The sequence below is a fragment of the Bariatricus sp. TF06-38A genome (assembly GCF_027690675.1).
Taxonomy (GTDB): Bacteria; Bacillota; Clostridia; order Lachnospirales; family Lachnospiraceae; genus Allocoprococcus; species Allocoprococcus comes.
This window is the reverse complement of sequence record NZ_JAQFCE010000001.1, coordinates 97,964-213,306: the sequence shown is the minus strand read 5'-3', so window position 1 is coordinate 213,306 and position 115,343 is coordinate 97,964. Positions and strand designations below refer to the sequence as shown.

109 protein-coding genes, 1 other RNA gene, 1 pseudogene, 1 riboswitch and 1 other annotated feature are annotated in these 115,343 nt (G+C 43.4%); of the genes and pseudogenes, 20 read left to right on the top strand and 91 right to left on the bottom strand.

Translation table 11 applies throughout. The annotated features are described in order from the left end of the window. Positions 1–21 precede the first annotated feature (21 nt). From PG418_RS00960 to PG418_RS00825, 28 genes are all read right to left on the bottom strand, one after another. Positions 22–921, bottom strand: a complete 900-nt coding sequence (locus tag PG418_RS00960; protein ID WP_117636148.1) for a capsid protein — start codon at positions 919–921, stop codon at positions 22–24. 15 nt (positions 922–936) lie between these two features. Continuing rightward, positions 937–1,644, bottom strand: coding sequence for a phage scaffolding protein (locus PG418_RS00955; RefSeq protein ID WP_117636149.1), 708 nt, complete (start codon positions 1,642–1,644; stop codon positions 937–939). Between the two features lie 304 nt (positions 1,645–1,948). Then, entirely contained in the window at positions 1,949–2,440 is a 492-nt protein-coding gene (locus PG418_RS00950) for a DUF2829 domain-containing protein (RefSeq protein ID WP_117636150.1), read from the bottom strand. 12 nt (positions 2,441–2,452) lie between these two features. Then, a complete protein-coding gene (locus PG418_RS00945) occupies positions 2,453–3,682 on the bottom strand; it encodes a phage minor capsid protein (RefSeq protein ID WP_117636151.1) in 1,230 nt (409 codons plus the stop codon). Beyond that, positions 3,676–3,843, bottom strand: a complete 168-nt coding sequence (locus PG418_RS00940; protein WP_181974004.1) for a hypothetical protein — start codon at positions 3,841–3,843, stop codon at positions 3,676–3,678. Before PG418_RS00940 ends, PG418_RS00945 begins: the two co-directional genes overlap by 7 nt. A gap of 9 nt (positions 3,844–3,852) precedes the next feature. After that, positions 3,853–5,304: a phage portal protein gene (locus PG418_RS00935; RefSeq protein ID WP_117636152.1), complete on the bottom strand. Its 1,452-nt coding sequence runs from the start codon at positions 5,302–5,304 to the stop codon at positions 3,853–3,855. A gap of 13 nt (positions 5,305–5,317) precedes the next feature. Beyond that, positions 5,318–7,162, bottom strand: a complete 1,845-nt coding sequence (locus PG418_RS00930) for a terminase large subunit domain-containing protein (RefSeq protein ID WP_330416437.1) — start codon at positions 7,160–7,162, stop codon at positions 5,318–5,320. 138 nt (positions 7,163–7,300) lie between these two features. Next, complete coding sequence (locus tag PG418_RS00925; protein WP_117636153.1) at positions 7,301–7,864, bottom strand: hypothetical protein; 564 nt, start codon at positions 7,862–7,864, stop codon at positions 7,301–7,303. Positions 7,865–7,960: 96 nt separating this feature from the next. Next, positions 7,961–8,824, bottom strand: coding sequence for a Rossmann-fold NAD(P)-binding domain-containing protein (locus PG418_RS00920; RefSeq protein WP_498836951.1), 864 nt, complete (start codon positions 8,822–8,824; stop codon positions 7,961–7,963). Position 8,825: 1 nt separating this feature from the next. After that, positions 8,826–9,545 (bottom strand): GREB1-related protein, encoded by a 720-nt coding sequence (locus PG418_RS00915; RefSeq protein WP_117636155.1) that lies wholly within the window; start codon positions 9,543–9,545, stop codon positions 8,826–8,828. Continuing rightward, positions 9,532–10,296 (bottom strand): ParB N-terminal domain-containing protein, encoded by a 765-nt coding sequence (locus PG418_RS00910; RefSeq protein ID WP_117636156.1) that lies wholly within the window; start codon positions 10,294–10,296, stop codon positions 9,532–9,534. The genes PG418_RS00915 and PG418_RS00910 overlap by 14 nt, the downstream gene beginning before the upstream one ends. A 164-nt stretch (positions 10,297–10,460) precedes the next feature. After that, the gene (locus PG418_RS00905; RefSeq protein ID WP_117636157.1) at positions 10,461–11,066 is read right to left on the bottom strand and encodes a hypothetical protein; all 606 of its coding nucleotides are present in this window, start codon (positions 11,064–11,066) and stop codon (positions 10,461–10,463) included. 118 nt (positions 11,067–11,184) lie between these two features. After that, positions 11,185–11,385, bottom strand: coding sequence for a hypothetical protein (locus PG418_RS00900; RefSeq protein WP_117636158.1), 201 nt, complete (start codon positions 11,383–11,385; stop codon positions 11,185–11,187). Next, positions 11,372–11,677: a hypothetical protein gene (locus PG418_RS00895; protein WP_117636159.1), complete on the bottom strand. Its 306-nt coding sequence runs from the start codon at positions 11,675–11,677 to the stop codon at positions 11,372–11,374. The genes PG418_RS00900 and PG418_RS00895 overlap by 14 nt, the downstream gene beginning before the upstream one ends. A gap of 5 nt (positions 11,678–11,682) precedes the next feature. Beyond that, the gene (locus PG418_RS00890) at positions 11,683–11,952 is read right to left on the bottom strand and encodes a hypothetical protein (RefSeq protein ID WP_117636160.1); all 270 of its coding nucleotides are present in this window, start codon (positions 11,950–11,952) and stop codon (positions 11,683–11,685) included. Next, the gene (locus tag PG418_RS00885) at positions 11,949–12,587 is read right to left on the bottom strand and encodes a hypothetical protein (protein ID WP_117636161.1); all 639 of its coding nucleotides are present in this window, start codon (positions 12,585–12,587) and stop codon (positions 11,949–11,951) included. The genes PG418_RS00890 and PG418_RS00885 overlap by 4 nt, the downstream gene beginning before the upstream one ends. An 18-nt stretch (positions 12,588–12,605) precedes the next feature. Beyond that, a complete protein-coding gene (locus tag PG418_RS00880) occupies positions 12,606–13,028 on the bottom strand; it encodes a RusA family crossover junction endodeoxyribonuclease (protein WP_117636162.1) in 423 nt (140 codons plus the stop codon). 9 nt (positions 13,029–13,037) lie between these two features. Next, positions 13,038–13,448 carry a helix-turn-helix domain-containing protein gene (locus PG418_RS00875; protein WP_117636163.1) on the bottom strand — a complete coding sequence of 137 codons (411 nt, stop codon included), beginning with the start codon at positions 13,446–13,448 and terminating at the stop codon, positions 13,038–13,040. Positions 13,449–13,456: 8 nt separating this feature from the next. Then, a complete protein-coding gene (locus PG418_RS00870) occupies positions 13,457–14,290 on the bottom strand; it encodes an ATP-binding protein (protein ID WP_242987420.1) in 834 nt (277 codons plus the stop codon). 21 nt (positions 14,291–14,311) lie between these two features. Beyond that, positions 14,312–15,046, bottom strand: coding sequence for an LvrA C-terminal domain-related protein (locus PG418_RS00865; protein ID WP_117636165.1), 735 nt, complete (start codon positions 15,044–15,046; stop codon positions 14,312–14,314). Between the two features lie 16 nt (positions 15,047–15,062). After that, positions 15,063–15,866 carry a PD-(D/E)XK nuclease-like domain-containing protein gene (locus PG418_RS00860; RefSeq protein WP_117636166.1) on the bottom strand — a complete coding sequence of 268 codons (804 nt, stop codon included), beginning with the start codon at positions 15,864–15,866 and terminating at the stop codon, positions 15,063–15,065. A gap of 3 nt (positions 15,867–15,869) precedes the next feature. After that, on the bottom strand, positions 15,870–16,886 hold the full coding sequence (locus tag PG418_RS00855) for a DUF1351 domain-containing protein (RefSeq protein WP_498836950.1): 1,017 nt from the start codon (positions 16,884–16,886) through the stop codon (positions 15,870–15,872). 19 nt (positions 16,887–16,905) lie between these two features. Continuing rightward, on the bottom strand, positions 16,906–17,868 hold the full coding sequence (locus tag PG418_RS00850) for a RecT family recombinase (RefSeq protein WP_117636168.1): 963 nt from the start codon (positions 17,866–17,868) through the stop codon (positions 16,906–16,908). Between the two features lie 11 nt (positions 17,869–17,879). Then, complete coding sequence (locus PG418_RS00845) at positions 17,880–18,110, bottom strand: hypothetical protein (RefSeq protein WP_117636169.1); 231 nt, start codon at positions 18,108–18,110, stop codon at positions 17,880–17,882. Continuing rightward, positions 18,103–18,312: a hypothetical protein gene (locus tag PG418_RS00840; RefSeq protein WP_117636170.1), complete on the bottom strand. Its 210-nt coding sequence runs from the start codon at positions 18,310–18,312 to the stop codon at positions 18,103–18,105. The genes PG418_RS00845 and PG418_RS00840 overlap by 8 nt, the downstream gene beginning before the upstream one ends. Next, entirely contained in the window at positions 18,296–18,445 is a 150-nt protein-coding gene (locus PG418_RS00835) for a hypothetical protein (protein WP_181974006.1), read from the bottom strand. The genes PG418_RS00840 and PG418_RS00835 overlap by 17 nt, the downstream gene beginning before the upstream one ends. Next, a complete protein-coding gene (locus PG418_RS00830; RefSeq protein WP_117636171.1) occupies positions 18,432–18,935 on the bottom strand; it encodes a helix-turn-helix domain-containing protein in 504 nt (167 codons plus the stop codon). Before PG418_RS00830 ends, PG418_RS00835 begins: the two co-directional genes overlap by 14 nt. Before the next feature lie 32 nt (positions 18,936–18,967). After that, a complete protein-coding gene (locus tag PG418_RS00825) occupies positions 18,968–19,174 on the bottom strand; it encodes a helix-turn-helix domain-containing protein (protein ID WP_117636172.1) in 207 nt (68 codons plus the stop codon). A 175-nt stretch (positions 19,175–19,349) separates the two neighbouring features. Here PG418_RS00825 and PG418_RS00820 point away from each other — a divergent pair, with 175 nt between their 5' ends. From PG418_RS00820 to PG418_RS00810, 3 genes are all read left to right on the top strand, one after another. After that, positions 19,350–19,685: a helix-turn-helix domain-containing protein gene (locus tag PG418_RS00820; RefSeq protein WP_117636173.1), complete on the top strand. Its 336-nt coding sequence runs from the start codon at positions 19,350–19,352 to the stop codon at positions 19,683–19,685. Between the two features lie 71 nt (positions 19,686–19,756). Next, complete coding sequence (locus PG418_RS00815) at positions 19,757–20,524, top strand: hypothetical protein (RefSeq protein ID WP_117636174.1); 768 nt, start codon at positions 19,757–19,759, stop codon at positions 20,522–20,524. Positions 20,525–20,567: 43 nt separating this feature from the next. Next, positions 20,568–22,298, top strand: coding sequence for a recombinase family protein (locus PG418_RS00810; RefSeq protein ID WP_242987423.1), 1,731 nt, complete (start codon positions 20,568–20,570; stop codon positions 22,296–22,298). Between the two features lie 103 nt (positions 22,299–22,401). On the opposite strand, the gene queA is transcribed toward PG418_RS00810, so the two are convergent. The 14 genes from queA to glgX all read right to left on the bottom strand — a co-directional run bounded on the left by queA (position 22,402) and on the right by glgX (position 38,975). Beyond that, positions 22,402–23,427 (bottom strand): tRNA preQ1(34) S-adenosylmethionine ribosyltransferase-isomerase QueA, encoded by a 1,026-nt coding sequence (queA, locus tag PG418_RS00805; protein WP_177999076.1) that lies wholly within the window; start codon positions 23,425–23,427, stop codon positions 22,402–22,404. A 19-nt stretch (positions 23,428–23,446) separates the two neighbouring features. Beyond that, positions 23,447–25,867 (bottom strand): phenylalanine--tRNA ligase subunit beta, encoded by a 2,421-nt coding sequence (gene pheT / locus PG418_RS00800; RefSeq protein WP_498836949.1) that lies wholly within the window; start codon positions 25,865–25,867, stop codon positions 23,447–23,449. Between the two features lie 149 nt (positions 25,868–26,016). Continuing rightward, entirely contained in the window at positions 26,017–27,036 is a 1,020-nt protein-coding gene (gene pheS / locus PG418_RS00795; protein WP_008371846.1) for a phenylalanine--tRNA ligase subunit alpha, read from the bottom strand. A 215-nt stretch (positions 27,037–27,251) separates the two neighbouring features. Then, positions 27,252–27,472, bottom strand: a binding site (T-box leader). A gap of 124 nt (positions 27,473–27,596) precedes the next feature. After that, complete coding sequence (locus tag PG418_RS00790) at positions 27,597–28,430, bottom strand: YihY/virulence factor BrkB family protein (RefSeq protein ID WP_173691967.1); 834 nt, start codon at positions 28,428–28,430, stop codon at positions 27,597–27,599. A gap of 115 nt (positions 28,431–28,545) precedes the next feature. Further along, positions 28,546–28,726: non-coding RNA, 6S RNA (gene ssrS / locus PG418_RS00785), on the bottom strand. 87 nt (positions 28,727–28,813) lie between these two features. Further along, positions 28,814–29,287: a cyclic pyranopterin monophosphate synthase MoaC gene (gene moaC, locus PG418_RS00780; protein ID WP_498836948.1), complete on the bottom strand. Its 474-nt coding sequence runs from the start codon at positions 29,285–29,287 to the stop codon at positions 28,814–28,816. Positions 29,288–29,301: 14 nt separating this feature from the next. Continuing rightward, the gene (locus PG418_RS00775) at positions 29,302–30,237 is read right to left on the bottom strand and encodes an MOSC domain-containing protein (RefSeq protein ID WP_055157405.1); all 936 of its coding nucleotides are present in this window, start codon (positions 30,235–30,237) and stop codon (positions 29,302–29,304) included. A gap of 8 nt (positions 30,238–30,245) precedes the next feature. Beyond that, complete coding sequence (gene moaA, locus PG418_RS00770; protein WP_498836947.1) at positions 30,246–31,220, bottom strand: GTP 3',8-cyclase MoaA; 975 nt, start codon at positions 31,218–31,220, stop codon at positions 30,246–30,248. An 18-nt stretch (positions 31,221–31,238) separates the two neighbouring features. Beyond that, on the bottom strand, positions 31,239–32,270 hold the full coding sequence (locus PG418_RS00765) for an XdhC family protein (protein ID WP_498836946.1): 1,032 nt from the start codon (positions 32,268–32,270) through the stop codon (positions 31,239–31,241). A gap of 10 nt (positions 32,271–32,280) precedes the next feature. After that, positions 32,281–32,469 (bottom strand): hypothetical protein, encoded by a 189-nt coding sequence (locus PG418_RS00760; protein ID WP_498836945.1) that lies wholly within the window; start codon positions 32,467–32,469, stop codon positions 32,281–32,283. Positions 32,470–32,516: 47 nt separating this feature from the next. Next, positions 32,517–32,861 carry a hypothetical protein gene (locus PG418_RS00755; protein ID WP_022220753.1) on the bottom strand — a complete coding sequence of 115 codons (345 nt, stop codon included), beginning with the start codon at positions 32,859–32,861 and terminating at the stop codon, positions 32,517–32,519. A gap of 18 nt (positions 32,862–32,879) precedes the next feature. Next, positions 32,880–34,370, bottom strand: coding sequence for a threonine synthase (gene thrC / locus PG418_RS00750; RefSeq protein WP_055157399.1), 1,491 nt, complete (start codon positions 34,368–34,370; stop codon positions 32,880–32,882). Positions 34,371–34,475: 105 nt separating this feature from the next. Further along, complete coding sequence (locus tag PG418_RS00745; protein WP_498836944.1) at positions 34,476–36,794, bottom strand: VaFE repeat-containing surface-anchored protein; 2,319 nt, start codon at positions 36,792–36,794, stop codon at positions 34,476–34,478. Positions 36,795–36,890: 96 nt separating this feature from the next. After that, entirely contained in the window at positions 36,891–38,975 is a 2,085-nt protein-coding gene (gene glgX / locus PG418_RS00740) for a glycogen debranching protein GlgX (RefSeq protein ID WP_498836943.1), read from the bottom strand. Between the two features lie 123 nt (positions 38,976–39,098). Between glgX and PG418_RS00735 the strand changes: the two genes are divergently transcribed. After that, positions 39,099–39,995, top strand: coding sequence for a putative ABC transporter permease (locus PG418_RS00735; RefSeq protein WP_008371868.1), 897 nt, complete (start codon positions 39,099–39,101; stop codon positions 39,993–39,995). Between the two features lie 105 nt (positions 39,996–40,100). Here PG418_RS00735 and PG418_RS00730 read toward each other — a convergent pair whose 3' ends face one another. From PG418_RS00730 to pth, 5 genes are all read right to left on the bottom strand, one after another. Beyond that, the gene (locus PG418_RS00730) at positions 40,101–40,934 is read right to left on the bottom strand and encodes a PHP domain-containing protein (protein ID WP_498836942.1); all 834 of its coding nucleotides are present in this window, start codon (positions 40,932–40,934) and stop codon (positions 40,101–40,103) included. Positions 40,935–41,086: 152 nt separating this feature from the next. Further along, complete coding sequence (locus PG418_RS00725) at positions 41,087–41,797, bottom strand: ABC-2 transporter permease (protein ID WP_117834434.1); 711 nt, start codon at positions 41,795–41,797, stop codon at positions 41,087–41,089. A gap of 46 nt (positions 41,798–41,843) precedes the next feature. After that, positions 41,844–42,887: a peptidylprolyl isomerase gene (locus PG418_RS00720; RefSeq protein ID WP_498836941.1), complete on the bottom strand. Its 1,044-nt coding sequence runs from the start codon at positions 42,885–42,887 to the stop codon at positions 41,844–41,846. A 113-nt stretch (positions 42,888–43,000) separates the two neighbouring features. Further along, complete coding sequence (gene mfd, locus PG418_RS00715; protein WP_195434480.1) at positions 43,001–46,351, bottom strand: transcription-repair coupling factor; 3,351 nt, start codon at positions 46,349–46,351, stop codon at positions 43,001–43,003. Positions 46,352–46,367: 16 nt separating this feature from the next. Further along, entirely contained in the window at positions 46,368–46,943 is a 576-nt protein-coding gene (pth, locus tag PG418_RS00710) for an aminoacyl-tRNA hydrolase (RefSeq protein ID WP_498836940.1), read from the bottom strand. Between the two features lie 151 nt (positions 46,944–47,094). On the opposite strand from pth, the gene PG418_RS00705 reads away from it, so the two are divergent. Then, a complete protein-coding gene (locus PG418_RS00705; RefSeq protein WP_055246492.1) occupies positions 47,095–47,526 on the top strand; it encodes an FMN-binding protein in 432 nt (143 codons plus the stop codon). 22 nt (positions 47,527–47,548) lie between these two features. On the opposite strand, the gene PG418_RS00700 is transcribed toward PG418_RS00705, so the two are convergent. From PG418_RS00700 to sigG, 3 genes are all read right to left on the bottom strand, one after another. Next, entirely contained in the window at positions 47,549–47,812 is a 264-nt protein-coding gene (locus PG418_RS00700; protein WP_008371877.1) for a hypothetical protein, read from the bottom strand. A 49-nt stretch (positions 47,813–47,861) separates the two neighbouring features. After that, positions 47,862–48,512, bottom strand: coding sequence for an HAD family hydrolase (locus PG418_RS00695; RefSeq protein ID WP_055261309.1), 651 nt, complete (start codon positions 48,510–48,512; stop codon positions 47,862–47,864). Between the two features lie 78 nt (positions 48,513–48,590). Next, positions 48,591–49,373 (bottom strand): RNA polymerase sporulation sigma factor SigG, encoded by a 783-nt coding sequence (sigG, locus tag PG418_RS00690; protein WP_022220759.1) that lies wholly within the window; start codon positions 49,371–49,373, stop codon positions 48,591–48,593. Between the two features lie 217 nt (positions 49,374–49,590). Here sigG and PG418_RS00685 point away from each other — a divergent pair, with 217 nt between their 5' ends. The 3 genes from PG418_RS00685 to sigE all read left to right on the top strand — a co-directional run bounded on the left by PG418_RS00685 (position 49,591) and on the right by sigE (position 52,978). Further along, a complete protein-coding gene (locus tag PG418_RS00685; protein WP_227084692.1) occupies positions 49,591–51,210 on the top strand; it encodes an MBL fold metallo-hydrolase RNA specificity domain-containing protein in 1,620 nt (539 codons plus the stop codon). A gap of 222 nt (positions 51,211–51,432) precedes the next feature. Next, positions 51,433–52,224 carry a sigma-E processing peptidase SpoIIGA gene (locus tag PG418_RS00680; protein WP_008371882.1) on the top strand — a complete coding sequence of 264 codons (792 nt, stop codon included), beginning with the start codon at positions 51,433–51,435 and terminating at the stop codon, positions 52,222–52,224. A 10-nt stretch (positions 52,225–52,234) separates the two neighbouring features. Next, positions 52,235–52,978 (top strand): RNA polymerase sporulation sigma factor SigE, encoded by a 744-nt coding sequence (gene sigE / locus PG418_RS00675; protein WP_008371883.1) that lies wholly within the window; start codon positions 52,235–52,237, stop codon positions 52,976–52,978. Positions 52,979–53,032: 54 nt separating this feature from the next. Here sigE and ftsZ read toward each other — a convergent pair whose 3' ends face one another. The 19 genes from ftsZ to PG418_RS00580 all read right to left on the bottom strand — a co-directional run bounded on the left by ftsZ (position 53,033) and on the right by PG418_RS00580 (position 73,258). Next, positions 53,033–54,241 carry a cell division protein FtsZ gene (gene ftsZ / locus PG418_RS00670; protein ID WP_022220760.1) on the bottom strand — a complete coding sequence of 403 codons (1,209 nt, stop codon included), beginning with the start codon at positions 54,239–54,241 and terminating at the stop codon, positions 53,033–53,035. 149 nt (positions 54,242–54,390) lie between these two features. After that, a complete protein-coding gene (locus PG418_RS00665) occupies positions 54,391–55,161 on the bottom strand; it encodes a cell division protein FtsQ/DivIB (RefSeq protein WP_055246480.1) in 771 nt (256 codons plus the stop codon). Positions 55,162–55,193: 32 nt separating this feature from the next. Then, positions 55,194–56,252: an FtsW/RodA/SpoVE family cell cycle protein gene (locus PG418_RS00660; protein WP_022220761.1), complete on the bottom strand. Its 1,059-nt coding sequence runs from the start codon at positions 56,250–56,252 to the stop codon at positions 55,194–55,196. A 76-nt stretch (positions 56,253–56,328) separates the two neighbouring features. Continuing rightward, positions 56,329–57,690: a UDP-N-acetylmuramoyl-L-alanine--D-glutamate ligase gene (murD, locus tag PG418_RS00655; protein WP_055157375.1), complete on the bottom strand. Its 1,362-nt coding sequence runs from the start codon at positions 57,688–57,690 to the stop codon at positions 56,329–56,331. 13 nt (positions 57,691–57,703) lie between these two features. Further along, positions 57,704–58,660, bottom strand: coding sequence for a phospho-N-acetylmuramoyl-pentapeptide-transferase (mraY, locus tag PG418_RS00650; RefSeq protein ID WP_117834440.1), 957 nt, complete (start codon positions 58,658–58,660; stop codon positions 57,704–57,706). A 102-nt stretch (positions 58,661–58,762) separates the two neighbouring features. Continuing rightward, positions 58,763–60,496 carry a peptidoglycan D,D-transpeptidase FtsI family protein gene (locus tag PG418_RS00645; protein WP_498836939.1) on the bottom strand — a complete coding sequence of 578 codons (1,734 nt, stop codon included), beginning with the start codon at positions 60,494–60,496 and terminating at the stop codon, positions 58,763–58,765. A 64-nt stretch (positions 60,497–60,560) separates the two neighbouring features. Continuing rightward, the gene (locus PG418_RS00640) at positions 60,561–62,414 is read right to left on the bottom strand and encodes a peptidoglycan D,D-transpeptidase FtsI family protein (protein ID WP_055246474.1); all 1,854 of its coding nucleotides are present in this window, start codon (positions 62,412–62,414) and stop codon (positions 60,561–60,563) included. A gap of 23 nt (positions 62,415–62,437) precedes the next feature. Beyond that, a complete protein-coding gene (locus PG418_RS00635; protein WP_008371901.1) occupies positions 62,438–62,968 on the bottom strand; it encodes a hypothetical protein in 531 nt (176 codons plus the stop codon). Between the two features lie 21 nt (positions 62,969–62,989). After that, a complete protein-coding gene (rsmH, locus tag PG418_RS00630; RefSeq protein ID WP_008371903.1) occupies positions 62,990–63,925 on the bottom strand; it encodes a 16S rRNA (cytosine(1402)-N(4))-methyltransferase RsmH in 936 nt (311 codons plus the stop codon). A gap of 26 nt (positions 63,926–63,951) precedes the next feature. Continuing rightward, positions 63,952–64,389, bottom strand: a complete 438-nt coding sequence (gene mraZ, locus PG418_RS00625) for a division/cell wall cluster transcriptional repressor MraZ (protein WP_498836983.1) — start codon at positions 64,387–64,389, stop codon at positions 63,952–63,954. Between the two features lie 287 nt (positions 64,390–64,676). Then, positions 64,677–64,919 carry a hypothetical protein gene (locus tag PG418_RS00620; RefSeq protein ID WP_055296810.1) on the bottom strand — a complete coding sequence of 81 codons (243 nt, stop codon included), beginning with the start codon at positions 64,917–64,919 and terminating at the stop codon, positions 64,677–64,679. Positions 64,920–64,985: 66 nt separating this feature from the next. Then, positions 64,986–65,825: a DegV family protein gene (locus tag PG418_RS00615; protein ID WP_008371909.1), complete on the bottom strand. Its 840-nt coding sequence runs from the start codon at positions 65,823–65,825 to the stop codon at positions 64,986–64,988. Positions 65,826–65,925: 100 nt separating this feature from the next. After that, a complete protein-coding gene (locus tag PG418_RS00610) occupies positions 65,926–67,095 on the bottom strand; it encodes an FtsW/RodA/SpoVE family cell cycle protein (protein ID WP_227119658.1) in 1,170 nt (389 codons plus the stop codon). A gap of 181 nt (positions 67,096–67,276) precedes the next feature. Further along, positions 67,277–68,323 (bottom strand): electron transfer flavoprotein subunit alpha/FixB family protein, encoded by a 1,047-nt coding sequence (locus tag PG418_RS00605; RefSeq protein ID WP_008371912.1) that lies wholly within the window; start codon positions 68,321–68,323, stop codon positions 67,277–67,279. 24 nt (positions 68,324–68,347) lie between these two features. Beyond that, the gene (locus tag PG418_RS00600; RefSeq protein ID WP_498836938.1) at positions 68,348–69,130 is read right to left on the bottom strand and encodes an electron transfer flavoprotein subunit beta/FixA family protein; all 783 of its coding nucleotides are present in this window, start codon (positions 69,128–69,130) and stop codon (positions 68,348–68,350) included. A gap of 12 nt (positions 69,131–69,142) precedes the next feature. After that, positions 69,143–70,294 (bottom strand): acyl-CoA dehydrogenase, encoded by a 1,152-nt coding sequence (locus PG418_RS00595; RefSeq protein WP_008371917.1) that lies wholly within the window; start codon positions 70,292–70,294, stop codon positions 69,143–69,145. Between the two features lie 35 nt (positions 70,295–70,329). Then, on the bottom strand, positions 70,330–71,202 hold the full coding sequence (locus tag PG418_RS00590) for a 3-hydroxyacyl-CoA dehydrogenase family protein (RefSeq protein ID WP_055246466.1): 873 nt from the start codon (positions 71,200–71,202) through the stop codon (positions 70,330–70,332). Positions 71,203–71,271: 69 nt separating this feature from the next. Then, entirely contained in the window at positions 71,272–72,048 is a 777-nt protein-coding gene (locus PG418_RS00585) for an enoyl-CoA hydratase-related protein (RefSeq protein ID WP_022220767.1), read from the bottom strand. A gap of 28 nt (positions 72,049–72,076) precedes the next feature. Continuing rightward, positions 72,077–73,258: an acetyl-CoA C-acetyltransferase gene (locus PG418_RS00580; RefSeq protein ID WP_022220768.1), complete on the bottom strand. Its 1,182-nt coding sequence runs from the start codon at positions 73,256–73,258 to the stop codon at positions 72,077–72,079. A 342-nt stretch (positions 73,259–73,600) separates the two neighbouring features. On the opposite strand from PG418_RS00580, the gene ptb reads away from it, so the two are divergent. Continuing rightward, a complete protein-coding gene (gene ptb / locus PG418_RS00575) occupies positions 73,601–74,512 on the top strand; it encodes a phosphate butyryltransferase (protein ID WP_055261295.1) in 912 nt (303 codons plus the stop codon). A 13-nt stretch (positions 74,513–74,525) separates the two neighbouring features. Continuing rightward, entirely contained in the window at positions 74,526–75,596 is a 1,071-nt protein-coding gene (buk, locus tag PG418_RS00570) for a butyrate kinase (protein ID WP_173686724.1), read from the top strand. Between the two features lie 349 nt (positions 75,597–75,945). Here the strand turns inward: buk and PG418_RS00565 are convergent, their stop codons facing one another. Next, on the bottom strand, positions 75,946–77,127 hold the full coding sequence (locus tag PG418_RS00565; protein WP_022220828.1) for an acetyl-CoA C-acetyltransferase: 1,182 nt from the start codon (positions 77,125–77,127) through the stop codon (positions 75,946–75,948). A gap of 262 nt (positions 77,128–77,389) precedes the next feature. Further along, positions 77,390–77,475, top strand: a riboswitch (ZMP/ZTP riboswitch). Between the two features lie 210 nt (positions 77,476–77,685). Between PG418_RS00565 and pflB the strand changes: the two genes are divergently transcribed. The 3 genes from pflB (at position 77,686) to PG418_RS00550 (ending at position 82,034) form a co-directional block, all read left to right on the top strand. Then, positions 77,686–79,938, top strand: coding sequence for a formate C-acetyltransferase (gene pflB / locus PG418_RS00560; protein ID WP_455346597.1), 2,253 nt, complete (start codon positions 77,686–77,688; stop codon positions 79,936–79,938). Between the two features lie 181 nt (positions 79,939–80,119). Next, positions 80,120–80,863 carry a pyruvate formate-lyase-activating protein gene (gene pflA, locus PG418_RS00555; protein WP_008371941.1) on the top strand — a complete coding sequence of 248 codons (744 nt, stop codon included), beginning with the start codon at positions 80,120–80,122 and terminating at the stop codon, positions 80,861–80,863. Positions 80,864–80,960: 97 nt separating this feature from the next. Continuing rightward, positions 80,961–82,034: a M24 family metallopeptidase gene (locus PG418_RS00550; RefSeq protein WP_455346595.1), complete on the top strand. Its 1,074-nt coding sequence runs from the start codon at positions 80,961–80,963 to the stop codon at positions 82,032–82,034. Positions 82,035–82,077: 43 nt separating this feature from the next. On the opposite strand, the gene PG418_RS00545 is transcribed toward PG418_RS00550, so the two are convergent. Both PG418_RS00545 and PG418_RS00540 read right to left on the bottom strand, forming a co-directional pair. Beyond that, positions 82,078–82,491: a hypothetical protein gene (locus PG418_RS00545; protein ID WP_498836937.1), complete on the bottom strand. Its 414-nt coding sequence runs from the start codon at positions 82,489–82,491 to the stop codon at positions 82,078–82,080. Positions 82,492–82,585: 94 nt separating this feature from the next. Continuing rightward, entirely contained in the window at positions 82,586–85,684 is a 3,099-nt protein-coding gene (locus PG418_RS00540) for an InlB B-repeat-containing protein (RefSeq protein ID WP_498836936.1), read from the bottom strand. A 427-nt stretch (positions 85,685–86,111) separates the two neighbouring features. Here PG418_RS00540 and PG418_RS00535 point away from each other — a divergent pair, with 427 nt between their 5' ends. Both PG418_RS00535 and PG418_RS00530 read left to right on the top strand, forming a co-directional pair. After that, the gene (locus tag PG418_RS00535; RefSeq protein ID WP_498836935.1) at positions 86,112–86,456 is read left to right on the top strand and encodes a helix-turn-helix domain-containing protein; all 345 of its coding nucleotides are present in this window, start codon (positions 86,112–86,114) and stop codon (positions 86,454–86,456) included. Between the two features lie 71 nt (positions 86,457–86,527). Further along, positions 86,528–86,890, top strand: a complete 363-nt coding sequence (locus tag PG418_RS00530) for a helix-turn-helix domain-containing protein (RefSeq protein WP_022220639.1) — start codon at positions 86,528–86,530, stop codon at positions 86,888–86,890. Positions 86,891–86,908: 18 nt separating this feature from the next. Here PG418_RS00530 and PG418_RS00525 read toward each other — a convergent pair whose 3' ends face one another. Together PG418_RS00525 and PG418_RS00520 are read right to left on the bottom strand one after the other, a co-directional pair. Then, complete coding sequence (locus PG418_RS00525; RefSeq protein WP_455346590.1) at positions 86,909–88,729, bottom strand: DUF6320 domain-containing protein; 1,821 nt, start codon at positions 88,727–88,729, stop codon at positions 86,909–86,911. A gap of 3 nt (positions 88,730–88,732) precedes the next feature. Continuing rightward, positions 88,733–89,659: an alpha/beta hydrolase gene (locus tag PG418_RS00520; RefSeq protein WP_498836934.1), complete on the bottom strand. Its 927-nt coding sequence runs from the start codon at positions 89,657–89,659 to the stop codon at positions 88,733–88,735. 199 nt (positions 89,660–89,858) lie between these two features. On the opposite strand from PG418_RS00520, the gene PG418_RS00515 reads away from it, so the two are divergent. Then, a complete protein-coding gene (locus tag PG418_RS00515) occupies positions 89,859–90,629 on the top strand; it encodes a hypothetical protein (RefSeq protein ID WP_498836933.1) in 771 nt (256 codons plus the stop codon). A gap of 138 nt (positions 90,630–90,767) precedes the next feature. On the opposite strand, the pseudogene PG418_RS00510 reads toward PG418_RS00515, so the two are convergent. The 3 genes and pseudogenes from PG418_RS00510 to PG418_RS00500 all read right to left on the bottom strand — a co-directional run. Further along, positions 90,768–91,229, bottom strand: a pseudogene (locus PG418_RS00510) (PD-(D/E)XK nuclease family transposase); the annotation flags it as partial. Positions 91,230–91,586: 357 nt separating this feature from the next. Next, the gene (locus PG418_RS00505; RefSeq protein ID WP_498836932.1) at positions 91,587–92,924 is read right to left on the bottom strand and encodes a CitMHS family transporter; all 1,338 of its coding nucleotides are present in this window, start codon (positions 92,922–92,924) and stop codon (positions 91,587–91,589) included. A gap of 182 nt (positions 92,925–93,106) precedes the next feature. Continuing rightward, positions 93,107–95,254 (bottom strand): sensor histidine kinase, encoded by a 2,148-nt coding sequence (locus PG418_RS00500; RefSeq protein WP_498836931.1) that lies wholly within the window; start codon positions 95,252–95,254, stop codon positions 93,107–93,109. 114 nt (positions 95,255–95,368) lie between these two features. Here PG418_RS00500 and PG418_RS00495 point away from each other — a divergent pair, with 114 nt between their 5' ends. Next, positions 95,369–96,055: a response regulator transcription factor gene (locus tag PG418_RS00495; RefSeq protein ID WP_008371972.1), complete on the top strand. Its 687-nt coding sequence runs from the start codon at positions 95,369–95,371 to the stop codon at positions 96,053–96,055. A gap of 167 nt (positions 96,056–96,222) precedes the next feature. Here the strand turns inward: PG418_RS00495 and citG are convergent, their stop codons facing one another. The 9 genes from citG to PG418_RS00450 all read right to left on the bottom strand — a co-directional run bounded on the left by citG (position 96,223) and on the right by PG418_RS00450 (position 105,627). Beyond that, complete coding sequence (gene citG, locus PG418_RS00490) at positions 96,223–97,149, bottom strand: triphosphoribosyl-dephospho-CoA synthase CitG (protein WP_270475539.1); 927 nt, start codon at positions 97,147–97,149, stop codon at positions 96,223–96,225. Between the two features lie 55 nt (positions 97,150–97,204). Next, positions 97,205–98,764 (bottom strand): citrate lyase subunit alpha, encoded by a 1,560-nt coding sequence (gene citF / locus PG418_RS00485; protein WP_008371975.1) that lies wholly within the window; start codon positions 98,762–98,764, stop codon positions 97,205–97,207. A 1-nt stretch (position 98,765) separates the two neighbouring features. Next, a complete protein-coding gene (locus PG418_RS00480) occupies positions 98,766–99,665 on the bottom strand; it encodes an aldolase/citrate lyase family protein (RefSeq protein ID WP_008371977.1) in 900 nt (299 codons plus the stop codon). Further along, positions 99,665–99,964: a citrate lyase acyl carrier protein gene (gene citD / locus PG418_RS00475; RefSeq protein WP_044998939.1), complete on the bottom strand. Its 300-nt coding sequence runs from the start codon at positions 99,962–99,964 to the stop codon at positions 99,665–99,667. Before citD ends, PG418_RS00480 begins: the two co-directional genes overlap by 1 nt. A 102-nt stretch (positions 99,965–100,066) precedes the next feature. Then, complete coding sequence (locus PG418_RS00470) at positions 100,067–101,506, bottom strand: serine hydrolase domain-containing protein (RefSeq protein WP_498836930.1); 1,440 nt, start codon at positions 101,504–101,506, stop codon at positions 100,067–100,069. Between the two features lie 86 nt (positions 101,507–101,592). Beyond that, the gene (locus tag PG418_RS00465) at positions 101,593–102,888 is read right to left on the bottom strand and encodes an SLC13 family permease (protein WP_195501989.1); all 1,296 of its coding nucleotides are present in this window, start codon (positions 102,886–102,888) and stop codon (positions 101,593–101,595) included. Between the two features lie 169 nt (positions 102,889–103,057). Further along, the gene (locus tag PG418_RS00460) at positions 103,058–103,993 is read right to left on the bottom strand and encodes a LysR family transcriptional regulator (protein ID WP_498836929.1); all 936 of its coding nucleotides are present in this window, start codon (positions 103,991–103,993) and stop codon (positions 103,058–103,060) included. Positions 103,994–104,129: 136 nt separating this feature from the next. Continuing rightward, positions 104,130–104,669 (bottom strand): beta-class carbonic anhydrase, encoded by a 540-nt coding sequence (locus PG418_RS00455; RefSeq protein ID WP_498836928.1) that lies wholly within the window; start codon positions 104,667–104,669, stop codon positions 104,130–104,132. 94 nt (positions 104,670–104,763) lie between these two features. Further along, positions 104,764–105,627: a LysR family transcriptional regulator gene (locus tag PG418_RS00450; protein ID WP_498836927.1), complete on the bottom strand. Its 864-nt coding sequence runs from the start codon at positions 105,625–105,627 to the stop codon at positions 104,764–104,766. Positions 105,628–105,835: 208 nt separating this feature from the next. Here PG418_RS00450 and PG418_RS00445 point away from each other — a divergent pair, with 208 nt between their 5' ends. After that, the gene (locus PG418_RS00445) at positions 105,836–106,525 is read left to right on the top strand and encodes a DUF6198 family protein (protein WP_055246438.1); all 690 of its coding nucleotides are present in this window, start codon (positions 105,836–105,838) and stop codon (positions 106,523–106,525) included. A 174-nt stretch (positions 106,526–106,699) separates the two neighbouring features. Further along, positions 106,700–107,959 (top strand): dihydroorotase, encoded by a 1,260-nt coding sequence (locus PG418_RS00440; protein WP_055157511.1) that lies wholly within the window; start codon positions 106,700–106,702, stop codon positions 107,957–107,959. Positions 107,960–108,010: 51 nt separating this feature from the next. Here the strand turns inward: PG418_RS00440 and PG418_RS00435 are convergent, their stop codons facing one another. From PG418_RS00435 to PG418_RS00425, 3 genes are all read right to left on the bottom strand, one after another. Then, a complete protein-coding gene (locus PG418_RS00435; RefSeq protein ID WP_498836926.1) occupies positions 108,011–109,699 on the bottom strand; it encodes a Na/Pi cotransporter family protein in 1,689 nt (562 codons plus the stop codon). A 278-nt stretch (positions 109,700–109,977) separates the two neighbouring features. Then, the gene (locus PG418_RS00430) at positions 109,978–110,523 is read right to left on the bottom strand and encodes a chromate transporter (RefSeq protein WP_498836925.1); all 546 of its coding nucleotides are present in this window, start codon (positions 110,521–110,523) and stop codon (positions 109,978–109,980) included. Beyond that, positions 110,520–111,086: a chromate transporter gene (locus PG418_RS00425; protein WP_498836924.1), complete on the bottom strand. Its 567-nt coding sequence runs from the start codon at positions 111,084–111,086 to the stop codon at positions 110,520–110,522. Before PG418_RS00425 ends, PG418_RS00430 begins: the two co-directional genes overlap by 4 nt. A gap of 101 nt (positions 111,087–111,187) precedes the next feature. Here PG418_RS00425 and PG418_RS00420 point away from each other — a divergent pair, with 101 nt between their 5' ends. Next, positions 111,188–112,120: a LysR family transcriptional regulator gene (locus tag PG418_RS00420; protein ID WP_498836923.1), complete on the top strand. Its 933-nt coding sequence runs from the start codon at positions 111,188–111,190 to the stop codon at positions 112,118–112,120. A 41-nt stretch (positions 112,121–112,161) separates the two neighbouring features. Here PG418_RS00420 and PG418_RS00415 read toward each other — a convergent pair whose 3' ends face one another. Together PG418_RS00415 and PG418_RS00410 are read right to left on the bottom strand one after the other, a co-directional pair. Then, complete coding sequence (locus PG418_RS00415) at positions 112,162–114,480, bottom strand: ABC transporter permease (protein WP_498836922.1); 2,319 nt, start codon at positions 114,478–114,480, stop codon at positions 112,162–112,164. A gap of 14 nt (positions 114,481–114,494) precedes the next feature. Then, complete coding sequence (locus tag PG418_RS00410; protein WP_055261269.1) at positions 114,495–115,193, bottom strand: ABC transporter ATP-binding protein; 699 nt, start codon at positions 115,191–115,193, stop codon at positions 114,495–114,497. Positions 115,194–115,343: the final 150 nt, after the last annotated feature.

Below are 115,343 nucleotides of genomic sequence, written 5' to 3'. Positions count from 1 at the left end.
GCTCCTCCCGTAACGTCCATCTTATGAATGTTTTGTGATGTTGAATGCGATCGCATCAACTTTGTTCGGAAGCAAGAATACGTCCTCGAAGGATTCCTCGAAGTATTCCCACTTACCCTCAGATCCGGCAGACGGTGGATCCAGCTGTGCGAATTCATAGTTTGTAGGTGTGATAACTGCCAGCGGATGAACCAGGCACATGTTGATCTGATCTGCCTGAGCATCAACTTCCCAGCCCTCTGTGAAGTCATATGCAGTTTTCATCATATCGGACGGTACGCTGTCCGGAATCTCCACTTCATCAATGGATGTGATCGCTCTCTTTAACGCCTCAGATCTCTTAGATACGTCAATGGTCTTGACGATAGCCTTTGCATTGGTAATGAGAGTACGAACATCCGGAGTAACGTAGAGAATACGTCCAGCTCTCGGAACACGTTTGTTGTCCATTGCAGTCATCATCTTATCGAATACATCAAGGACATTATCCGTTGTGAGGACTGTCTGATCTGCTGTCTTGCTCTTTGCAGTGTAATCCGCATACAGTTTGGAAATGAGATAGCAGTTCATTTCTGGGAACTTCTGCTCCTCATTGAACACTCTTGTAATGTTCGCAATGGAGGCTACCTGGTTTGTTTCCTGGATATCACGAGGATGAACCAAAGTGCTCCATGTTCTGTGGTTAGTTACCTGGAGTGGTGTCCAGGAGTTGTTGTAGTTACGTTTCTTCTGACCGATTGTGTCTCTGTCTCCGTCCACACGTCCGGTTGTAGTGATAGTCGGGATCTCAATCACGTTTGAGTTTACCCAGCGGTATCTTCCGTTGTTCGGTGTTGCAAAAAGAGCACCGAAGTAGAGTACATAAGGGAACTCCTGCTCCAGTGCCTGCTGATATTCTTTAGCATAATTTAAAGCTGCCATATTCTGTTATCCTCCTTAATTTTCTTTAGGCTGTCTTAATCTGTTAAAGCCCATGTTCAGGAATGGGTTCTGATTTCCTCCGGCTGGTGTTCCTCCGTTTGCTCCGGCAGAAAATCTCGGTGGATTTCCGCCCTGACCTCCGGCACCTGCTCCGGATCCTCCGTTGCCACCTTCAGCACCGGATCCAGCACCTCCATCCTTGTTTTCGGTTACGAATGCACCTTTGTAGTCCTCGTCCCCCATAAGGGAATCCATGAACTCTTTTGCTCCCAGGAATGTTCCGTTGTCATCCAACTGGAATTTCTTGGATCTCAGTTCGTCCAGTACGCCTTTTCTTGCGGCTTTTGATGTGAACTTATATCCAGAGAGGAACATATCCTCAGCGTGGGATCTGCTCTGAGCTGCCATCTGGTCTCTCAGTGCCTGAGTATCGGTGTTATACTTCTGTTCCCACTCAGAAACCTTTTTCTTGATTCCGTCAACGTCCTGATCCTCAAATGATTTAATCTGGGTGTTGGCATCTTCCAACTGCTTTTTCACTCCCTTAAGCTCAGTTTCTTTCGCATCGAATTTGTCCTTTGCGATATAACCGCCAGCTGACAGATCTACTATCTTGATGTTTTTATCTGCATCAATGGCAGCCTCCAGTTCCTCGGCAGTCATGGGAATGATCGCTCCGTTTTCGTCCTTCTTAAAAAGTTTCTTCAAAAAATCGTAAGCCATTGTCACTTACCTTCCTTTCTTCGCTGATTTCATTTAGATTCCGGTTCACTCCGGCTCTGCTATCGTGCATTTATATCCCGGCACGATGGGGAACCGAGTAGTTTATATGCCATACCTCCAGGGCAAAACAAAAGGATTGCCTTTTATTGACAATCCCTCTGCGTAAAGCATACCTGAGAGCTTCGTATAGCCTCATGTACACCTTTTATTCCATTGTGTGAGTATTTCTTCATTCTTACCGCTGATCGCCTATATCCGCCTCCTATTTAACCCATAGGTGGGAGATATCAGGATCACCGCCTTTCTACTCTTCTGTGAATATAACCCAGTCCTTAGCTGCCATATCTGTCTGAGATGGTGTCCATGGCACAAGCCCTTTCGGTGCATTTTCATTGTCGGTCACAAGCCCGGTAGTGACGATATAGACATACTGCTGAGTCATTTTGCTGTGTTCATCCGGGAACTGCATTTCAAGGTAAATCCCTTTTCCGTTCCAGCCTTTTCTTGCCACCTTAACGCCACGCTCCAGGAATTTGTACGCATCCCCGAATCCAAACGTAGCCTCTCCTCCAAGTTCCGGACAATTCTTACCATCCGCAAGAACCCATTCATCCGTTGCGATGTTTCCGAATGTGTAATCCGGAATCTGTGTCTCACGGATGTCCATATCAACGCCATCTTTTGTGTGCATGATGATTGTCTGTTTTTCCTTTGACCAGTACCAATAGCCAGCCCATGACGGCAGTTTTACCTTTTCTCCACGTTTCATCAATGCAAATGCTTCACTAAAATTCATGTGTGATTCCTCCTAATTTGATTTTTTATTCGCCCATACAGCCTTTTGAGCTGTGGATCTTCCAAAATTGACAATCTTCCCGTTGCTATCCTTGTACGCTACCACTTGGTTTCTGGCACTGTCGTAGTTCCGGTTGGTGTCATTACAGAAGTTTTTCAACTCCCTCTCTTTCTTTTTCAGCTTCACGCTCTCCGATGTGAAATCCTCCTGGATGCACTGGATCTGTACTTCACTTCGTGATTCCTGCATTGCCGCATCGTAACTGGAAAGAATACGTTTGATCTCTCGGATCTCTCTTTCATACGCTCTCTGAATCTGTGAACACTCATAATCTGTCAGCATATCGCCGTTGTATGAGTATTTCGCCCGGTCATATTCTGCCAGCCTCTCTTTTGAGTATGCCGGGCTTGATATTCCCGGCCAGTATGGATAGAAGCTGTGTCGGCAATTCCACCCACATAGTCCAGCTCCGGATCCGTATCCGGTAGAATCTACGAAATTCGGGTAATCTGGAGACGATCCGTGAATCTTAAAAACCCTCCCTTGCCACTCGGCATGAGAAGGTCTGGCTCCGGCATGGGCTGTGGTTTCGTAATATTCCACGTCCATGTCCTCAGCATATAGCTCTGTCAGCTTCCCGGCTGTCTGATTCAGTCCGGTTAATACAGATCTCCGGATCGCTACGTCAAGCTGTGATCTGTTCCCTTTCCCGTACAACACGTACCCACCATCTTTAGCAGCTTGTTTGATTGCCTCTCTGATCGCCTCATAGTACGAAAATCCGCCAGCAGTTGCTTTCATATAGGCAAGGTTGGTTGCCTCCAGATATAAGCCTCCAGTGGTGGATCCGGTTGTCATTGTCAGGTTGCGTATATTGCCATTCGTCTTTGCAATGGCAGCCTCTAACACCTGGTTCATTGCCGGAGATAATTTCAGGTCGATATCATAACCAGCTTTCAGAAGTGGTTGTGCATCATATCGCACTCCGGTTCGTGCAGAATCCTGAAAAAGTCTTTTTACCTCATTCTGCGACTTTCCGGATATCCTGGCAACGTCCTTCACGATGTCCTGCATCAGTTCTCCGTTCTCTCTGAGCTGTTTTACCTGCCATTTCGCACTATCCGTCATTTGTCCGGTCTTTACAATCCTACGGGCAATATCTTCTGCAATAGACTGATTCAGTGCGTCATACATGCCAAGCAGATAATCAGTGCATGAGTTCAGATACTCTGGTGTCAGCATGTGCCATTTTCCTGATCTTCCGGATCATTCCGGATATGATAAAAAGGGCATGTCCTTTTTATTTCATCCGTACACTCTGGGGGATCTGTTTCGCAGTCCCGGCACTGGTGGACGGACATAAGAAAATCCGGAACATTGTCCGGACTACCTATCATTGCCATATTCTCCTCCTACTCTTCCGGCGGATATGTGTTTTCCTCCGGGATGTATTCTTTTGCTTCCTCCTCGGTACAACCGAAGTACCACGCATAGAATTTCTCAACCTTTAATTTGCCAGCAAGCACCATAGACCATCGTCTCTGATACTCAACCTCTGTATCTTCCAGAACTCCATCCCCCCAGGAGCACAGCTTCTGGATCTCTCCAGCCGGAGTGATTCCGTACAGATCGCATAGCGTGTTCATAATTTCAATCAGACTATCTAATCCATTATCCCAGGCTTTCTGCATGTTGCTGACCGTTGTATAGGATCTCTGTTTTGACGCCTTGATCTCTGTAGCTGTCCGGTCAACCTGGTTTGGATTGGATAATGTCCCGTATGCAAGCCCACATAAAAACTCTACTCTCCTGAGCAATTCATCCAGCCCCTTGAACATGGAACTGTCTCTGATATCCGGGCTGTAAGGTTGGAGCATAGCGTTATTGTTCTTTCCTTCCATGTCGTAGGTACGGAATAATCGCTCACGTCCTCTCGGAAGGATCGGCTGTGCGTTCTTGTCAATATCAAAGATATCTTGTGAAGCATCAATGGCAGCCTCTTTCGCTTCATATTCCCAAAGGATCCGGGAATACTGGATATCTGCCTCCTGGATCACTTCAACTGCTCTGGAATAGGTCGATGCTCCCAGTGGGGAATGAGGATCAATGTTGTTCGCTCTCGGAACCTTTACATACAAAAAGAACGGTCTTTCGATCCCGTCCATTTCCGTTACCGGCTCCAGTCCAGCCCATTCTTCGATTGTCTCCAATGGAACCTCCTGCATGAATGGGTGCTCCACACTGATCTGATCGTCCTCGGTTGTCATCGTGTTTAGCCTCTCAGATCTGTATGCTTTATTTACTACTGTGTAGTGATCCCCCTCCAGGTTGTGATGCTCCAGGCGTGTATAGAGGTAATCTCCAACACGTTTAGAATCAATAAAGACAGCTCCCGTGATTTCTTTGTTGCTGTTGAATGCTGTTGGATAGAATCTGTTCGCCTGAATAAAATCCAACTGAATCTTGTCTGGTTTCCCGGTTAATGGATCCGATCCGGACACATACGGTTTTATCGCAATTCCTCCAAGCGCTCCCCACATTTCTACGATGTTGTCAAAATTGCTTAGGTAGTTCTGGAATTGATCGTTGAGGAAATCAGCTCTCGCACTTCCCTCCAACTTGAACTCAAACTCTGTCAGGATCAATCTGGAGAACTCCTCTGCGATTGCAGCCGGAAGGTTCATTGTCCTGGTGTCCGCTTCGCCTCCCATCCACGGGGGCTTATTTTCATACATTTGAAGCCATAAGGAAATAGCATTATCCATTACTCCGGATGTTGCTATCTGCACATTTAGCTTCCGTTCCAAATTCTGCTTCGGAAACATCTTTCCTACCACCCTCCTTAAAAAATCTGTAATAGCCAACTGTTTCCACCTCCTATGTGGCTTTCTTGATGTATTTGCCTATATCTCTTTCCCAGGTGTACTCGAAGGCATCCAGTGTATCTATATCGGACGTACCATCGTCCAGTCTTTCCAGATCAATATTCTTAGGGTTCCACACTGCCATGCTGACAGCTTCCTGGAATGTCTCACATTCCTCGGTATAATAAAGCCGCCCCATAGCAGTAAGGGCGGTTGTGGCGAATATTCGATCATTGATTTTTGATTTCAAAGCATTTACGACCTTGATAGTTGCAAGTCCATTTTTTAGCAATGCTGTTTTCAGTCCACGGATCAGAACCTGTTCTGCGGAATCTGCATATACCTTCGTGATATATCCATAATCTTTCAGGATCTCATTTACAAACTTCACAAACAGCTTACCAAGATCTTCCGGATCAATCTCCGCTACTCTCTTCTGGGTTTCCGGATCAATGGATCCCTCCAGATATCGTTTACTTTTCAAGACGATCAGTTTCTCAAATCCAACTGTCTCTCCGATTGCAACGAAAGAATGTCCAGATCCATTTCCGCCGAAGTCCACACCGATATTTATTCGTGCGAATCCGCCTTGTTTTGCCAATTTCTGGGCTTCTTTCTTAGGCATAAGGTATTTGTTATCCCTGGCTGCTATCGAAGTGGCTAATTTAGCGTAAATCAAGCCTTCTGCAATGCTTCGTTTTCCTTCAATATCCCGGATGTACCAGATACTTCCTGGATCGTATCGGCTGATGATCTCGTCAATACGTTCCTGGGTAATGTTGATATTGTCAAAAATGGTAAAGTGTTCGTAATTGTAACCACCTACCAGCGTTCCCTTCCGGTTCTTCTCCTCCCACTTATCCAGATAATCAACATAGATCGGAGCTTTCGGGTGCTCAGGGTTCAGATCCCAGAATATCTTGATCTTCTTAGCGGCTAACTGTCGGTTGAACGCCTCTTTTATGGTGTTATCGTGGTGCAAGTTGATCTCTGTAGCAATCCACATACCGTATGAGTTACCACGGATCTTCTTGTAACTGTCCGATGATTTACCACCAGCAAAAATAACTACCTTTTCTTCAAAGTTCGTGTATGGACCTCGAATAATCAGGCAGTCATTGTCTTTATACTTACTCCATCGGCATTGTCCCCGGAAGATATACTCAAGTCCAAAGCCGTTGGCATCGCCTATATTCAATTTTGCATTCGCCATCGTGGATCCGGTGGCAAGGTGGAATTTATCCGGAGCACGGCACAATTCATAAGCGAAAGCAATAACATTATCTACCGTCTTTCCGGCACGAACAGCACCCTCAGCGATATTGTAGGTGTTATAGTGACACTTCTTGATATAATCCAGATGTTTCTGACCGAAATTGTAAGTGATGGTCTTGATCGGCATACAAACTACACCATCATTCAGGATCTCTTCCCATGCGCTGTACCCGTGAATCAGAGCCAAGACATCTGAGATATCCTCGATCTCGACCGCCGCACCCTGTTCTTTCTGTTTCTCATACTCGAACATTTGCTCTTTCAGTGCAAGCTCCGGATTAAATCCGGCAGTATCTCGGATGAACTCCATCGCCCGGACATTCCCTTTCATGGCTTGTTGCATTGCACATACGTTGATCCAGTCAGCATACGTCCAATCGCAGTCCAGAAGTCCCAGACTTTGCATCTGGGCTTTCATCGCTGGTGTAATTTCCATGTTCAGAAGCTCTTGCATGGAGTTTTTCATGTTCTTTCTCCGCTTCTTAGCAGCTGCTGACGCAAGACCAGCTTTCCGTGCGTTGGCACGGCGTTGTTCCGGAGTTATATCCGTTCTGTTTTGTATTAAGTTTTCCTCATTTGACACATCACCACCTACCAACTTTTGTTATATTTCTGAGGAACGAAAAAGGCACCTCCGGGTGTCCGGAAATGCCTCTCATTTGCTTTTGTGTTCTATTGTGGGTGCAGGATCTCGGCTCCGCCTCCCTGCCGCCTCTCGGCTTTACATCACGCCTATGTTGATATCATCAAAAAGGGAAAGCTGTCTGTATGCAAGTGACTGATCCTCTTCTATGAAGAAATCTGCCTTTGTCTTGCCTTTCATTTTTCCCTGGCGTGTATGTACGTCATACGCATAATCAGGAATCGGAATGTTTTCATTTCTTGCCTCTTCCATGTAGGCGTTGATCTGATCGTCTGTGAGCCCTCTTTTCCGATCGTAAACGAAATTGGAAAGCACATCCGCATCTCTACTGTGTGGCTGAGTGCATAATAAAATGACCGCTTTGGAAATAAAGATTCTTCCTCCGAGCTGATCCCCTCTCTTTCCCTTGTTCACTATCTTGAATCCTTCGTACAGTGCCATGATCTCTTTTGTGATCGGGCCGTAGCAATCTTCCGCTGATACTGTCAGTAATCTCTTCCAACAATACTCGCTGTACTTTGGGAAAAGTTCCAGTGCAAAATATCCTGCACATCTGACGTCTCCTCTTCTGATTGCTTTCTGCAATGATGAAGATACTAAGTAAAAATCGTAGCCTCTCTGTGTTCTCAAATCATATCCCATATTCTGTTACCTACCTTTTCTTTTATTGTAGCGTACAGAAAAACCGATGTAAAGGCGTATACTGCATTTTAACGAAATGTTCACAAAACCTCGATTTTACGGTGTTTCCTGGTCTTTCAGGATCTCTTTTCTCCTTACTCCTGCCTGGTACATGAGCATATCGTTTTTTATCCCTTCCGGGATCTCTGCTCTCCTGATGATCCCCAAACATTTCTTTGTATTCTCATTGAACTTGATAATTTCCTGGAGTAGTGAAGCTTCATATGCGTCTGCAATAGCTGGCACATCCTTATCCAGGCAATGGCTACTCCAGTACGGATGCAGCCGATCAACGAATGTATGAGAAGGGTTTACTCTTGGATCCAGCACGAACAGCTCTCTCAATTCCTCATAGTCTACATCCATTTCAGAAGCGATAAAATAGAATTGCTGGCAAAAGGAAACTTTTGTTGCCAGAAAAGAGTTCTCCATGTATTTTGTTAATTCTGCCGTTCTACTGTCCGTTATCCTAAACTGGTGTCTGGCATCGTATACATGCTGTAAAACCTGGATGGCTTCAATGCAAGCCTTTCTCTCTCCTCCCAGGATTGTAAAGTCGAAGCGAAAGTTGTTGCAATGTTGCGTACCTCCGTAGTATTCCGGACTGAATATGATTCTCTTTCCAGTTTTTACCCGGAGCTGTTCCGTGGTTCCTGGAGATACTGTGCTCTTAATCACGTAGATCTCCGCTTCATTCTCCATGATCGCATTTTTTACCTCTGAGGTATCGCATAGCACTCTCTCTTCCTTTCGGATCGGCGTGTCCACACAAATAAATGCAATATCGTAACGGACTCCGTAAGGAACTTCAATTTTGTTCTCTTCCGGTTTATATTTGTCTATGACGTCCGGGTGCAGCACTTCCAGTTCCTTCTCCAGGTTCTTCCCTACTACCCCGTGTCCAACTATCAGGATCCTCATTCTATCTCCTCACTTTCACTTTTGACTGATTGGTTTTGAAATTATGTTCGTAATATTTCCCCCACTTATTTTTCAGGTACTCTATGGTTTCATTCATGGTGCTTGAATTTTTATTCGTGTTGTTCCCTCCGCTGTTCTTGTCATACTGTGCTTTGGCTCTCATGTATTCCGGAACAATAATGATCCGGTTATTCAGAAGCTCGCTCAGCTGAAAATCTGTATCTGCCTTAAACCGGACATTTTCATCATATCTGGATTTTAATGATGCCTTATTGAACCAGCACACTAATCCGATCGTAGAGGAAAACCGGAACTCCTCATTATACTTGATAACGGATTCCTGCATCCTGATACTTGCAAACCCCAGGTTCAGATCGCTCAGGATCTGTCCGATCCGCACCAACTCGGCGTCTATGATGTCCGGATCCGGGATCTCTTCCATGTTGACTTTATTCACATAAGAAAAACGCTCGATGTCATCATCAATCTGTACGATAATGTCCTCGGGCGTATGGTCTATGATCCACTGTCTGATTTTTGGCAAGCTGTCTATTTCCTGATCCGGTGCAGCTAGTATCTTCCTTACTCCTGCATCCCGGTATAGCTGTTCTTCCGATTCTCTGACTACATAGGTGCAATCATTCAGAACCTTGTCTGTCTTTATGCAGTCATATCTTTTGTAGGATGGAACGTAGATCCCGAAGGTTTTATCCTTCTTCATCGCCTGCCCCTTCCTGGCTTTCCTCTTCCTGATCTGGAGATCCGGCATCCGCAGCACTCACTATCTGAGCTTTCATATTGTGATACCAGACAGCTCTTGCTTTCAATTTCTTTTTGGAACCCATCCGGACGATCGCACCATCTATTCCCAGGTTCCGGGTAAGCTCATTATAATCCAGCTCATTCTTGCAGACGATCAATACATAATTGTATTTCTCCAGGTTGATAAGCTCCATTTCTTTTTTCTTCCGCTCGTTCGGATCCAGCTCTTTCAGATCCAGGCCAAGATCTGTAGTCAGATCTGCTGTCCAGTCTGCCAGCAAGTCCAGATCCCACTCTCCGGCGTGTGTATTGTCCTTTATGTTGATAGCTCTCAGATCCGCCTCAGAATAGCCGATCAATCGCTTACATAGAACAATCCTATCCGGATCCTGAGCAGCCATTGTGGTTGCTCTCTGGTTGCCTCCAATGGCGTTATTATTTTCATCAATCAGGAATAAACCGAAATCTCCATACTGTTCTATGGATCTTTCCAGCTCTTCTTTCTTTTTCTTTTTGATCTTTCGTGGGTTCCCGAATCCGAACTTAATATCTCCTACTCGCATCTCCACTACTTCGATCCTCTTTTTGTTCGTTTCATCCATGCTATTGCACCACTCCTTTCCCATTCCGGCAATAAAAAAGACCGTATCATCCGATACGATCTCTTTGGAAGAATTATACGTCAGGGTAGAAACAATTCTGTGTATCATGCTTCCACGGATATCCCAGGCATCCGAAGATACCTGGGAATCATGGGAAAGAATGAGTACACCACAGCACCATGCAAATGCAAGCTCGGTTTCCCTTGCTTCACAATTTGCAGTTTATACTATATCATCGGCTGAAATGACAGTCAAAGGAAGAAAAACGGAAATTAGTCCCGGATCTCATATAAAACCATCGCATCCAGCCCAAAAAATAATGTGGTCAGATCGTTTCTTGCCTCTTTTGCGTCCTTCTGAATATTGCTGATATCTGTCTGGTAGATCTCAGCGATCTCTTTTGTTGTTTTCTTGGCGTCCTCCCTCTCCAGGTACATGTATTCGATCACAAACCATCGTCTGTGCATGACTTCCTGTGAAGAATTAAGACAGTTGCTTTTATACACCTCCAGCATCCGGTCAACATGTGCCATGATAAACTTCACGGCATTTACTCCCCTGAGCTGTCTGTGCAAAGTCTTGTCATCCTCGAACAATTTGAACTTCATAAGTACATCCAGGTTCACAAGTGTTTCATCGACTTCCTCTGCCTGTTCCAGAGTGACAACTGCCTGTTCTGCATAATCCTTCAACTTTGTGTAATTCTCCAGGAGCTTCTTAGTCCTGAAAAGAAGCCCTCTCCATTCCTGCTTTTTCTTTTGATTCTGCACGGTTATGTATTTAGATACGCCGTCCTCGACTGCTTTCTGGCAGAGTTCTTTCAACTCCTCCTCGCTCAGTCTCACTGTCTTTTGTTTTCCTGGTGTGTTTTTACCCATCTTACTACCTCCCTGGTGTCCGTTTCATTGACTTTTTTTGATCTTCATTTTATAATTTTAATCAGCGAATATTTTTAGAAGATCCTCTGTCTGCTGCATGGCACCAGGGGATTTTTATTTATAAGGCTTTCGTCAGGAATTGAATATCATTTGCCATCGGTGTGATCACCTTTCCATCTGGAAGTTCTACGATAGCTGTTGTAAAATTTCCAGGGGCAGCTTCAAACTCTTCATAGTCAGAGCCCCACTGGTGGAAATATCCTAACTCAAACTCGTAGAATTTTCCGTCCTTGAAATACCTTCCCTTACACTGTCTCATGGTTTGTCCCTCCCGTCATTCCAACTCTCAAGGCTTCGTTCAGGATCGCCGCAATCTCTGTGATCGGAACTGCTATCCCATAGTCCCTCTTTCGGTCATAGATACTGACTACTCCGGTTGATACAGCTGCTTTAATTCCTACATCCGTTGTTTCCTGCTTGATGATGCGTTTCTCTGCCTGAAATAGACCTTTTCCTCTGAACTTTGTATATACTCCCACAGTCTCTGCACTCACTCCATCAATCGGACCTTCTTTCGGATCCGTCACACGTCTGATTGTAAAATCTTTCATTACCCCTATTTCCTCCTGAATGTCTGTGCGTATTCACATGTTGCAAAATGCGATACATATCCGAATCCCTGAGCTTCCCCAGGATCGGTTACGATTGTTCCGGATGTTACTTCTCCGTTGGCAAGGACAATTCTGTCCTTACCACCATCTCTCCGGAAGTTTACGAAGTTTGGGTTGACTGGCATGCTCTTCCCGGATTTCATCCTCACGAATAGGATCCGTGCTCCGCACTTTCGACACTGTGAGAAATTGTCTGGTGCTTTCTCTCTTCTCATTCCGGCATACCCTCCTCTGGATCTTCATACTCATAACCTCCGTTGCCATCCGTGCTATCTGTAGCTTCCGTATCGCCTCCAGGAGCGTTTGTTTCCTCCTGGTCGGTAATTTCTTCATCTGCTGGCGTATCTGCCTGATTTTCGGCTTCCTCGGACTGATCCACTTCCTTAAATTCTGCATCAATTACACTGTTATCCTCCGGAAGTGCGTTTGATGGACCAGGAAGCATTGTACTTTCGTCCAGATCTGCTCCAGCTTTCAGGTTCTCTTCATAATCCGGATCGAAGAGGCTCTGCTGTCCTCCCTCATTGATGTATTTTAGGACGTATCGTTTTAGATCTTCATCCCATACCAGGTTCATTCCGGCGTCTTTCTTGCCATCCATGGAATCTTTTACCGGAACCGCAATGGAAACCTTATGTTTGATTACTGGCTTGTTAATCTCAATAGATCCTCCTTTTCCATCCGGAACCCAGTCCTGGCTCATTTGCAGATCTACTTTCAGAGTAATGCTTCCTTCATCGGAGTTATTTTTCTCCATACTCTTGAAAAGCCTTTGCATCAGCAGATCAAAATTCTCCCTGGCTGTGGCGAATACATCGCTTTCAATCCTCATTTCTTCGTAATTGTTCATTCTTTCGCTCCTTCCTGCCTATTTTGGCTCAATAGATCGTATGATTACCTCTACTCTTGGTGTCTCGGAGTAGAACTTCCGGCATTGGCAATCTACGATCTGTGTATCATCACGGTATGCCACCTGATTCAGCGAATCCGCTATGATCTTAACTACATTATCCATGTCCGGCTTCTTTGTCGGTCTGATCTCATTTGCCAGCATGGATGCCTTTTTCTTTTTTGATGCAGACTTAGGTATGGAATAGTACGCCATGATCCGCATGTCCAACATCGTGCCATCAGGGAACTTAAATTCCGGGTATGCAGCACTGTACTCCGTGCGTACCAGTGTTTCATAGTTCACGGTATCTTTCGGTGTGATTGCATGTCCGGTATTTCGGCAGAACCTTGGTCTGCCTTTTCCTTTCGGTTCTCCTCGTATCGTAAATCTTACTTCCATGTTTGCCTCCTACTTCGATGTGTCGGCGTTTGTCGCAAGATCTTTTGCATGTACGAAATAATCCAGAGAATTTCCTTTCCCTTTCTGGCGTTTATTCTGTCCCACATCGTACCCGTTTTTCGCCAGGATCTTAATCACTGTCAGGCGATCCTCCATGTTATAGATCCTCAGCTCTGCATCCCACTCCGGATCTGGCTCTTTCTCCGGTTCTTCCTCCGGGATAATGCCAGCCATCAGATTATTAAAATCTACGTTGGCTACTGCCGCAATCTTATAAAGTGTTGATGCCAGGATATCTGTTCTATCGTTTTCATAGCTCCAGATCTGGCTATCACTCTTTCCGATCAGTTCTCCGAACTGCCTCTGAGACAGTCCCATCTCTTCCCTGATCCGTTTGATGTTCTCTCCTAACTTTCCCATTCTCTACCTCACTGTAATAATTCTTTCATGTCATTGAATCGCTGTGCTGCTTCTATCTGCCGGAAGGATTTCCCCGGCATTTCAACCGGATAACATGTTTCAAAGATCCGGTCATAAACTCTTCTGTAGCGGATATCTGTAGTCTGAAGCATTTCCGACAACTCCAGGTTCGTTGTCAGGATCATTGGCTTATCTGTCCGGATCCGGCTGTCAATGACGTTGTATACCTTTTCCAGGGCATAATCTGTATTTCGCTCGGCTCCCAGATCATCAATGATAAGCAATGATGCACTGTTTAGAATCTGTATGTAGCTCGCTTCGTCTCCGGTTCCGATGTCCTGGAGGATCTTCACGAATGATGTCATAATCACTGTGATGTTTTGCTCCATCAGGGCGTTTGCAATACAAGCGGCAGTGAAGCTCTTTCCGGTTCCGACCGGACCGTATAGCAACAGTCCCTGGTTCTTTTCCTTCATTTCACGGAATTTCTTCACGTAATTTAGTGCCAGCTTGTATGCTTCCTGGTTCTCCTCCCTGACCTTATATCCAGAGAAATTTGCATCCCGGAACTTACTTGCCATCATGGAAGCATCTTTCAGGCGGTTAATAGCGTGCATCCGCTGTTCGTATTCATCTTTCTGCTTTTCCTTTTCGATCTCGTCAGATCTACACTTGCAAATGCAAGGCACAATCTTCTTGAATCCTGAGATCTCAATTTTGAACTGTTTCCGTTTGCCGCATACTCCGCATCGGATCAGACCATCTTCTCCAACGTAATCTCCCTCTTTGATCGGGCTTATCTCTTCCTGACTATGAGAGGGCAACATGCCTCCAACTTCCATTTCCAGTTATCCTCCTTCTGTCTACATGAACGGATTTTCGCCTTTCCTGAACGTTTTCACTGGCTCCTGGGTTCTATTATCCAGGAAGTCCGTAAATGGCATTGTATCGCTCAGGAACGTCTTTGGATGCTTTATGAACTTTGTCTCTGTCTTGTCTCTCTGGCACTGGTTCGCATAATTGGTTGCAGCTGTCAGCAACTCCGCATCCGAATATCCGTCATTCAATCTTGCCTGGTACTTCTTATAAGCGTTTCCTTTATCCACTTTTCTCGGATAGACCTTCCAGAACTCTTCAAAAGCTACTGCATACTCATTACGTTTCGTCTTTCCGGATCCTTCCGGCTTTTTCTCCGGTTCCGGATCCTGGCTCTTTTTCTTTCCGGCTCTATAATCTCGCATCCGTTCCGCATGTTTCGCTTTCTTCTGCTCATATGACGTATAGTAACTTCTCCAGTCCATCCAGTCATGCAGATATAAGGAGCCATTCTCTTGGTCGATCCATCCGCACTCAATCAAATTGTCAACGATATTTGAAATTGTACTCCGGTCGATCTCCAGGAATCCCGGACGGATCGCTTCCTCGATGTCCTCATGTTCGGCAGCTACAATCCGTCCACTCTCTTCTGCATTGTCAATTCCCCACAGCCAGAGGCGAATCAGGATCCCGATTGCCTCATTCTGGCTGATTCCGGATCTCTTAGCAAAATCCCTTAATTTACCTCCGATCAGCTTCTGATCCACCGTGATCCATGCCATCTCCTGCACCTCCATACTATAAACTCGCTGTCAGATCCCCGATCCCGATCGGCTTTGTCAGCACCTTGGTGTCTCTACACCAGATGCACTGCTCGCATCGGTCAGGTTTCGCTCCGTGATATTTCACTTGTAGGATCCTCGGCATCCGGCTTTCTATTACCTTCATCGCCTCTTTCAGGTAGTTGTCATGTATGTAGATCACTTCGATGTTCATTGCCTCTTCTTTGGAAATTCCGGCAATGTAGAACGGCAATCTCTTTCCGGTGTTCTGGTAAACGATCTCCTGGTAAATAGCTCCCTGGAGGTCATATCCCCAGTAGCGGACAAAATCCAGATACCCGATGTCCGGAACATATCCGAACTTTGTGAGTGACTGCATGTATTTCAGATCCACAATCGCTCTGCCCGGATGGTAGCTGTCCATTTTGATCTTCCACTTGGATCCAAACAGCTCTCCGGTCATTATGACCTGTTTTTCTCCAGACATGTATTCCTGGAAAAGCGGATCTCTCAAACTTCTTGCAATCGCCTTTTCTGCCTTTATGAAATTTGCTTTTAATTCTCCGTCCTGTCTGAACAACTCTGCATGTTCTTCTTTGAATTTATCCAGAGTACCCTCATAGAAGGAATCCACGTAGCTTCCTTCCAGGAGTGCTGTTCGATCCGGTTCTTTATATTTCCCACGAATCTTAGCCATCGCACACTCTTCACATCCCAGTTTGCCGTATGTTCCGGCAAAATCTTTGAACTGAGAAACTGACATGTACTCATAATTGGCTATGTCGGAGTAATAATTCTCCGATGTTAGCTGAAAGCCCATGAATTATACCTCCTCGTAGTCAATTCCCATTGCCTTAATGTACTCAATTACCTTCTGGTAATCCTCCGGGGATCCCGTGATTCTGATCGTCTGGCTCGGTTTCGGATCAAAAGGAATTTCCTGATCCTGAACTGGTTCCGGTGCCAGCTCAACGATTGGTTCCTGGATCGGAGTTGATGCTGTCGCACGGGCAAATGCCTCTCTTTCGATGTTGTCAATCGTCCTTCCGATGTCCGATTGCGGTATTTCCGGATATCCGGATGTCTGAGCAGCCTCCTCCTGCTGATTCTGAGCTGCAAGTTCTGCTTCACGTTTCGCAAGCTCCTCCTGACGTCTGCGGCGTTCCTCTTCCTCACGTCTCTTTCTCTCTTCCTCTTCCTGCTGTCTTTTTAGGATGGCTGCTTCCTGTGCTCTCAGTTCCTGGACTTTCTGCATTGCATCCGCAAGTCTCAGGTTCGGTCTGTACGCATCCATGGCGTAAGATCTGAATTTCTCCTCGATGCCAGCCAAAACCTGCAGATCTGACCTGATTACATCCGCCCTGGCATCAATGGCAGTCTGCCATTCTGATTTCTTAGCTGTCGCATTTTCCCAGCGGTCATCATAAAGAGCGTTCTTGGCTTTATCTGCAATCTGCTGTTCGATCCCTTCAAATGCTTTCTGCATATATTCCAGGATCACAGCTCTTGCCTTTTTTCTTCTGGCATTTTCATACTCTGTCAGGCGTTCATCAATAACCGCAATCGGTTCCTGGATAATCGCCATCAGCTCTTTTGCCTGGGTTTCAATCAGCTCATATGGTTCCAAACACTTTTTCTTGATCTCGATCTTTCTGGCGTTTACAGACTTGGAAAGATTGTTTAACATTGCTCTGTCTTTCTTTGCCTGACCGATGTTTGAATCATCGTACTCCGTGGTCTTGTATACTTCCAGAGCGTTCGTGATCGCCTTTTTCAGATCTTCATAATTCCATGTTACTGTTCCTGGTGTCTGCTGTACTACTACCTGTAATTCATTCATTCCCATATCCTCCATTTACTTACTTGAATGGTAACTCGTTATCCGGAAAATCCTCCGGCATCATAAAGCCTTCCTCCGGCATGCTCTGTGGTGCTTCTTCTGCCGGGATCAGTTCTCTCTCCGGTGCTTTCCGGAAGTCCTGCGGTGTTACTGCCGGCTGTTGCTTCTGTTCGATCGTTTTCTTCCCGGCCGTCTGCCCCGGTGCAAAGGCATCAACCACATTATCTGATCCCGGAAGCTGTGCTGGCTGTCTGTTGGATCCTCCGGAGATCTGCTGATTCTCGAACTCAAATCCGGATCCCTCTTCATAAGCCTTAATCAGCTCTACTTTATCCAGGTTCAGATCTATCAGCTTACTCAGTCTGCGGATGACTGTTTTCTTGCACATTTCTCCAAATGATTCTTTCCATGCCTGGCTATTCGCCGCTTTTGAGTAGACATCTTTTGTATGCTGGATCTCTTCCACACTCATACTGTCATATTTAATGGTTCCATCTGCATACATTACTACCGCAAATGCTCCGATGATATTTTTGTTTGAGAATGGAACTGGCTTAAAGCTCAACTTCTGAACGCCTGCCTCCACTCCTTCATCGTAGACATCTCCTTCACGGACTACTTTTGCATAAATATCTTTGATCGGATCATCACTGAACCGCTTGCAAACCTTAATTTCACCTTTGTAGTCGGTCTGGAATGTCATTTCACCCTTATACGGGATCGCATAACATTCCCCGTTCAGGAAATCTAACCCCAGGTATGCTCCTTTTATCATACAGAGCACGATTGAATTGATATCAACCGTCTGGAGCTGTTCTCTTTTCTTGTAATCCTTCATCATGTCCCGGATCACCGTAATACAGTTCAGAGCGAATCTCTGCTGATTGAACCCAGGCGGCATAGCGTCTTTTTTCTCAGTCAGGGTTTTCATTAACTGGTTCTGGATCTGATCCAGGTACTGATCTGCTGTCATCTGTCCCATGTTTTCCTCCTTTAGGCTACTGCCATATTTATAAGTGAGATGGCTGTTACCGTGTTGCGAAAGTAGTAATTCTTAATTTCATCCTCCAGAAGCAGCGGTACATAATCCCTGCCCTTTCCGCGCCGATCACTCTTTCTAATCGTGTACTCCAGGATGATCTGATACTCTTCCTCGGTCAGCACATATCCTTGCTTTTCCATGTCCTCACGGACTTTCTTTGTTTCTGCTGTAATATCAAGCATCGTACTCCTCCTCTTCATCTTCGTAGAAGGATTCTCCCGGCTCGCAGAAAGCCTTATATTCAAGAAAGAGCACTACCGGGAAAATCAGTCTTTCACTCCCGATCGCCTTATATCCTCTCTCGGCATATGCCAGCTTGCATCCTCCGATCTGCATGATCGCCGCAATCGCAAGCATAGCTGATACTTTAACTAGCTTTCTCAATTCCGTTTACCTCCTTCACGAATACTCCAATGTCAATAGGTTTCTGATGTGCTATAGCGTCCATGAGTTCCTGATCGCTATGGATCCCGTACTCCTCGGACAGCTGTTTTTTTAATTTCTCAATTAGTTCCATCCGGTGTACCTCCATGTTTTTTCAAATACATCCTGAGTTCCATCACGTCATCCGCAAAATCGCTCAGGCATGCTACTATCTGTTTCAACTCTTCCTCCTCTCCAGGATCCAGCTTTCCATCACTGGCAATTCTGAGAAGTCCTTTCTTAATACTGTGTAACCGATCATCGTCTGCATGATTCAGGAGACTACAAGTAATCTGCTCAATCCCCCGGATCTTTGTTGCGATGTTCTGCCTCTTTCCAATAGGGCAATCATTTTTGCAATAGCAAGCCTCCAGTTCCGGTGCTCCGTAAAGGTCAGCCATTCTTACAACAACATCGGTCGGTACTGGTGTCAGTCCCAACTCATAATTGCTCAGGCTTGATACAGATACATTCAGCATCTCGGAAGCTCCCTCACGGCTACTCAGCCTATCATTGTATTTTGCAGCTTCTTTTCTACACTGAAAGTAGATACTTCCACCGCAATTCATACATTCTTTCTCCATGTTCTAACGTCCCTCCGTGAGTTACTATTTAATCATACAGTTGTGGTGTCACTGTCAGCGATCCCCAGGTAATCAGAAATCTTTTTGACTGCCGGAGCACTGTAGACACGCCCGTTCAAGATCGAACTGACATAGCTTCGGTTCATATCCAGCTCCTTAGCTAATGTTGTGGTTTTAAGATCACGGTTAATCATTTCGATCTTGGCGTTTTTGCACCACGCAGACAGCTTTTTTTCCATGAGTTCCCTCCTTTTCCTTCTTTACTTACCTAACATTTGTTGGTATGATAGAAGTGCTTTTTCAATTATTAAATTGATTATGTTTTGTTGTTTATGTTTGTTAGTATAGCTCACTGTAGTGAGTTTGTCAATGCCATAAACACTCTTTTAGTGAGTTTATTTTTAGGAGGATTTTATGTTCTACGATAATCTGAGAGCTGTTTGTGCAGAAAAAGGCACTACAGTGACTACTGTTTTAAAGGAATTACATATGAGTACCGGAAGCACCGGAAAATGGAAAGAAGGATCCATTCCAAAGATTGATACTGTCATGCAGCTTGCAGAGCATTTGGACGTATCTCTGGATTATCTGGTATATGGGAGAAAGCTTTATACTGAGGTTTCCGGTCTGGATCCTGAATGGATTGAGATCATCACGCACATTCCGGACGATAAACAGGAAATGTGTAAAGACTTTCTCCGTACTCATATGGTTATTCCGGAAAAGTACGCAGATCGTAAAAGGGGATAATATCATTACCATATTTTACATGGCGAAGAAATCATTACCATGACACTTAATACATAGCGAGGAAGATGAAAATGGATTCAAAGAAAAACCGCATCGGTAATATATCCGATTTATTATCCGATAAGCTGCATACTGAAAATATGGACCGCTGGTTGGACTTTCGCACCCTTGGTTCCCCTTCTGGGTTTTCTACTGTTGACTTCTGGGAATGGTACGCATCGTACTCTATTGATTCTTCTGTACGTGGTGCCTTAGCGGAGTTCCTTGTGATGAAAGCTCTTGGTATAGAGCAGCGGCGTAGCCACTGGGGAAAATGTGATCTTGTATCAGGCTCTTTTTCTTTCGAGATAAAATCATCAGCTAAGATCACATGCAAGCATCCAGAAAGTGGTGCCATTTCTGAAAACAAACGGATTGTTTTTGATATTGCAGATAGACACCATCATATTACCGGAGATTCTTGGAGTGAAAGGGAACGATGTTCGGACATGTACATTTTCTGCTTTCTCTGTGATCTTCCAGTAACAAATACTGATAATTGGGAATTTTATCCAGTTCTTACCAGTGATATTAACGCCTCTTTCGGACACGCAAAAACTGTTTCTCTTTCCAGGATAAGAGAGCTTTCGGATCCGGTATCTTTTCAGGATCTCAGAACAACTGTAAATAAAATATCTGGAGGTGTACTTATGAGCAGCACTGAAACTCAGGAAGAAAAAGAACGCCAGGAGCAAGTCCAGGAATTGCAACGGCTACTGGCTTGTTATCAGGTCGCAAGCCGTGATGACAAAAATGTAGTATGGGCGGCACTGAATAAATACATGCCGTATGTGAACTAAGTATAGCCCCGTGGAGGGGCTATTTCTTTTTGATGGAGGAATTATGAAGAAAAACTTTAAGATGCCCGGATCGGGCTCAGAAACGCCTATCCGGGTGGCGATTTACGTCCGTGTTTCCACGGTCTACCAGATAGATAAAGATTCATTGCCAATGATGAAACAGGATCTCACTTCTTACTGCAAGTATATCCTGAATACAGATGACTTTGTGATTTTTGAGGATGCCGGATATTCCGGAAAGAATACCGACCGTCCGGCATATCAGAAAATGATGTCACAGATCCGGCAAGGTCTTTTTACTCACTTACTGGTCTGGAAGATCGACCGAATCTCCAGGAACCTTCTGGACTTTGCGAATATGTATGCAGAATTGAAGGATCTTGGTGTCACGTTCGTGTCTAAAAACGAGCAATTTGACACCAGTACAGCTATCGGAGAAGCTATGTTGAAGATCATCCTAGTATTTGCAGAGCTGGAACGTAACATGACATCAGAACGTGTTACAGCAACTATGATTAACCGTGCCTCTAATGGTGTATGGAATGGTGGGCGTATTCCGTATGGTTACTCTTATGACAAGCCTACTCAGGTATTCTCTATTGATCCGGAGGAAAACAAAATCTACAACTTCATGGTAGAAACCTACGAAGATACACAATCCATTGTACATACTTCCAGGAGGCTGAATGAGGCTGGATATCGTTCCAGAAACGGAAATATGTGGAGCCCGGTGGCAGTGTGGACTATTTTACGGAATCCGTGGTATAAAGGCGTGTATCGGTACAACTATTACAAGATTCCAGGAAGAAAAGCGATTAAGGACGAATCGGAGTGGGTTATCGTAGAAAACCACCACCCGGCTTCCATTGATTCGGATCGGTTCGATCGGATCCAAGCTACCCTTGATAAGAATGCCCGGTATCGGAATACCCCAGGAAGAAAGACGGCTCAGAAGAATGTTCACGTATTCTCCGGACTTGTCTGGTGTGCAGAGTGCGGATCCGCTTTTACTGCTTCTCCAGGCAAGCTCCACGTCTCCGGATATCGTCCGTCAAAATACGGATGCCCGAATGTCCGGAAAACGAAAACTTGCCATGCAAAATATACTTCGGATGTTGTCCTGGGCGAGTTCCTTCTGAACTACATCCTGAATATCCTGAATGCTCAGAAGCAGTTTGCTTACATCCATTCCACGGATGATCTCCAGAAGCGCTTGCTACATGGCAGCACTTTTTCTAATGTCGATCATGTAGATCCTGACGGGTTGGCGTCTCTTCTCAATATGCTGGAGAAATGTTCCGGAAGTGATCCGGTACTCTTGAAGCGTCCACGATCAAAACCTAAGATGGATCCGGAGTTAAAACGCATGATGGCAGATCAGAAGAAACAGCAACGTGCTCTGGATCGTCTGAATGATCTGTACCTCTACAGCGATGATTCTATATCTGAACGTGAATACCTTGTCCGGAAGCAACAGATCACAGATCGGCTCCAGGAGATCAACGAGGCTATTGGCATGATGTCTCAGGAACCATGGATGCGTACCATGAACGATGAAGAATTTATCCGCCAGGCATCTTCCTTCATCCTGACGCAGAAGTTGGCAGATAAACAGTACATCTACTATGAAAATCTGGCTGAATCACTGGATCCGGAGATCCTGAAAAACTTCTTTGTCTCAATTCTGGATTCTATCATCCTGAGAGACGGGCGTCCGGAAACGGTTGTGTTCCGCAATGGGCTGTCCCATACATTCACTTATAAGGATTCTTGATGCAAAAATACCCAGGAGCATTTACACTCCTGGGTTTCTCCTTGTCCCATTATTTACTTTTTCCTGATTTCTGGGATAACCTCACATTTGTTAGATTTGGAGGCTACACAATCATCATAGCATCCCCAAAGCTGAAGAATCGATATCTCTCTTTAACTGCTTCTTCATATGCCGCAAGCACATGCTCTCTTCCGGCAAGCGCACTTACCAGCATGATCAGCGTTGACTCCGGTAAATGGAAGTTCGTGATCAGGCAGTCCAGTACCTTGAATTTATAGCCCGGATATATGAAAATCTCTGTCCATCCACTGCACTCTTTTAACTTTCCGTTTTCATCAGCTGCAGATTCTACGGTCCGGCAGCTTGTCGTTCCGACGCAGATCACTCGGTGTCCGCTCTCTTTTGCACGGTTGATCTTTTCTGCCTCAGATGCCTCGATCCGGTAGAATTCCGAATGCATATGGTGATCCAGAATATCATCCGCTTTTACCGGACGGAAAGTTCCAAGTCCGACATGAAGCGTTACATGCGCAATCTCCACACCTTCTGCTTTGATTTCTTCCAGAAGCTCCGGTGTAAAATGCAGTCCTGCCGTCGGAGCAGCCGCAGATCCGGAATGCTTTGCATACACGGTCTGGTAACGGTTCTTATCCTCCAGCTGATGGGTAATATAAGGCGGAAGCGGCATCTGTCCAAGCTGATCCAGGATCTCTTCAAAGATTCCTTCGTATTCAAAATGGATCAGACGGTTTCCTTCCTCTACAACCTCCAGAACTTCTCCTTTCAGAAGACCGTCCCCGAAGCTGACTCTTGCTCCGGGTTTCATCTTCTTTCCTGGTTTTACAAGTGTTTCCCAGACATCATTTCCTTTTCGTTTCAAAAGAAGAACTTCGACTTTTCCGCCGGTTCCTTCTTTTTCACCGATCAGTCTTGCCGGGATAACCTTGGTATCATTGATCACAAGGCAGTCTCCCGGTTTGAGATAATCTTTGATCTCACGGAAAATGTGATGACTGGTTGCACCGGTTTTTTTATCAAGAACAAGCAGTCTGGAACTGGATCTGTCTTCAAGCGGATCCTGCGCGATCAGCTCTTCCGGTAAATCAAAATAAAAATCCTGTCGTTTCATTCTTTTTACCTCTTTTCGCCTACTTACGAAGCTCGATACCCATTTCCTCCAGTGCCTTTAAGATACGGTTCATAGCAGCTGAAATGTCAGCTTCTTCCAGAGTCTTATCTTTTGCACGGAATGTGATAGAGTAAGCAACAGACTTGAAGCCTGCCTTGATCTGAGCGCCTTCATAGATATCGAACAGCTTATAGCTTTCCAGATAAGCGCCACCCTTGTTCTCGATCACTTCTTCAACCTGTCCTACCAGGATGGATTTTGGCATTACCATACTGATATCACGGCTGACTGCCGGGTATTTTGCAATTCCTTCGTATTTTCTTTCAAATGTTGCAAGCTCTGTGATCTGTGGCATATCAATGACAGCAACGTATGCTCTTTCACCGATTCCATAGATATCAGCAACTTCCGGATGAACCTCACCCATGTATCCGACAACCGTTCCATCGTAAACGATGTTTGCCTGACGTCCCGGATGAAGGAAGTTCTTTCCTGCATTTGGATCATAGGTTTCTTTCTTATGAAGTCCGACTTTTTCAAAGAACTCTTCTACAACACCTTTCATACTGAAGAAGTCTCCATCTCCGTACATTCCAAGTGTAAACTGCATTCTTTCGTCCGGCAGTTCTGTCAGTGGAAGTGCCTTTGGAAGATAAATATTTCCAAGCTCGTATAGACGGACATTTTTATTTCTTCTGTTGTAGTTTGTTGCAAGAGATGTCAGCATACCATTCAGAGATGTTGTACGCATGACACTGTAATCTTCTCCAAGCGGGTTCATGATCTGGATTGCCTGACGCATCGGATCATCCTTGTCGAGGAGGAGCTTGTCAAATACCTTCGGGCTTTCAAATGAATAAGTCATTCCCTGGCTGAATCCACAGAATTCTGCAATATTTCTTGCTACTTCTTCCACACGAAGCTTGAAAGAAAGCTTACCAGTTGTAGCTTCACCTGTAGGCAGTGTAGTCGGGATATTATCATATCCGTAGAATCTTGCTACTTCTTCCGCAAGATCGGCGATACGGAATAAGTCATGACGGAAGGTTGGTGCGATCACTTCTTTTGCTTCTGCATCATATTCCAGGTCGATCTTTTCAAAATATTTGATCATATCTTCTTCCGGGATGTCTGTTCCGAGAAGTGCATTGATCTTGTCGGCATCAAATGGTACACGTACAGGTTCTTTTTTCTTGCTGTATACATCAACCATTCCTCCGACAACTTCACCGGCTCCCATTTCTTCGATCAGCTGGCAGGCACGGTTGATTGCATCCTCTGCATTATTCGGATCCAGTCCCTTTTCAAATTTACCGGATGCATCAGTACGAAGTCCGACTTTCTTGCTGGATTTACGGATGTTGGTTCCATCGAAGCATGCTGCTTCAAATAACATGGTCTGTACATTGTCAGTGATCATGGAATTTTCGCCACCCATGATTCCGGCAATACCTACCGCTTTTTCGCCATCACAGATCATAAGAACAGAATCATCCATTTCTCTTTCCTGACCATCCAGTGTTACGAATTTTTCTCCTTTATGGGCATTGCGGACGATGATCTGATGACCTGCGATGGTATCCAGATCATAAGCATGCATTGGCTGTCCGTATTCTTCCATTACATAGTTTGTGATATCAACAAGGTTGTTGATCGGACGGATTCCTACGGAAGAAAGTCTTCTCTGCATCCATTTCGGTGAAGGTCCGATCTTGATATTTTTTACGACTCTTGCACAGTAACGTGGGCAAAGGTCTGTATTTTCTACTTTTACTTTGATGTAATCATTGACATCTTCATCATTTCCGGTTGATGTTACAACCGGTGGCTTGAATTCTTTGCGGAATGTAGCTGCAACTTCTCTTGCGATACCAATCACGCTGAAGCAGTCTACACGGTTGGAGGTGATCTCGTATTCAAATACGACATCATCCAGTCCGAGTGCCTTTACTGCACTTTCTCCGACAACTGCGTCATCATCAAAAATGTAGATTCCATATTCCGGTGCTTCCGGGTACATATTTCTGTCTGAACCAAGTTCTTCGATGGAACACATCATTCCGTAACTGTCGACTCCACGGAGTTTTCCTTTTTTGATCTTGATTCCGCCTTCTACTCTCTGTCCAGGCTCATGTCCGCCCGCAACGCGTCCGCCATCCAGAACAACCGGTACCTTGTCTCCTTCTTTTACGTTCGGAGCACCTGTAACAATCTGTACGGTCTCTGTTCCTACATTTACCTGACAGATGATCAGTTTATCTGCGTCCGGATGTTTCTCAATTTTCTCAATCTGTCCTACTACGATCTTATCCAGATCAGCATCCAGCTTTGTAAAACCTTCTACCTTTGTTCCGGAAAGAGTCATTGCATCTGTATATTCCTGCGCTGTTACGTCAAGTTCCGGAACATACGCTTTAATCCATGATAATGAAGTATCCATTTTATATCTCCTTCTGATTTGTTTATAAATTTCCCTTATTCAGACTCCAAAATCCAGCAGCTCTCCGCGCTGCTCTTTGATTTTGTCGTACCGTTCGCACATGAAAGTAAATACTCGCTTCGCTCGTGCTTCCTTTCATTGTGTGCTCACTAGAATTGCTTTAAGAATCTGATATCGTTCTCGTAGAGGAGGCGCATGTCGTCGATCTCGTATTTGAGAAGGGCGATCCTTTCAAGTCCTACTCCGAATGCAAATCCAGTGTATTCTTCCGGATCGATTCCGCACATTTCGAGTACGTGTGGGTGAACCATACCACAGCCGAGGATTTCAATCCATCCTGATCCTTTACAGAAACGGCAGCCTTTTCCGCCACACTTGAAGCATGATACGTCTACTTCTGCACTTGGCTCTGTGAATGGGAAATGATGCGGACGGAATTTTGTCTTGGTATCCGGTCCGAAAAGTTCTTTTGCAAATACTTCCAGAGTTCCCTTTAAGTCAGCAAAGGAAATATTTTTATCGATTACCAGCCCTTCGATCTGATGGAAGGATGGTGAATGGGTTGCATCCACTTCGTCAGAACGGAATACTCGTCCCGGTGCGATCATACGGATCGGGAGCTTGCCCTGTTCCATCACACGTGCCTGAACCGGTGATGTCTGGGTACGAAGCACGATGTCTTTGTTGATATAGAATGTATCCTGTTCATCTTTTGCCGGATGATCTGCAGGAATATTCAGTTTTTCAAAGTTGTAAAGGTCATATTCTACTTCCGGTCCTTCCACAACTTCGTATCCCATACCGATGAAGATACGCTCTACTTCTTCCAGAGCGATCGTATTCGGATGACGATGACCTACTGTATTTTTCTTGGAAGGAAGTGTTACGTCAATAACTTCCTGTTTTAATTTTTCTTCACGGATTGCAGCATCCATTTTCTTCTTTGTCTCATCAAGAAGTTCTTCGATAGCAGCTCTTGTCTCATTCACAAGCTGTCCTACCTTCGGACGTTCTTCCGGAGCTACATCTTTCATTCCTTTTAATACGGCTGTCAGTTCTCCTTTTTTACCAAGGAATTTGACACGTACATCATTTAATTTCTCCGGTACATCAGAAGCCTGGATCTGCTTAATAGCTTCCTGTTTGATGCTCTCAAGTCTTTCTTTCATGATATCCTCCTTAAAACTTGTTTTGTCTATTCATTTGCAACTATAACAGGAAATAAAATTTCCTGTGGCAGAAAAAAGAATGTGCCTTGGCACATTCTGGCACCTGCGGCGATCGCTTGTGACATCTTCCTTATACGCCGCAGTGCACATCCTCGCGGAGCGTTTTTATATATTAGGAAAGAACACTTTCCTAATATATAAAAAAATCGCCCCTAAAAAGGGACGAGATAAATCGCGGTACCACCCTGTTTCCTGCTATTTGAATAACAGGCACTCGGACTGCGTAACGTGCAGGGACGTCGTTTTCTACTTTATTTTCAAAAACGCAGCTCACGTGGGAAATTCGTTTCCTGCCTGAACCGGGGAGAACTTACAGCCGGGGATTCTCCTTCTCTGTCGGAAAACAGTTCACTACTTACACGGTCATTGCTTTTATGATATGTCATATACTTAATCATTGTAACATATGATTTTTTTATGTCAAGCGGTTTTATCTGATAGATTCACCGTTTATCTACGCAAAATCATATTCCGGAACCTGAATGCTGCTTTTTGCAGAACTAATCCTTTTCCAGGATATCCCGCTTTGCATCTACCCAGATACAGTTAATAAGCCCTCCCAGCAGCATCACATACATACAGAAATACAGCCACAACATCACAAGAATGATCGCCGTCATACTTCCATACAGACCGGAAAACCCTTTGAAGATTGTCAGATACATTGAAAAAACAAATGAGATCACCAGCCATCCCAGAGAGCAGAAAATAGATCCCAGAATCAGATCCCTGAAAGGAAGCTTCCGGTTCGGCAAAAAGTGATATACCAGAAGTGAAATTCCAGTCATAGCAACAAATGAAATCACCGTTCTCAAACGCATGATCATATCCGTCGTCTCCGCAAGAAACGGAATCTTGTGATATATAAAAATACTGATATTGTTACCAAACACAGAAAGTACCAGCGCCATCACGATCGCTGCAATGAAAAGGATCGTATAGATGGATGCCCGGATTCTTAAAAATACATAATTTCGTGTCTCACGAAGCTCATATGCACAGTTCAGTCCGGTACTAACTGCAAGTACTCCTTTGCCTGCTGACCATAGTGCTACGATTGCAGTGATCGGAATGACCGTCTTCGACTGGTTATATACTTCATTTACAATGCCAACCATAAAATCCTGCATATTTGTCTCCGGAAACAAATTTACCACTGCAGTCATAACATCTGCTTTTGTCACCGGAGTATATTGTATGATAGCAAGAAGCAGCAAAATAATCGGGATCATACTCAGCACAAAAAAATAAGCAGACTGGGCCGCGTATGCTCCCACATGCTTTTGTGACACCTGCCCTGTAATTTCCCGAATCTTGTTTATCGTTTTCATCATATAATAACTCCATTTATCTTATCGGCAGTTTCATTTTTCAAAATAGTTTATCACATTTTCACTTCTTTGAAAACCCAAAAAAACAGTTGCTCTCGCAACTGTCCTTTATCTTTTGTAGTCCCCCGAAATGCCGTTTTCCGTTTTTTGACTCCTAGCACTCCGCTAGGTGGGCAACCGCATCTGCTTTTCTGCCTTCCCCTGCGCAATGAGGGCCTGACATATTACAGAGATATAAGAATCCCGTTTAAAGTATTGTAGGTTCAAAAATACGGAAGTCTCGAACATTCCAGGTTTTCTAAAGCCTATTATAGACTATCAGCCGTGTTTTTTCAACTGTTAATCGTTGAAGATATTTACTTTTTTTACCAGAAATTAAAATACGTTTAACGTACCCATTTCCCGCTTTTTCCACCGGACTTTTCAAGCAGATGGATTTCTCTGATCTCCATTCCCCGGTCAACCGCCTTGCACATATCATAGATTGTAAGAAGAGCGGTATTTACCCCGGTCAGTGCTTCCATTTCCACACCGGTCCTGTCGGTACATGCCGTGTGGCAGATTGCCCGAATCCCATGCTCTTCTTCCAGATATTCAAAATCAATCTCGACTTTGGTAAGGTTTAACAGATGGCACAGCGGAATCAGTTCTGCTGTCTTTTTTGCACCCATGATCCCGGCAATTCTTGCTACGCCAAGAACATCTCCTTTTTTCATGCTGCCTTTCTTTACTTTCTGAAAGCATTCTTCCGACATGCGGATCACCCCTGATGCAAGTGCTTCTCTTTTTGTCTCAGCCTTTGCCCCCACATCTACCATCACTGCATTACCATCTTCGTTAAAATGTGTAAATCCACTCATGATTTTTAACCTCTTTATTTTCTGGCACATTCGCCTTCTGTTCCCCGGAGGATTCCAAGCCCATGTCCAAGTTCAGGAAGCAGAAACTCCAGTGCTTCCTGTACTGCTTTGGGACTTCCCGGGAGATTGATGATCAGCGTTTTTTTTCGGATACCTGATACAGCTCTGCTGAACATAGCACGCTTTGTAATCGTCATCGAATAATTCCGGATTGCCTCTGCTATTCCGTTTGCCATCCGGTCACAGACATTTACCGTCGCCTCCGGTGTCCGGTCCCGCTCGGAGAATCCTGTTCCTCCGGTGGTGAAGATCACATTAAGCTGTCTCTGATCAGCCAGTCTGATCAGCTCTTTTTCCAGTTTTTTCTGCTCATCCGGTAATAAAATCGTTTCTTTAATATCATATCCGGCATCTTTCAACATTTCGACAATCATTGGTCCGCTTTTGTCTTCTCGTTCTCCGGCAGCCCCTTTATCACTTAAAGTAATAACTGCCGCTGAAAATGGACGGTCACTTTTCACCTGTTCCATGACAACTTCATCTCCTACCTTGATATGACCTCCGGTGACGACTTCTGCAAAAACGCCCTCTCTTGGCATAATGCAGTCACCCATTCTCTTATAAATCTGACAATGACTGTGACATTCTTTTCCAATCTGTGTCATCTCAAGTACCACATCTCCGATATGAAATCTTGTTCCAACCGGAAGCGCGCGAAAATCAAATCCCTCCACGATCAGATTTTCACCAAATGCACCATACGCAACTTCTGCCCCTTTTGCACGAAATTCCTGAATCTTTTCATCGGAAAGCAGACTGATCTGACGATGCCATTTTCCACCGTGCGCATCTCCTTCAATCCCCCAGTCCATTTTGACCATGGCTTCACGAACCTCATGTTTTTCGGTTCCTCTCTTTTCACTGATGCAGATTCCCTTCAGTCTTCCCATTTTTATGTTTATCCTCCGATCTGTGACATATTTTTCTGTTCTGTAATAAAATTATGCTCCTCAAAATGATGCATCTTCGGTTTTCCACGGATCGCCTGTTCGAGACATTTCCGGATTTCTTCTTCCGATCCGTGTCTTGCTGCCTCAAAAACGGAGATAGTATCTGCATAGCACAGACACGCTTTTAACTTTCCGGTTGATGTCATCCGGATCCGGTTACATCTGTCACAGAATTTTCCATGCAATGCACTGATCAGACCGATTTTCCCCTGAAAACCAGGCAGTTGATAATACACAGCAGGTCCGTTCCCAAACCGTCCCTCTAACGGATAAAACTCTCCTTCTATTCCATAAGCTTCTTTCAGTTTTCCAAGCACCCAGGCACCGGAAATGCCATTCTCTGCTCTTCCCTGTCCAATCGGCATCAATTCAATAAAACGGACATCCAGCTTGTTCTTTTTCGCCAACTCTGCCAGACTTTTCCATTCCTCATCATTGACTCCTTTTTGCAGAACCGTGTTGATCTTTACCCGGATCTCGCTTTTTTCTGCCATGAAAATGGATTTTCTGACTCTTTCCAGTTCATCTGCCCCGGTAATCTCCTGATATTTTTCCGGAATCAGTGTATCCAGACTGATATTCACCGCATCCAGCCCCGCTGCAAGAAGATCTTCCAGATTCTCACCCAGAAGAACCCCATTTGTCGTCATTGTTACTTCCTCTGTGCCCGGAATCTGCCGGATCATCCGGATCAGATCTGCGCATCCTTTTCTGACCAGAGGCTCCCCTCCGGTAATCTTAAACCTGGTAATCCCGATCCGGACAGCCTCCCTGCAGATTCGTTCAATCTCCTCATAAGTCAGGATTTCTGACATAGGAATCCACTTTGCGCCATCCGGCATGCAGTACCTGCATCGCAGATTACAGCGGTCTGTGATTGAAATTCTCATATATTCAATTGTTCGTCCATAACAATCTCTCACAGCCTTTTCCATCCTTTCTTAATTCCAGAGTGGTTCCAGTAACACCTCGATCGTACCACCGCAGACCATGCCTTCTTCCTCCGCATCATCTCCGGTCATATCCACATATTCTGTCTTTAGTCCTGTATTATTTTCATGCATCATGACTCTCGCTTTTCTTAAAACCTCTGCCTCCATACAGCCGCCTCCAATGGTTCCAACACAGCTGCCGTCTTCCAGGATCAGCATCTTGGATCCCACATTTCTTGGTGCAGAACCCTTTCTTGTAATGATCGTTGCAAGCATCTTCTTTCCCGGATGAACGATATCCAGGATTGCTTCCAGCAAGTCTTCCGGATAACCGCAGACTCTCTTGTTCTGATTCTTTACTTCGATGATTTCCGCCATGATCGCCACACCGATCTCCTCCGGTGTCTCAGCACCGATGTTCAGACCAATCGGACTTTTTATCTCGCCGATTACTTCCTGGCTGCATCCTTTTTCAATCAGATTCTGCTTTACCATCGCACTTCTTCGCCGGCTTCCGATCATTCCGATATAAGCATGTTCCTTCCCAACGATCTTCTCCAGACAAACCTGATCATATCTGTGACCTCTGGTCAATACAACAAAATACGTATCCTTGTCTCCTTCGATCTGATCCAGGGCATCTTCAAACGGCTGGCAGATCACTTCCGTTGCACCCGCATTTCTGGCATGATCGGCAAACTGCGGACGATCTTCAAGAACCGTGACCTTCCATCCAAGCATAATCCCGATTTTGATCACCGGCACCGATACGTGACCACCGCCACAAATGACCAGATGCTCCTGCCCTCCAATTATATCACAAAACACCTGCTGCTCTCTGATTTCATAAAGTCCACATTTTTTCAAGTCACCTGCTTCTGAAAAATGTGCTGAAAAGAAACCGTTTTCTTTACTTTCCCAGATTATTTTTTTCTCTACTAAGATTGCTTTTTCTCCGGCTGCGGATCCTTTTGCCACTGTCAAAAGAACGTAATCCCCCGGCTTTGGTAAATCTTTTAATATCTCAAATACATTTTCCATCAAATCTCATCTACCCTACTACATATTTATTCAGTCTGTCAAATGCTTCTTTTAATACGGTTCCATCCTGAAACGGATCGGAATCTTCCGGCATTTCATCTCTCGCATGACATTTTCTTTTATCCCCATCACATTTTCTCTGCCATGCAATACTTTTATTGTAACAAATTTTTCCGTCAAATGAAATAAGAAGGTGCAACTCTTTTTGTCTGCACCTTCCCTTTTCCTTTATTTTGTGATCTGATTTTAAAAATACTTTGCATTCAGCTTTTTGACTGTCCATGCAAACCATACCAGTACTGCAAGTACCAGCACTAACATCACCCAGAATAATTTTCCTGTACTCTGCACATAAGTATTATACAGATCTTCTGCGCCGTACAAGATCAGCACTACCGCAAGCACAAGAAGCTTCGGTCCTGCTGCTGCCCTGTATGCTTCCTTATCCTTACACTTCTTTATATTCGTATCTTTTGGTACAAGAATTGATGTATTGATGATTCCTTTGAATTTAAGCTGAAACCATGCATACAGGCTATACAATCCCGCCCCAATACCAATGATCCCGAAAATTCCTTCCATTCCGTTCATTCTTTTGTCTTCTCCTGTCTATTTTACGCTAAGAATATTCTTAACGGTCTGCTCCATCTGATCCACATCACATTCCGTATTGTGACGGATCTCGGCATTCATGATCTCTTTGATGGCATTCGGAAGCTCTGTACCGGATACTTTCTGAAGCTCCTCGATCAGTTTGAAATCATCCTGTCCTTTATACTTCGGATCGATCGCTGACATAACGCTTCCTGCAAATTTGTATGGACTTGCTGTGGATGCGATTACTGTCTTTCTGTCATCTTTACTGTCTTCTCTGTAAGCTTTATACACCGTTGCAGCTACCGCCGTATGGGTATCCATTACATAACCGGTATCTTCGTATATATCATGGATTGTCTTTGCGACCTGCTCTTCTGTCGCATATCCTGCCGCAAAATCAGCCAGGTTTGCTTTCATCTCACCTGTAATCGCGTAACTTCCCTTTGTCTTCAGCTCAGTCATAAGATCCGTATCTTTTCTTGCATCTTCTCCTGAGATCTTGTAGATCAGACGCTCTAAGTTGCTGGAGATCAGAATATCCATGGACGGAGATGTTGTAAGAACAAATTCACGGTTACGGTCATAAGTTCCTGTCTGGAAGAAGTCATAGAGAACTTTGTTCTCATTGGATGCACAGATCAGCTTTGCAATCGGGATTCCCATATTCTTTGCGTAGTATGCAGCCAGAATATTTCCAAAGTTACCGGTCGGTACAACTACATTGATCTCTTCATCTTCCGCAATCTCTTCATTCTGAAGAAGCTTCGCATAAGCATATACATAATATACAACCTGCGGAACCAGACGCCCGATATTGATGGAGTTGGCAGATGAGAACTGGTAGCCTGCTTCATTTAACTCTTTTTCCAGCTCTTTGTTCTCGAACATCGCCTTCACACCGCTCTGTGCGTTGTCAAAATTACCGTGGATCGCAACAACAGAAGTATTGTCTCCTTTCTGTGTTACCATCTGCAGCTCCTGTACGCGGCTGACTCCGTTCTTCGGATAGAATACGATGATCTTGGTTCCTTCTACATCTGCAAATCCTGCAAGTGCAGCTTTTCCTGTATCCCCGGATGTTGCAGTCAGAATGACGATCTCATTCTTCACCTGATTCTTCTTTGCAGAAGTAGTCAGAAGGTGCGGAAGAATGGAAAGTGCCATATCTTTGAATGCGATCGTTGCTCCGTGGAACAGTTCCAGATAATAAGCATCCTCCACCTTCGCAAGCGGTGCAATCTCTTCGGTATCAAACTTACTGTCGTAAGCCTTTGCGATACAGCTCTTCAGCTCTTCTTCTGTAAAGTCTGTCAGGAATTCCTTCATAACTGTATATGCGATTTCCTGATAGGTCATCTCTTTGAGCTCACCAAGCGACACCGGAAGCTTCGGAATCGAAACCGGTACAAATAATCCGCCGTCATCTGCCAGCCCTTTTAAGATTGCCTGGGAAGCTGTTACTGTCTTTTCTGCATCTCTTGTACTCTTATAAAGTAAATTCATGGTTCTCCACCCTTCTTATTCTTTCTGATTCACTTCAGCAATCTGCTAAAGTATTTTCCTATTTAGCGATTATAGCATAAGAACCTTTCAAGTGCAATGCCATCCTTATCTGCGTTTCCACATTCGTCCCCACATCCGGCTCAGAAGAAAACACAGGAGCAGTGCCCCGGTCAGAATAACGCCGATCAGAAATACCAGAATCTTTACATAAGATCCATCTCCTGTTGCAACCGTCTTTGCTTTCTCAGTTTCCTTTGGCTTTTCCGGACTTTCCGGTTTTTCCTCTTCTGCCTGCTTTTCCTTTTTATAGGTTACACTCTGTCCTTCGTCCTCCAGATCTGCGTGCACTGCAACCAGCTTCTCTTCCAGATACACTTCCTCAAATACAACAACCTGTTCTCCGTTAAGCTTCGTTGCATCAAACGTAAATTCCATCTGAAGTTCTCCGGAATCTGTATCCGGGATCAGCTTTTTCTCTGCGGTCACTTCTTTTCCATCCTGAAGAACCGGCTTTTTGGTCTCCTTATCCATTAATGTGCCTTTAACTACATATTCTTTTCCAATCTCCAGATTTTTCCATTTTACCCGATCTATGACCGTTACCTGTTCTGTCCGTTTCCCATTATGCGTTCCCGTTTCCCGGTCAGATGCTCTTGTCCCGATCTCCGGTACGGGATGTTCATCATTTGTCAGTGTCCCCAGATCAATTATTCGCATTTCCTTTGTTACTTCCACCTCAAACGCAGGAATCAGCATCCGGTCTTCATTATTTTTACAAGACAGTTCTTCCACCAGATACGTTCCGTAAGGAAGCGCTCCTCTTGTATTATCCGGAATTCCTTCCCCAAACCAGATCCCATCTTCACTTGTCTTCCCCTCATTCGTGTTGACGGTATGTGGATTCCAGTACGCACCGGTCGAAGCCTCCCCGTTTTTGTCCGTCAGGATCACATGGCTCTCCCCAGTTGCCTGCGATGTGATCCGAAATGGGATATCCGCCAGTCTTTTCAAGGTTTTATCTGCCGCTTTCACCAGCTTTAAGTCCCCACGGATGAGCTTTTCCTTTATTTCCACTGGATTCCATATTTTCAGGGCTTTATAGCTTCCATTTTGCTCCGTTCCAGTCCTGATACAATGTGTAACGGTGTCCACCAGATACCCTTCCGGCGCATGCATCTCCCATACCGTAATCGTTCCAAGCGGAAGCTCGTTATTTTCAAAAAACGGATCTCCGCTGATCAGGTGCGCCTCATCCATCCGGACCACACCATCCGCATCCGACTTCAGCTTCCAACTCCTGAGCGGCACCTTCACACCGATCTCATTTTGATTGTCAAAAATGCTATCAAAAAATGCCACATGAAATTCAGCTCCCGCAAGAGAAAGTCCTGCCTGCGCCTGCCCTTTCCCTGTTTCCGCATCCTGCTTCCGGATCAGGATTTCCACCTTTGTCTTTTCCGGTTCATCCTGACACTCATAGGTCACGGTCTGTCCGGCATTCACCGTGATCTGCCGCAGCTTTGTGTCCAGTACATAACCTTTCGGTGCTTTAGTCTCTTTGATGTCATAGGAACCCTCCGGCAGATTTTCTGCCTTCCCATATCCTTTCTTGTCTGTCCGGATTACGCAGACTGCCTCGGATGTCCCACTTTTACAGACGGTATACTCTGCCCCTTCCAGTGAGTAGAGCTGATTATCAGCCGTAATCTCTGACCTTGCAGAGCTCTTCATGATCTCCAGGCTTCCGTTATGGGTTGTCTTAAAAAGATATATCGTTGATCTGGATTTTGCCACAAGCTGTGAAATCTGATTACCACTCGACGGGATAGATGCCGAATGCCAGAACCGGTTATCGTTGCTATTATCTCCCCAGAAAAATCCGATATGGCAGTCTGCATCTTCTTCCTCCCAGGAAACCGGCTCAAAATAGATCACATCTCCTTTTTGCGCTTTTCCGCCCGCAAGCAGCTCCTCAATGGTGTTGTAATGATAGGATTCCACGGCATTGTCTGTCATCCAATGAAACCAGTTGCTCGCATTGACCTTGCCGCCACGGAGACTTCCTTTGTCAATTTCTGACAGATCCGCTCCACATTTTTCCAGAACATAAGCGACAAACCCGGTACAGTTCATTGCCCCATTTCCACCGTAGGCTCCGTTCGGACGCATGCAGTTCTCTGCTGTCAGAGGATATCCGCTGTAAGGCGTTCCCAGATAATAACCGTCCTTTTCGTGGTTTTTTAACTCCTCAAGCACTTTTCCCGGCTCTGCTCCTAATTTTTCATCAAGTTTTACAATCGTTTCTTTCTTTGCGATTCTCTCTGCTGAGTTTGCAGATACGACAGGCATACTGCTGCCCGACAATGATACTACCGCCAGAATCACACTTAGTATTCCGGCAAAATGATTCTTCATATATTTCATAAAAGTTTCTCCTTCTGCCTTTTCAGGTCAGAAAAGAGAATATAAAAGACGAGTACCCTTACTATAAAGGAAGAGTACCCGCTTGTCAATAGTATTTTATTGTTGATCTGCCTCCAGAACGATCACACTTCTCGGTCCCACAAGAATTCTTTCCTCCGAAATCCGTACCGGATTCTGATAAATTTCCTGCTTTTTATCTCCAGTATTTACCGCCACATGCCAACTATATCCGCCCGGAAGTTGTGGAAGTTCTACCCAGACACCTTCCCAGTATGGATTCATCAGAAGATACACACAGTCTTCTTTTGCCATTTTATTATCATATCCGGCAAACATGACTGCCGCCGTCCGGATCTCCGGTCTGGAAAAATCCAGTTTCCACGGCACTTCACCGTGAAAGCTGATCTCCGGAAATCCAAGACTGCTCGCCCCTGCATCTCCTGTGATCGACGGATGCCGTTTCCGAAATGCCGTCATATAAGCACAAAAATCAAATACATCCTGAAACTTTTCTTTTCTTGTCCAGTCCAGCCAGGAAATCTCGTTATCCTGACAGTAGGCATTATTATTCCCGAACTGAGTATTGCCAAACTCATCACCTGCAAGGAACATCGGTGTCCCTCTGCTGCAAAGCAGGACCGCAAAAGCATTTTTCATCATCCGGTGGCGCAGTTCAACAACCATCACCTGATCAGTGTCCCCCTCTGCCCCACAGTTCCAGCTCCGGTTATCGTCACTTCCATCAAGATTTCGCCATCCATTAGCCTCATTATGCTTCTGGTTATACGAATAAAGATCATACAGGGTAAATCCATCATGGCAGGTCAGGAAATTCACAGAAGCATGTTTTCCGCGGATTCTGGTATCATAGATGTCCGGAGAACCGGCAATTCTCTGAAGCGCTGCTCCTGCTGCCCAAAGTCCCCCTTTTAAATATTCTCGCACGTCATCCCGGTATCTTCCGTTCCATTCTGACCATCTGCGGAATGCCGGAAAACTTCCGACCTGATAAAGTCCGCCGGCATCCCACGCCTCCGCGATCAGCTTTGTGTCTGCAAGCAGCGAATCATAGGCAAGATTCTTTACGAGTGGTGGATTTTCCATCGGTGACCCATCCTCATTTCTTCCCAGGATCGAGGCAAGATCAAACCGGAAGCCGTCCACCCGGTACTCTGCCACCCAGTATCGCAGACAATCCTGGATCATTTTGATCACCACCGGATGATTACAATTCACAGTATTTCCACAGCCACTGAAATTATAATATTTTCCATCGGGTGTCAACATATAATAAATCTGATTGTCAAATCCTTTAAACGAAATAAACGGTCCGCATTCATTTCCTTCTGCCGTATGGTTAAACACCACATCCAGGATTACTTCAATCTGGTTATCATGCAGTTCCCGGATCAGTTCTTTTAATTCTACTCCTTCCCGGTTGTATTCCGTTGATGCTGCATAGCTCGTATTCGGCGCAAAAAAGCTGACTGTATTATACCCCCAGTAATCAATCAGTTTCTTTCCATCAACCTCACGACTCCCCTGCAGTTCATCAAATTCAAAGATCGGCATTAGCTCCACCGCATTAATCCCCAGTGTTTTCAGATAAGGAATTTTTTCTTTTATTCCGGCAAAGGTTCCAGGATGACGGACACTTTTGTCCATCTTCGTGAATCCCCTGACATGCATCTCATAGATGATCAGTTTTTCCATCGGGATCTTATCTGGCTTTTCACTGCCCCAGAAGAAATTATTCCGGACTACTCTGGCACGATATCCCCCTGTATTTAGTGCTTTTCCCCATACACTCTGCCCGGTAACTGCCTTTGCATACGGATCCAGTAAAATATGCTTTTTATCAAATAGCAGACCTTCCTTTGGTTTCCACGGTCCGTCCAGCCTGTACGCATATTCAAATTCTTCAATATCCAGTCCGAATACCATCATGGAAAATACATCACCGATCCGGCAGTTTTCCGGGAATGGGATCACCGCATAAGGTTCCGGTTCCTTTCTGTGAAACAGAAGAAGTTCACATGTCACAGCCCCTTTTGAATGCACTGTAAAATTAACTGCCGACTGAAATGCAGTCGCACCCTCATCACGATACAGTCCGGGACAGATTTCAAATCCATTTACATTTTCTGTCGGAACCCATCTTGGCATCATTTCTTCCAGCATTTTACCAGCTCCTTCCATGTCATGTTTTCAGTATAGCACATTTTTCCGTTTACACACCTTTCCTTTCTGTATATAATATAAAGGATTACATATTTTTTTGCAGCAGACTCAAGGAGGTTTTTTATGACTGCACAGCATCTATATTATTTATTTCAGTGCTTCTTTATATATGCCTTTTTAGGCTGGTGTACAGAAGTTGCGTTTGCCGCTTTTAAAGAACGTCGTTTTGTCAACCGTGGATTCTTAAATGGCCCGATCTGTCCGGTATATGGTTTCGGCGTGGTTGCAGTCATTCATTTTCTGACACCGCTTCGTTCCAACCTGCTCCTGCTATATCTCGGAAGTGCTATTCTTGTTACTGCAATCGAATGGCTGACCGGGTTCATTCTCGAAAAGGTTTTCCATAACAAATGGTGGGATTATTCTAATATGCCGCTCAATCTGAATGGATATGTGTGCCTTTTGTTTTCTCTGATCTGGGGAGTGTTCTGTGTTTTCATCGTAGATGTATTCCATCCACTGATTGACACACTGCTCTCACACATTCCTTTCCTTGTCGGTATCATTCTTGTATGTATTCTGGTGATTGCCGGACTTGCCGATCTCTATGTAACAGCATCCGGTATCCTGAAGCTCAACAAACGTCTTGAAAAAATGCAGGCCATTGCAGACGAACTTCATCAGATTTCCGACAAGCTTGGTGAATCAATCTACAAGCGTACCATTACAGCTATGGAAAAACAGGAAGAGTTCAAAGATACTGTATCTGAGAAGCAGGAAGAATTTAAATCTGCTATTTCCGAAAAACAGGAAGCAATTTCAGACACCCTTGCCGATGTTTCTGACGAAGTAAAAGAACGGATTGCTCTTCTTCGCAGAAGCTACCTGGAAAATGTCAAAGCAACTTCTCATATGCAGAAGCGTATCATGAAAGCTTTCCCGAAAATGCAGAGCCGCAATTACAAAGAATCCTTTGAAGATCTTAGAAACAAACTGAAGGAAATGTCTCTCAAAAAATAACAGGTTGTAAAAAATCCATCTGGTTTTCTTTTAAAAAAAGAAATCAGATGGATTTTTTATCTTTAAAATTATGATGTGAGTATCAAAAGTAAATTTTGCCACTCACTAATGTTTCCTCTTGATCTTGTCCAGATACGGAATCTCGATTGGATCGATTGCATCAAGTGGCTGTTCTTTATTGATCTTCTTTTTGCGTGTGTGCTTTTTCAGAAGTGCACCACCCCGGTTATAAAACCAGAAAGAAAAGATCAGAAGTTTATTGAATTTTCCAATTTTGTCTTTTGTCGTCTTCGTGTAATACTCCCCACCGGACTGGATCTCTCCTTTTTCCCTGATCTGCCGGATCAGATCCAGCTCTTTCTCAATCCGTACCGGAAATTCCGTATACCCCATGCCGACGCAGTCCAGCTTATGCGCATCACTTCCTCCGGTTCCCGGTTTTCCATATTTTTCAGCAAGATACTTCGCCCCTTCATTGGACTGTGGTGGCTCACATGCATTGAAAGTCTCTATAAAATCAAATTTTTCAATCAACTCCGGAGATTTCTGCCATCTTTTCGTATTCGTAAAACTCAGATACTTTTCCCCACACGGATGTGCCGGTCCACAGATTCCTCCATTGTGATGCACAAAATCAATCAGCAGCGAAAGCGGAAGCCCTCTCAGCTCCAGAAGGCGCATCTTTACTCCCTGTGGCATAATGATCAGAATGTGCCCCGCATCCAGTGTATCATACTCTATTCCTTTCAATACGACAAAATCTTTGTATTTTCTCCCTTTGATCGTATTCTTCCAGTGCCGATATCCATTATAGGTGTCATGATCTGTAACCAGCATTCCGCCAATGCCTTTAGACTGCAGCTTTTTAATAAATTCTTCAATCGGCACTTTGCTGTCAATTGATCCTTCTCTTACATGACAATGCATATCTATCTTCATATTTTCATCTCCAGATCTTATATCGTTGATACTATTTTTATTATACCTCTTTTTTTATAACGCTGCAAGAAATACCGTTTTCTTCCAGCCATTCCGGATCAGATGCAAAAGAGGATGTATCACATTCTGATACATCCTCTCATCCATCTTATCTATTCTTCATCCTCGTCATCATCATCATCCAGATCGATCAGCATGGTTCTTGCCATCTCTATTTCTTCTTCTTTTGATGTTTCTTTCTTGATCGCATTTGCTCTTCGAACCTGCTTCTTGTTGATCTCACTTGACTTCATGATAAACTGGATCACGATTCCGATAAATGTAATCCCAATCGAAATGATCCACATGAAAATCACATTTTTCAGACCTGCCAGATCATAGATCATCATTCCTGCTCCAAAACCGCCTGCTAATGCCGTCGCAATAATCACAAACGGTTCAAACCAAATCATCGCAAGGATTGCGAAAATCAGTCCGACTGCTCCGCAGACTGCCAGCATGATCCAGTTTCCCGCATTTGTAATCGCAAGTACTGTGCCAGCCATTCCCAGAAAGCATACCCAGAAAGCTCCGAATTTCTTAAATACACTGTTCAGTATTGCAAAAACCAAACCCGCAACACCGGCTGCGATCAGTACCGGAACAACTTCCAGTCCCATAAGATATGTCACGGCAAATCCAAGCAATGCCCCTGCAACAAATCCAATCACTGCATTCCAGACACGGATCAGCTTTAAACCTAAAATTCCAATGAAAACTGATATAACAATTGATACCGCCGAAACAATCACGGCTTCTTTTCCTGCTATAAATACCGCACTGTTTCCCATGATATCCTTCAATACTATACCTATTGATTCCATCCTAATCTCTCCTCCTGTCGTACTTTCCTGTTGTTAAGTCAGACGCTTATTTTGATGAAGAGTCTGAAGATGTATCTGTATCTTCGGTCGTGCTCTTAACCGTTACGCCCTGATCAGCAAAACTGATCGTATTCCATACTTTTTTATGTACTTTAATATCCGTTTTCTTTTTCCATTTCTTACAAATTGACTGATACTGGTCACTCTTTCTCTGTGATACAATGGACTCTTTCTTGGTATCCGTTGCATCACGATCAAGAAGGCTGACTACTTTTGCAACATAATAGCCATTGTCTGCTTCGATCACGTCTGTTACTTCGCCTTCTTTTAACTTATCAGCAGCTTTGATCAGATCTTCGTTTGGCGATGTCGTATCCGAGTCAAATGTCAGATCGGTGGCTGATGCACCTACTGCTGTTGCAAATACAGAAAAATCTTCTGCCGAAGCCGCATCTTTCTGGAAATCTTCTGCTTTCTTTTTCACTTCTGCTTTTTCGTCATCTGACATATCTGTCGATTTTCCATCACTGCCCGTTGTCTTTGTAGAGAACAGCACATACTGCATTTTCTTCTGTGCTGCTTCCTCATCGGATACATTCGTATCTACATCCGCAGTCATGGCAGTTTCCATCTTCTTCTGAAGTGTCAGAAGTTCCAGTACTTTCTTTACCGTCTTTTCATCGCCCGATACTGTATCTTTTGCAGCACTGTCATTGCTGTCAGTAAATTTCTTCGCAGCATCCTCGATGCTTTTTTCCTCATCATCACTTAGCGAAACTTTATAATCATCCTTGTGCTCATCCAAAATATACATTTCTTCCAAAGAATCCATGATTGAATCCTTATAATTCTCTTCGTAAGTCTTTCCGTCTGTAACTTCTTTTCCCCAAAAATCATCTCCCAGATAACTGCTATATGTTGTTTCAAACTGCGCCTGCTGATATCTTGCAAAAAAGTTCGCCACATCTGCAGTCACTTTCTCATCTCCGACTTCTACCACTGTATCCTGTCCGTTAAACTTGCTTCCACATCCGTTTAAAGATGCAATGCAGGCAACTGCCAGTATACAGGCAACCACTCTTTTTTTCATTTATAAAATTTCCTCCTTGATCTTCTCTCCATTGTACACACTTCTTCACTATGCACTCGTATAGTATATCTTTTTTTTACCTTACTGGCAATCTTTTTCATAAAAAATACACATTATTCTTCGACAAGTCCCTGTATATCTTCGACAATTTTTCCTGCATTTTCAAGAATCTGCTCTGCTTTTTCTTTTTTATTTTTCCGAAGTTTACAATAAATAAAATATGGATTTTCTGCATCTGTCTTAAATGTCAGTTCTCCCTTATATTTTGCCAGCAGTTCCGGAATCTTTGCTACATTTACCCTTGCCTTCTCATACATGGTAAATTTGTATTCATCGCCTTTTTGCTCTACCGAAATTACATAAGCCGCATGTGCTTTCGCCTTCAGCTGCGCGATCATCAGAAGCTGCTGCACCTTGCGTGGCGGATCGCCGAAACGGTCAATCAGTTCTTCTAGCATATCTTCCTGTTCTTCTTCTGTCTCAATTGCTGCGATCCGTTTATAGATATCCAGTTTCTGATACTCATTCGGAATATAAGATGCCGGAATATAAGCATCAATATTCAGATCCACGGTTGTCGCATAGGTTTCTTCCGGGATTTCTCCCTTCAGGTGACGGACTGCCTCACTTAACATCTTACAGTAAAGATCGTATCCCACTGCATCCATATGTCCATGCTGTTCCTCCCCAAGCAGGTTTCCTGCCCCACGGATTTCCAGATCCCGCATGGCGATTTTTACACCAGAGCCAAGATCTGTAAACTCACGAATTGCCGAAAGACGTTTTTCTGCAACCTCCCGGAGCATTTTGTCTCTTCTGTACAAAAGAAATGCATATGCCATACGGTTCGATCTTCCAACTCTTCCACGTAGCTGATAAAGCTGGGAGAGCCCCATCCGATCTGCATCATGGATGATCATGGTATTGGCATTGGAAATGTCAAGACCGGTCTCGATGATCGTCGTCGATACCAGAACATCAATTTCTCCATTGATGAAATCGTACATAATATCTTCTAACTTGTGTTCCCGCATCTGCCCGTGTGCATATGCCACATTTGCATCCGGCACAAGTTTCTGGATCTTCGCTGCCATTTCAGCTATATCCTGGACACGGTTATAGACATAGTACACCTGTCCCTGGCGGGAAATTTCTCTTTCGATTGCCTCCCGGACCATCTCATCATTCTCCTCCATCACATAGGTCTGGATCGGCATCCGGTCAACTGGTGCTTCTTCCAGCACACTCATGTCACGGATTCCGATCAGACTCATATGAAGCGTTCGGGGAATCGGTGTTGCCGTAAGTGTCAGAACATCAATATTTTCCTTCAGCTTTTTGATCTTTTCTTTATGCTGTACTCCAAAACGCTGTTCCTCATCAATGATCAGAAGTCCCAGATCTTTAAATACCACATCCTTACTCAATACCCGGTGGGTTCCGATGATAATATCAACCTGTCCCTTTTTCAAATCTTCGATCGTTTTTTTCTGTTGTGCAGGTGTGCGGAAACGGCATAACAGATCCACCCTTACCGGAAATTCTTTCATCCGTTGCACAAAAGTGTTGTAATGCTGCTGTGCAAGAATCGTAGTAGGGACCAGATAGACAACCTGCTTGTTCTCCTGCACTGCCTTGAATGCTGCCCGGATTGCAATCTCTGTCTTTCCAAATCCCACATCCCCACAGATCAGACGGTCCATGATCTTTGGACTTTCCATATCCCGTTTTGTTGCCTCGATTGCAAGCTGTTGATCCTCCGTTTCCTCAAACGGAAACATTTCTTCAAATTCTTTCTGCCAGACCGTGTCCTTTTCATAGACAAATCCTTCTTTGGACTGCCGTACTGCATAGAGTTCCACCAGATCTTTGGCAATCTGCCAGACTGCTGTCTTTACCTTGCTCTTCGTGCGATGCCATTCCTGTCCTCCAAGTTTGTTAAGTTTCGGCTTTTTAGCATCTGCACTAGCATACTTCTGGATCTGGTCAAGCTGTGTGGCAAGAATATAAAGATTTCCACCATCAGCATACGAAATCTTCATATAATCCTTTGTCACCTTATCAACTTCTATCTTTTCAATTCCCCGGTAGATTCCAAGTCCATGATTCTCATGCACTACATAGTCTCCCGGTTTCAGATCCGAAAAGCTGCTTATTTTCTGTCCATCATAACTTTTTCGTTTCTTTTTCTTCTTTGTCTTTCCAAAAATATCTGACTCAGATATGACAATAAACTTAATCATCGGGTACTCGTATCCGACTTCTATATGCCCGTAGCATACCATGATCTCCCCTGGATTCACTTCTCGTTCCTGATCCTCACTGTAAAAACTGCTCAGATCATAATCACGTAGATCCTCTGCCAGACGTTTTGCCCTTGTTCTAGACCCAGAAATCAGAACCGCCCGGTATCCGTTCCTTTTCAGTCTTTTGAGATCCTGTGTCAGCATCTCAAAGCTGCTGTTATACGGGTTAACGCTTTTTGCCTGGATTCCAAACCGCTTTTTCACAAAAAATGGCTTACATTTCATTTCCAGAGCACACATCCCGATCATACAGAATTTGTTCAGAAATTTTATAATTTCATCTGTCGTAAAAAATTCCGGAGCTTCTTCCATTTCCCCGGTCCTTTCCATTTCTTCTGCACGGTTCTCTCTCGCTTTTTCCACTTCATTTTCTGCCAGACGCCCTTTTTCCAGAAGCCTTGCTGGTTCATCCAGGAACACCAGTGTGTCCTTCGGATCAAAGTAGTTGATAAAAGAAACTTTCCGGTCACTTCCCAGTCTGTCATCTGCCGGATAAATAACGATCTGTTCCAGATTCTCTACAGATCTCTGGCTGTCCACGTCAAAAGTCCGTATTGAATCCACTTCATCTCCCCAGAATTCAATACGGATCGGCAATTCCTCGGTAAGTGGGTAAATATCAATGATTCCACCACGAACTGCAAACTGCCCCGGACCATCCACCTGGGCTTCCCTGTCATATCCAAGTTTTATGATCTTCTCCTTCAGCGATTCAAATTCCAACGCCTCCCCATTGGAAATGGTCAGAATGTCCCCTTTTATTTCTGCTTCCGATGGCAGTTCATCCATGAATCCGTCAATCGTTGTAATAACCGTAACCTGGCTTTTTGCCTCCATCATCATCTGCAAGGTTTCCATCCGCTGTTTGACCAGCTGTTTTCCGTGGATATCTGCCTGATAAAAAAGGAGATCCTTTGCCGGATAATAGCTGGTATTTTCATTTAAAAAACGATATTCTTCGTATAATTTTTTTGCTTTATCTTCACTGGAAAGAACGATCAATGTATGCCCATAACCTTTTCCAAGCGCATACATCAAATGCGTTTTCTGTGATGTCACACACCCGGAAAGAAGCAGCATGCCCGGTTCCCGTCCACGCTCTTCACAGATTTCTTCAATCTCTGCCAGTTCAGATAAAGGAGCCGTAAGTGCATGCATCGCTTTTTGCCTCCTCTTATTCTTTCTTTTTCTGGTTATATTCGTTCATTGCCTGATCGATTGCTCCCTGCAAGATCAGAGCAGAAGCTTCACAGGCAAGATCATATCCTTCTTCCATAAGTACACGGTCCTCTTTGGAAAATTTTCCAAGAACATAATCAGCAAGATCATATCCTTTCGGTTTTTCTCCCACACCTACCTTGATCCGTGGAAACACACTGGTTCCAAGATTGGCAATGATATTTTTGATTCCGTTATGTCCACCGGCACTTCCTTTTCTGCGGATCCTGAGTTGTCCGACTTCCAGACTGATATCATCATAAATTACAAGAAGTTCTTCTTCCGGATCGATCTTGTAATATTCCACCAGACTACGGATACTCTCTCCACTCAGGTTCATATAAGTCTGCGGCTTCACAAGAAGCACTTTCTGTCCCTCGATCACTCCTTTTCCGATGAGGGCACGGTGTTTTTTAGTATCGACTGCTATCTGGTATTTCTCCGCCAGGCGGTCCACCACATCAAATCCAACATTATGTCTTGTCCCCTGATACTTTTCATCCGGGTTTCCAAGTCCTACAATTATAAACATTCTATTCACCTCTGCTTTTTCTCTTTCCTGATTCTACTAAATCCTTTCTCTTTTGTCACGCATTTCTCATGCATAAACTATTTTTTCTTTTCATATAGTTTATTAAGCGGCATAACCTGCCAAAATTCCATACTGCCTAAGGAGGTTCTTTATGAATTCCAAAACAAAAATCATCGTACTTCACATGAAAGAAATTATCTATACTGTTATTTTTGCCACTTTAGGTATTCTCATCCTCTGCCTTTTATTCTTTATGTTCTCCGGAGACCGGCATTCCTCTGTATCCGACAAAAAATATACTCCCGGCGTTTATACCTCTTCTTTTACACTCGGAAATGAAGATCTGGAACTGGAAGTTTCTGTCTCTGACACCTCTATCAATTCCATCCGCATTTCCAATCTAAGTGAGACGGTAACTGCCATGTATCCTCTTCTTCAGCCATCTCTTGAGAATCTGGCTGACCAGATCTGTAAATCCCAGTCCCTTGATCATCTTACGCTTTCAAGTGACAGTCCCTATACTTCTCAGCTTCTTCTCAACACCATCCGTGATGCGCTCAAAAAAGCTGCGGCAACCAACTGATGCCGCAGCTCTTTTCCTTTTATTAACCTTCCACGATCAGATACTGTCCGTTCGGAAGTGCGAATACTTCTGAAGCCTCTTCCAGCTCTTCATCACTCATACCACTGATGTCCGCTCCGCTTTCATCCAGATAATCTCTCACATCCTTGATAGAATCTACAACAACCGCCATACAGTCTTCCAAAAACGCTTCTGCCTCTTCCAGTGTCTCTGCAACCGGCTCATCAAAAAGCTGTGACTGCATATTCAGGAATGTCTGCAGACATTCTTCATCATACTCATACATACAGGCAACCCTCCCTTATCTTTCTCACAGAAAAATTTTCTCATCTGAACTATAAATAGTTAAGCAATTCTTCAGCATGTGCAATTGTTGCATCTGCTCCTGTCTCCACAAGAAGTTCTTTGGTCCGGAATCCCCATTCTGCTCCGACTGTAAACATACCGGCAGCCTTCCCTGTCTTCATATCTACATCCGAGTCTCCTATGTATATTCCTTCTTCCGGCGATACCCCTAATTTATCAAGTATCCACAGAAGTCCTTCCGGATCCGGTTTCTTCGGAAATTCACCCGACTGCCCCTGAATATGGTCAAAATATCCTTTTCCAAATGTACTTTCCACTACATCGATCGCCTGCAAATGTGGTTTGTTGGAAAATACTGCAATCTTTATTCCCTTCTTCTTCAGTGAATCTAACATCTGAACAACGCCATCATAAGGACGTACATGGTACATACAATTTTCTCCAAAGATTCTGCTGTACACTTCCATACCTTCTTCAATCCTCTTAAGCTCTGTGTCTCCGGACGCACGAAGTGCACGTTCCATAAGGCATCTGGCTCCATCTCCAACGAAGCTTCGGCACTGTTCTTTGGTAATCGGCTCAAGTCCCATTTCTTCTAACGTCTTATTCGTTGAATAAGTCAGCGAATCCAGCGTATTTGTCAAAGTTCCATCCAAGTCAAAAATACACGCTTTATACATTGCTGTTCTCCTGTTCTTCTGTTCTATGATTATAATAGTATGAACCTTGACAAATTTCAACTGGAAATCTCTATTTTTCTATTCACTTCGCAGATATTGTCGCATAGCCCTGAGTGCATTCTTTTCCAGGCGGCTTACCTGTGCCTGTGAGATTCCGATTTCTTCTGCTACCTCCATCTGCGTTTTTCCTTCAAAAAAACGAAGTCTGATAATATACTTCTCCCTTTTTCCGAGTCGGTCCATTGCCGCCTGAAGAGACAGTTTCTCCACCCATCTGTCTTCTTTGTTCCTTTTGTCACTGATCTGGTCCATCACATACATAGCATCTCCATTGTCATTATATACCGGCTCATTTAAGCTGACCGGCATCTGGATCGCATCCAGCGCATAGACGATCTCTTCCTTTGCGATCCCGATTTCCTCTGCAATTTCCTGAACAGTAGGTTCTTTCTGGTTTACTTTGACATAATTTTCTTTCGCGTAAATGGCTTTATATGCCGTATCACGAAGTGACCTGCTAACACGGATCGAATTATTGTCACGGATGAACCGCCGGATTTCTCCAATGATCATCGGTACCGCATAAGTTGAAAATTTTACTTCCAGCTCCGGATTGAAATTATTGATTGCCTTGATCAGTCCGATGCACCCGATCTGAAACAGATCATCCGGATTTTCACTGCTTCCCGAAAAGCGTTTGATCACACTGAGTACCAGACGTAGATTTCCTTTGATATACTGTTCTTTTGCCTCCTCATCCCCCGCTTTGATCTTCTCAAAAAGCACCTCTTTTTCCCCGTCGCTAAGCAGGGGAAGCTTTGCTGTATTTACACCACAGATTTCTACTTTATTAAGTACCATCTCAATAAACCTCCAAATCTTTACTGGTATAAATTTTTCTCAAAACTGTTTTTATTTATTCGATTCCCACTAAAATATTAAAAATATCGCTCCTTGACTTTTTCCATACTCTTCTGAAAGAATATACATCTTAGTAATATTGTCTGATTTTCTATCATTTTTCTTTAAATTATAGTATAATATACTATAATAATTTTTACGCAAAGGGGTTGAGTATATGAAACTTACTTTTATCGGTGCCGCCCATGAAGTAACTGGAAGCTGCCATTATCTTGAAGCATGTGGAAAACATATTCTAATAGACTGTGGACTGGAACAGGGACCTGATCTGTATGAGAATCAGGAAATCCCGATCAATCCTTCCATGATCGACTATATCCTCTTAACGCATGCACACATTGACCATTCCGGCAAGATTCCTCTGCTTGTAAAAAATGGTTTTAAAGGAGAAATCATCTGTACATTCGCCACCTCTGATCTGTGCAGCATTATGCTCCGTGACAGTGCACATATCCAGGAATCCGAAGCAGAATGGCGAAACCGGAAGGCACTTCGTTCCGGTGCTCCGCTTTACGAACCACTTTATACTGTACAGGACGCCATGAATGCAGTTGCACTTCTTGCGCCGATCGATTATAACCAAACGATCCAGCTCTGTGAAGGAATCGAACTCCGTTTCACAGATGTCGGTCATCTGCTTGGTTCTTCCTGCATTGAAGTCTGGATCACAGAAGACGGTGTAAGCAAAAAAATCGTATTTTCCGGAGATGTCGGAAATATTGACCAGCCGATCATCAAAGATCCGCAGCATGTGGATGCAGCCGATTATCTTGTCATCGAATCCACCTACGGAAACCGGGTCCATTCTACTGTAAAACCGGATTATATTAAGGAGCTTACCAGAGTCCTGCGCGAAACCTTTGCCAAAGGTGGAAATGTAGTCATTCCATCTTTCGCAGTAGGAAGAACCCAGGAGCTTTTATACTTTATCCGTGAGATCAAAGAAAATAATCTTTTGCCGGAATATCAGAATTTTGAGGTTTATGTAGACAGTCCTCTGGCGATCGAAGCAACCAACGTTTTCCAGAAAAATGTACAGTCCTGCTTTGATGAGGATGCAATGGCTCTGATAAGTAAAGGAATCAACCCTCTTCTTTTCCAGGGACTGAAAACCACGATCACCAGTGAAGAATCTAAAATGATCAACTTCAATGACAAACCAAAAGTAATCATCTCTGCTTCCGGAATGTGTGAAGCCGGCCGTATCCGCCATCATCTGAAACACAACCTCTGGAGAAAAGAATGCACAATCCTCTTCGTAGGCTATCAGGCAGTTGGCACTCTTGGCCGCAAGCTTGTCGAAAGCAAACCGGAATCAGTCCGGCTCTTTGGTGAAAATGTAGAGGTTAATGCCCGTATTGAAGTCCTTGCAGGGATCAGCGGACATGCCGATATGAATGGTCTTCTGAACTGGATTGATGGATTCAAAGAGAAACCATCCCATATCTTTGTTGTACATGGAGAGGATTCGGTTACAGATTCTTTCGCTGCTACCATCACAGACCGTTTCGGCATTCCGGCATTTGCACCATACTCCGGAGGCTGTGTTGATCTCGCAACCGATACCATCCTTTCTGAAGGTATCAGGCTTCCGAAAAAAGCAGTTGAAAAGCCGGTCAAAGCACGTGCTCTTACTGCATTCAACCGCGTGGTTGCGGCAGCCAAACACCTCATGGATGTTGTGCTTAAAAATGAAGGTCTTGCAAACAAAGATCTTGCAAAATTCGAGTCACAGATCCAAAATCTTGCTGACAAATGGGATCGTGACGACAGATAAATACCGATCTTATCTTTCCAGAGACCGGCTTCCGACATGGAACGCCGGTCTTTTTCTGTCTTTTTCGACAATTCTTTAAAAAAATCCAGCATTTCAGCATGTCGAATAAAATTATTCTGTTTTTCCCATCTTCTGACAAAATCTGAAACACATCTTTTCTATAATAAAGCATGCTTAAGTACCAAATCTATTTAGCAGCTAAAGAGAAAGAAGGATAAGACTATGCAGTATGAAGTATATCTGGATGTATTGTTTCTGGAAAATATGATGATGGATTTTCTGATTCTTCTGGCAGTAAAAAAAGTATTTCCATGTTCTGCCACTTATGGAAGTCTTCTTGCCGGTTCCTTTACCGGTTCACTACTGACCTGTGCCATTTTATTTTTTCCATGCCCGGTATGGACCCGCTATATCCTGCTGTTTTTCCTGGTAAATTCCTGTATGACAGTGATCGGATTGAAAATCCGGACATTTCCCGTTTTTTTCAAAGCATGGATTCTGCTCTATCTTGCAAGCTTTCTTCTTGGAGGTATCATGAGTTGGCTCCGTCTTTATTTTGGAAAATTTTTCCGGATCATATCTTTTCTTTTCACCCTTGGCATCTGTGGTTTTTTTCTTTTATATCATGGACTTTTGTTTCTAAAGAAACTATGGAAATCACAAGATCATAGTTTTGATGTGATTTTAACTGTAAATGGAAAAGATTTTCATCTGAAAGCCTTTCTGGACAGTGGTAATCATCTTTCTGATCCACTGACCGGAAAGCCGGTTCATATTATCAGCAAAGACGCCTGTCAGAAGATTTCTTCCCAAATCTCACCTGGAAGACTCCGGTACATCCCGTACCGGACTATACAGAAGACGACCAGTATTCTTCCTGTTTTTTCTGTCAAGAAAATGAGAATAACAGGAGAATCTGAATTTTTGATCCAATCTCCACTGATCGGTATTTCCGAACAGAAGAATTTTGGAAACGGAAAATATGAAATGCTATTGCATCCTGAAGATTGTTAGGAGGATTATAATGATGATAAAAGTTGCTGTTTCAGATTGTTTTAAATTGAAAATGATTCCCTCTTTCCGCAGTGTTTTCTTCCCGGAAAAGCAGGAAATCCATTACATAGGAGGGACAGATATCCTGCCGCTCCCACTTAGCAGTGAAGAAGAAGGTCATGCCATTTCCCTTCTCGGAGGCGGGCAGGATGAAGAAGGAAAAAAGCTTCTTATTGAACATAACCTGCGTCTGGTTGTATATATAGCGAAAAAATTTGACAATACCGGTGTAGGCGTAGAAGACCTGATCTCCATCGGCACGATTGGACTGATCAAAGCAATCAATACCTTCAATCCAGAGAAAAATATCAAACTTGCCACCTATGCCTCCCGTTGTATTGAAAACGAGATCCTCATGTATCTGCGCCGGAATAACAAAACCAAACTGGAGGTCTCCATCGATGAACCGCTCAATGTTGACTGGGATGGAAATGAGCTTCTTCTATCCGATATTCTTGGAACTGAAGAAGATACCATTTATCGTGATATGGAAACCGAAGCAGAACACAAACTTCTTGGGAAAGCTATCGGACGGCTTTCAAACAGGGAACGGGTAATCGTGCAGATGCGATTCGGACTTGGAACCCCCGACGGGGAAGAAAAAACGCAGAAAGAAGTGGCCGATCTTCTTGGGATCTCCCAGTCTTACATATCAAGACTTGAAAAGAAAATTATGCAGAGACTGCGACGCGAAATGGTACGCTATGAACAGTAAACTATAAAAAACAGGGAAACAGTAATTTCTTACTGCTTCCCTGTTATTTCATTCTTATTTCTTGAAGAAATCCGGAATCTTGATAGACTGCTCTTTCACCTTGCTCTGTGGAGTTCTTGCACTCTGAAGCGGTGGTACCTGTGTAGTCTGCTGCTGTACCGGTCTGCCTCCGTATACCGGTCTTTCTACATTGCTGTATTCTCCCGGATTAAACTGTGGACGTGAAATATTGCTTGCTCCCATTCCAGATCCACCGTTCATCATAGCTGCTTTATGTTCCAGTCTTGACTGAAGCTTGCTCTGTGTTCCACCTACATTGTGAAGACCTGTTGCGATAACTGTGATAGTTGCTTCATCTGACTTGGAATCATCATACATTGCACCGAAGATGATGTTTGCATCTTCACCTGCAAGATCCTGTACATATTCTGCTGCATCACTCGCATCCATAAGTGTGATGTCACCTGAAATGTTGATGATAACGTGAGATGCACCTGCGATGGTTGTCTCAAGCAGAGGGCTGGCAACTGCCTGCTTAACTGCTTCAAGAGCCTTGTCATCACCTTTTCCCTGTCCGATACCGATATGAGCAATTCCTTTATCTGTCATAACTGTCTGTACATCGGCAAAGTCAAGGTTGATCAGTGAAGGTACATTGATCAGGTCTGTGATACCCTGGATACCCTGCTGAAGAACTTCATCAGCTTTCTTAAGTGCTTCCGGCATAGTTGTTCTTCTGTCTACAATTTCAAGAAGCTTATCATTCGGGATAACGATAAGTGTATCTACATTTTCTTTTAATTTTTCGATTCCGGCAAGAGCGTTGTTCATTCTTGTCTTGGATTCGAATTTGAAAGGCTTGGTTACAACGCCAACAGTAAGTGCTCCCTGCTCTTTGGCAATACGCGCAACAACAGGAGTTGCTCCTGTTCCTGTTCCGCCACCCATACCACAGGTAACAAATACCATATCAGCTCCCTTGAGTGCTGACTGGATCTCTTCGGCACTTTCCTCAGCTGCTTTTTCACCGATCTCCGGTTTAGCCCCTGCACCAAGACCCTTTGTAAGCTTGTCTCCGATCTGCATAAGAGTCGGAGCTTTACATAACTGAAGAGCCTGTTTATCTGTATTGATTGCGATAAATTCAACACCTGCAATCTGTTCATCGATCATGCGGTTGACTGCATTGTTTCCGCCGCCACCTACACCGACTACAATTATTTTAGCTGCTGCTTCTGATTCATTTGTTTTAATTTCTAACAAGAGTTTCTCCTCCTTCGTCACCTTATTATATTATACACCCTAAATGTCAATATGCGCTTAGTTATACATAAGACTATAATATATTTTTTTCCGAAAAATATCAATAGAATTTTGTATATTTTCCTATTTTTTTATTCACTTGACACAGATTATGTTCCAAGGTCCGGAATCACATCTTTTTCGAAGGTAATTGTAATATTATCTGTGTTAAAATTTTCCAGATACAGGGTTCCTCCCTGATCTCCCAGCTTCTCAAGGATCGGCGATATCTGCATGATCCGTTCTTCCAGATTCGTGTGCCCGACATTGACACATTTGTTTCCAAAAAAAAGATACAGATCTGAACCGGAACAAACAATCTTATCCGGCGCGAGATCACATTTTTTCAGTGTCATCGTCATATCCAGAAGGTTCCCAAATGCTTTTTTGTTCGCCTTGCTGACCGGAAGTTCTTTGTAAAGCTGTACTTTCTTTACTTCCAGCCCTTCAATGCACGGGATTCCATCCCACAGCTCCTTTGTCTTTGCAAGTACGATACCATCCTTGTCAAAATAAATACATTCATCACCTGACACGATATAACCGGCCACACGCTTCTCTTTGATCGTCACCTTCACAGTCCACGGATTCTTCATCGTCACATTTGCCTCTTCCATTGCCGGAAGCAGCTCGTGATTCATCAGGTGGTTCCTGATCATCACATACAGAGAATTGGAAGACCAATTATCATCCTGCACCCAGTCTGCAATCTCCTGTCTGCTAAGATACTGATTTCCTGATACTTCAATTTTCCGCACTTGAAAGAGTAAAAGAAACGTAATCATAGCTATGCAAACCAAAATAATGACCAGAATGGCTTTCATGGCAGCCTGCTTTATGATTCTCTTTTTCCTTTCTTTCTGTATCATCCCATCAGGCATCTTCCTCCTTCCGTCTTTTGTATATCTCCTGTTTAGTCTACCACTTGTGACACACTTAGCACAAGTCCCATTTCAATTAAAAGAAACATCACCGATGTTCCTCCATAACTGATAAAAGGAAGTGTAATCCCCGTATTCGGAATTGTGTTCGTCACAACTGCAATATTTAAAATAACCTGAATCATCATATGTGCCATCGCTCCGGTCGCGATCAGCGCACCAAAAAGATCCCTGCTTCCAGATGCGATCAGGAAAAAGCGCCAGATCAGAAGCAGAAACAGAAAAACGATAATCCCAGCACCTGCGAGTCCAAGCTCTTCACAAATAATTGAAAAGATCATATCATTCTGTGCCTCAGGTACAAATCCCAGCTTCTGTACACTGTTTCCGATCCCGACTCCGAATACTCCTCCGGATCCAATCGCGTAAAGCCCCTGCAGGGTCTGATAACCCTTTTCATATTTTTCCGGATTTCTCCAGATAGCAAGCCGTTCCAGCCGATAGCTTTCAAGGGCAAGAAAAATCCCCATAAAGCAGGCGCCTGCAATTCCCATCAAGGCAAATTGCGCATACTTCGGGCTTGCCACAAAGATCAGGATCACACCGATTCCCAGAATAATGATCGCCGTGCTTAAATTACTCGCTCCCACAAGTCCCACGATTGGAAGGATCCAGAACATGATCCTGCAAAGTGTCCACATTTTTCCGATTGTTTTTACGTTCTTCGTCACAAGATCCGCCAGAAAAAGAATCAGTGCAACTTTCGCAAATTCTGATGGCTGAAAAGAAAACGGGCCCAAAGCTAACCATCTTTTGGACCCGTTAATTTCTCTGCCAAACAACATGACCGCAACCGAAAGTGCAACTGCTGCCAGATAACCAAATACTGCCAGTCTCTGCCAGATGTGGTAATCCATCCCTGCCACGAACAGCATCAGTACAATTCCAAGCACCGTCGCAAACGCCTGCTTTTTCAGATAGTAAAAGGAATCATGAAATTTCACCTGCCCGTTATATGCACTGGTACTGTATAAGATCACCAGTCCAATCACAACCAGGAGAACAACAATCAACAGAAGCGTGTAATCCATACGCCCCTTTTTCCCTTTTTCCTCCACTTTGTTTCACGCCCTTTGATACAGATTATATGAAATTATTTTATTTCTTTTATAATGCATTCACGTATTTTTTGAATTCTTCCCCACGCACTTCATAGTTCGGGAACATTCCCCAGCTTGCACATGCCGGTGACAGCAGAACTGCATCTCCGGGTCTTGCAAGCTCCACACAGGTATCGAGTGCTTCTTCGAAAGTATCTTTTAAAATACAGTCATGAAATCCGCACTCTGCTGCTTCTTTCTGAATCTGCTCTTTTGTAGCACCGATCAGTACCAGATAGCGGACTTTTCCATCAAAGCTCTGGATCCATTCATGGAAATCGGACTGTTTATCATATCCACCACCAATCAGGATCGTCGGGCGGTTCATTGCCTGGATTCCCTTGATCGCCGCATCCGGATTCGTTCCTTTAGAGTCATTGTAATAGACAACCCCGTTCTTCTCTGCCACATATTCAATACGATGCTCAACCCCCTTAAATGCAAGTACAGACTTACGGATCACATCCAGATCTACACCGTAAGCCGCTGCCATTGCAACCGCTGCCATAACATTCTCATAATTGTGGACGCCAAGGATCTGTAATTCGCCGGTCTTGCAGATGACCGTTCCTTCTTTCTCCTTTTCCGGTTTGTATACAATATCTTCTCCGTCAAGATAAATGCCCTGTTCCAGTTTATGCTTACTGCTGAAAAATAGAACACTTGCCTGAAATTCATCTGCCATCTTTCTTGTCTCTTCATCTTCATAATTGAGAACGCAGATATCTTCTGGTGTCTGATTCTTCGCAATATTCATCTTTGCACGAATATATGCTTCCATCGTATGATGGCGGTTCAGATGATCCGGTGTGATATTAAGAACTGCACTTACCTTTGGATGGAAGGTATGAATACTCTCCAGCTGGAAGCTTGAGAGCTCTGCCACGATCACAGAATCTTCTCTGGTATCTGCTGCGGCATTCGTATATGGTGTACCGATATTTCCCACAACAAAAACGCTGTCACGGGCATTTTTCATAATCTCGCCTAAAAGAGAGGTTGTTGTCGTTTTCCCATTGGTTCCGGTAATTCCAAGCACATCTCCTTTTCCGCATACATAGGCGAGCTCAATCTCGCCCCAGACAGGAATTCCTTTTTCTTTCATAGCCAGAACAACCGGCAGATCAGTCGGCACCCCCGGACTCATTACAACCAGATCAAGACTTTCCATCTCCTCTTCCGGAAAAGCTCCGAGAACAACGCGGACTTTGCTTCCCTCACCAAGCTGTGCTTTCATTGCCTCGGCATCTTTTTTATCATTTCCATCATACAGAATTACCTCTGCCCCTTCTTTTTCCAGTAATCCGCAGGATCCGATCCCACTGATCCCCGCACCGAATACCAACACTTTCTTTCCTTGTAAATCCATTCTTGTAAGCCTCCTATAATGCCAGCAGTGCAACCAGGCACAGAATTGCAGTTACAATTGAAAATACTGCAACCACCCGTGTCTCGCTCCATCCACACAGCTCAAAATGATGGTGGATCGGCGCCATTTTAAAGAAACGCTTTCCGCCTGTTTTCTTAAAATATGTTACCTGAATCATAACTGATAAAACTTCTACCAGATAGATCAGTCCTACGATGATAATGAATAATGGCATCTGGAGCATGTATGCTGTCGAAGCAACAAATCCCCCAAGAGCCAGTGATCCGGTGTCGCCCATAAATACGCTTGCCGGATAAACGTTGAATAATAAGAATCCCAGCAGCGCACCTACCACTGCACAGGTAATCGGTTCGATCCCACTCTTTGTTCCGATCGCAACAACTGTAAAGAAGGTTGCCACAAGAACTGTTACACTGGATGCAAGCCCGTCCAGTCCATCTGTAAAATTCACACCATTGACGGTACCGATCACTGCAATAAAAAGTATCGGAATGGCAAACCAGCCGATGTTCAGATATTTCCCACCTGAAAACGGTATCAGCATGGTAAGCGGTATCTTTGCCACTTTCACGATGTAAAATGCAAAAATCGCTGTAATCACGATCTGGAGTGCCATCTTCTGCATCGGCATCAGTCCATCTGATCTGTGAAGAACAACTTTCAGATAATCATCCAGGAACCCGACCAGTCCGAATCCAATCGTTACAAAAAGTACCGGAATCACCTTCGGATACTCTCTTACATAGATCAGCGAAGTGACCGCAATCGCAAACAAGATCATCACGCCTCCCATCGTCGGCGTTCCGGCTTTTTTAAGATGCGACTTCACCCCGTCTTCTCTCTCTGTCTGATCCATCTTGAGTCTTCTTAAAACAGGAATTACCACCGGTCCTGCTGCCACACTGAGAACAAACGCGATCAGCACCGGTATGACCATTGTAAAATCCATAATACACCTCTGTCTTTCTTTTGTTTTCAAAATCAGCCCTTACCTTAAAGGCACAGATTCTACGCTTTAGTATAATGTATCTGCCCTGTTTTTTCAACTGCTTCACGGGTTTTCTTCCCGTTCGATTCCAAGATAGGGAAGAATATTGTCGAAAATATCGCGCACAACCGGAGCTGCTATCGTCCCGCCATAATAGATACCCTGTGGGTTGTAAATAATTGCCATTGCTGCTACCTGCGGATCATCTGCAGGTGCAAATCCGATAAAAGATCCTATATAACGGTTCGCACTTCTTGGCAGCGTCTGGCTGGTCGCTGTCTTTCCTCCGATCCGGTATCCTTCGATCTGTGCTTTTTTTCCTCCTCCTTCGGACACAACCGTTTCCAGTATCTTTCTCATCTTTTCTGACGTTTCTTTAGAAAGAATCCGTTTTCTTTTTCCATAAGAAATCGTTTCTTCTTTCTCTCCACTTTCCGCATCATAAACGGCGATGCCAAAATGAGGAGTGATCCTTTTTCCCTCATTCACCAGAGAACATACTGTTGTTGCCATCTGCATCGGTGTCACCTGAAAAGACTGTCCAAACGACATCGTTGCCAGCTCTACCTGCCCTACATTTTCCTTCTTGTGCATGATCGTTGCAGCCTCTCCCGGAAGATCTACACCTGTCTTCCCCATCAATCCGAATTTTTCAAAATATTTATAAAAATTCTCTGTTCCAAGCCGCATCCCTACTTCAATAAAAACCGGATTACAGGAATTCTGCACCCCCTGTACAAACGTCTCGGATCCATGTCCAGTCGTCCTCGCACACCGGATCCGGCGGTCTTCCACAAGCTTGTATCCAGGACAGTAAAAAGTATCTTCTTCTTTGACCACTCCCTCTTCCAACGCCGCCGAAGCAGTAAATACCTTAAAGATCGATCCTGGTTCATAAGTATCATTGATACTCCTGTTTCGCCACATCTGATTCAGCATTGCCTGTTTTTCTTCATCATTCAAAGCGGCATCTGTTCCCTCCGGTAATGTAAACGGGGCATTCAGATCAAACTCTGGAGCATTGACGCAGGCATAGATTTCCCCTGTTTTTGGATTCAGGATCAAAATCACAACTGCATCTGCCTGTTTTTCTTCCATTACTTTTTCCGCAGCCTGCTGTGCATATTCCTGGATATTATAGTCCAGGCTTACCTGCAGAGTGTCTCCGGAAACCGGTTCTACTCTGTCTTCCAGCGTATCCGCAAGCTCAATCCCTCTGGCATCAGTTGTTGTCAGAATCATTCCGTTCACACCTTTCAGATAATTTTCATACTTTACTTCCAGTCCAATGATTCCCTGATTGTCTCCACCGGTAAATCCAAGAACCTTTGAAGCCAGATTGCCATACGGATAGTACCGTTTAAAATCCTCATCTACCTTCACCCCGTCCAGTTCATATGCACGAATCCGGTCCCCGATCTCTTTCTCCACATTTGTCTTTATTTTTTCCCTGGAAGAAACTTTTTTGACTCTTTTCCGAATCATTTCTTTCTCTATTCCCAGCTCATCGGCAAGAACCTGGATCACTCTCTCCGGATCTGTTATCTGACTATGGATAACAGATATGGTACACACCGCTTTATTGGTCGCAAGGACTTTGCCATTTCTGTCAATGATCTCTCCCCTTGCCGCCTTGATCTCCCTCTCTCTTTCGTGCAGCGTTTTTGCTTTCTGTTGATAATACGCAGCATCAAATATCATCAAATACACCAGTCTTGCGATCAGAAAAAAAATCATCAGAAGCGCGCTTAAAAATACTACCAGCATTTTCTTTTTATTATAAGTCTTATTCCGCATAAAAACCCCGAAAAACAGATTCTTACTATTACTGTATGATCTGTCTTCCGGGGTTATACCCAAATTACTCAGCCGGAGCCTTTGTAATATTCAAATACGGAAATGCTTCTGCCATAATATCAGAAGCGAGCTGCGAGATCAGGCTGCTGGTCGCTGACTGATCCGGAGCATTCGGTTCATCGATGACTACATAAATCATAATTTCCGGATTCTCCTGCGGTGCATATCCGATAAAGGATACCACGTTCTTATTCTCTCCACGGGGCAATTTTTCCGCTGTACCGGTCTTACCACCGATATCATATCCTTCTACCTGTGCATATCTACCACTACCGTTCTGAACAACACTGTACATATAACTTTTTAGTTTATCAGAAGTTTCTTTAGAAATTGTCTTCTTCTCCAACACCGGATCAATAGTCTGGATCACATTTCCGTTCTCATCCTGAATGGCTTTTACAAGATGCGGTTCATAATAATCGCCACCATTGATCAGAGAACAGAATCCTGTCGCAAGTTGAAGCATAGTTACGTTAAAATTCTGTCCGAAAGAGTTGGTTGCAAGATCCGTTTTGATCATTCCATCCGGTGACTGCAAAATACCAACCGCCTCACCCGGAAGATCAATTCCCGTATACTGACCGAATCCAAAAATACTCTGGTACTTACAGAATTCTTCCGGTCCGATTGCCAGACCAATCTGCATCAGGGCAACGTTACATGAATTTTCCATAACCTGTGTCAGATTCTGCTGCCCGTGTCCACCATTATCATAAGAGATACATTTAATCTCCCATTCATCGATCTGAAGGGAACCACCGCAGTAATAGATCTCATCGCCTTTCAGTGCACCAATCTCCAGACCTGTTGCAACCGTAAATGGTTTGATCGTAGATCCCGGCTCAAAAGTATCGCTCACGCAGAAGTTTCTCCAGAGTTCATTCAGAGCATCGATCTTATCGTCACTGCTCATTCCGGTTATTTCTTCCTCTGTATAATACTTGGATAGATCTCTCGGATTATTCAGATCATAGGTAGGTGAGGAAGCCATTGCCAGAACTTCTCCGGTATTCGGGTTCATCATGATCACAGCTCCGTTTTTAAATCCCATCCCCTCCTGCGCTTCATCTGTGTGCGCCTGGTTAAACTCTTCCAGATGCTTTTCCACGATAGACTGCAGGTTCGCATCAATCGTTGTTACGATCGTATTTCCATTTATCGGCTCTTTCACCGTGTTTTCAATTGCCGAGTCTTCATTCTGATAACCATATCTGCGTCCATCCGTTCCATTCAACGTTGAATTATAGGATGCTTCCAGTCCGCTTGCTCCCACATTCCCCGATACACTGAATCCCAGGACATCGCAGGCAAGTGTATTATATGGATATTTTCTGACATAATCCTCTTCCAGCCAGATTCCTTTGATCTTGGAATTTTTCTTCTCTGCCGCTTCAAATGCCTTCGCATCATCGTAGGAAATTCCTTTTTTCAGAATATTGTATCGACTGTCCGGACTGTCCGCGATAATTGCATCCACTGCCGATGCCTTGATCTGAAAATAACTTTTCAGCGCTTTTTTCGTAGCTGCTATGTTTTCAGCTTTTTTTGTCTCGTCTGAAAGTAAGACCTTTGCATCCAGAATCACATTGTATACACGCTCACTTGTCGCAAGCTTTGTGCCGTTTGTATCTACAATATCTCCACGCTTGAACGGAATCGACCGACTCATATACTGTTGCTGATCCAGTACTGTCTTGGTATAATCTTCTCCTGACGAGGCATTGATATAGGTAATTCTTCCGACAAGAATAACAAAAGCCAGTAATATCGCTATAAAGAGCATTACCAGCTTTTTCTGCATTCCAACCGTGAATTTATGCCTCAGAACGGAAGGCTTTCTTTTTCTTCTTTTTGACATGTTATTCACCTTTGTTCATAAACCTATTTATCTGTTGTCTGTCCAAGCACTCCGCTTTTCGGAATACTTTCGTACTGTTTTACATAATCATTAACCGGGTTCTGATATTCAATAATCTGATCCGAAGTCGCATATCCCATACCCAGATCATTGATTGCACGGTCTCTTACTTCTTCCAGATTCACAGAATCCATTACTACGTTATATCTAGTTGTATTCTCTTCTTTTGCATCTGCCAGTTCCTGCTGCAGCTCGGTAATATGCTCTGTCCGGCTTGTAAGCTCTGCACGTACCTGCAGATACCATACACAGACTACAAGTGCTGCCACTGCCGCAATTGAAAGAAACATCACATATGCAGGATTCATCCGCATTGCTTTTCTTCGATTTTTCAAAATCTGTCTGTCCAGTTTTTTCTTTTTATGTTCTTTTCTTGGTTCCTCTTGTCGCTGTGGCATGACTTCTGCCTGGCGAACTGTATTTCCGTATATGTACATTCCTCGGCTTGTTACTGTACGTCTGTCTGCCTGTATTCTATGACTGTATTTTGCCATACAGCACCACCCTTTCAAATTCTATACGCGCTCAAAGATACGCAGCTTCGCACTCTTAGAACGACTGTTCACTTCCATCTCTTCTTCACTTGGAAGAATCGGTTTTTTCGTAATGACTTTTCCTTTGGAAACTTTTCCACACACACATACCGGGAAAGTACTCGGACACGTGCATGGATTCTCATTCTTTTTAAAAATTCCTTTGACAATTCTGTCCTCCAGGGAATGGAACGTGATGATGCATATCCTTCCTCCCGGATTTAAAATATCAATCATATCGTCAAGTGAATCCCTGAGCACCTCCAGTTCCCGGTTACATTCAATCCGGATTGCCTGAAAGGTTCTTTTTGCCGGATGCCCCGACATCTTCTGAAACTTCATCGGTATAGACTGTCTGATAATCTCTGCCAGCTGCCCGGTTGTTTCAATAGGACCTTTCTCTCTTGCCATAACAATATGTTTTGCTATATTCTTCGCAAATTTGTCCTCACCATAGTCGCGAATGATCCGAAAAAGGTCCATCTCACTGTAGCCATTGACAATCTCCTTTGCAGATAAAGTCTGGCGTGTGTCCATCCTCATATCCAAAGGCGCATCTACGCGATAGGAAAAACCACGATCTGCCGTATCTAACTGATAAGATGATACGCCCAGATCGAGTACAATTCCATCGACCTTGTCAATCCCTTTCTCATGGAGCCTCGACTTCATATCACAATAATTGCTCCTGATTATTGTAACTCTCTCCCCGAAGTCGCTTAATCGGGTGCCTGCCGCTTCAATCGCCGCCGCATCCTGGTCTATTCCTATAAAACTCCCCTTGTTGTTTAAACGCCGACATACTTCGTATGCATGTCCGCCTCCTCCAAGTGTGCCATCAACATAAATACCGTCCGGCTTGATGTTCAGTCCTTCGATTGTCTCATCCAGTAATACTGATTTATGCTTAAATGCCATGGTGTCCTCCTAATTAAAAGATCTATTTAGATGCTAAGTCCCAAATCTTCCATGTCACTTGCAATGTCCTCGATATTTTCCTCAACATCAGCTGTACGCGCTTCCCACGCCTCTTTACTCCAGATCTCGACCTTGTCCAGCACACCTGCTAGAACAACCTCTTTTTCAAGATCTGCATAAGCGCGAAGAGAAAAAGATATCAAAACTCTCCCTTGTTTGTCAAGTTCTCCTTCCGTAGCACTTCCAAGAAAGAAACGCTTAAAGTCTCTGGCTTTTTTGTTTGTAAGCGGTAAGGTTCTAAGCTTCTCTTCAAAGGCTTTCCATTCGTTGTCCGGATACAGAAATAAGCAGCCGTCCATCCCTTTCGTAATTACGAAATGTTCTCCCAGACTCTCTCGTAATTTGGAAGGAATAATCAGCCTGCCTTTTGAATCAATACTATGATTAAATTCTCCAGTCAACATAGGATCACCTTCTTTCAAAGTGGTCTGCCACTTTCCATGCCACTTTGCTCCACTTCGCTCCACTTTCTACCACTTGTATCCATTGTACCCCACTTTTCCGCCCTTTTCAAGCACTTTTTCGAATTTATCCATTCTGAAAAAAGTCCGATAAATCATATTTTTTCCCATTTTTCATTCATTTTGTGGTGAAAAGTGGAGCGTTTTATACTCCATTCCCCACACAGTGCATAAAAAAAGTGGAGAAACCGTTCCACAATGGAACCATCTCTCCACTTTCTTCTTTTCATCTACTCAGCAGTGTTAAGTGACTGGACATAATCATTTACAGCAGAATAATCAACTTCTGCTACTGCTCTTGGCTGCTTTGATTCATACATATCATAAGCGGACCATCCAATCCAGACAACGATTGCAAGTGCAATCAGCCCAAGGATCGTATAATCAAAAGCTTTTCGCAAGTTTTTCTTTTTTTCTTCACGCTTTCTGTTCGCTTTTGCCTGTTTATAATAATCTACTTTTTTCTGACTCATATCTGCAAGTCTCCTTTGCAATCATCTAACCAGTACATTTTATCACACTTTTACGATTGATACAAGCTATACTGCAATAATTACTCCGCCATCATTCGCATACATGCTACTGACACCTCTGGTATCCAGAATGATAATGTCTTTTAATTTCACACGTTCTTCCAGCATCTTCTTCACATCCTGTGCTCTCTGCGGGCAGTTACAATGCGAAATTGCAAGTACCTTGCTCTCCGGATCTTTCAGATCTGCGATCACACAATCCACCATATTCTTAAGTGCTTTTTTAATTCCGCGCGCCTGACCCAACTGACAAATTTCTCCCTTCGGAGTAGCCCCCATCACCGGCTTAATATTCAGTACTGTTGCCGCAATTGCTTTTAATCCTGTAAGTCTTCCATTCTTACGAAGAGTCTCAAGCGTCTCAAGAACAAAATATGTGTGCTGCTCTTCAATATATGCTTCTACAGCAGCTACCACTTCCTTGAATGTCATGCCCCGCTCTTCACACTGCGCAATCTTCATCCCGATGAGAGTCTGTCCTACTGATGCAGATTTTGAGTTGAACACATAAATATCTTTCTCACCATATTCTTCTTCATATAAATTCTTGCCCAGTACGGCACTGTTATAAGAACCGCTCAGTTCAGAAGACAACGTAACAGCATATACATGCTCCGCATCACAGTGATATCCTTCCATAAATGTCTCCGGAGACGGACAACTTGACTTTGGACATGTCGGGCATTCAGCTACGTTCTTCAAAAATTCAGCCTGATTGAAAGATTCATCATCAATTATATGACAATCTCCAACCTCCAGTCCCAATGATGCTGTCTCAAACCGACCTGAAGCTTTCATCTCTGCTGTCAATTCTCCACAGCTGTCCACAATCACTTTATAACTCATAATCCAAACCTCCGAAACGTGTCATTTGCATCCATTATACGTGGTTTTCATTACCACTTATAACATCATATCACACTTTTCTTTGAAAAAAAAGCTTTTTTTACCCTTCCAGTTTAATTCTTCTGGAAATTCCAAGTGCCATTCCCATCTCTATCATCAGGAACAGGATGGATGTACCACCATAACTGATAAAAGGCAATGTAATTCCGGTATTCGGCATCATGTTCGTAACTACCATGACATTGAGAATTACCTGGATCGCGATATGTGACATAATCCCTGTCATAATCAGTGCTCCATACAGATCAGGTGCGTTCTGTGCAATAAAAAGCAGTCTGTAGATCAAAAGACCGAACAAAACCAGGATAATGATCGCTCCAAATACCCCAAGCTCTTCACAGATTGCTGACAGGATCATGTCGTTCTGCACTTCCGGTATTACCGTCTTTTGCACACCATTTCCCAGTCCTTTCCCGAAAAAGCCACCTGATCCGATCGCATATAGTCCCTGTACCGTCTGGAAAGAAATCGTTGACGCATATTTTTCCGGGTTCAGCCAGGCAATGATACGTCTGAGTCGGAAGCTGGTGCTGTTCTCAAGAAGTCTTCCGAGGATATATGATCCCGCCACAAAAACAGCCAGCCCGCCTCCTGCAATCCACAGAAAAATCTTCTGCTTCTTATGTACGACAAAAAGGATACAGCAGGAAATTCCCATTACAATGATCGCAGAGCTTAGATTATCAGTCAGCACATAAACTCCCAGTGCTGCCAAACCTCCCCACTCCACAACTCCCAGCGATCCTTTCAGGGTGTGTACTTTATTCCCCATTCTGCAGATCAGGTATGGGATAAATATGATCACAGCGATCTTCATAATCTCTGCCGGCTGGAATGACTGGTTAGCCGGAAGCCGGAACCATCTTCGTGCACCATTTACCTCAATACCAAGTGGTGTAAATTTAACAAGTGCAAGAAGAAGCATGGATCCCCAGTAGCTCATTGCTGCATATTTGGAAAACATATGATAATCCAGGCGAGAAACCCACATCATCGCAGCAATACTTCCAAGTCCGATGAGACCCTGCCTTTTCAGGAAGTACATCCCATCTCCGTATTCCGTTCGTGCTTCATAGGAACTGATACTGTATAGCATTACCAGTCCAAAACACATCAGAAATATAATAATCGCCAGAAGACTGTAATCAAAATAATGAACCGCCTGCTTTTTTACAGCCTTCCTTCGTCTGCTTTTAATTCTTTGTGCCATTTATTCACACTCCTACTTAAGCTATAACTACAAAGTCTATATCTTATAAAGTATACCATAATATCCCCCAGACGCACAAGCTTTCCGCACGAAAATAGAGCAGGCTAACTTCTATTCGATTTGTATACAAAAAAATGGTGCCGCTTCTTTGCGACACCATCTTTGTTTTACCAGCTATTCTTTATTTTTTAGCAGCAACTGCTTCTTTGATCTGTTTGGTAAGTTCTGGTACGATCTTATTCAGATCTCCAACGATACCATAGTCAGCTACATCAAAGATCGGAGCTGTCTCATCTTTGTTGATTGCAATGATCAGATCAGATTCTTCCATACCTGCTACATGCTGGATTGCTCCGGAAATACCGATTGCAAAATATACCTGAGGACGAACTGTCTTTCCTGTCTGTCCTACCTGAAGATCTTTTGGTTTCCAGCCATTATCTACAACTGCACGTGAGCAGCTTACTTCTCCGCCGAGTGCTTCTGCAAGATCTTCCAGGATCTTGAAGTTTTCTGCACTTCCGACTCCACGTCCACCGGATACAAGAATCTTAGCATCCATGATATCAACCGTCTCAGATACAGATTTGACAACTTCCATGATCTCAACGTATTTATTATCCGGTGTAAATCCTGGATTAAACTCTTCTACATTTGCCTTTGCACCTTCGATCTTAGCGATCTTCTGCATAACACCAGGACGAACGGTTGCCATCTGCGGACGATTATCCGGGCAGGCGATGGTAGCGATCGTGTTTCCACCAAATGCCGGACGAGTCATAAGAAGCTGATTGTGCTTCTGCTCTTTTCCTGCTACCGGGTTGATCGGGAAATCACCAATCTCAAGCTGTGTACAGTCTGCTGTAAGACCTGTCTGTACTCTTGCGGATACTCTAGGACCAAGATCACGTCCGATTGCAGTTGCGCCGACTAACATGATCTCCGGTTTATATTTTTCGATAACAGATGCCAGTGCATGTGCGTATGGCTCTGTTCTATATTCTTTCAGTTCCGGATCATCTACTACGATTACTTTATCTGCTCCGTATGCTGCAAGCTCATCTGCAAGTCCTTTTACGTCAGAACCGATCAGAACGGCTGCTACTTCTGCATTTAAGTCTGCTGCAAGGTCTTTTGCTTTTCCAAGAAGTTCAAATGCGATTCCGCTCAGTTTGTTGTCTACCTGTTCAGCAAAGACATATACTCCCTTATATTCTTCTAAGTTCATGATATTCACCACTTTTCCTTCTTATTAAATGATATGTTTCTCTGTTAATTTTCCCATCAGGTAAGATACTGCTTCTTCCGGATCAATAGTAACTTTTTCTCCTGCCCCTTTTCTTACTTTGTCAGATGCTTTCGCAATCTTTGTAGGTGATCCTGCAAGACCGATATTTGCATCATCCAGGGTAGTAAGATCTGCTCTTCCCCATGTTGTGATCTCAGCATCACAAGCATCGAAGATTCCGCCTGGTGTCATATAACGTGGTTCATTTAATTCTGAAAGTGCAGTGATAAGGCAAGGCATTTTTGCTTTCAGTACATGATATCTGTCTTCGAACTGACGCTGTACGATCACGCTGTCGCCTTCTACTTTAATATCCTGTGCATAAGAGATTACCGGGATGTCCAGATGTTCGGAAATCTGCGGTCCAACCTGTGCTGTATCACCATCGATTGCCTGACGTCCTGTGATGATCAGGTCATAATCGAGTTTACGGAGTGCTGCTGCGATGGTGCTTGATGTAGCCCATGTATCAGCTCCTCCAAGTACTCTGTCTGTTACAAGAATTGCCTTATCAGCTCCCATTGCAAGTGCTTCACGAAGCACATCGGCTGCTTTTGGAAGTCCCATTGTAAGTACAGTTACTTCTGCTCCATACTGGTCTTTTAATCTAAGTGCGGCCTCAAGACCTGCTTTGTCATCCGGGTTCATAATTGCAAGCATTGCAGCTCTGTTAAGTGTACCGTCCGGATTAAACTGAACTCCGCCTTTTGTATCCGGTACCTGTTTTATACAAACAACTATCTTCACGATTCGTACCTCCTATTTCAATAAGTTTCCAGAAATAACCATACGCTGAACTTCTGAAGTTCCTTCGTAGATTTCTGTAATCTTTGCGTCACGCATCATACGTTCTACATCGTATTCTCTGATGTATCCGTATCCACCATGTAACTGAACAGCCTTTGTGGTAACTTCCATCGCTACTTCTGCTGCATAAAGCTTAGCCTGTGCAGCTTCGACAGAGTAAACTTTCTGTGTAGCTTTTGCCATGGCAGCTTTGTATACCATCATCTTTGCAGCCTCTACCTTTGTAGCCATATCTGCAAGCTGGAACTGTGTATTCTGGAACTGACCAATCGTGCGTCCGAACTGTTTTCTTTCTTTTACATATGCGATTGTTCTGTCAAGTGCGCCTTCAGCGATTCCAAGAGCCTGAGCGGCAATACCGATACGTCCGCCATCCAGAGTATGCATAGCGATACCGAAGCCCTTGCCCTGTGCTCCAAGGAGATTTTCTTTCGGAATACGGCAGTCTTCAAAAATAAGCTCGTAAGTTGAAGATCCACGGATACCCATTTTCTTTTCTTTTGTTCCGAATGTGAATCCCGGAGTATCTTTTTCTACGATGAATGCAGAAATCTCTTTCATCTTTCTGCCACGTTTTTCAACAATACCTGTTACGGCGATAATGATGTAAACATCTGCTTCTTTACCATTTGTGATAAAGCATTTTGATCCGTTTAATACCCATTCATCTCCGTCGAGAACAGCCTTCGTCTGCTGTCCCTGTGCATCTGTACCTGCTCCTGGTTCTGTAAGACCGAAAGCTCCAAGCTTTCTTCCTGATGCAAGATCCGGAACATATTTTGCTTTCTGTTCCGGTGTTCCGTATGTCAGGATCGGGTCAATACAAAGGGAGGTATGTGCAGATACAATTACAGATGTTGTAGCACAAACCTTTGCAAGTTCTTCTACACACATTACGTATGTCAGAGGATCGCATCCCTGTCCTTCGTATTCCTTCGGTACCGGAATACCGAGGAATCCATATTTCGCCATTTTTTCAACTGTTGCTCTTGGGAAAACTTCTGTTTCATCCACTTCCTGTGCAAGTGGTTTTACTTCGTTTTCTGCGAATTCTTTAAACAGAGTTCTCGCCATTTCGTGTTTCTTATCTAATCCGAAATCCATTTATTCTTCCTCCATGTCTTTATTTAGAACATCCATTACTGTGCATCAACCGGAGTTTTTGTGCGGTCTGCATTGTATACATAGAATCCTTTTCCGCTCTTAACTCCAAGGTTTCCACCACGGACCATCTTACGAAGCAGCGGGCATGCACGATATTTGCTGTCGCCTGTTTCTGCATAAAGTACATCCATGATAGCAAGGCAGATATCAAGTCCGATGAAATCACCAAGCTCCAGAGGTCCCATTGGATGGTTTGCACCAAGCTTCATTGCTGCATCGATTCCTGCGATATCAGATACACCTTCCATCTTGATGAAAGCTGCTTCATTGATCATCGGAACAAGGATACGGTTTACTACGAAACCTGCTGCTTCATTAACCTGTACAGGTGTCTTTCCGATTTCTTCTGCGATCTTCTTGATTGCATCTACAGTTTCAGCCGGTGTATTTACGCCTGCGATCACTTCTACTAATTTCATACGGTCTGCCGGGTTGAAGAAATGCATACCGATCATTGGACGGGTAAGTCCGTTGCCGATTTCTGTGATAGAAAGGCTGGAGGTATTTGATGCGAAAATGCATTCAGGTTTTGCGATCTTATCAAGTTCACCGAATGTAGTTTTCTTAACTTCCATGTTCTCAAATGCTGCTTCTACGATCAGATCACAATCTGCGCAGAGATCTTCTTTGAGTCCCGGAGTAATTTTTGCAAGAATTGCATCAACTGCTTCCTGAGTTAATTTTCCTTTCTGAACAAGTCTGTCATAGCCTTTAGCGATTTTAGCTTTTCCGCCTTCTGCCCATTCCTGTTTGATGTCACAGAGTGCTACTTCATATCCATCTACCTGAGCAAATGCCTTTGCAATGCCCTGTCCCATTGTTCCTGCACCAATAATTCCTACTTTCATTGAAATTACCTCCATTTTATAAATTTAATTTTCTAGGGGAGAGTTAATTCTCCCCTTTATTAAACGAACTTATTTATTAAGGAAAGCTTCTACTTTTCTCTTTTCAAGGAATGCTGCCATTCCTTCTTTCTGGTCGTAAGATTCAAAGCATCCGCCGAAGAGCTTTTCTTCTACTACGATTGCCTCATCCATTCCCTTTTCAAGACCTTCATTGATTGCCTGTTTGCAGTGTCTTACTGCGATCGGTGCATTCTTTGCAATGCCTGCTGCCATCTTCTTTGCTGCCGGCATCAGTTCTTCCTGCGGATATACGGCATTTACAAGACCGATTCTGTAAGCTTCGTCAGCTTTGATATTTCTTGCAGTGTAGATCATCTGCTTTGCCATACCAGGTCCGACAAGTCTTGCAAGTCTCTGTGTTCCACCAAATCCAGGTGTAATTCCAAGGCCAACCTCCGGCTGTCCGAATACTGCATTGTCTGAACAGATACGGATATCACAGCTCATGGAGATTTCACATCCGCCACCAAGAGCGAATCCATTAACTGCTGCGATTACCGGGATCGGAAGTGTTTCGATCTTACGGAAAATATCATTTCCTTTCTTACCAAAAGCTTCTCCCTCTTCTTTTGTAAGAGTACTCATCTCAGCGATATCTGCACCGGCTACAAAAGATTTTTCTCCTGCTCCTGTAAGGATCAGGCATCTGACTGCATCAAGATCAACACCGTCGATCGTTGCATCAAGTTCATCAAGAACTGCACTATTCAGTGCGTTCAGTGCCTTTGGACGGTTAATGGTAATAATTCCAACCTGTCCTTCTACTTCATATGTAATAAATTCCATCATCAACATCTCCTTTTGATCTGGTTTATTAATCACGTTCTACGATTGTAGCGCATCCCATTCCGCCACCGATACAAAGTGTTGCAAGACCTTTCTTTGCATCACGTTTCTGCATCTCATGAAGAAGTGTAACAAGGATACGGCATCCTGAAGCTCCTACTGGATGTCCGAGAGCAATTGCTCCACCGTTTACATTTACTTTATCCATGTCGAATTTCAGATCATGTGCTACTGCAAGTGACTGTGCTGCGAAAGCTTCGTTTGCTTCGATCAGATCCATATCATCTACAGAAAGCCCTGTCTTAGCCATTACTTTATTCGTAGCTGCAACCGGTCCGACACCCATGATAGATGGATCTACTCCGCCGAGTGCTCCTGCTACCCATGTTGCCATCGGTGTAACGCCGAGTTCTTTTGCTTTTTCTTCACTCATAACAACGATTGCTGCTGCTCCGTCATTGATGCTGGAAGCATTTGCTGCTGTTACAATACCATCTTTTTTGAATGCCGGACGAAGTCTTGCGATTCCTTCTGCTGTTGTTCCCGGACGCGGTCCTTCATCTGTATCAACTACGATGGTTTCTTTTTTCTTCTTCACTTCTACAGGAACAATCTCATCTTTGAATTTTCCTGCTTCGATTGCTGCGCAGGCTTTCTGCTGGCTTGCTGCTGCAAATTCATCAAGCTGTTCTCTTGTGAGTCCCCACTGTTCTGCTACATTCTCAGCAGTGATTCCCATGTGATAGTCATTGAATGCATCCCAAAGTGCGTCATTTACCATTGTATCAATCATCGGTGCATTACCCATTCTGTATCCATAACGTGCGTTTTTCAGTGCATATGGAGCCATAGACATATTTTCCATACCGCCTGCTACAACGATATCAGCATCTCCTGCCTGGATCATCTGTGCAGCCATGTTCACACAGTTAAGTCCGGATCCGCAAACAACGTTAACCGTAACTGCCGGTGTCTCGACCGGAAGACCTGCTTTTAAAGAAGCCTGACGTGCAACGTTCTGTCCAAGACCTGCCTGAATTACACAACCCATATATACATGATCAACCTGTTCCGGAGCAACACCTGCTCTATTTAAAGCTTCTTTGATAACGATAGATCCTAATTCCGGTGCCGGAGTTGTAGAAAGAGCTCCACCCATACTTCCGATTGCTGTACGACACGCACCTGCTAACACGATTTTCTTTGCCATCACTTTTTCCTCCTTTTACATCTTAATGGTAAGTATCACTTCTTATTAAATATATACTGTTTTACTTTCCGTTTTTAAGATTTTCGCAAGGGACTTTTTTGTCCTCTTTTTTTAATATACTACCCATTTCCCGTTCTGTCAAATATTTATCAATCATTTTTTATCATTTAATTTTCTTTTAACATTTTCACCAACATTTTTTCACAATACATCTGCATTATTCGTCATTTCCAACACACCACTTTTATATTGACCTTTCCCAGATATGGTGCTACACTTAAGATTGTTAAAAATTATTCAACCAGAATACTATAATTAAATTATGAATGAGAAGGTGTGAAAATGAGCAAAAGTTTTGAAGAATTAATCTCAAAAGCAAATCAAAAAACCTTAAAGAAAGTCTCTGTTTCCAACGCACAGGATGAGCCGGTACTGCAGGCTGTCAAAGCTGCAAAAGAGCAAAATATCGCAACAGCCATCCTTGTCGGTGATGAAGCCAAGATCCGCGAGATTGCCGCTTCTATTGATATGGATCTGACAGATTTCGAAATCATCAATGAGCCTGATACCGAAGCAGCTGCATTAAAGGCTGTTGAGCTTGTACACAACGGCAAAGCTGATATCCTTTTAAAAGGATTGCTTGAAACAAAGACATTCTTAAAGAGCGTATTGAATAAAGAAGTCGGACTTCGTACCGGAAAGATGCTGTCTCATGTATGCGTATTTGAGATTGAAGGCATTAACCGTCTTCTGTTCTTCACAGACGTAGCTTTCAATACATATCCAACCCTTGCAGATAAAGTCAATATCATCAACAATGCAGTAGAAGTCGCACATGCATGTGGCATCGAATGCCCGAAGGTTGCTCCTCTGTGTGCAGTTGAAACAGTGAATCCAAAGATGCAGCCAACAGTCGATGCCGATAATCTCACCAAGATGTACGAGAGTGGCGATTTCAAAGGATGCCAGATCTACGGACCACTTTCCATGGATCTTGCGATCGATCCGGAAGCAGCTGTTCACAAAGGTGTGACTAATCCAGTAGCCGGACATGCTGATATTCTCCTCTTCCCGAATATCGATGCAGGAAATATCACATATAAGATTCTTGTCCGCACTGCAAAGGTCAAGATCGGTAACGTACTTGTCGGAACAAGCGCTCCGGTTGTACTTACATCACGTTCTGATGATTTCCAGACAAAACTGAATTCTATCGCTCTTGCGACCGTAATCGCAGGATCGATCACAGACTAAGGAGGATCTTTTTATGAGCTATAAAATTTTAGTAATCAACCCGGGATCTACTTCTACCAAGATCGGTGTGTACGAAGACGAAACTTTGTTATTCGAAGAAACACTCCGTCATTCCACCGAAGAGATTGCAAAATATGCAACCATCGTTGACCAGAAAGATTTCCGTAAAGAACTGATCGTAGATATTCTCGCAAAGAACAGCTTCGACATCAAATCTCTGAATGTTGTAGTAGGACGAGGCGGACTTTTAAAACCGATCCCAGGTGGAACCTATCCAGTATCTGACGCACTTCTTGCTGACTTAAAAGCAGGTGTGCAAGGACAGCATGCATCGAACCTTGGAGGCATCCTTGCCCGCGAAATCGGTGATGAGATCGGAGTTCCTTCTTACATTGTTGACCCGGTTGTTGTCGATGAGATGGAACCTGTTGCAAGATATTCCGGAATCCCGGAACTTCCGCGTATCAGTATCTTCCACGCACTGAACCAGAAAGCAGTTGCCAAACGCTACGCCAAAGAACAGAGTGTATCTTATGACTCCCTGAACCTGGTCGTTGTACATATGGGTGGCGGTGTATCTGTCGGTGCTCATAAAAATGGCAAAGTTGTCGATGTCAACAACACGCTTGACGGAGACGGACCTTTCTCACCGGAACGTTCCGGCGGTGTACCGGCAGGCGCACTCGTAAAAATGTGTTTCTCCGGTCAGTACACACAGGATGAAGTATATAAAAAGATCAACGGGAAAGGCGGTCTCAACGGATACCTTGGAACCAACAACATGCGCGACGTTGCAGAACGTGCCTTTGAAAAGGGTGACGAAGAAGCAGCCGGTGTATTCCACGCATTCACTTACCAGGTTGCCAAAGAAGTCGGCGCCATGGCAGCCGTACTTAACGGCAAAGTAGACCAGATCCTTCTCACCGGCGGTATCGCATACAGCGATTATGTAACATCCGAGATCAAGGAAAAAGTCGGATTCATCGCCCCAATCACCGTCTACCCAGGAGAAGACGAACTCCTCGCTCTCGCCCAAGGCGCTCTTCGTGTATTAAACGGCGAAGAAAAACCTCTGGTATATTAATTTTTTTCAAAGCCCTAAAACATGCAAAACGCATATATCTCATCGTAGAAAAAAGTCTGGCACACCTCGCCAGACTTTTTTAGTTACTACGCTTTTATTTAATAATGTCAATAGCTTCGAGGGACAAATTGGGCAAAAGATATTGCGTCTATTCGTCTTTTGTGCAATGGAGATAAAACCCAAAAATCGTGGAAGCCTCTGCTGAACACGATTTTCGCTTTAGGGGGTTCATCGGAATGGTTTGCACAACTAGAATAGACGCATTATCTTTTGCCCAATTTGTCAACACAACCTAAATCATTCAAAAAAGGCAGACACTTAAAAAGTATCCACCCTTTTTTTTCTATCCCTAATCTCTTTTAACTACAGCAGAGCATCCCATTCCGCCACCAACACAAAGTGTTGCAAGTCCTGTATGTACATCTTCTTTCTGCATCTCATACAACAAGCTTACAAGGATTCTCGCACCTGAGCAGCCAACCGGATGTCCGAGAGCAATGGCTCCACCGTTCACATTCAGTTTGCTAAGATCAAATCCAAGATCCTTTCCAACTGCTACTGACTGTGCTGCAAATGCTTCGTTTGCTTCGATCAGATCAAAATCTCCGATCTCCATTCCCAGCTTCTTCATAACCTTACGTGTTGAATAAACCGGTCCGATTCCCATGATTGCCGGATCACATCCTGCGAGTTCTCCGCCGATCCATGTTGCCATAGGTGTTACGCCAAGCTCTTTTGCTTTTTCTTCGCTCATAACGATAAGTGCAGCTGCACCATCATTGATTCCGGATGCGTTACCTGCTGTAACCATACCGTCTTTCTTAAATGCAGGACGAAGTTTTGCAAGACCTTCTTTTGTGATTCCTTTACGAGGACCTTCATCTGTATCTACAAGAATCGTTTCTTTTTTCTTCTTCACTTCGACCGGAACAATCTCGTCTTTAAATTTACCTTCTGCCATTGCTTTTTCACATTTGTTCTGAGACCATGCTGCAAATTCATCCAGTTCTTCTCTTGTAAGTCCCCACTGTTCGCAGATATTTTCTGCTGTGATTCCCATGTGATAATTATGGAATGCATCGGTCAGACCATCCTTGATCATAGCATCTTCGATTGTCGCATTTCCCATACGATATCCATAACGTCCGTTTCTCAACATGTACGGAGCCATTGTCATATTTTCCATACCACCTGCAACGATGATATCTGCATCTCCAGCTGCGATCAGCTTCGCTGCAAGGTTTACACAGTGAAGACCGGATCCACAAAGTACGTTGATAGTTGTTGCCGGTACTTCATTCGGGATTCCTGCATATACAGCTGCCTGACGTGCCGGGTTCTGTCCGTTGCCAGCCTGGATAACATTTCCCATATACACTTCGTCAACCTGATCCGGAGAAACGCCCGCTCTTTTGAGAGCTTCTTTGATTACGATCGTTCCAAGTTCTACAGCCGATGTATTTGCAAACTGTCCGCCCATTACACCGATTGCTGTACGACATGCTCCTGCTAAAACAACTTTTCTTGCCATGATAAAAATCCTCCTTTATTTTGTAAATCACCTGATGTTTTTATTATAATCCTCTAAAAAACAGAATTCAATAGATGCTTGATATTTTTTTAACATTTTTTATGTTCTATTCCAGGTACATGCCTCAATTCGATTGAGAGATTTCTTGATAAATGTTAAGCTTTTCTCGGTATTTATACTTATTGACACTCACATCATTATTATGTTTTTTTCAAAAAAACAATTTTGTCATTGACATTTATATAGCAATTTGTTAAATTAAAGTTGCTCATATGACTGACGGAAGTGGAATGAACCACAGGGAAATATGAGGATTTGATTATTTAGCCGACCGTCTGGGCGATTCAGCTCAGATGCCGGCTTTTTTTACGCATTTTTATAAGATTTTTCATAAATCAGGGCTATATAAAAGCGTAAACATCCATCGGTTCTTCTAGCTGAACCTTTTCATATGTCTGGAATTTGCCAGAACTTTCCGGGCATAAACCGCAGCAACACAGTGTATAATAACCGGGTCATAGGTACTATGGCTCACCCACAAGAAGGAGGAATAACCAAATGATGCAGAAAGAACAATGGCAGGGATTTGAAGGAAGACTCTGGAAAGAAGAAATCAACGTTCGTGATTTTATCCAGAACAACTACACACCTTACGAGGGAGATTCTTCATTCCTTGCAGACCCGACCGAAGCAACAAACCAGCTCTGGGGCAAGCTTCAGGAACTCCAGAAAGAAGAACGTGCAAAAGGCGGCGTTCTGGATATGGAAACAGAAGTGGTATCTTCTCTTACCGCTTACGGTCCAGGTTATATCTGCGAAGAACTGAAAGATAAAGAACAGGTTGTGGGTCTTCAGACTGACAAACCTCTGAAACGTGCATTTATGCCGTTCGGTGGAATCAAAATGGCTGAGGAAGCATGCAAAACTTACGGATATGAACCAAACCCGAAATTCCATAAAATCTTTACAGATTATCATAAAACACATAACCAGGCAGTATTTGATGCCTACACACCGGAAATGAAAAAAGCACGTCACGCAAAAATCCTTACCGGTCTTCCGGATACTTACGGAAGAGGACGTATCGTCGGTGACTACCGTCGTGTTGCTCTTTACGGCATCGATCTTCTGATCGCTATGAAGCAGGACGATCTCGCAAACTGCGGATACGGATCCATGCGTGACAATGTCATCCGTCAGCGAGAAGAACTTGCAGAACAGATCCGTGCCCTCAAGGGTATGAAAGAAATGGCTGCTATCTACGGATTCGACATTTCCGAGCCGGCAAAAAATGCAAAAGAAGCATTCCAGTGGCTGTACTTCGGATACCTTGCAGCAATCAAGACTCAGAACGGAGCTGCCATGAGTGTCGGACGTGTATCTACCTTCCTTGATATCTACATCAAGAGAGATATGGAAGCAGGAATCCTTACCGAAGAAGAAGCTCAGGAATTAGTTGACCATATGACAATGAAATTCCGTATGGTTAAATTCGCACGTATCCCATCTTACAACCAGCTCTTCTCTGGTGACCCGGTTTGGGCTACACTGGAAGTCGGCGGAATGGGACAGGACGGACGTTCTATGGTAACAAAGACAGACTACCGTTTCCTGCACACCCTGGAAAACATGGGACCTTCTCCGGAACCGAACCTGACTGTTCTTTACACAGAACGTCTTCCGAAGAACTTCAAGGACTACGCTTCACATATTTCTATTGAAACAAGTTCTATCCAGTACGAAAATGATGATGCAATGCGTCCGGTATGGGGCGATGACTATTCTATCTGCTGCTGCGTATCTGCAACACAGACAGGTAAAGAAATGCAGTTCTTCGGAGCAAGAGCAAACCTTGCAAAATGCCTTCTTTACGCGATCAACGGTGGTGTCGACTGCAAGTCAAAAGATCAGGTAGGACCGGCTTACACACCAATCACTTCTGAATACCTTGATTATGATGAAGTAATGGCTAAATACGACAAGATGATGGACTGGCTCGCTGGACTGTATGTAAACGTACTGAACCTGATCCAGTACATGCATGACAAATACTACTATGAAGCATCTCAGATGGCACTGATCGATACCGATGTACGTCGTACATTTGCAACAGGTATCGCAGGATTCTCTCATGTAGTTGACTCCTTAAGTGCGATCAAATATGCAAAAGTGAAAACAATCCGTGACGAAAACGGACTCGTTGTAGATTTCGAGACAACCGGTGATTTCCCGAAATACGGAAATGATGATGACCGCGCAGATGATATCGCAGTATGGCTTCTTCAGACATTTATGAAGAAACTGAAAAAGCATCACACCTACCGTGAATCCGAACCGACAACTTCTATCCTTACCATTACCTCAAACGTTGTATATGGAAAAGCTACCGGTGCTCTTCCGGACGGAAGAAAAGCAGGCGCACCGCTTTCACCTGGAGCAAACCCGAGCTACGGTGCAGAACAGAACGGACTTCTTGCTTCCCTGAACTCCGTTGCCAAGCTGCCTTACGAATGGGCACTTGACGGAATCTCTAACACCCAGACCATCAACCCGGATGCAATCGGACATACTCCGGAGGAGCGCATTAACAACCTGGTAAATGTTATGGACGGATACTTCTCACAGGGTGCTCACCATCTGAACGTCAACGTATTCGGAACAGAAAAACTTCTTGACGCTATGGAACATCCGGAAAAAGAAGAATACGCAAACTTTACGATCCGTGTATCAGGATATGCGGTTAAGTTCATCGACCTTACACGCGAACAGCAGCTCGATGTGATCGCAAGAACCTGCCACGATCGTATGTAATTACCGAACTTACACTCTTTTGCCAAACATATCGTTATGCTGGAAGTCATGCATTTTAAAATGCATGACTTTCGGCACATACAGAGATGCTGCTGGCAGCTTTTCCTGCATACTAAGGCATTTAAAAGACTCTGCCTGATCCGCAGTTTTCCAATCACACAATGAAAAAGGAGATTTTCATATGACTCAAATCAAAGGACTTATTCACTCTACAGAAAGCTTTGGTTCTGTTGACGGGCCTGGGGTACGTTTTATTATATTTGTTCAGGGATGTCCACTGAGATGTCAGTTCTGCCATAACCCTGACACCTGGAATATGACAGATAAAAACGGCGCCACCTGGCGCAGTGCCGATGAGCTTCTTGCGCAGGCTCTGCGTTACCGCACTTACTGGAAAAATGGTGGTGGAATCACCGTAAGCGGCGGAGAACCTCTCCTTCAGATTGATTTTCTGCTGGATCTTTTCAAAAAAGCAAAGGCAAAAGGTATTCACACAACGATTGATACTGCAGGCGGTCCTTTTACCAGAGAAGAACCATTTTTCTCCAAATTCCAGGAGCTGATGCAGTATACCGATCTTCTTCTTGTTGATATCAAGCATATCGATGAAAAATCTCACAAAGAGCTGACCGGAAAAACAAATAAAAACATTCTGGATATGATCCGCTTTCTCTCCGATATCAAAAAACCTGTCTGGATCCGCCATGTGCTCGTACCGGAGCGCAGCGACTATGATGAATACTTAAACCGGTTAAATGATTTTATCCAGACACTTGATAATGTAGAAAGAGTAGAAATCCTGCCTTATCACACACTTGGTGCCTACAAATGGAAAGAGCTGGGACTTGATTATCCTCTCGAAGGGATCAATCCACCTTCGAGAGAACGTGTGGAAAATGCAAAAAAAATCCTGCACTGTTCGTAAGACATATTTTAAAAAATAGATGGCAGCTTTCTCTTCATATTTTGCCTGTAATGTGCTATGATTGGTGTAGTGTATTTAAGAGAGGAGAATTATAGCAATGAACGAAAGAATGGAACGCGTATTGCAAAAAATGGAAAAAAAAGGAATCGATCAGTTACTTGTATCTGATCCACTCAGCATCCGCTTTTTAACGGGCATCATGGTACATCCAGGGGAAAGATTGTACGCTCTGCTGCTTCGTACAAACGGAAAGCACACCATGTTTTTGAACTATCTGTATTATGTATCTGATACAGGATTTGAAGAAGTATGGTTCAGTGATATGGATGATCAGATCGGGGTTCTGACAGAACATATCGATACCAAGGGCGTAATCGGTATCGACAAAGCATTTCCTGCTCGTTTCCTGATCCCGCTTCAGGAACGCTGCCCGGAACTGAAAACGATATGGGGATCTGACTGTGTAGACGGTGTTCGTGCTGTTAAGAATGAAGAAGAAATCAAGATCATGAGACAGGCATCTATAATCAATGACATGGTTATGGAAAGAGCTGCTGCCTACATTAAAGAAGGCATGACAGAAAAACAGATTGCTGATTTCATTGAAGCAGAATACTACAAAGAAGGCGCAACAGGACTCAGCTTTGATACGATCGTATGCTTCGGTGCTAACGCTGCTGACCAACATCACTCACCAAGCGAGACAAGAACTTTGAAAGCCGGAGAATGCGTTCTGATCGATATGGGATGCATCTGGAACGGTTATTGCTCAGATATGACAAGAACCTTCTACTGCAAGAGCGTAGACGAAGAACAGGCCGCAATCCATGACCTTGTTCGTACAGCGGTTGAGAAAGCAGAAGCCATCATCAAACCAGGCGTACGTTTCTGTGATATCGATGCGCAGGCAAGAGATCTCATCGGCGAAGCAGGATACGGAGAATACTGGAAGATTCGTCTTGGACATTTCATCGGCCAGGAAGACCATGAATACGGTGATGTAAGCCCGATCAACAAGAACGTAGCTGAACCGGGTATGATCTTCTCGATCGAACCGGGAATCTACATCGAAGGCAAATACGGTGTACGTATCGAGGACCTCGTTCTCGTAACAGAAGACGGATATGAACTTCTTAACGTAGTAGATAAAAAATATAGAACAGTTGGTTAATTGTTCTTCCATTACTTCAATATAGAACCAAAAAAGACACGCATTACTGCGTGTCTTTTTTGGTCAACCCCTGAATCGCGTTAACAATTTCCATATACGTTTCTTCGATTGCATCCTGTCCGGGAACCCCACGTAAAAGTGTATTTCCCTTCTCTACAGCTGCTTTCAGCTCATTTACGGATTCATCGGTATAGGTCTCTGTATTAATAGATTCTGTGTTGTCAATTAATGCTTTTAACTGCGTCTTGTCTAACTTCTGTGGTTTGATGGTAATTGTATCACCAACTTTTTGTGTGGTACTCTTTCCCCCACTCAAATTTTGCCGTACAAAATAAATACCTCCACCAATCACCACACATGCAAGAAGTATGACAAGAACAGAACCTATCTCTGTCCCGCGGTCACGATGAGTTTTCTTTGGTCTTTTTGCGATAGTTGGATTCGTATGCTTATTCATATAGAAATATCCTTTATAAACTTCAGGTAGCTGGGAGAGAACTCACAGCCACCTGATTAAATTCACATCATCTGTGCTTATTGCTAAGACCAGATTATGCGTTTCTTCTTCTGAAGAATGCTACAACTGCTGCAGCACCTGCAATAAGAAGAGTTGCTACGTATACAAATACGTTGCTGTGATCACCTGTCTGAACTGTGTCAGATTTCTTTTCATCTGCTTTCTTTGCAGATTTTTTCTTGGTGTCTGTTGTTTTCTTTGTTTTGTCTTTTGTTGTTGTCTTATCGCCATTAGCCGGTTTTTCCGGATTTGTTGGCTCTACCGGATTAACTGGATCTACCGGATCAACTGGGTCTACTGGATCAACTGGATCTACCGGATCAACTGGAGTTTCTTTCTTTTCGAATTTAGCTGTTACTGTGTAGTTGTCAGCTACTCCATATGGGAACATGATTGAAGTTGCATCTGCATCAAGTGTGTAGATTACTTCTCCAGCTTCATTTGTTACTTCCCAACCTGTGAACGTATATCCATCATTTGCTACTACTGTCGGAAGGAATCCAAGACAGTAATCTGCTTCCTGAAGGTTCTTGTTCTCAAGTTTTGTTGCTCCTTCATATCCTTCGAAGTATCCTTCTTCTTCGTTGATTACAACATCAGCGTTTACTACTGCTACTTCTTCTGGTTCTTCATCCTTTTCAAGAACAGCTGTTACTGTATAGTCATCAGCTACTCCGTATGGGAATGCAATTGATGTAGAATTAGCATCAAGGTTGTAGATTTCTTCTCCGGCTTTGTTTGTTACAACCCAGCCTTTGAATGTATATCCGTCATTTGCTACTACTGTCGGAAGGAATCCAAGATTGTATTCTGAATCCTGAAGGTTATTGTTGTACAGAGTTGTTGCTCCTTCATATCCTTCAAAGTATCCTTCTTCTGGATTGATTACAACGTTTGCATTTGCTACTGCTACTTCTTCTGGTTCTTCATCTTTTTCGAATACAGCTACTACTGTGTAGTTGTCTTCTACTCCGTATGGGAATGCGATTGAAGTTGTATTAGCATCAAGGTTGTAGATTTCTTCTCCAGCTTTGTTTGTTACTTTCCAGCCCTTGAATGTATAGCCGTCATTTGCTACTACCTTTGGAAGGAAGTTAAGGAAGTAATCATCATCCTGAAGATTGTTGTTGTTCAGAACTGTTGCTCCTTCGTATCCTTCGAAGTATCCTTCTTCTGGATTGATTACAACATTTGCATTTGCTACTGCTTTTTCTTCTGGGTTCTTTTCAAGAACAGCTGTTACTGTGTAGTCATCAGCTACTCCGTATGGGAACATGATAGAAGTTGTTGCTGTATCAAGATTGTAAACTTCTTCTCCAGCTTTGTTTGTTACTTTCCAGCCCTTGAATGTATAACCTTCGTTTGCTACTACTGTCGGAAGGAATCCAAGTTTGTAATCGCTTTCCTGAAGATTTTTATTTTCAAGTTTTGTTGCTCCTTCATATCCTTTGAAAGATCCTTGGTCACCGTTGATTACGATATCAGCGTTAACTACTACTTCTTCAGCCGGTTCTTCTGTCTTTTCGTATGTAGCTGTTACTGTGTAATCATCAGCTACTCCGTATGGGAATGCAATTGTTTTTGCTGAAGGATCAAGTTTGTAAACTTCAGTTCCTTCGCTGTCTGTTACTACCCATCCTGTGAAAGTATAGCCGTCATTTGCTACTACTTCCGGAAGAAATTCAAGGTTGTAGTTGCTGTCCTGAAGATTTTCATTATGAAGTTCTTTTGTTCCTTCGTATCCCTTAAAGTAACCTTTTTTAAGATCAGTCACAACTGTTGCATTAACAACTTTTGTTGTTTCAACTTCTGCGAACTGAGCTTCAATTTTAAGATATGCTACATTAGAACCCTCTGCATAATGAGCAAGTCCTTGGATGCCAAATGTCTTAGAATCTGCATCCCAAGCACCTACTTCTTCATCAACTCCATTTGTAACTCTCCAACCAATAAATTTGTATCCTTCTTTAGCTTCTACTTTTGGAAGTTCATAAGCCTGTTCACTGTCTTCCTCAAGATTAGCAAATGAAACTAACTCAGAACCGTCATACTCCGGGAATGAACCCTTATTTCCATCTACTGTGATAGCAACATCTACTGTTCTTTTTACGTTCTGTGTGAAAGTAGCTTCTACAGTATAGTCATCAGCTTTTGCAGGATCAAACGCGATGGAAGAAGTAGTTGTATCAAGATTGCTGTAAACTTCTTCTCCAGCTTTGTTCGTTACTTTCCAGCCTGTCCATGTGTAGCCATCTTTTGCTACTACTTTCGGAAGATATCCAAGTGTATAATTGCTTTCCTGAAGATTATTATTGGTTGTTTCATGAGTACCATCTTCACCGTATTCTTCAAAGTAACCTTTTTCTTTGGCAACTGTGACTTTTGCATTAACAACCTTAACAGCAGCTTCTTTTTCTTTAAACTGAGCAGTAAATGTTACATATCCATCATTTGAACCTGGTGCATAGAATGCAAGTCCTCCAACATAGAATGTTGTAGAATTAGCATCCCAATATCCTTCATTAGCACCCTCAATCTTCCATCCAGTAAATTCGTATCCTTTTTTTGCTTCTACTTTCGGAATTGGATGTGCTTCACCATCATTTTCATCTAATACATAATTTACATCTTTAGCGCCTGCTGGATCTGTAATAGTTCCCTTTTCAGAATCTACGTTAAATGTAACATGAGCTGTTTTCTGTGTTTCAGCCGGAGTATTCTGCTTAAATGTAGCCTCTACCTTGTATGCTCCCTTTACAGTACTAACAATCTGATATCCAGTCTGTGTCGTATCTATAACATGGTCAACAAATCCGTCTGGTGCTTCAATTTCCCAACCTGTCCATGTCCATCCATCAAGAGCTACTACCTGTGGTAAATAAATGCTACTACCGTATCCTAAGTAATCATTAGTTAATACAGGTGTTTTAGAATCCCATCCACTAAAATATCCTTTTGATGTATCAACATGTACATCCGCATACATATCTCCACGATCTTTAGTTTCATCTGTAGCAGCATATGTAGAAACACTGTTGTTATCTGCTGCCACAACTGGAACAGCGTTGACTCCAACGAGCATTACTGCGACAGAGAACGCACATGCCTGATGAAGTACTCTTCTCTTTTTCATCTTTAATTTCCTCTCTTTCTGATATTACATGTTATATGCTTTATTGCATACGTATCCTATCTTCAATATTATAAGTCTTAATTTCTAGGAAGTCAACACAGCTTGCGCTTTTTCTAAGCCTTCCCCGTGTTTTTTCTCATAAACATCTTCCGTTTTGTTCACTTTGACGAATCGTTAATTTATTCATTATTTAATTTGTCATTTTTTTGCTCTTTAATGTTTTTTGTACCTGTTTCCTTGTTTTCTCGAAATGTCTCGAAATATCTCGCAACAATATATTTTGTCTTATTTTTTAGGACTTTTAATCTCTAAATGTACTTTTTATAAGACTTTCTACATTCTGACATCTATTTCCTTTATAATAGGTAATAACGCATACAGATTTCGCTTATAATATATAAGAACTCTTAGAAAGGAAGACCTGCTCATGGAACATATTGGAGAAATTCTCCGGTCTTCACGGGAAGATCATTTTTTAACCCAGAAAAAAGTAATGGAGCTGACCGGCATCAACCGCAAGACTCTGTCCGGTTATGAGAACAATGTAGCTGAACCAGATCTTGACACATTTGCCAGATTGCTCCGCTTATATCAACTTTCTGCGGATGAAGTATTAGGAATTAAGACTTCTACCCCCCCCTCGCATTTTTCCCTTTCGCGCTGCGAACGAAAAATGCTTACTCTTTTCCAAAAATTTGACACCAGCCACCAGGAAGAGCTTTTGATTCAGTTTCAATCTCTCGCAGACTATCTCGATAAAAAATCAAAATAAATTGTCATTGCTTTTTCCTGCTCTGACCATTTATAATGAATTTATACTATGTTTGAAGGGGGAACATTTTCATGAAAGATATTGGTAAAATTCTGAAAAACGCCCGTGAGAATAAAGAATATACCCAGAAACAAGTGATGGAATTGACCGGTATCCACAGAAAATCTCTGTCCGGTTATGAGAATAACGTTGCCGAGCCGGATCTCTCCACTTTCGCAACCCTTGCCAATCTGTATGGCATCTCTGCAGATGAAGCTTTGGAAATTGGTGAACCGGATCCTTCTGTTTCTTTGCTTCGTTTTGAATTCCAAGTTCTTTCTTTATTTAAAGAACTCGATGCAAAGCATCAGGAAGAACTTCTGATCCAGATCACCGCACTCGTCAGATATTTAAATGCAAAAAATATGGTGCCGCAAAATCATCAATCCAGATAATTTTGCGGCACCACCGATTTATACATGTAAATTCTTTTCCATTTCCTGACGCATTTCTTTTCCCTTGAAAAGCACCAGTCCGATCAGCATCAGCACGCCCATCCCAATTGAAATCACAGACGGAAATACAATTCGTACCTTACCAGTCAGCAAAAAGATAAATGGTAAGATCATTCCGTAAAGCGCCGCCATCACAAAGTACACCAGATAGTCCTTCGCCTGACGGTAATACACCCTCGATATGATCAGCATCGAAATCATAATCAAGCCACTGACTCCCGGAAGCACAAAGTCAATCGACCAGCCATGCCAGCCGGTCAGCCAGTCCCAGATAATACAGCCGACTGTCACAATGATCAGCTGCCACATGGCATTCTTCAGCAGATTGTACCGCTTGAAGAAACCGACTGCGAGCGCCAACCACATACTGAACGCACCGCCGCACACAAACAGTGACAGATGGAAATTCGTATCAATGCTATAATCCACTCCCAGTGCCGCCACAATCGCGATCATGCAAAGAAATGTAAATATTTTGAAAATCTGCATTCCTTTCGCTTCTGTCATCACACTTTCCGGATACTCCACTTCAAGGATCTCAGGCTTTACTTCCTGCTCTTTCAGAATCTGGAAAAAGTTGTCCTTGATCGCATCACAGTCATATCTGGACGTAAATCCCAGATAAATCTTATCCCGGAAAGAACACATGCAAAGCTCTACTTTCGGCGTACTTGTATAAACACCAAAATACCTGATATACGTCTCATAGCTTTCCGGCATCCGGATGATTCCCATGTTGGAAAAAATAGCGGTCACATCACTTTCTGCCGTCCTCGCCCCGATATTGATACAGACATTTTTCAGTTCCAGCGGCGCAAATTTCAGGATTGGATGCACCTGCAAAGCGAAGTAATCGTTCATCCGCTTCTCCATCTTTTCCGCTGTCAATTCTTCTTTAAAGCATGCATTTGCTTTTTGCACAACATCTGTGAACTCTTCTTTTCCACCCTGAAAATGATATCCCGGTTCGATCCAGTTGAAGAAATTGAGCATTGTATTGGTCGGAAAGAAATTACGCAGATTTACCGGAACCATCAGTACAACCGGCTTGCTTTCCTGCCGTCTTGTCATTGTCCGGTGAATCGCACACAGATATACCGCAGTCAGAAATACCGTCATCGATACACCATAAGTCTTTGCCTGATGCCTCAGTTCTTCGACCGGAATTTCTGCCTCTGTCGTCTGCAGGCTTCCAAGCTCACGCCGGTTTCCGCGAAGCTGATGCGCTGCCGGTTTTTTCTCTTTTTTGCGGTCTGCCTGGCGGGAATAATATCTTTCAAATCCATCTGCTTCCTGATCGAAAAGGCTCTCCGAATACTCTGACAGAACCACATCCTCCAGTCCATCCTCATGATGTGCCAGATACAGATAATTTTTCACCAGCTCCCGTACAAATTCACTGGCACCGGTTCCGTCCGTCAGCACATGAAAGACCTCAAAATTAATTCTCTTTTTGTAATAAGTCACTTCAAAAAGCAGATCTCTCTTATCACGGATATAAAGGCTGCTGCACGGCTCCTTATACTCTTCTCTTACAACCGGTCTTTTATTACTCTGTTCCAGATAATGCCAGAACAGTCCCTTTCGCAGCACGGACAGAAAGATCGGATATTTTTCCAGTGTCCTGTCTACCGCCTTCTGCAGGATCTCCTGCTGTATATCCTCTTTCAATTCACAGTAGAACCGGAATACACGGGTATCCCTTTTACTGCTCGCCGCCGGAAAAAGCTTCGCTGCATTGTCCAGCCTTCTCCAGTGCTTTACATTTGTCTGCGGCATTTTCTATTCCCCCTCCAGAAAATGATTGATATATTCAAAACTTTCCTGTACATGCAGACTCCGGATTCCCAGTGCAAAATATCCGTGAAGTGCATCCTTGATCCGGTGTACTTCCACCCGGTTACCTGCCTCTGCAAGACGTCTTCCATACGCTTCTCCCTCATCCCGGAGCGGATCAAATTCTGACGTCAGGATCAGTGTATCCGGCTGTCCTGACAGATCTTTCTCCAGAATCGGTGCAAAATATGGGTTTAACTTGTCCTCTTCCGAACCTGCATAAAGATTGATATAATCTTTTAATTTGCCTGCCGTCAGAAGATAATCCTGCCCGTTCTCCCTTACAGAAGAGAACAGACTCTTCTCTGAATAATCATTATTGACTGCCGGATAGATCAGAATCTGTCTCTTTGGCATAAATTCACCACGGTCCCGTGCCATAATGGACAATGCAGCTGCCAGATTGCCACCTGCACTGTCTCCAATCAGAGTAATATCCTCCGGCTTTGTATCCGGATGCATATACAATGCTCTTGCCACGGCATAGCAGTCCATAAGCCCGGTCGGGAACTTGTGCTCAGGCGCCAGGCGGTATTCTACTGCTGCTACAGTCTGCCCCGTCGCCTGTGCCATCCGGGAACATACTCTCTCATAATTTTCCACATGCTCAGTCGCCCATCCTCCTCCGTGAAGGAAAAGCATGATCTTTCGTCCCTTAATCTGATCTTTTTCCAGACACGATGCTTCATCCGGGAAAAATACCCGGATCGGAACTTCATAATCGCCGTTATATACCTGCAGATCCATTTTTTTATAAAAAATTTTCATCGGATCCAGTCTTTTCAGATCCGCAAGCTGCCTTGATACTTCTACATCAATCCCTCCAAAAGACAGGATTTTCAGGATTGCTTTTGTTGCTATATTGATCGCCATATTTTTCTGTCCTCATTTTTTTTTCATACAGATTTATTTTACCATAGAATGATGTCCCCTACCACTCTTTCTCTTTCCATCTTTGCTACATTAACCCATTTTCAATTTTTCAGATTTCACAATTATCTCATTATTTATTTGACACAGACTGTCAAAACAGTTACCATACACTTATGCACAAGGAGGGTGTATTTGTTTTATGAATAATAAAAAAAATATAGACGACTATTTTGATGACAACTTTGAAGTAACTTATACAGGCGATCTCCCGTCGATCCCTGTGGGGCAGGATGATTATGACGACCGGTATGACGACACAAACTACCTTAACGATTATGAAACTGACGACTACTACGATGAAACAGACAGGCTTGCTCCTGATTATGACGATGATTATGAAGAAGAGGATTCTTATTATGACCGCCAAAGACCAGCCAGACGGACAGAACGGAGAAATTCCCGCAGACGTCCCGATTCCTCTTCCGAAGAACTGGCTGCTCCAATCCGGAATATTGCCCGCACCGGAAGTACTGCCGCTGAGAAACTGACCACTTTCATCCTTCGCCCGGCACCAGTTCTGATGTCCGCCATCATCCTGGCGATTACCTTTTTTTCATTCTGGAATCAGCTGTCTGATTATGGAGATATCAATACACTGACATCCAATCCTGATCTTACTCTGATTGCTTATCTGGCTGTCGGAGCGGTTATGCTGATCTGGATGCTGTCTACGTTCTTTTTCACATTAAGTGGCATCCGGCACGGAACCGGACGCGGACTTACTTATTTTGTCCTAGTATATGTTCTGTCCTACCTCTTCAGTCTAGCCGCAGCTGCAATTCCTGCTGATGTTCAGTTGCTGACCGGTATCAGAGGCGGTATCCTGGTATTTGGTTCTCTTTACCCGGCATATTTTCCATTCTGCGTGGTGGGAATTATTACTTGTATTTTGCGGAAAATTTTGAAGTAAAACATTCCTCATACTAATGCATATGCCTTAGAGCATCCTCATATGGTGTTTTTACTTTATAAGTGAACAACAACTAATTACATGCGAAAAAAAGAGTAAGTCAAATCACTCATCTATCTGATTTGACTTACTCTTTTCTTACTTTTGTTTCATTCCCGATGTGTTTTCCAACTTTTGTACTATTTTTTCTATATCATATTCCGGTGCATAGGTATTGGCAATATCATAGATTCTCTGTATCGTCAAGACATCCTCTTCCAGAAAATCTGCAATTTCCTCTGCTGACATCCCTTTTTGCAATTTTTTTATAACAATTGAAACTAATGCTTCCCTGTATCCTTCTTTACGCCCTTCTTTACGTCCTTCTTTACGTCCTTCTTCACGACCTTCTCGTATCCCAATTATTTTTGCACTTTTCATAAACGAATTATGATCCCACAAAATTTTTTGTCTTTCTTCGTATTCTCTTCTTTTTCTTTCATCTGCACTCATCTTCTCCAGACATTCATAAGCTTCTTTAATATATTCATTTTGCTCTGCCATCTTTGCAAAATCCTTTCTGTTCTTTCCGCTCATAAATCGTATCCACTGGATGATCCCAGTTTCATTCTGACTTTTCTACTATAAATATTTTAACATACTGTCATCCTTTGTAAAGGCAAACTCCCATACTTCTATATTTTCTTTTGCTTTGTTCATTGTCGGGAGTTTACTCGAAAATTGAGCACCGAAAATGAGATACCTTCTGATTATGGTTAATTAGATACTTTTTCGATTTTAGAACTAAATCGAAGTAAAATAACTCTATCACATTTTCCTGAAATCTTATACCCTGCATAACATTTTCGAGCACTTTCGTTGCATTTCAATCATCAGACCATTTTATATGCATATCCAAAAAAATCCCGTACTCCATGTACAAATCACATGAAATACAGGATCTTTTTATTTATCTAACTAGAATTTGATAACTCCAAGAATTATACCTGAGATCAGACAGATAATACTTACACCCCAGATCCAGAAGAAACTGTTCTTGATGTGATCTTTGATCTCCACACCGGCAAGTCCGGTTCCAAGGAAAGTAGCCGGAACAACCGGGCTGATGAATGTTGCACAGTTACGGCAAACAACCATTGAAATGGCGATATGTGCCGGATTCACACCGAATTCGTTTCCGATTCCGATCAGTACCGGAAGCATTCCGAAGAAGAAGGAATCGGTATCAAACATCAGTGTAAGCGGTACAGATACCAGACCTACGATAAGCGGTAAAAATCTTCCCATAGACTGTGGAACTACGTTTGCAAGTACGTTAGCCATATGAGTCATGATCTCTGTTTGCTGCATCACTCCAAGGAATACACCTGCACAAAGAATCGTAGATGCCATGGTAAGTGCCGGACCTGCATGGGATTTAATAATCTTACCCTGCATTTTTGCACCCGGGTAGTTTACAAAAAGTGCTACTGCACATCCTACCATAAAGATATAGTAAGACGGTACCTTTGCAAGAACCAGGTTTACGATCACTACCAGTGTTACGATTACATTGAATACAAAGAGTTTCGGTCTTGCAAGCTCATTCTTTTCATCATCTGTTACGGCTTCATCTTCAATTCCGCCATACTCGATCTTTTCTGCTGAAGAAGTGCCTGCACCTCTCTTCTTTTCGATATTTCCCCAGATAAATGCTGTTCCAAGTGCAATAAAAATACCTACAACCTGCATTGGAATGATCTGTTTCCACAGTGCATTTGGTTCAATTCCAAGGACAGTAGCCGCACGCATTGTCGGTCCGCCCCATGGCAGAAGGTTCATAACACCCATTGCAGATACACAGATGAGCATCAGAGTTGTCGGTCTCATATTCAGACGTTTGTAAACCGGGAGCATTGCCGGAATTGTGATCAGGAATGTAGAGGCACCGCCTCCATCCAGATGTCCGATCATAGCAATGATACAAGTCATCATGGCAACACCGACTACATTACTTCCGACTTTCTTCATCAATGCATTGATGATCTTGTCGAACATTCCTACATCTGTCATAATTCCAAAGAAAAGTACAGAGAAGATAAACAGTGCTGCAGTACCATGTACTCCTGATACACCGGCTGTTACAAATTCCCCCATTTCTTCAATCGTAAATGTTCCGGTTGCTACAAGGATCGCACCTGTTACAGTTGATACACTGACAAATGCAAGAGCCGGTACCGTTACATTTCTTAAGAGCAACGCAATCACAATAATGATGGTTGCAAATCCCAATAAGGCAAGCATTGCTTCACTCATGGCATTTTCTCCTTCCTTTTGTACGGGTACTTTTTCGTACCATTTATTTGATGATTCCATTATAAAAACCCAACCTTACACTCTTACAGATTCCTCCTTACATTTTGTTAAGGTAAATCTTTAAAAGTATTAAGGTTGGGTTTGTCTTATCTTACACCTTACAGATATCTGCATCTTTTTTCTTATATCGGCTGGCTGGCATGATTCCGAATTGCCTCGAGAATTGCGGTATCCGATACCGGTTTTTCTACATATCCGTCAATGATTCCTTTCTGCCGGGCCTCTGCCATCTCACGGCTGACTCCATCAATAATAATAAGCTTCAGCATGTCCGGATATCTGCCTGCAAGCGACATACAGAAATCCACTCCACTGCAATCCTCCATCGTCTCGTCTACTACCAGCACATCTGCCTGCTGCTGTTCCAGACATTTTTGCAGTTCTTCTCTTTTCATACAGGTCTGAATCTGGATCCCGATCTTCTCAAAATTCTTTTTCAGCAGCTGCAATACCTTTGCATTGTCATCTGCCACCACGATCCGATAATCCTTTCTGGGAATATTCTGCACAATCTGTGGCATATGCTCTGTATCCAGTACCGGAAGGTAGATATGAAAGGTACTTCCTTCTCCTTTTTTGCTCTCTGCATAAATATATCCCTTATGTGAAGTAATAATCTGCTCCGCAAGTGCCAGTCCAAGTCCGGTACCCTCTCCCCCTTTTTTCGTTGTAAAAAATGGATCAAAAATCTGACGCAGCGTCTCTTTATCCATTCCACACCCATTATCTTTCACCTGGATATGGATATACTTTTTCCATACATCCGAAAGCTTTTCAATCACTCCCTGAGCCAGTTTTTCTTTTTCTTCTGAATGGCAGGATATTCTGATATTTCCTTGATTTTTTCCAATCGCATGCACCGCATTAACGCAGACATTTAAAAGCACCTGGTTCAGCTGTGTCGCATTTCCAAGGATCATTTCATCATCTACCCGAAACTCACTTTCCATATGGATCAGAGGCGTGCAGACAGATTCCATCATCCTTTCTGCACGCGTCATGAATTTCTTTATCGAAATATTTTTATAAACGGTCTCTACATTCTTTCGACTCAGGGACGAAATCTGGCGCACTACATCCTTTGCTTTTTCCGAAGCCTCATAAATTTCTTTTGCACTGTCCTGTTCTTCTGATCCTTCCGGAAGTTCCATCATCAGAAGCTCTGCATATCCCATGATCGGAGTCAGAAAATTATTGAATTCATGTGCAATACCACCTGTCATAGTTCCCATGATCTGAAGTCTTTGCTGATGTGCGATACTCTGCTCACTCCGATGCATTTTTTCCAACTGCTCATTCAGTTCTTTCAGATCATTGATCTCCCGCACAGCTCTTCTCATATCACGCATCACTCTGCCAAATAAGACAACCGCAATACCGGCAGCCAACAAAATACCAACAAAAATACATACCATTTTCAAGAAACCTTCAGCTATCGGTTCGTACAGATCATCGTAGTCGATCACCGCACTGACTACCCAGAAGCTGTCTCCGATCTGAACCGGAGAATATGCACTGATTTTCTGTACTCTCGGACGTTCTTCATTTGTCCACCAATACGAATAATAATGAGAAATACCTTCTTTTCTCTTCTTCTGATCCTCAATCATCTTCTCCAGACTGGAGTAATCCAGATCCGGATACATTTTCTTCCTTCCTGCAATAACCGGAATTCCCCACTGTTCTTTCTTCGGATGCATGATGATCGTTCCTTCTGCATCTTTGACTACAATGTATCCATTCGTTCCAATGTGAATTCCCGAAATCAGTTTCTGATAATATTTTTCCGCATCGATCATCAGACAGATTTTTCTCCCATCCTTCAAAACACGCTTATATACATTATAGATTTTCCCATCTGTATCTTTTTCCATATAAATGCTATTCTTTGCCGAGCTTTGAGTGAGCAGCTGTGAACTTACAATCTGTACATCCTTGACACTCTCGGAAAGCTTCCCCTGTTCGTCTTCCAGGTACAGATTCGTGATAAAACTGGTCTGTGTGTCTATAAATTCCCGATATAGTTGTTTTGCCTCATCCTGCGGTCTGTTCTCTGCTGTTTTCGCAAGAAAGCTTAAACTTTCCTCATATTCCTCTGCGGACATCGCCATATTTTCACTCAGGATTCTGGTTGTCAGGAGCATCTGTTTCTCCTGGTTCTGCATCAAAGTATCTCTGTACTTTTTCCAGACACCAAATCCTGCAAATACAAGAATTACGATTAAAAAAAGTGGAATCGCAGCAATCAGTGTCTTTTTGTTTTTCTTCATATATTCTCGTCCCCGGTTTGTTATCAATTGACTTGTTTTCTTTCTAATATTATAATGTTTTTTATAAGTTGTATAGAATTTTATTGAAATTATTACTTTTGGGAGGTTGCCTCAATGGCTGACAAAATACTGATCGTAGATGATGATCCGGCAATCTGTAAGCTGCTGGAAAAGGTAATGCACAGCAATGAGCTGGAAACAACAACAGTAAACTGTGGCATGGATGCTCTGTCCATCCTGAAAAATCATACATTTGACCTGATCCTTATGGATATTATGCTGGGAGATATGGAGGGATTTGAGGTCATCAAACGGCTTCGCAATCAGGGGATCAGTACTCCGGTTATGATCGTCAGCGGACGTAATGAAGACTATGATTCTCTGTACGGGCTTTCACTTGGAGCGGATGATTATATCACCAAGCCGTTCCGACCGCTTGTACTTGGTGCCAAAGTAAAAGCACTGATCCGCCGCAACAAGAATCTGGTACTCGACAATTCCGATACTCTGGAATGCGGTCCATTCAGCTATGATACCACAACCATGCGTTTTTACAAAAATGGTGAAGAACTTATCCTTTCTTCCAAGGAGTCTGCACTTCTTCTGCTTTTTATGAAGCATCCGCAGCAGGTTTTCACCAAGGATATGATCTATGAGCATGTCTGGGGCAATACGGTTGCCGTTGATGACAATGCAATCATGGTCTACATCAACCGGCTTCGTGGTAAGATCGAGGACGACAGACAGAATCCGGCGTATATCCTGACAATCCGCGGACTGGGATACCGTTTTGTTCCGTAAACGACCTTTTCATCAAGAAGAGGCTCCATCCGGAATCTTCTCCTAATGAAAAAGATGACTTTTCACCCGCTCATTTGTGAAAAGTCATCTTTTTTATTCCTCACCAGTCTGGTGCAGTCCATATTCATGGCAGAAAATTTGATTCCCGTTCTCAGTTATTATACGCTCTATTTTACAACTGGAAAGAGGTTCAGGATTGCCCCGTTCTCGTTTGGAATTTTATTGCACAGCATTGCAAGAAACAGTGAGGTGGCAAGTAGATCGGCACACCCACCCGCGCTGATACCACGCTTTATATAATCCGCATCCATGCGGATCAGTTTGTCTAACGCATCTTCTGAGTAGGCTCCGCCTTCCTCCAGAAACTGCATCGCTTCCATCTGTACCTGATAGAGTACTGACGGATTCTTTCTCGATAAAATGTTGGAATCCTGCACCCGGCTCATCAGTGCAAAAAGGATCTGTAATTTGATCCGGTTCCACTCCATTCCCCGCAAAAGTCCATCCTCCAGTACCGGAAGCGCAATATGAAAAACAGATGGGTATCCGGCAAGCGCTTCCCCGCGAATCCCTGTAGTCCCGTATTGTACGAGATTTTTCTCACCGTTACTTTTCGCAGGTTCCTTTCCCAACATCTCAATTTCGGCTCTTAAGATCCTGGCAGTCATCTTCTGCTCCATCCGAAGGATGGATTGTAAAGTAACCGTTCCGTCTTCCTGGATACATCTTCCCGCTGCCGCACTGAATATTCCAAGGGTAAAGATCATCCCTTTATGTGTATTCACATGTCCGGTTGCCCGATACATGGCTTCCTCCGCAAGCATTCCGGTCTTACGGATTTCACGGAAAAGATCTTCCGACGTACAGGTCAGCTGATATCCCTGGTATGCCATTCTAACAAACCACGGATACAACGCCTCTGCACTTCTTTCAAAGGTCTGCACATCCATATCAGTGTGGGCACCACAGGAATACGGATCTACAAGCCCCGGTTTGGGAACCGTATAGACTTCCTCAAGCAACGCCTGATACGCCATCCGGCCAATCGATTCTGCAAAGTATTCTGCTTTCTCTACTGCCTGGTTCTTTCCCATACGGTTCTCCTTTTATATCCAATTGCCAATAACCTGTAAGTTTTCCGATCAGAATTTAATCATCAAATTCAAACGGCTTGATTTGACGGACAACATCCATGATGGTACCGTCACGGCTTTCAATGACACCGACAACACGATCTCCAAACTGTACCTTCTGTGGTTCCCCCGCGATAGAGTAAGCGATATCACGTAATTCTTCGATGGTCTTAAACGGAAGGTCTACATCTTTCATTGCTTCGATCAGATCCTGTCTCTTCGGATTGATTGCAATACCATAATCTGTGATGACAACGTCTACACTTTCTCCCGGTGTTGTGACGGTTGTTACGTCTGTACAGATTGCCGGTGTTCTTCCCTGAAGAAGCGGTGCGATAACGATGGCACATTTTGCTCCGGCTGCTGTATCCGGATGTCCACCCTGCGCTCCTGTGATCATACCATTAGAATCTACAACAACGTTACAGTTGAAGTGTACGTCAACTTCCAGAGCTGCAAGAATTACGAAGTCCAATTTATTGACAACTGCACCCTTGTTGAACGGGTTCGCATACTCACCTGCACTGATCCGGAAATGATGCAGATCTTTTACAGATTCTACGGCTGCAAGGTCAAAGTCCTGTGTATCCAGAAGTGCATCTACCTGACCGTTGATCAGAAGGTCACACATCGGCTTTGTAAGACCACCCACACCAAAACGCATGCGGATATTTCTTTCTTTCATTACCTTTGCAAGTGAAATAGTAGATGCGATAGAAGCTCCGCCGACACCTGTCTGATAAGAGAATCCATCTTTGAAATACGGTGTATTTACAACGAACTGTGTACAGTAATCAGCCATCATCAGCTTTCTCATATCTGTGGTCGGTTTTGCTGCACCTGTTGCGATCTTCTTCGGATCACCGATCTGGTCTACTTCTACAACATAGTCTACCTTTGTCATTGAAATATGTGCCGGAAAGTTCGGGAACGGAACCATGCAGTCTGTGATTGCTACGACTTTGTTTGCATGGAAAGCATCTGACATTGCGTAGGAAAGTACACCACAGTCAGATTTTCCACCGATACCACGGCAGTTACCGTACTCATCACAGGTAGGAGTTCCGATAAATGCGATATCGATCTGTGTCTCACCTGTTACCAGGGCACGTACACGTCCGCCATGGGAACGCATGATCGCAAGACCTTTTAATTTACCGTTAGAAATGGCTTCTCCAATTTTTCCACGCACTCCGGAAGACTGAATATTTGTAATGGTTCCATCTTCAATATATTCTACCAGAGGATCATGTGCTTTTCCAAGAGAGCTTGCACAGATTGTAATGTCTTTGATTCCCATATCGTGGATCTCTTTCATTACCATATTTACAACGTAATCCCCTTCACGGAAATGGTGATGGAAGCTGACTGTCATACCATCTTTGATGCCACATTTTACAAGGACATCATGGATACTGTCTACCATCTTGCTTCCGTTGGAATTGATCACACATTCGACTTCCGGTCCGTGTTTTTTATAGACATGTCCGTCAAAATGATGAACACCCTGAAATACTTCTTTACCAGTTGCTTTTAAAATCTCTTCCGGGATATCTCTACCTACTGCGTTAATCATCTTATAAATCCCCCTTATACACACCTGAAGCTTTTGCAAGCTCGATTGTTCTCTTTGCTCCGTCATAGAAAGCGATATCGATCATCTTACCATCTACTGTAAATACACCGATTCCCTGTGCTTTCTTTGTATCAATTTCGCGGACAACTTTTTCTGCAAAAATGATATCTTTCTGTTTTGGTGTAAAGATTTCATGTACAATGTTGATCTGTCTTGGGTTGATGATGGATTTTCCATCAAACCCCATCAGGTGGATATTCTCAACATCCTGACGGAAACCATCCATATCATCAAGGTCTGTGTATACAGTATCAAAGCACTGTACACCAGCCGCTCGTGCTGCGATCACCATGTTCTGTCTTGCTCCCATGAGCTCGATTCCGGTTCCGGTAATGTGTGTCTGAAGGTCTTTGGTGTAATCTCCGCCGGAAAGGGCAATACCGAAAAGTCTTTCGGAAGATTCGCAGATATCAAGTGCACGCATCACGCCTCGTGCTGATTCAATAGCTGCCATGATCAGAACGCTTCCTTCTTCGCGTCCGAAATCTTTTTCAGCCTGAACAACTTCAGCTTCTACCACTTTTACGTCCTGTGCGGATTCTGTCTTTGGAATACGGATCGCATCACAGCCGCCTGCTACTGCGCAGCGGATATCTTCTTTCCAGTAAGGAGTGTCCAGTCCGTTAATTCTGACAACACGTTCACATCCTCTATAATTAATCGTCTTAAGTGCATGATAAAGAGAAAATCTGGCTGCATCTTTCTGGTTTTCTGCAACCGCATCTTCCAGATCAAGCATGATGGAATCCGGTTTGTAAATGTAAGGATCTTTGATCAGTCCCGGTTTCTGTGCATTTAAAAACATCATAGTTCTTCTAAGTCTTTTTTTATTCGGATTCATTATCTGATCGCACCTCCCCACGGTAAATCTTCGATCTGTCCTACCGAACGGTAAACAGCTGCTTCGATTCTTGCTTTGATCGTACAGTCAAGAGCTCCTTTATCTACGATTGTAAGCTTTACATTATCGATTCCCAGATTTTCCAGTGTTTCATAAGCTACTTTCTTAATCTGGTTCCCATACTGATTGATCACTGCGCTTTCCAGTGAAAAATCAACTTTTCCTTCTCCGGCTTCTACTGTTACCTGGCAGTCACTGGATTCTAATGTTCCTGCAATTGCAGGTTTCTTGATTTCCATTCGTGCTTCCTCCTTAACATCCATTTGCATTAGTATTTGCTTCGTTGTGTTTATCATAGGGCTCTTACCTTACAGGAACACCCATGGTTTTCTTAATAATTGTTAAGATTCGCATATTTTTGCTGTTACAACTGGTCTTTCCAGTGCCTGTGAATTCATATTCACCCAGCGTTTCATATATACCCTGTCTTCTTTCCATTCAAAAGACACATGATCAAAAAAAGCCATCTCCGGATAGCGCCATTCCATCATCAACACATTTTCTGATTTCCAGTAAGCACATGCGGCAATTTTCATTTCATCCATCTCATACTGATGGTGCAGATATCCACCTGTCATAGAGGTTTTCCCATGAATCCAACAGTCAAGTCCTGCTTCTACAAAATGTGTCCCTCTGTTGTCTTTCATCCAGAATATTACTTTATCTTCTGAAAATTCCAGACCTGCTTTTTCAATTTTATCTTCATTCTCAAAAGGGACCATTTCTATTTTCCGATTTCCTGAAATCAGTCTGTTAATGACAGATCTGTTTTTGTTTTCCAAAGACATTCTGAGACCTTTATTTTTTAATACATTCCACATCTTTTCAGAAAGATTTCTTTCTTCTTTCATCGGATCCAAAACCTCTTTTTGAATCAGTTCCGTCTCCAGGTAATTACTGTCTGCCGCAGTAATAGCAATTACCATATTTTGTTCCGGAACAATCGCACAGGTCTGCCCAAACATTCCATCTGCACACCAGATATCACCCGTATGTGTCCAGTGAAAATTATAGTCTTTTTCTCCTGCTTTCCTTGGTTGTGGATCCTTTTTACCGAGTGCAAGATTCACCCAATCAGCACTTAATAATTGTTTTTCTCCCCATTTTCCCTGATTCAGATAAAGTAACCCAAGTCTGGCCATTCCTTCTACCGTAATGCTCACACCATTTCCACCTGAACAGATTCCTTCCGGACTTTCTCCCCAGCTAAACTTCTCCAGACCAATGTACGGTGCCAGTTCTTCTTCGATCAATTGATGGCATGTTTTTCCTGTAATACGCTGTACGATCGCTGACGTAATATAAGAATTCCCACTTGAATACATAAATCCACTTCCCGGCTCTTTTACAAACGGTACTTTAAAATATGCATCCAGCCAGCTGGTTTTTAATGGTCTCCATTCATTTCCACCTATACTTCTTTCCTGTCCACTGCGCATCGTAAGTAAATTCCGTATCGTAAGCTTTTGAAGATACTCATTTGCTGCCTCACGATATTCCGGAAAATAATCAAGTACCTTATCCTCCAGCTTTATGAGTCCTTTTGTATATGCAATTCCCGCCGCTGTATTTGTAAAACATTTTGTAAAAGAATGGACAATATGTGGGATTTCCTTCCGATACGGTTCATTATATGCTTCAAATATAACTTTATTGTTTCTCAAGATCATGATTCCATGGATCTCTGCTTCTCTTTTTTCCATCTCATTCAGGAAATTAATAATATATTCTGATGATACGCCTTCCTCTTCCGGAGTTGAATAGGTTAATTCTTTGTTCATGCTGCCACCTCATCTAACTTTATTTTAAACTGGAAACAGGGGACAGAATTTTGCCCCCTTTGTTATACATAACTCTTTTCTGCCTTTTAAAAGAATGGGAATACCAATGGAAGAATTCCTACACAGCATATAAAGCTGATAATAACCAATGGCCATCCAAATTTTGCAAAGTCAGTAAATTTTAAGTTTGTAAAGATCATTAATGTCTGATTTGTTCCTGATGCGATCGGTGTCAGGAAAGAGCATCCTGCTCCGATTGCAATCGCAAGAACTATCGCCTGCGGGTTTGCTCCCATTGATTCTGCTATCGAGATCCCAATCGGGGCAAGTACTCCTGCGGTTGCCATATTGTTCATAAACTGTGTTGCAATTGCCGATCCAAGGAACAATACTGCTGTGATCAGATACAGATTTTTCGTATCTCCAAGAATACTCAACACAACAGCTCCAAATACTTCCCCAAGTCCACTGTTCTTCATAACTGCAATGATCAAATTGATACCTGCACAGAAAAGTACCATATCAACACCGAATGAAGTGATTACTTCTTTTGGTTTTACAACAGTTGTAAGAACCGAAACCGCGATTAGTGCATATCCGATAAAATTCGGGTTCACTGTAATATCTGTAAGCGAATCCAGAATCAGAGCAAGTACGAACAGAAGGAAACTGATTCCTACAACCATCTGTTTCTTTTTCATTTCAAGTGTAATTTCTGTAGCTGCCTCTATCTCTGAATTGCTTGGCACTGTTTCCTCATAAGACGGGCACCAGCGGTTCATCACGATCATATAAATTCCACCCAGAATAAAAATCGGAATACCTACCCAGGCAAAATCAAACATGCCAAAAAGCTTAAGTCCAGCTTCTTCAAGCGCTGTATTTGCATAAATATTTGTCGGTGTTCCAATCAGGGTACAAGCACCCCCTAAAGTACTTGCATAAATTACAAACAAAATCATTTTTGAATGACTGATCTTATTTTTCTTAGCAATACTGAAAATCACCGGCAAAAATGCCATTGCAACATAACTGTTCTGCAGAACAAATGATACCAGTCCTGATGCAAGATAAAGAATTGCAAAAATTAACATTTCTTTTTTCTTTCCACTTACATTACCGGTTAATTTATCTAAAGCATTTCCCATTACGATATCAAGCCCCGTTGCAGCAATCATTCCTGAAAACATACATATAATTGCCATCAGATGAAAACTTGAACTGCTTAACACGGCATATACTCCGTCTGCATCCATTGTTCCTGTAAATACAACGATCGGTGCCATAATCAAAAAACAAAACCAGTTTGGTAATTTTGGCGTTGCAAGAACTGCAACGAAAACTATTAATGTCAGAATCGCTCCTATTGTAGCCATACTCATCTTTCTTTTCCTCCGTATCCATATACAATAAGCTTTTTCGGAGTGCGCTTTTCCAAAAACTCTCATTCTTCTCTTATATGATGTTTACCGGCTCATCACGTTAATCTTATTATAATTGTCTGTTACTGTTTTCACCAATGCCAAAAGAAAATAGGGGTATAGCTTCATGCTATGCCCCTATTTCTCCATTTATTATTTTCTCTTTCAAAACAGATATACAGTACTTTTCCTGTCTGGAAAGGATTTTATTTTTCAAATATATAATACCTGTTTTTGTCTTTTTTACCTTGTTTTTTCCAATGCAAAAAAAATCAATATCTTTTGTATTTGTTATATATGGAAGGAATACTTCTGATATAAAACAGAATCCCATTCCTCGCTCCAAGGTCTGCATTGCAAGCATCGAACTGTTTACGATCATCTTTGGCTTCAATTTTTTTCCATATTCTTCAAATATCTGATCGATCTCTTGTCTGACATAACAGGAATTGTCCTGGATAATAAACTCATTCGGCATCATCGAAATATCCATCCATGGATATTTTTCACCTTCTCTTTTTTCTGCTTTCTGAAGCATCATATACTTCTTTGGAACTGCAAGTAACATATAATCTTCTACAATAAGATCAAATACGATAGAAGAATCCTTTTCACTCAGATCCGGTCCTATTGCCAAGTCATAGGTCCTGTTTTTCAAGCCTGGCAGGATTTCCTTAGCCATGACATTTGAAAATGTTGCTTTACACCCGATGTATTTTTTACTGATCTTCTCCTGAACTTCCATTGCTAACAAAAGACTGGCACTTAGAGACATACATACATGTATTTCCTGTTCTTCGGATAGTTGAAGCTCCTTTAGTTTATGTTCCATTGTGCTGTTCAAACGTTTGATTTCTTTTCCATACTCAACATAGATTTCTCCAGCCTCAGTCAGACTGATTCCATTCGATTTCCGCTCGAAAAGTAAAATTCCCAGTTCCTGTTCCAGACTGGATATAAATCTGCTGAGTGATGGTTGTGAAATATATAAAAGTTCGGCAGCTTTTGAAATGCTTTTGCACTCTGCAACCGCTAAAACATAGGTAAATGATTTTAAATCATCCATTTTTATTCTCCTGTGATCTCACCAAACAAATTATAGGCTTCTTTATTTCAAAAGCGCAAGACTTACTCTTCCTCCATAAAACTCCTCACAGCACCACCTTGCTGTGAGGATCTCTCTTTTTCTTTATTTCTTTTCCTTACACTTCCGTAAGCTCCCCTGTCTCCGAATCCATAATAAATCCCTTGATCTCAATATCCTTCGGCATCAATGGATGTGTCTTCAGTGTATGCACAGTCTCTTCTACCGACTTCTCCACCGATTCAAATCCACCCAGCCATTTTTCCAGATCAATCCCACTGTGTCTTACAATATCAATATGTTCTTTGTCGATTCCGCGCTCTACCAGTTCTCCTAACAATTCATTTCCATCCATTCCCTGCACACCGCAATCCGTATGTCCAATGACCATAACCTGCTCCACCCCAAGCTCCAGAATGGCAACCAGAAGGCTTCTGACCACACTTCCGTATGGATGCGTAATGACTCCACCTGCATTCTTGATGATCTTTGCGTCTCCGTTTTTCAGTCCCAGCGCCGCAGGAAGAAGCTCTGTCAGACGGGTATCCATACAGGTCAGTACGGCAAGCTTTTTGTTCGGGTACTTGCTGGTCAGGTACGGCTCATAGCCTTTATTTTCCACGAATTTCTTATTATACTCTGCAATCTGTTCTATCATCCTGTGTAACCTCCCATTTGATTTTCACAACGATATTTCATAAAACAGATTATAGACTTTTTTTCTCTGTAAGTGCAAGGATTCTTAATGAATTTTAATGATGTTCTTTCTTCCAGTACTGAAAAAATGCCTCCTCCTGCTCTGAGCGGATTCCATACTTTCTTCTCGCAATGTAGAATTTGGAATTCCACCCTGAAGTCTTCACCGAAATCGTCACCACATTGTGCAGCCGCACGATATCCATATACGGCAATACTGAAATCCCGAACCCATTCTCCACAAGTCCTGTGATAACTTCAATCTCTTCCGCAGCACATACCGGCTTTACCTTAATTCCTTCTTCTGCAAAAATCTGCTCCTGCAGAGTACGGAAACCGCTGGTCTTGGAAAACATGATCTGTGGGTATCCGGCTGTCTCTTTCAGACTGATCCGTTCTCTATTTTCAAGCGGATGTCCCTTCGGAACCACTACTGCGATATATGAATCCCGAATCGGATAATATTCGATCTCATCCGATTTCAAAAGATCCGAGCAAAAGCCGATATCATATTTTCCATCCAAAAGTCCTTCTGCAATCTCCGGTGTCATCCGATTGTAGATAATAAATGGAAATGTCGCCCCAAACTCTTTCAGCATATGTGGAATCGTCCCCGGTGCCAGAGGATACACACTGCCGATCCGCACCGTTTTCTCTTCCGTCCGAAGTCCTGCCGCCCGCTCTTCCAGACGAAGATACGCTCCCAGAATTTCATCCACATCCTTCATCAGCTCTTTGCCGTAATGACTCAGGCTCACATTTCGCCCTTCTTTTTGAAACAGCGGAACTCCGTACTCTTCTTCCAGCGACTTGATCGCATGACTGAGTCCCGGCTGTGAAATATTCAGTGCCTTTGCCGCCTTTCCGTAATGCTGGATTTTTGCCAGCTCTGAAAAATATTTTAAATATTCGATATTCATATATTCCCTCTTTTATCTTCCGCAGTCATCTTATTTTTCAAAATCAACTCTTTACTCGCCATTATCTTAGCATATTTCATTCTATTTTAGAATCAGTTCATTCAAAATAATCATTTGTTTTTATCAGTTTTCTTCATTATAATGAGAAACAGCTTAAATATAAAATTTTTGTAAATTATTATCTATCAGGAAAGAAGGATTTGTACCTATGAATAAGAAAAAATTTCATCTGGCCGGAGAAGTCGCTCTGCTCATCGTCCTGCTGATCAATTCACTCGGCGTGGATCTGATGTCAAAAAGCGGATTCGGGATCTCAACGATCTCCTCAGTGCCGCTTGTATTTAACATCGCCTTCCCGGTGTTCAGTTTCGGAACATGGAATTATATTTTCCAGACACTGCTTGTCATTACACTGATGATCCTCAAGCGTTCATTCTGCCCCGGCTACCTTTTCTCTTTCGTAGTCGGGATCGGATTTGGAAAAATGATCGACGTACACAACGCATGGATCCAGGCTCTGCCGAACTCCCTGCCTCTTCACACGATTTATTTCCTGGCAGGATTCTTACTGGTGTGCTTCGGTATCTGCCTTGCCAACAACTGTATGCTTCCAATCATCCCGACAGATATCTTCCCTCGCGATCTGTCCGGTATTGTAAAAAAGAACTATAAAATCGTTAAGACAACCTTCGATCTCACCTGTCTGACGACTACTGTGATTCTTTCCCTTACAATCCTCCACGGATTCTACGGCATCGGAATCGGCACTGTCTTCTGTGCATTCCTGACTGGAAAAACCGTTTCCGCCATCCAGAGTTTTCTTGGAAAACACGTGGAATTCTACCGTGCAACTGGGAAGAAGAGAGTTGCTCTTGAAAAGAATATGAGACATGCATAAAAGAAAAAAGATTTCAATTTTGATACATACCAGATCGGATACATCAAAACTGAAATCTCTTTTGGATTCTGTAGCCAGTCTTATTTTCTCAACTTCTCCTGTCGCATTGACAAACCTTTTTCCCATCCCGTATACTAGAAGCAGACTAATATCCTGCAAGGAGGCTTAACTACTATGATTATCAAAAACGGACTTGTCATCGATCCTGCTTCCGGACTTTCCGAAAAAATGGATCTTCTGATTGAAGATGGCATCATCAAAGAAATGGCATCCCTGATTACAAAAGAAGGAGAGGAAGTCCTTGACGCAGCCGGGCTTGTGGTTGCACCGGGACTGATTGACACCCACGTTCATTTCCGTGATCCGGGATTTACTTATAAAGAAACCATCCACACCGGCGCACTTGCCTCTGCAAAAGGCGGTTTTACTTCCGTGATCTGCATGGCAAATACTTCCCCGACTGTGGACTCTGTTCCGGTTCTCAAAGACAACCTTTCGCGTGCTTCCAAAGAAAAGATCCGTATCTTCCAGGCTGCTTCGATTTCCTGCAACCTGAAAGGGCAGGAAGAAACCGATATGGACGCCTTAAAAGAAGCAGGCGCATGTGGATTTACCGATGACGGGATCCCACTTCTAAACGCAGAATTCTGCTTCCACGCAATGGAAAAGGCGGCAAAGCTTAACGTACCGGTCAGCCTTCACGAAGAAGATCCTTCTTTCATCCGCAACAACGGAATCAGCCACGGAAAGGTATCCGATGCGCTTGGCATCTACGGTTCTCCTTCCATTGCAGAAGAATCTCTGGTTGCAAGAGACTGCATGCTGGCACTGAAATCCGGTGCCGATGTTGTAATCCAGCATATCAGCTCCGGTATCTCTGTCGATCTGGTTCGTACTTATAAGAAAATGGGTGCAAAACTTCACGCCGAAGCCACACCGCATCATTTTACACTGACGGAAGACGCAGTCCTTGAGCATGGAACACTTGCGAAAATGAATCCGCCGCTCCGTACCGAAAAGGACCGTCAGGCGATTATACAGGGACTTGCAGATGGAACCATCGACTTGATTGCCACCGACCATGCACCGCACAGCAAAGAAGAAAAAGCAAAACCAATCACCGAAGCTCCAAGCGGAATCATCGGTCTGGAGACTTCCCTTGCCCTTGGCATCACAAGCCTTGTAAGACCGGGACATTTATCTCTTATTCAGCTTCTGGAAAAGATGACCATCAATCCGGCAAAGCTTTACCACCTTCCATACGGACAGCTCGCCGAAGGAAAGGCAGCTGACCTTGTGATCTTCGATGAAAACGAATGTTGGACTCCAACCGAGTATGCATCCCTTTCATCCAACTCACCATTTACCGGAACGCCTATGTATGGCAAAGTGAAGTATACGATCTGTGGTGGGAAAATCGTATATCATGATTAAAAAAATCCACGGACTTTGAATCTTCTAAAGTCCGTGGATTTTTTCATCTTCTTATTTTTCTTCCAGCATAAAGTATTTCATACTTGTTCCGCTTTCCGCCACATCCGCAAGATTGATACAACTGTTTCCCATACGGTCGATCAGATGCAGGATATTGGTAAACGGAGCAGTAAGGCTTGCCTTACATTTTCCTTTATTGACACGCTCAATATGCGCTTTCCGCATCTTGATATCCAGATCCAGAAGCTTATCCTTTCGCTTCATCATCTTGCCTGGTTCGATACCATCATCTCCCTGCAGTGCCTTCAGAGAATCACAGAACATCTTATTCAGTACCTTCAAACTCTTCTGCAGCTCATCCATCGCTTCCGGTGTATATTTATACTTCCGGTCTGATCTTTCCAACATACATTCTGCCATTTCCACACTTAAGGTTCCCATACGTTCCACATCGCTGAGTACACACATGAGGCTCGCCGTCTGCGCTGCCTGCTGCTCGGTCAATGAACCTGAAGAAAACAAAGCTGCAAGATATTCGGTAATACACTTTCCAAGGCGTTCAACCTGTTCTCCGTTTTCTTTCAGACCGTCAATGGATTTCACTTCTTCATTTTTCACAAGCTCAATCGTTTTCTTCAGAATATCTCTTACCTGGTCACTCATACGGAAAATCTCTTTTGCCACAAGCTGCAGCGCTGCTGCCGGCTGACTGATGATATTTTCATCCAGATAAATCGGGCTGCCTGGATCTTCAACACCTTTTTTGCCATCTGGGATCAGTGTCATGACAATCTTCACCATCAGTTTAATCAGGCATACCCAGATCAGTGTCATTGTGATGTTAAATACAGTATGTGCATTTGCAATCTGTCTGGAAATCGCTTCAATCTCCGGACCTTTCGGCGAAATGTTCTGGATCAGTGCCGCAAATGGTTTTACGAACCAGATAAACAAAACGCAGCCGGAAATATTAAAAATGCAATGCGCCACAGCGGTTCTCTTCGCATCTTTTGACTGTCCGATACTGGCAAGGAGTGCTGTGATCGTTGTACCGATATTATCACCTAAAAGAATCGGGATTGCTCCTGCAAGCCCAAGTATACTCGTAACCCCGTCCGGTCCCGGCTGGGAAGCGAAGTTCTGCAAGACTGCGATCGTTGCACTACTGCTCTGTACAACCAGCGTCATAACTGTACCAACTGCCACACCAAGTACCGGAATATGTGCAACCCGTCCGATCAAGTCTGTGAATATCGGACTGGATGCCAATGGTTTCATGACATCTCCCATTGTTTCAATTCCAAGGAACAAAAGACCAAAGGCAAAAATCGTCTGGCCGATACTTTTTACTTTCTCTGATTTTGTTACAAATGAAATCAGAAATCCTATAAAAATAATCACATAAATATAGTCACTGATCTTAAACGCAATAATCTGTGCTGTCATGGTTGTACCAATATTTGCACCAAAAATGATGGAAATTGCCTGTGGCAGGTTCATCAGTCCCGCACTTACGAAACCGATCGCCATAACTGTCGTCGCACTGCTGCTCTGGAGTACCGCGGTTGTGAGCGCACCGGCAAGCACGCCCAGAAGCGGATTCTTCGTCAGAAGTGCAAGAATGCTTTTCATTTTATCGCCCGCCGCCTTTTGCAGACATTCACTCATCATATTCATTCCATAGATAAAAACTGCCAGACCGCCAAGCAGTCCGAAAATGATCTGAATTTTCTCGTTCATGTTAATTCCTCTCTCAATTTACCCTGTGTTTGTTAATATCTTTTAAACTTACTTTTTACAATGATGCTTCCCTTTCAGCTCATTTTCCATTTTATCTGTGGTCTATGCAATTCCAATCAAATCTATGTTAAGTTTAGGTTAAATTTTCTTTCTTCTATCATTTTTCTTTTCCATGATCATAGTTATGTAAAATCACATTAAGAAAGATTGTGCCTCGGCACATTCTCGCGCCGAGCGCGTTGCTGAGTGCCAGTGGCGCTCCTGTTCTATCTATAAATCTATCCAATCCCAAGCACACCATATCCAACTATTCCAAACACCGCCGCAAGAGTGATCACCTTCGGTACTGACCAGTTCTTCTTCAATATCAGATAGAACATCACCACTCCGATCCCGCACCCAAACCAGTCAATCCTCGCATCCGGAAAATAATTTTCCTGCATCAGATCCAGAATCACCGCAAGGATCATTGCGATGCAGATCGGCTTGATCACATTTAACATACAGCTCATAATATCATTGCCACGGAACTTTGCGAAGCACACCGCTACGCCAAGCGTCAGCGTATAAGCTGGCATCAGCACGCCCATAACCGCTGCAATCCCACCCAGAACATCTGCCGTCTGCATCTCGGCAAAAGTCGCACAGTTAATCCCAAGCGGTCCCGGTGTCATTTCTGCGATAGCGATCAAGTTAGTCAGATCCTCCGCCGTCATCCACTGATTGACCTTCATCTCCTGCATAATAACCGGGATCATCGACATTCCGCCAAAGCTGGTAAATCCGATTTTCGTAAACGCTGTAAAAAGTCTGAGATAGATCATGCCGTCTGTCCTCCTGTCTTTTTCACCGCTCTTATAGAAAGCGCCAGTATCACTCCCGCTACGATCATCACCACATTACTGATATCCGTAAATACACAGAGCGCCAGTGCTAACGTACAGATCGGAATTGCTGATTTTCTGCGGAACGCTTCTTTCCCCAGTGAAAGTGCCGCACTTCCCATAATCGGAACTACCGCACAGCGGATTCCGCGAAGTGCCGCATAGCACCAGACATTACTTTTCAGCACCTTATAAAATGCAGTAACAAACGACAGGATCAGAACCGCCGGACAGGTCATTCCGAGTACTGCACAGACACCTCCGAACCAGCCACCTACATAATAGCCAAACAGCATACTGATATTGGTGATCATAATTCCGGGAACTGACTTTCCAACTGCAACCATATCCAGCAGTTCCTCTTTTGTGATCAGCTTTCGTTTATCTACAAACTCCTGCTCCATCTGCGCCAGAATGCTCCATCCGCCTCCAAATGTAAAACATCCTATCTTAAAGAAAAATGCAAACAGCATCAGTCCATTTTTGATTCTCTCTTTACTCATCTCTTCTTCCTCCTGTTTCTTTACTTTATCATCTCTATTGACATTAGTAAAATATATGTTTTATTATTAAAAATATAGTTTAAACCTATGGATGATTTTTTATGAACTGGAATCAGCTGCAATATGTCATCACCATTGCCGAAGAAAAAAGTATCACCAAAGCGGCGCAGAAGCTTTATATTTCCCAGCCTTCCCTTTCCTTAAGCATTCAGGCTCTGGAAAAAGAAACCGGAATCCCTCTTTTTGAACGGAACCGTGGCGAGATGAAGCTTACCTATGCAGGCTCCCTTTTCTATGAATGGGCAATTTCTACTCTCCACTCTCATACCCAGTTGGAATGGAAGCTTGGTGATATCGTTTCCGGCTCCCGGACACTGATCCGGCTGGGTCTCAGTCCCCACCGAAGTGAACGGCTTCTGGCACCGGTTCTGGAACGCTTTTATTCCATGTATGAGAACTGTGATATCCAGATCATTGAGCAGCCGACCTATATCCTGCGGCAGATGCTGGAAGAGGACAAGCTGGATCTGATTCTCGATATTTCCAGCCCGGACACTATCAATTATGAGAGTGAGCTTCTGGTAAAGGAAAGTTTTGTCCTGGCAATCCCTGACTCTCTGTGTCCTTTTTCCGATCCATCACAAAAAGAGGAGGACATCTCTGCCACTCCTCAAATTCATTTACCTGCGTTATCTGCAGTTCCATTTATTCTGCTTTCAGAAGATCACGATCTCGGAAAGATCAGCCGGAAGATCTGCGATACTGCTGCCTTCCATCCAAATATCCGCTGCATCTGCACCAGCAGTAATACTGCCTTTTCTCTTGCAAGACGAGGGATGGGGATTGCCTTTCTTCCTGAAATTTATGCGCGGACTACTTCCTTTCCGGACATTCATTTCTTTATCCCGGATCACTTTCATGACACCAGGGATATCTGTGCCGTCTACCGGAAAAACATTTATCATCATGCACAGTTTCAGGCGCTTCTTGCTCTCCTCCGCGAGATCGTCCCGGCAATCTACAGGGCAGCTTAGTCTGCCCTAATCCGTACCTTAATTCTCTTCTTTTCCGCCCCTTACTCTACATTTTTCAGTGCCTCATCCATCGGCACATGTTTAATCCTTCGATATTCTAACATTGCCACAACTGCATAGGTTCCGATTCCGATCAGGAACATTTCCACATAGATCTTCGGATCGATCCAAAGTGCGATCCAGCCGGAAATACTGGTCAGCATCATTTCCCGGAACAGCACATTCATAACTGCTTTCTCAATCGGCAGGCTGAGAAGCAGACAGATGATCACCACGATCGTTGTCGACCAGATATAAAGCCTGCTGATCTCTCCATTGGTATATCCCAGGATCTTCGTCATGGAAATAGCCTGTGCATTTTTCTCAATAATGATCTTGGATAACAGATAGATCACAACCATATAAATACCGATTGCAAATGCGTTGACCATCCCCATCATATTTCCCATAGATACATCCAGCTGTCTCGAAATCTTTGTCAGTGCTTCCAGATCAAGCACCGAACCGATGTATTTTCCGTCAATATCCTTGATCTTCGAATTGGAAAAATATCCACTGAAATAATCGTTTCCCAGATCAAAGGTATCATTCAACTTCTCCTGTGGCATAAAGACACAGATTCCACCGCTGTATTTGTAGATTCCTTTAACCTTGAATGTATACTTTGTCTTTTCATATTTTTCTTTCAACGTGATCGAGTCTCCCGGCTTCAACAGAAACTTTTCTGCATAGGCACTGGAAATATAGACACCGTCACCGTCCTCCAGATCTGCATCGATATATTTACTGTCCGGTTTGATTCCGTACAGGATCACTTCATCTGTCTTATATTTGCTTGGCAATGTTTCCAATGAGTAAGCACTGAATGCTTCCGCATCTTCATTTTCCGTCTTTGTTCCATAAGAGAACTGTAAAAGCTCCAGCATACTGTCCAGTTTGTTTCCGCTCATCGCACTTACCGGAACCTCCAGCATATACTGGTATTTTGCAAGCATATTGCTCTGGATATCCTGCTGATAGTGCGAAAGTACTGACGGCAGCAAAAGTCCAAAGAATAAAAGCAGATTCGCAAATATGATTCCAATAAAAAGTACAATGTAATTGCTCATATTCTGGAAGATCACACGGAGCCGGAACCGATGGAAAATTCCAAGCTTCGGACTTAGCCGGACTGCTCTTTTCCGCCTGCTTCCAGAAAGATCTCTTCTCAGGAATTTCAGCGGTGAAAGCCTCAGCTTGTAACGAAGGATTCCATAGTTGACTACCAGCATGATCAGCACCGGAACTACCGTTGTCATCCAGAAAGCATCTGCATTCCATGCTGTCACATAGGTCGGCAGACTATAACTTCCATAATACATCCCCGCACATACCTTTTTCAGTGCTGTATAACCCAGAATATTTCCGATCACCGCACCAATCAGTGTGACGATCACCGGAAGTGCCATGTAATGTCCGATCAGTTCTTTTCTTGTATAACCGGAAGCCCGCAGAGTTCCGATCACGCCTGCTTCTTTCCGGATCGTATTGCTGATCGTGATTCCAAATACAAACGCCATAATCACAATGATCATATAGAGGAGCATTATGATCATTGCACGGTCACTCCCCATATCATCACCGGTAAATGTAATTGCCTGGTTCAGATACTGTGGCACAAAAGACTCCAGAGTGACTTCTTCCCCCAGTGCTTCCATCAGATCTTCCGACATCTTTTTTTCCTGTTTTTCATTTTTCGGTTCTTTGTCATACACCCAGGAATAACTGTACTGAATCTTATCCTGATTCAGAGATTCAAACTCTTCCGGTGTTACAACCGATACCCCGAATTTGATTGCATCAAACATGCTGTCATTATTATTCTGGAACAGGCAGCTATAGTCAGACAGTGCCACAAATCCTGTGACTTTCCACTTTTGTGAACCACTTTTCAGTGTATCTCCGACAGAAATCTTATTATTGTCCGCATACATACGGTCAATTGCCATTTCTCCTGCTTTTTCAGGAAGCTTTCCTTCCATCAGGCACACCAGGTTGATCTCTTCCCTGTTTTTGAAAATACGCATGGTACTTCCATTATCCAGTGCCTCTTCCAGATAAAAGTTTTCATACAGTGTCACACCATTTTTCTCGATGTTTTCCTGTTGTGCTTTGGTAATTTTTTTCTTTACCCGGAAATTTCCATCTTCAATCTTGTATTTCTCAAAGCCTTCATTATATGCTTTTATCATGCTTCCGTCAGCAACCAGAAAGCCGGATACAAACCCAATCGTTGCAATCATAAGGATCAGAACCACCAGGTATTTTCCAATTTCTCCCTTCAGTTCTCTCGGAAGCCGTTTTCTCAACGGACTCTTCATAACACGCGTCCTCCTTACCATTCCAGCTCACTTGCAGAAAGTTTATGCTCATTACAGTAATTTTTGCGGATCATTCCATCACGAAGTTTTACCACCCGGTCTGCCATATCCTTGATTGCATCGTTATGGGTAACCATAACAATGGTATTCCCATATTTCTGATTGACTGTTTCGATCAGCTTCAGAATTTCCTTGGATGTCTTATAATCCAGCGCACCGGTTGGCTCATCACAGAGCAGGATGTCCGGATTTTTGACAATTGCACGTCCAATCGCGGTTCTCTGCTGCTGTCCTCCGGAAAGCTGGTTCGGCAGCTTGTTCTGATGTTCATAAATACCCAGCGTTTGCATCAGCTCATCCACATCCAGCGGACGATTACTTAAATAAGCACCGATTTCAATATTTTCTCTAAGTGTCAGGTTTGGAATCAAATTGTACATCTGGAATATATAACCCAGATGCTTTCTCCGGTACAGGGACAGCTTCTTCTCTGTCATATCCTCCAGCTGTTCTCCATCAATCGTAATACTTCCTTCATCTGCCCCGTCAATACCGCCTATAATATTCAGAAGAGTCGATTTTCCGGAACCGGATGGTCCCAGAAGCACACAAAACTCTCCTCTTTCAATTTCCAGATCAAATCCCTTCAGAACATTTACCCGGCTGTCGCCTGTTCCAAACGACTTTTTGATCCCCTTAATCTCTAAAAACATTCCTCTACTCCTTCCTTTAGTTACTCATATCGTAGTGATGTTACATTTCATACACTCATGTTAGTTTAGGCTTACTTTTTTGTCAATATTTTAATTGTTATTTTTTCAAAAAGATATTGACAAATGGAAGGAAAATTTTTAAAATAAATC

Excerpts from the sequence above, each read along its gene's own strand:
- PG418_RS00425 (WP_498836924.1), bottom strand. The coding sequence starts at position 111,086 with ATGAGTAAAGAGAGAATCAAAAATGGACTGATGCTGTTTGCATTTTTC.
- pflB (WP_455346597.1), top strand. The coding sequence starts at position 77,686 with ATGATGCAGAAAGAACAATGGCAGGGATTTGAAGGAAGACTCTGGAAA.
- PG418_RS00445 (WP_055246438.1), top strand. The coding sequence starts at position 105,836 with ATGAATAAGAAAAAATTTCATCTGGCCGGAGAAGTCGCTCTGCTCATC.
- PG418_RS00450 (WP_498836927.1), bottom strand. The coding sequence starts at position 105,627 with ATGAATATCGAATATTTAAAATATTTTTCAGAGCTGGCAAAAATCCAG.
- pth (WP_498836940.1), bottom strand. The coding sequence starts at position 46,943 with ATGTTTATAATTGTAGGACTTGGAAACCCGGATGAAAAGTATCAGGGG.
- PG418_RS00885 (WP_117636161.1), bottom strand. The coding sequence starts at position 12,587 with ATGAACAATTACGAAGAAATGAGGATTGAAAGCGATGTATTCGCCACA.
- PG418_RS00540 (WP_498836936.1), bottom strand. The coding sequence starts at position 85,684 with ATGAAAAAGAGAAGAGTACTTCATCAGGCATGTGCGTTCTCTGTCGCA.
- PG418_RS00890 (WP_117636160.1), bottom strand. The coding sequence starts at position 11,952 with ATGAGAAGAGAGAAAGCACCAGACAATTTCTCACAGTGTCGAAAGTGC.
- PG418_RS00500 (WP_498836931.1), bottom strand. The coding sequence starts at position 95,254 with ATGAAGAAAAACAAAAAGACACTGATTGCTGCGATTCCACTTTTTTTA.
- PG418_RS00875 (WP_117636163.1), bottom strand. The coding sequence starts at position 13,448 with ATGGGAAAGTTAGGAGAGAACATCAAACGGATCAGGGAAGAGATGGGA.
- PG418_RS00420 (WP_498836923.1), top strand. The coding sequence starts at position 111,188 with ATGAACTGGAATCAGCTGCAATATGTCATCACCATTGCCGAAGAAAAA.
- PG418_RS00495 (WP_008371972.1), top strand. The coding sequence starts at position 95,369 with ATGGCTGACAAAATACTGATCGTAGATGATGATCCGGCAATCTGTAAG.
- murD (WP_055157375.1), bottom strand. The coding sequence starts at position 57,690 with ATGGATTTACAAGGAAAGAAAGTGTTGGTATTCGGTGCGGGGATCAGT.
- PG418_RS00755 (WP_022220753.1), bottom strand. The coding sequence starts at position 32,861 with ATGAACGGAATGGAAGGAATTTTCGGGATCATTGGTATTGGGGCGGGA.
- PG418_RS00505 (WP_498836932.1), bottom strand. The coding sequence starts at position 92,924 with ATGAGTGAAGCAATGCTTGCCTTATTGGGATTTGCAACCATCATTATT.
- PG418_RS00635 (WP_008371901.1), bottom strand. The coding sequence starts at position 62,968 with ATGGCAAAATACAGTCATAGAATACAGGCAGACAGACGTACAGTAACA.
- mraZ (WP_498836983.1), bottom strand. The coding sequence starts at position 64,389 with ATGTTGACTGGAGAATTTAATCATAGTATTGATTCAAAAGGCAGGCTG.
- PG418_RS00945 (WP_117636151.1), bottom strand. The coding sequence starts at position 3,682 with ATGCTGACACCAGAGTATCTGAACTCATGCACTGATTATCTGCTTGGC.
- PG418_RS00470 (WP_498836930.1), bottom strand. The coding sequence starts at position 101,506 with ATGAACAAAGAATTAACCTATTCAACTCCGGAAGAGGAAGGCGTATCA.
- queA (WP_177999076.1), bottom strand. The coding sequence starts at position 23,427 with ATGAAACGACAGGATTTTTATTTTGATTTACCGGAAGAGCTGATCGCG.
- PG418_RS00645 (WP_498836939.1), bottom strand. The coding sequence starts at position 60,496 with ATGCGGAATAAGACTTATAATAAAAAGAAAATGCTGGTAGTATTTTTA.
- mraY (WP_117834440.1), bottom strand. The coding sequence starts at position 58,660 with ATGGATTTTACAATGGTCATACCGGTGCTGATCGCGTTTGTTCTCAGT.
- PG418_RS00845 (WP_117636169.1), bottom strand. The coding sequence starts at position 18,110 with ATGCTTGATATTACAGCAGAAACAAAGAAAGTCCGTGAGGACATGGAA.
- PG418_RS00810 (WP_242987423.1), top strand. The coding sequence starts at position 20,568 with ATGAAGAAAAACTTTAAGATGCCCGGATCGGGCTCAGAAACGCCTATC.
- PG418_RS00955 (WP_117636149.1), bottom strand. The coding sequence starts at position 1,644 with ATGGCTTACGATTTTTTGAAGAAACTTTTTAAGAAGGACGAAAACGGA.
- PG418_RS00440 (WP_055157511.1), top strand. The coding sequence starts at position 106,700 with ATGATTATCAAAAACGGACTTGTCATCGATCCTGCTTCCGGACTTTCC.
- PG418_RS00550 (WP_455346595.1), top strand. The coding sequence starts at position 80,961 with ATGAACGAAAGAATGGAACGCGTATTGCAAAAAATGGAAAAAAAAGGA.
- PG418_RS00765 (WP_498836946.1), bottom strand. The coding sequence starts at position 32,270 with ATGGAAAATGTATTTGAGATATTAAAAGATTTACCAAAGCCGGGGGAT.
- PG418_RS00735 (WP_008371868.1), top strand. The coding sequence starts at position 39,099 with ATGACTGCACAGCATCTATATTATTTATTTCAGTGCTTCTTTATATAT.
- PG418_RS00685 (WP_227084692.1), top strand. The coding sequence starts at position 49,591 with ATGAAACTTACTTTTATCGGTGCCGCCCATGAAGTAACTGGAAGCTGC.
- PG418_RS00410 (WP_055261269.1), bottom strand. The coding sequence starts at position 115,193 with ATGTTTTTAGAGATTAAGGGGATCAAAAAGTCGTTTGGAACAGGCGAC.
- PG418_RS00535 (WP_498836935.1), top strand. The coding sequence starts at position 86,112 with ATGGAACATATTGGAGAAATTCTCCGGTCTTCACGGGAAGATCATTTT.
- pheT (WP_498836949.1), bottom strand. The coding sequence starts at position 25,867 with ATGGATACTTCATTATCATGGATTAAAGCGTATGTTCCGGAACTTGAC.
- PG418_RS00455 (WP_498836928.1), bottom strand. The coding sequence starts at position 104,669 with ATGATAGAACAGATTGCAGAGTATAATAAGAAATTCGTGGAAAATAAA.
- PG418_RS00730 (WP_498836942.1), bottom strand. The coding sequence starts at position 40,934 with ATGAAGATAGATATGCATTGTCATGTAAGAGAAGGATCAATTGACAGC.
- rsmH (WP_008371903.1), bottom strand. The coding sequence starts at position 63,925 with ATGGCATTTAAGCATAAATCAGTATTACTGGATGAGACAATCGAAGGA.
- PG418_RS00920 (WP_498836951.1), bottom strand. The coding sequence starts at position 8,824 with ATGAGGATCCTGATAGTTGGACACGGGGTAGTAGGGAAGAACCTGGAG.
- PG418_RS00900 (WP_117636158.1), bottom strand. The coding sequence starts at position 11,385 with ATGAGACAGTGTAAGGGAAGGTATTTCAAGGACGGAAAATTCTACGAG.
- PG418_RS00725 (WP_117834434.1), bottom strand. The coding sequence starts at position 41,797 with ATGGAATCAATAGGTATAGTATTGAAGGATATCATGGGAAACAGTGCG.
- PG418_RS00640 (WP_055246474.1), bottom strand. The coding sequence starts at position 62,414 with ATGTCAAAAAGAAGAAAAAGAAAGCCTTCCGTTCTGAGGCATAAATTC.
- PG418_RS00660 (WP_022220761.1), bottom strand. The coding sequence starts at position 56,252 with ATGGATTACACGCTTCTGTTGATTGTTGTTCTCCTGGTTGTGATTGGA.
- PG418_RS00895 (WP_117636159.1), bottom strand. The coding sequence starts at position 11,677 with ATGAAAGATTTTACAATCAGACGTGTGACGGATCCGAAAGAAGGTCCG.
- PG418_RS00545 (WP_498836937.1), bottom strand. The coding sequence starts at position 82,491 with ATGAATAAGCATACGAATCCAACTATCGCAAAAAGACCAAAGAAAACT.
- PG418_RS00595 (WP_008371917.1), bottom strand. The coding sequence starts at position 70,294 with ATGGATTTCGGATTAGATAAGAAACACGAAATGGCGAGAACTCTGTTT.
- PG418_RS00695 (WP_055261309.1), bottom strand. The coding sequence starts at position 48,512 with ATGTATAAAGCGTGTATTTTTGACTTGGATGGAACTTTGACAAATACG.
- PG418_RS00915 (WP_117636155.1), bottom strand. The coding sequence starts at position 9,545 with ATGAAGAAGGATAAAACCTTCGGGATCTACGTTCCATCCTACAAAAGA.
- PG418_RS00815 (WP_117636174.1), top strand. The coding sequence starts at position 19,757 with ATGGATTCAAAGAAAAACCGCATCGGTAATATATCCGATTTATTATCC.
- PG418_RS00605 (WP_008371912.1), bottom strand. The coding sequence starts at position 68,323 with ATGAACTTAGAAGAATATAAGGGAGTATATGTCTTTGCTGAACAGGTA.
- PG418_RS00515 (WP_498836933.1), top strand. The coding sequence starts at position 89,859 with ATGAATAATAAAAAAAATATAGACGACTATTTTGATGACAACTTTGAA.
- PG418_RS00435 (WP_498836926.1), bottom strand. The coding sequence starts at position 109,699 with ATGAACGAGAAAATTCAGATCATTTTCGGACTGCTTGGCGGTCTGGCA.
- PG418_RS00520 (WP_498836934.1), bottom strand. The coding sequence starts at position 89,659 with ATGGCGATCAATATAGCAACAAAAGCAATCCTGAAAATCCTGTCTTTT.
- PG418_RS00855 (WP_498836950.1), bottom strand. The coding sequence starts at position 16,886 with ATGAATGAATTACAGGTAGTAGTACAGCAGACACCAGGAACAGTAACA.
- PG418_RS00700 (WP_008371877.1), bottom strand. The coding sequence starts at position 47,812 with ATGTATGAGTATGATGAAGAATGTCTGCAGACATTCCTGAATATGCAG.
- PG418_RS00925 (WP_117636153.1), bottom strand. The coding sequence starts at position 7,864 with ATGGGATATGATTTGAGAACACAGAGAGGCTACGATTTTTACTTAGTA.
- PG418_RS00580 (WP_022220768.1), bottom strand. The coding sequence starts at position 73,258 with ATGGCAAAGAAAATCGTGTTAGCAGGTGCGTGTCGTACAGCAATCGGA.
- citG (WP_270475539.1), bottom strand. The coding sequence starts at position 97,149 with ATGGGAAAGAACCAGGCAGTAGAGAAAGCAGAATACTTTGCAGAATCG.
- PG418_RS00830 (WP_117636171.1), bottom strand. The coding sequence starts at position 18,935 with ATGGAGAAAGAATGTATGAATTGCGGTGGAAGTATCTACTTTCAGTGT.
- thrC (WP_055157399.1), bottom strand. The coding sequence starts at position 34,370 with ATGAATTTACTTTATAAGAGTACAAGAGATGCAGAAAAGACAGTAACA.
- PG418_RS00480 (WP_008371977.1), bottom strand. The coding sequence starts at position 99,665 with ATGAATCCGAATAAAAAAAGACTTAGAAGAACTATGATGTTTTTAAAT.
- PG418_RS00430 (WP_498836925.1), bottom strand. The coding sequence starts at position 110,523 with ATGATCTATCTCAGACTTTTTACAGCGTTTACGAAAATCGGATTTACC.
- PG418_RS00525 (WP_455346590.1), bottom strand. The coding sequence starts at position 88,729 with ATGCCGCAGACAAATGTAAAGCACTGGAGAAGGCTGGACAATGCAGCG.
- PG418_RS00530 (WP_022220639.1), top strand. The coding sequence starts at position 86,528 with ATGAAAGATATTGGTAAAATTCTGAAAAACGCCCGTGAGAATAAAGAA.
- PG418_RS00775 (WP_055157405.1), bottom strand. The coding sequence starts at position 30,237 with ATGGGAAGACTGAAGGGAATCTGCATCAGTGAAAAGAGAGGAACCGAA.
- PG418_RS00720 (WP_498836941.1), bottom strand. The coding sequence starts at position 42,887 with ATGAAAAAAAGAGTGGTTGCCTGTATACTGGCAGTTGCCTGCATTGCA.
- pheS (WP_008371846.1), bottom strand. The coding sequence starts at position 27,036 with ATGAAAGAAAGACTTGAGAGCATCAAACAGGAAGCTATTAAGCAGATC.
- PG418_RS00585 (WP_022220767.1), bottom strand. The coding sequence starts at position 72,048 with ATGGAATTTATTACATATGAAGTAGAAGGACAGGTTGGAATTATTACC.
- PG418_RS00960 (WP_117636148.1), bottom strand. The coding sequence starts at position 921 with ATGGCAGCTTTAAATTATGCTAAAGAATATCAGCAGGCACTGGAGCAG.
- moaC (WP_498836948.1), bottom strand. The coding sequence starts at position 29,287 with ATGAGTGGATTTACACATTTTAACGAAGATGGTAATGCAGTGATGGTA.
- PG418_RS00665 (WP_055246480.1), bottom strand. The coding sequence starts at position 55,161 with ATGCCTGATGGGATGATACAGAAAGAAAGGAAAAAGAGAATCATAAAG.
- PG418_RS00820 (WP_117636173.1), top strand. The coding sequence starts at position 19,350 with ATGTTCTACGATAATCTGAGAGCTGTTTGTGCAGAAAAAGGCACTACA.
- PG418_RS00870 (WP_242987420.1), bottom strand. The coding sequence starts at position 14,290 with ATGGAAGTTGGAGGCATGTTGCCCTCTCATAGTCAGGAAGAGATAAGC.
- glgX (WP_498836943.1), bottom strand. The coding sequence starts at position 38,975 with ATGCTGGAAGAAATGATGCCAAGATGGGTTCCGACAGAAAATGTAAAT.
- PG418_RS00790 (WP_173691967.1), bottom strand. The coding sequence starts at position 28,430 with ATGATGAAAACGATAAACAAGATTCGGGAAATTACAGGGCAGGTGTCA.
- PG418_RS00705 (WP_055246492.1), top strand. The coding sequence starts at position 47,095 with ATGAATTCCAAAACAAAAATCATCGTACTTCACATGAAAGAAATTATC.
- citD (WP_044998939.1), bottom strand. The coding sequence starts at position 99,964 with ATGGAAATCAAGAAACCTGCAATTGCAGGAACATTAGAATCCAGTGAC.
- PG418_RS00620 (WP_055296810.1), bottom strand. The coding sequence starts at position 64,919 with ATGAGTCAGAAAAAAGTAGATTATTATAAACAGGCAAAAGCGAACAGA.
- PG418_RS00745 (WP_498836944.1), bottom strand. The coding sequence starts at position 36,794 with ATGAAATATATGAAGAATCATTTTGCCGGAATACTAAGTGTGATTCTG.
- PG418_RS00910 (WP_117636156.1), bottom strand. The coding sequence starts at position 10,296 with ATGATACACAGAATTGTTTCTACCCTGACGTATAATTCTTCCAAAGAG.
- PG418_RS00565 (WP_022220828.1), bottom strand. The coding sequence starts at position 77,127 with ATGGCAAGAAAAGTTGTTTTAGCAGGAGCATGTCGTACAGCAATCGGT.
- pflA (WP_008371941.1), top strand. The coding sequence starts at position 80,120 with ATGACTCAAATCAAAGGACTTATTCACTCTACAGAAAGCTTTGGTTCT.
- mfd (WP_195434480.1), bottom strand. The coding sequence starts at position 46,351 with ATGCATGCACTTACGGCTCCTTTATCTGAACTGGCAGAGATTGAAGAA.
- PG418_RS00905 (WP_117636157.1), bottom strand. The coding sequence starts at position 11,066 with ATGGGTAAAAACACACCAGGAAAACAAAAGACAGTGAGACTGAGCGAG.
- PG418_RS00680 (WP_008371882.1), top strand. The coding sequence starts at position 51,433 with ATGCAGTATGAAGTATATCTGGATGTATTGTTTCTGGAAAATATGATG.
- PG418_RS00860 (WP_117636166.1), bottom strand. The coding sequence starts at position 15,866 with ATGGGCTTTCAGCTAACATCGGAGAATTATTACTCCGACATAGCCAAT.
- PG418_RS00835 (WP_181974006.1), bottom strand. The coding sequence starts at position 18,445 with ATGGAACTAATTGAGAAATTAAAAAAACAGCTGTCCGAGGAGTACGGG.
- PG418_RS00615 (WP_008371909.1), bottom strand. The coding sequence starts at position 65,825 with ATGAGTTATAAAGTGATTGTGGACAGCTGTGGAGAATTGACAGCAGAG.
- citF (WP_008371975.1), bottom strand. The coding sequence starts at position 98,764 with ATGATTAACGCAGTAGGTAGAGATATCCCGGAAGAGATTTTAAAAGCA.
- PG418_RS00850 (WP_117636168.1), bottom strand. The coding sequence starts at position 17,868 with ATGGGACAGATGACAGCAGATCAGTACCTGGATCAGATCCAGAACCAG.
- PG418_RS00950 (WP_117636150.1), bottom strand. The coding sequence starts at position 2,440 with ATGAATTTTAGTGAAGCATTTGCATTGATGAAACGTGGAGAAAAGGTA.
- PG418_RS00825 (WP_117636172.1), bottom strand. The coding sequence starts at position 19,174 with ATGGAAAAAAAGCTGTCTGCGTGGTGCAAAAACGCCAAGATCGAAATG.
- buk (WP_173686724.1), top strand. The coding sequence starts at position 74,526 with ATGAGCTATAAAATTTTAGTAATCAACCCGGGATCTACTTCTACCAAG.
- PG418_RS00460 (WP_498836929.1), bottom strand. The coding sequence starts at position 103,993 with ATGGATGATTTAAAATCATTTACCTATGTTTTAGCGGTTGCAGAGTGC.
- PG418_RS00590 (WP_055246466.1), bottom strand. The coding sequence starts at position 71,202 with ATGAAAGTAGGAATTATTGGTGCAGGAACAATGGGACAGGGCATTGCA.
- PG418_RS00940 (WP_181974004.1), bottom strand. The coding sequence starts at position 3,843 with ATGGCAATGATAGGTAGTCCGGACAATGTTCCGGATTTTCTTATGTCC.
- sigG (WP_022220759.1), bottom strand. The coding sequence starts at position 49,373 with ATGGTACTTAATAAAGTAGAAATCTGTGGTGTAAATACAGCAAAGCTT.
- PG418_RS00415 (WP_498836922.1), bottom strand. The coding sequence starts at position 114,480 with ATGAAGAGTCCGTTGAGAAAACGGCTTCCGAGAGAACTGAAGGGAGAA.
- PG418_RS00880 (WP_117636162.1), bottom strand. The coding sequence starts at position 13,028 with ATGGAAGTAAGATTTACGATACGAGGAGAACCGAAAGGAAAAGGCAGA.
- PG418_RS00865 (WP_117636165.1), bottom strand. The coding sequence starts at position 15,046 with ATGGCATGGATCACGGTGGATCAGAAGCTGATCGGAGGTAAATTAAGG.
- ptb (WP_055261295.1), top strand. The coding sequence starts at position 73,601 with ATGAGCAAAAGTTTTGAAGAATTAATCTCAAAAGCAAATCAAAAAACC.
- PG418_RS00465 (WP_195501989.1), bottom strand. The coding sequence starts at position 102,888 with ATGAGTATGGCTACAATAGGAGCGATTCTGACATTAATAGTTTTCGTT.
- PG418_RS00610 (WP_227119658.1), bottom strand. The coding sequence starts at position 67,095 with ATGGCACAAAGAATTAAAAGCAGACGAAGGAAGGCTGTAAAAAAGCAG.
- sigE (WP_008371883.1), top strand. The coding sequence starts at position 52,235 with ATGATGATAAAAGTTGCTGTTTCAGATTGTTTTAAATTGAAAATGATT.